General features: G+C 70.4%; 97 protein-coding genes. 56 read left to right on the forward strand and 41 right to left on the reverse strand.

Annotation, left to right across the window (positions count from 1 at the left end; all coding sequences use genetic code 11):
* Window positions 1–400: 400 nt before the first annotated feature.
* Window positions 401–1,300: an RNA polymerase sigma factor SigJ gene (sigJ, locus tag CU044_RS08085; RefSeq protein WP_129767786.1), complete on the reverse strand. Its 900-nt coding sequence runs from the start codon at window positions 1,298–1,300 to the stop codon at window positions 401–403.
* A gap of 101 nt (window positions 1,301–1,401) precedes the next feature.
* On the opposite strand from sigJ, the gene CU044_RS08090 reads away from it, so the two are divergent.
* Complete coding sequence (locus CU044_RS08090) at window positions 1,402–1,764, forward strand: hypothetical protein (RefSeq protein ID WP_129767787.1); 363 nt, start codon at window positions 1,402–1,404, stop codon at window positions 1,762–1,764.
* A 705-nt stretch (window positions 1,765–2,469) separates the two neighbouring features.
* On the forward strand, window positions 2,470–3,429 hold the full coding sequence (locus CU044_RS08095) for a hypothetical protein (RefSeq protein ID WP_129767788.1): 960 nt from the start codon (window positions 2,470–2,472) through the stop codon (window positions 3,427–3,429).
* A gap of 150 nt (window positions 3,430–3,579) precedes the next feature.
* Here the strand turns inward: CU044_RS08095 and CU044_RS08100 are convergent, their stop codons facing one another.
* On the reverse strand, window positions 3,580–5,286 hold the full coding sequence (locus CU044_RS08100; protein WP_129767789.1) for an AMP-binding protein: 1,707 nt from the start codon (window positions 5,284–5,286) through the stop codon (window positions 3,580–3,582).
* A gap of 248 nt (window positions 5,287–5,534) precedes the next feature.
* Between CU044_RS08100 and CU044_RS08105 the strand changes: the two genes are divergently transcribed.
* From CU044_RS08105 to CU044_RS08135, 7 genes are all read left to right on the forward strand, one after another.
* On the forward strand, window positions 5,535–7,004 hold the full coding sequence (locus CU044_RS08105; RefSeq protein WP_129767790.1) for an aldehyde dehydrogenase family protein: 1,470 nt from the start codon (window positions 5,535–5,537) through the stop codon (window positions 7,002–7,004).
* A 100-nt stretch (window positions 7,005–7,104) separates the two neighbouring features.
* A complete protein-coding gene (locus CU044_RS08110; protein ID WP_129767791.1) occupies window positions 7,105–7,872 on the forward strand; it encodes a TetR/AcrR family transcriptional regulator in 768 nt (255 codons plus the stop codon).
* Between the two features lie 185 nt (window positions 7,873–8,057).
* A complete protein-coding gene (locus tag CU044_RS08115; protein WP_129767792.1) occupies window positions 8,058–8,813 on the forward strand; it encodes a maleate cis-trans isomerase in 756 nt (251 codons plus the stop codon).
* A 63-nt stretch (window positions 8,814–8,876) separates the two neighbouring features.
* On the forward strand, window positions 8,877–9,533 hold the full coding sequence (locus CU044_RS08120; protein WP_129767793.1) for a VOC family protein: 657 nt from the start codon (window positions 8,877–8,879) through the stop codon (window positions 9,531–9,533).
* On the forward strand, window positions 9,530–9,775 hold the full coding sequence (locus tag CU044_RS08125) for a hypothetical protein (protein WP_129767794.1): 246 nt from the start codon (window positions 9,530–9,532) through the stop codon (window positions 9,773–9,775). Before CU044_RS08120 ends, CU044_RS08125 begins: the two co-directional genes overlap by 4 nt.
* Entirely contained in the window at window positions 9,772–11,013 is a 1,242-nt protein-coding gene (locus CU044_RS08130) for an alpha/beta hydrolase (RefSeq protein ID WP_129767795.1), read from the forward strand. Before CU044_RS08125 ends, CU044_RS08130 begins: the two co-directional genes overlap by 4 nt.
* Window positions 11,014–11,132: 119 nt before the next feature.
* Entirely contained in the window at window positions 11,133–11,846 is a 714-nt protein-coding gene (locus tag CU044_RS08135) for a TetR/AcrR family transcriptional regulator (RefSeq protein ID WP_165371815.1), read from the forward strand.
* A 94-nt stretch (window positions 11,847–11,940) separates the two neighbouring features.
* On the opposite strand, the gene CU044_RS08140 is transcribed toward CU044_RS08135, so the two are convergent.
* The 3 genes from CU044_RS08140 to CU044_RS08150 form a co-directional block, all read right to left on the reverse strand.
* Window positions 11,941–12,744: an SDR family oxidoreductase gene (locus CU044_RS08140; protein ID WP_129767797.1), complete on the reverse strand. Its 804-nt coding sequence runs from the start codon at window positions 12,742–12,744 to the stop codon at window positions 11,941–11,943.
* Window positions 12,745–12,930: 186 nt separating this feature from the next.
* On the reverse strand, window positions 12,931–13,935 hold the full coding sequence (locus tag CU044_RS08145; protein ID WP_240045430.1) for a LacI family DNA-binding transcriptional regulator: 1,005 nt from the start codon (window positions 13,933–13,935) through the stop codon (window positions 12,931–12,933).
* A gap of 167 nt (window positions 13,936–14,102) precedes the next feature.
* Complete coding sequence (locus CU044_RS08150) at window positions 14,103–14,903, reverse strand: TIM barrel protein (RefSeq protein WP_165371816.1); 801 nt, start codon at window positions 14,901–14,903, stop codon at window positions 14,103–14,105.
* A gap of 285 nt (window positions 14,904–15,188) precedes the next feature.
* Here CU044_RS08150 and CU044_RS08155 point away from each other — a divergent pair, with 285 nt between their 5' ends.
* The 8 genes from CU044_RS08155 (at window position 15,189) to CU044_RS08190 (ending at window position 23,754) form a co-directional block, all read left to right on the forward strand.
* Window positions 15,189–16,634, forward strand: coding sequence for an extracellular solute-binding protein (locus tag CU044_RS08155; RefSeq protein WP_129767799.1), 1,446 nt, complete (start codon window positions 15,189–15,191; stop codon window positions 16,632–16,634).
* Window positions 16,635–16,850: 216 nt separating this feature from the next.
* Complete coding sequence (locus tag CU044_RS08160) at window positions 16,851–17,717, forward strand: sugar ABC transporter permease (RefSeq protein ID WP_165371817.1); 867 nt, start codon at window positions 16,851–16,853, stop codon at window positions 17,715–17,717.
* On the forward strand, window positions 17,717–18,571 hold the full coding sequence (locus CU044_RS08165) for a carbohydrate ABC transporter permease (protein WP_129767801.1): 855 nt from the start codon (window positions 17,717–17,719) through the stop codon (window positions 18,569–18,571). The genes CU044_RS08160 and CU044_RS08165 overlap by 1 nt, the downstream gene beginning before the upstream one ends.
* 5 nt (window positions 18,572–18,576) lie before the next feature.
* A complete protein-coding gene (locus tag CU044_RS08170; RefSeq protein ID WP_205124058.1) occupies window positions 18,577–19,776 on the forward strand; it encodes a hypothetical protein in 1,200 nt (399 codons plus the stop codon).
* Window positions 19,773–20,762 (forward strand): hydroxyacid dehydrogenase, encoded by a 990-nt coding sequence (locus CU044_RS08175; RefSeq protein WP_129767802.1) that lies wholly within the window; start codon window positions 19,773–19,775, stop codon window positions 20,760–20,762. Before CU044_RS08170 ends, CU044_RS08175 begins: the two co-directional genes overlap by 4 nt.
* On the forward strand, window positions 20,759–21,736 hold the full coding sequence (locus CU044_RS08180; RefSeq protein ID WP_129767803.1) for a D-2-hydroxyacid dehydrogenase: 978 nt from the start codon (window positions 20,759–20,761) through the stop codon (window positions 21,734–21,736). Before CU044_RS08175 ends, CU044_RS08180 begins: the two co-directional genes overlap by 4 nt.
* A 13-nt stretch (window positions 21,737–21,749) precedes the next feature.
* Window positions 21,750–22,898 (forward strand): enolase C-terminal domain-like protein, encoded by a 1,149-nt coding sequence (locus CU044_RS08185; protein ID WP_129767804.1) that lies wholly within the window; start codon window positions 21,750–21,752, stop codon window positions 22,896–22,898.
* A gap of 31 nt (window positions 22,899–22,929) precedes the next feature.
* Window positions 22,930–23,754: a polysaccharide lyase family 7 protein gene (locus CU044_RS08190; RefSeq protein ID WP_129767805.1), complete on the forward strand. Its 825-nt coding sequence runs from the start codon at window positions 22,930–22,932 to the stop codon at window positions 23,752–23,754.
* Between the two features lie 105 nt (window positions 23,755–23,859).
* On the opposite strand, the gene CU044_RS08195 is transcribed toward CU044_RS08190, so the two are convergent.
* The 3 genes from CU044_RS08195 to CU044_RS08205 all read right to left on the reverse strand — a co-directional run bounded on the left by CU044_RS08195 (window position 23,860) and on the right by CU044_RS08205 (window position 28,458).
* The gene (locus CU044_RS08195; RefSeq protein WP_129767806.1) at window positions 23,860–26,265 is read right to left on the reverse strand and encodes an excinuclease ABC subunit UvrA; all 2,406 of its coding nucleotides are present in this window, start codon (window positions 26,263–26,265) and stop codon (window positions 23,860–23,862) included.
* 337 nt (window positions 26,266–26,602) lie between these two features.
* Entirely contained in the window at window positions 26,603–27,046 is a 444-nt protein-coding gene (locus tag CU044_RS08200) for a helix-turn-helix transcriptional regulator (RefSeq protein ID WP_129767807.1), read from the reverse strand.
* A 116-nt stretch (window positions 27,047–27,162) separates the two neighbouring features.
* Entirely contained in the window at window positions 27,163–28,458 is a 1,296-nt protein-coding gene (locus CU044_RS08205) for an alginate lyase family protein (RefSeq protein ID WP_129767808.1), read from the reverse strand.
* Between the two features lie 240 nt (window positions 28,459–28,698).
* Here CU044_RS08205 and CU044_RS08210 point away from each other — a divergent pair, with 240 nt between their 5' ends.
* From CU044_RS08210 to CU044_RS08225, 4 genes are all read left to right on the forward strand, one after another.
* A complete protein-coding gene (locus CU044_RS08210) occupies window positions 28,699–29,736 on the forward strand; it encodes a LacI family DNA-binding transcriptional regulator (protein ID WP_275670181.1) in 1,038 nt (345 codons plus the stop codon).
* A 599-nt stretch (window positions 29,737–30,335) separates the two neighbouring features.
* Window positions 30,336–36,455: a DNRLRE domain-containing protein gene (locus CU044_RS08215; protein WP_240045432.1), complete on the forward strand. Its 6,120-nt coding sequence runs from the start codon at window positions 30,336–30,338 to the stop codon at window positions 36,453–36,455.
* 9 nt (window positions 36,456–36,464) lie between these two features.
* A complete protein-coding gene (locus CU044_RS08220; RefSeq protein WP_129767810.1) occupies window positions 36,465–36,818 on the forward strand; it encodes a hypothetical protein in 354 nt (117 codons plus the stop codon).
* Between the two features lie 120 nt (window positions 36,819–36,938).
* Window positions 36,939–37,436, forward strand: coding sequence for a DUF1990 domain-containing protein (locus CU044_RS08225; RefSeq protein WP_129767811.1), 498 nt, complete (start codon window positions 36,939–36,941; stop codon window positions 37,434–37,436).
* A gap of 70 nt (window positions 37,437–37,506) precedes the next feature.
* Here CU044_RS08225 and CU044_RS08230 read toward each other — a convergent pair whose 3' ends face one another.
* Window positions 37,507–39,153 (reverse strand): SpoIIE family protein phosphatase, encoded by a 1,647-nt coding sequence (locus CU044_RS08230; RefSeq protein WP_165371818.1) that lies wholly within the window; start codon window positions 39,151–39,153, stop codon window positions 37,507–37,509.
* A 225-nt stretch (window positions 39,154–39,378) separates the two neighbouring features.
* On the opposite strand from CU044_RS08230, the gene CU044_RS08235 reads away from it, so the two are divergent.
* From CU044_RS08235 to CU044_RS08245, 3 genes are all read left to right on the forward strand, one after another.
* Window positions 39,379–40,080: a response regulator transcription factor gene (locus CU044_RS08235; RefSeq protein ID WP_240045433.1), complete on the forward strand. Its 702-nt coding sequence runs from the start codon at window positions 39,379–39,381 to the stop codon at window positions 40,078–40,080.
* Window positions 40,077–41,153 carry a sensor histidine kinase gene (locus CU044_RS08240; protein WP_129767813.1) on the forward strand — a complete coding sequence of 359 codons (1,077 nt, stop codon included), beginning with the start codon at window positions 40,077–40,079 and terminating at the stop codon, window positions 41,151–41,153. Before CU044_RS08235 ends, CU044_RS08240 begins: the two co-directional genes overlap by 4 nt.
* Window positions 41,154–41,310: 157 nt before the next feature.
* Window positions 41,311–41,649 (forward strand): antibiotic biosynthesis monooxygenase, encoded by a 339-nt coding sequence (locus CU044_RS08245; protein WP_129767814.1) that lies wholly within the window; start codon window positions 41,311–41,313, stop codon window positions 41,647–41,649.
* Window positions 41,650–41,666: 17 nt separating this feature from the next.
* Here the strand turns inward: CU044_RS08245 and CU044_RS08250 are convergent, their stop codons facing one another.
* The 4 genes from CU044_RS08250 to CU044_RS08265 all read right to left on the reverse strand — a co-directional run bounded on the left by CU044_RS08250 (window position 41,667) and on the right by CU044_RS08265 (window position 45,825).
* Window positions 41,667–42,521, reverse strand: a complete 855-nt coding sequence (locus CU044_RS08250) for a hypothetical protein (protein WP_129767815.1) — start codon at window positions 42,519–42,521, stop codon at window positions 41,667–41,669.
* On the reverse strand, window positions 42,518–44,386 hold the full coding sequence (locus tag CU044_RS08255; protein WP_129767816.1) for a GMC family oxidoreductase: 1,869 nt from the start codon (window positions 44,384–44,386) through the stop codon (window positions 42,518–42,520). The genes CU044_RS08250 and CU044_RS08255 overlap by 4 nt, the downstream gene beginning before the upstream one ends.
* Entirely contained in the window at window positions 44,383–44,826 is a 444-nt protein-coding gene (locus CU044_RS08260) for a hypothetical protein (protein WP_129767817.1), read from the reverse strand. The genes CU044_RS08255 and CU044_RS08260 overlap by 4 nt, the downstream gene beginning before the upstream one ends.
* A 180-nt stretch (window positions 44,827–45,006) precedes the next feature.
* Window positions 45,007–45,825 (reverse strand): LysR family substrate-binding domain-containing protein, encoded by an 819-nt coding sequence (locus tag CU044_RS08265; RefSeq protein ID WP_129767818.1) that lies wholly within the window; start codon window positions 45,823–45,825, stop codon window positions 45,007–45,009.
* 58 nt (window positions 45,826–45,883) lie between these two features.
* On the opposite strand from CU044_RS08265, the gene CU044_RS08270 reads away from it, so the two are divergent.
* Complete coding sequence (locus CU044_RS08270; RefSeq protein ID WP_129767819.1) at window positions 45,884–46,288, forward strand: DUF5997 family protein; 405 nt, start codon at window positions 45,884–45,886, stop codon at window positions 46,286–46,288.
* Here CU044_RS08270 and CU044_RS08275 read toward each other — a convergent pair.
* From CU044_RS08275 to CU044_RS08315, 9 genes are all read right to left on the reverse strand, one after another.
* A complete protein-coding gene (locus tag CU044_RS08275; protein ID WP_129767820.1) occupies window positions 46,236–47,582 on the reverse strand; it encodes a Gfo/Idh/MocA family oxidoreductase in 1,347 nt (448 codons plus the stop codon). The two genes, CU044_RS08270 and CU044_RS08275, sit on opposite strands and share 53 nt — an antisense overlap.
* Window positions 47,570–48,442 (reverse strand): class II fructose-bisphosphate aldolase, encoded by an 873-nt coding sequence (locus tag CU044_RS08280; protein WP_129767821.1) that lies wholly within the window; start codon window positions 48,440–48,442, stop codon window positions 47,570–47,572. The genes CU044_RS08275 and CU044_RS08280 overlap by 13 nt, the downstream gene beginning before the upstream one ends.
* 99 nt (window positions 48,443–48,541) lie before the next feature.
* Window positions 48,542–49,435, reverse strand: coding sequence for an SIS domain-containing protein (locus CU044_RS08285; protein WP_129767822.1), 894 nt, complete (start codon window positions 49,433–49,435; stop codon window positions 48,542–48,544).
* A 67-nt stretch (window positions 49,436–49,502) separates the two neighbouring features.
* Window positions 49,503–50,831 carry an alpha-glucosidase/alpha-galactosidase gene (locus CU044_RS08290; RefSeq protein ID WP_129767823.1) on the reverse strand — a complete coding sequence of 443 codons (1,329 nt, stop codon included), beginning with the start codon at window positions 50,829–50,831 and terminating at the stop codon, window positions 49,503–49,505.
* A complete protein-coding gene (locus CU044_RS08295) occupies window positions 50,831–51,835 on the reverse strand; it encodes a carbohydrate kinase family protein (protein WP_129767824.1) in 1,005 nt (334 codons plus the stop codon). The genes CU044_RS08290 and CU044_RS08295 overlap by 1 nt, the downstream gene beginning before the upstream one ends.
* A 107-nt stretch (window positions 51,836–51,942) precedes the next feature.
* The gene (locus CU044_RS08300) at window positions 51,943–52,869 is read right to left on the reverse strand and encodes a carbohydrate ABC transporter permease (RefSeq protein WP_129767825.1); all 927 of its coding nucleotides are present in this window, start codon (window positions 52,867–52,869) and stop codon (window positions 51,943–51,945) included.
* On the reverse strand, window positions 52,866–53,924 hold the full coding sequence (locus CU044_RS08305; RefSeq protein ID WP_129767826.1) for a sugar ABC transporter permease: 1,059 nt from the start codon (window positions 53,922–53,924) through the stop codon (window positions 52,866–52,868). The genes CU044_RS08300 and CU044_RS08305 overlap by 4 nt, the downstream gene beginning before the upstream one ends.
* 10 nt (window positions 53,925–53,934) lie before the next feature.
* A complete protein-coding gene (locus CU044_RS08310; RefSeq protein WP_129767827.1) occupies window positions 53,935–55,275 on the reverse strand; it encodes an ABC transporter substrate-binding protein in 1,341 nt (446 codons plus the stop codon).
* Between the two features lie 230 nt (window positions 55,276–55,505).
* Entirely contained in the window at window positions 55,506–56,324 is an 819-nt protein-coding gene (locus tag CU044_RS08315) for an endo alpha-1,4 polygalactosaminidase (protein ID WP_129767828.1), read from the reverse strand.
* A 289-nt stretch (window positions 56,325–56,613) separates the two neighbouring features.
* Between CU044_RS08315 and CU044_RS08320 the strand changes: the two genes are divergently transcribed.
* Both CU044_RS08320 and CU044_RS08325 read left to right on the forward strand, forming a co-directional pair.
* On the forward strand, window positions 56,614–57,372 hold the full coding sequence (locus CU044_RS08320; RefSeq protein WP_129767829.1) for a DeoR/GlpR family DNA-binding transcription regulator: 759 nt from the start codon (window positions 56,614–56,616) through the stop codon (window positions 57,370–57,372).
* A gap of 225 nt (window positions 57,373–57,597) precedes the next feature.
* A complete protein-coding gene (locus CU044_RS08325; protein WP_129767830.1) occupies window positions 57,598–60,072 on the forward strand; it encodes a SpoIIE family protein phosphatase in 2,475 nt (824 codons plus the stop codon).
* Between the two features lie 23 nt (window positions 60,073–60,095).
* Here the strand turns inward: CU044_RS08325 and CU044_RS08330 are convergent, their stop codons facing one another.
* The 7 genes from CU044_RS08330 to dnaK form a co-directional block, all read right to left on the reverse strand.
* Window positions 60,096–60,341 carry a hypothetical protein gene (locus tag CU044_RS08330; protein WP_129767831.1) on the reverse strand — a complete coding sequence of 82 codons (246 nt, stop codon included), beginning with the start codon at window positions 60,339–60,341 and terminating at the stop codon, window positions 60,096–60,098.
* A gap of 103 nt (window positions 60,342–60,444) precedes the next feature.
* Window positions 60,445–60,708, reverse strand: coding sequence for a UBP-type zinc finger domain-containing protein (locus CU044_RS08335; RefSeq protein ID WP_129767832.1), 264 nt, complete (start codon window positions 60,706–60,708; stop codon window positions 60,445–60,447).
* A gap of 89 nt (window positions 60,709–60,797) precedes the next feature.
* Window positions 60,798–63,428, reverse strand: a complete 2,631-nt coding sequence (clpB, locus tag CU044_RS08340) for an ATP-dependent chaperone ClpB (protein ID WP_129767833.1) — start codon at window positions 63,426–63,428, stop codon at window positions 60,798–60,800.
* Window positions 63,419–63,799, reverse strand: a complete 381-nt coding sequence (locus CU044_RS08345; RefSeq protein ID WP_129767834.1) for a chaperone modulator CbpM — start codon at window positions 63,797–63,799, stop codon at window positions 63,419–63,421. The genes clpB and CU044_RS08345 overlap by 10 nt, the downstream gene beginning before the upstream one ends.
* Entirely contained in the window at window positions 63,796–64,737 is a 942-nt protein-coding gene (locus tag CU044_RS08350; RefSeq protein WP_129767835.1) for a J domain-containing protein, read from the reverse strand. The genes CU044_RS08345 and CU044_RS08350 overlap by 4 nt, the downstream gene beginning before the upstream one ends.
* 6 nt (window positions 64,738–64,743) lie before the next feature.
* Window positions 64,744–65,313, reverse strand: a complete 570-nt coding sequence (locus CU044_RS08355; RefSeq protein ID WP_129767836.1) for a nucleotide exchange factor GrpE — start codon at window positions 65,311–65,313, stop codon at window positions 64,744–64,746.
* Window positions 65,314–65,322: 9 nt separating this feature from the next.
* On the reverse strand, window positions 65,323–67,218 hold the full coding sequence (dnaK, locus tag CU044_RS08360; protein WP_129767837.1) for a molecular chaperone DnaK: 1,896 nt from the start codon (window positions 67,216–67,218) through the stop codon (window positions 65,323–65,325).
* Window positions 67,219–67,453: 235 nt separating this feature from the next.
* Here dnaK and CU044_RS08365 point away from each other — a divergent pair, with 235 nt between their 5' ends.
* From CU044_RS08365 to CU044_RS08385, 5 genes are all read left to right on the forward strand, one after another.
* The gene (locus CU044_RS08365; RefSeq protein ID WP_129767838.1) at window positions 67,454–69,250 is read left to right on the forward strand and encodes a helix-turn-helix domain-containing protein; all 1,797 of its coding nucleotides are present in this window, start codon (window positions 67,454–67,456) and stop codon (window positions 69,248–69,250) included.
* Window positions 69,251–69,709: 459 nt separating this feature from the next.
* Entirely contained in the window at window positions 69,710–70,111 is a 402-nt protein-coding gene (locus tag CU044_RS08370; protein WP_129767839.1) for a DUF6221 family protein, read from the forward strand.
* Between the two features lie 76 nt (window positions 70,112–70,187).
* Complete coding sequence (gene lpdA, locus CU044_RS08375) at window positions 70,188–71,594, forward strand: dihydrolipoyl dehydrogenase (RefSeq protein ID WP_129767840.1); 1,407 nt, start codon at window positions 70,188–70,190, stop codon at window positions 71,592–71,594.
* 219 nt (window positions 71,595–71,813) lie between these two features.
* Window positions 71,814–72,416: a hypothetical protein gene (locus tag CU044_RS08380; RefSeq protein WP_129767841.1), complete on the forward strand. Its 603-nt coding sequence runs from the start codon at window positions 71,814–71,816 to the stop codon at window positions 72,414–72,416.
* Between the two features lie 11 nt (window positions 72,417–72,427).
* On the forward strand, window positions 72,428–73,234 hold the full coding sequence (locus CU044_RS08385; protein ID WP_240045434.1) for a fibronectin type III domain-containing protein: 807 nt from the start codon (window positions 72,428–72,430) through the stop codon (window positions 73,232–73,234).
* Window positions 73,235–73,244: 10 nt separating this feature from the next.
* On the opposite strand, the gene CU044_RS08390 is transcribed toward CU044_RS08385, so the two are convergent.
* From CU044_RS08390 to CU044_RS08405, 4 genes are all read right to left on the reverse strand, one after another.
* Complete coding sequence (locus tag CU044_RS08390) at window positions 73,245–74,297, reverse strand: LacI family DNA-binding transcriptional regulator (protein WP_129767842.1); 1,053 nt, start codon at window positions 74,295–74,297, stop codon at window positions 73,245–73,247.
* Between the two features lie 79 nt (window positions 74,298–74,376).
* Entirely contained in the window at window positions 74,377–74,973 is a 597-nt protein-coding gene (locus CU044_RS08395) for a DUF305 domain-containing protein (RefSeq protein WP_129767843.1), read from the reverse strand.
* Between the two features lie 83 nt (window positions 74,974–75,056).
* A complete protein-coding gene (locus CU044_RS08400; RefSeq protein WP_129767844.1) occupies window positions 75,057–76,010 on the reverse strand; it encodes a DUF1996 domain-containing protein in 954 nt (317 codons plus the stop codon).
* A 124-nt stretch (window positions 76,011–76,134) separates the two neighbouring features.
* Window positions 76,135–78,003: a discoidin domain-containing protein gene (locus tag CU044_RS08405; RefSeq protein WP_129767845.1), complete on the reverse strand. Its 1,869-nt coding sequence runs from the start codon at window positions 78,001–78,003 to the stop codon at window positions 76,135–76,137.
* 370 nt (window positions 78,004–78,373) lie between these two features.
* Between CU044_RS08405 and CU044_RS08410 the strand changes: the two genes are divergently transcribed.
* From CU044_RS08410 to CU044_RS08425, 4 genes are all read left to right on the forward strand, one after another.
* Window positions 78,374–80,146 (forward strand): coagulation factor 5/8 type domain-containing protein, encoded by a 1,773-nt coding sequence (locus CU044_RS08410; RefSeq protein WP_129767846.1) that lies wholly within the window; start codon window positions 78,374–78,376, stop codon window positions 80,144–80,146.
* Between the two features lie 218 nt (window positions 80,147–80,364).
* On the forward strand, window positions 80,365–81,045 hold the full coding sequence (locus CU044_RS08415; RefSeq protein WP_129767847.1) for an ABC transporter permease: 681 nt from the start codon (window positions 80,365–80,367) through the stop codon (window positions 81,043–81,045).
* On the forward strand, window positions 81,042–81,713 hold the full coding sequence (locus tag CU044_RS08420) for an ABC transporter permease (protein ID WP_129767848.1): 672 nt from the start codon (window positions 81,042–81,044) through the stop codon (window positions 81,711–81,713). Before CU044_RS08415 ends, CU044_RS08420 begins: the two co-directional genes overlap by 4 nt.
* Window positions 81,710–82,666: an ABC transporter substrate-binding protein gene (locus tag CU044_RS08425; protein ID WP_129767849.1), complete on the forward strand. Its 957-nt coding sequence runs from the start codon at window positions 81,710–81,712 to the stop codon at window positions 82,664–82,666. The genes CU044_RS08420 and CU044_RS08425 overlap by 4 nt, the downstream gene beginning before the upstream one ends.
* A gap of 1 nt (window position 82,667) precedes the next feature.
* Here the strand turns inward: CU044_RS08425 and CU044_RS08430 are convergent, their stop codons facing one another.
* The 5 genes from CU044_RS08430 to CU044_RS08450 form a co-directional block, all read right to left on the reverse strand.
* The gene (locus CU044_RS08430; RefSeq protein ID WP_129767850.1) at window positions 82,668–83,300 is read right to left on the reverse strand and encodes a hypothetical protein; all 633 of its coding nucleotides are present in this window, start codon (window positions 83,298–83,300) and stop codon (window positions 82,668–82,670) included.
* Between the two features lie 5 nt (window positions 83,301–83,305).
* Window positions 83,306–84,184 (reverse strand): carbohydrate ABC transporter permease, encoded by an 879-nt coding sequence (locus CU044_RS08435; RefSeq protein WP_129767851.1) that lies wholly within the window; start codon window positions 84,182–84,184, stop codon window positions 83,306–83,308.
* A complete protein-coding gene (locus tag CU044_RS08440) occupies window positions 84,184–85,161 on the reverse strand; it encodes a sugar ABC transporter permease (RefSeq protein ID WP_129767852.1) in 978 nt (325 codons plus the stop codon). The genes CU044_RS08435 and CU044_RS08440 overlap by 1 nt, the downstream gene beginning before the upstream one ends.
* Window positions 85,158–86,471 (reverse strand): extracellular solute-binding protein, encoded by a 1,314-nt coding sequence (locus CU044_RS08445; protein ID WP_129767853.1) that lies wholly within the window; start codon window positions 86,469–86,471, stop codon window positions 85,158–85,160. Before CU044_RS08445 ends, CU044_RS08440 begins: the two co-directional genes overlap by 4 nt.
* A 159-nt stretch (window positions 86,472–86,630) precedes the next feature.
* Complete coding sequence (locus CU044_RS08450; protein WP_129767854.1) at window positions 86,631–87,596, reverse strand: acetylxylan esterase; 966 nt, start codon at window positions 87,594–87,596, stop codon at window positions 86,631–86,633.
* A 221-nt stretch (window positions 87,597–87,817) separates the two neighbouring features.
* On the opposite strand from CU044_RS08450, the gene CU044_RS08455 reads away from it, so the two are divergent.
* From CU044_RS08455 to CU044_RS08480, 6 genes are all read left to right on the forward strand, one after another.
* The gene (locus CU044_RS08455; RefSeq protein WP_129767855.1) at window positions 87,818–88,921 is read left to right on the forward strand and encodes a LacI family DNA-binding transcriptional regulator; all 1,104 of its coding nucleotides are present in this window, start codon (window positions 87,818–87,820) and stop codon (window positions 88,919–88,921) included.
* A 92-nt stretch (window positions 88,922–89,013) separates the two neighbouring features.
* A complete protein-coding gene (locus CU044_RS08460; RefSeq protein ID WP_129767856.1) occupies window positions 89,014–90,627 on the forward strand; it encodes an FAD-dependent oxidoreductase in 1,614 nt (537 codons plus the stop codon).
* 154 nt (window positions 90,628–90,781) lie between these two features.
* A complete protein-coding gene (locus tag CU044_RS08465) occupies window positions 90,782–92,911 on the forward strand; it encodes a hydantoinase/oxoprolinase family protein (RefSeq protein WP_129767857.1) in 2,130 nt (709 codons plus the stop codon).
* Entirely contained in the window at window positions 92,908–93,525 is a 618-nt protein-coding gene (locus CU044_RS08470) for a hypothetical protein (protein WP_129767858.1), read from the forward strand. Before CU044_RS08465 ends, CU044_RS08470 begins: the two co-directional genes overlap by 4 nt.
* Window positions 93,526–93,529: 4 nt before the next feature.
* Window positions 93,530–94,810, forward strand: coding sequence for a TRAP transporter large permease subunit (locus CU044_RS08475; protein WP_129767859.1), 1,281 nt, complete (start codon window positions 93,530–93,532; stop codon window positions 94,808–94,810).
* A 61-nt stretch (window positions 94,811–94,871) separates the two neighbouring features.
* Complete coding sequence (locus tag CU044_RS08480) at window positions 94,872–95,873, forward strand: hypothetical protein (RefSeq protein ID WP_129767860.1); 1,002 nt, start codon at window positions 94,872–94,874, stop codon at window positions 95,871–95,873.
* Between the two features lie 57 nt (window positions 95,874–95,930).
* Here the strand turns inward: CU044_RS08480 and CU044_RS08485 are convergent, their stop codons facing one another.
* A complete protein-coding gene (locus CU044_RS08485) occupies window positions 95,931–97,094 on the reverse strand; it encodes a betaine/proline/choline family ABC transporter ATP-binding protein (RefSeq protein WP_129767861.1) in 1,164 nt (387 codons plus the stop codon).
* Window positions 97,095–97,425: 331 nt separating this feature from the next.
* On the opposite strand from CU044_RS08485, the gene CU044_RS08490 reads away from it, so the two are divergent.
* From CU044_RS08490 to CU044_RS08550, 13 genes are all read left to right on the forward strand, one after another.
* Complete coding sequence (locus CU044_RS08490; protein ID WP_129767862.1) at window positions 97,426–98,724, forward strand: alpha/beta fold hydrolase; 1,299 nt, start codon at window positions 97,426–97,428, stop codon at window positions 98,722–98,724.
* Window positions 98,725–98,917: 193 nt separating this feature from the next.
* Window positions 98,918–99,175, forward strand: a complete 258-nt coding sequence (locus CU044_RS08495; protein WP_129767863.1) for a DUF5133 domain-containing protein — start codon at window positions 98,918–98,920, stop codon at window positions 99,173–99,175.
* A gap of 124 nt (window positions 99,176–99,299) precedes the next feature.
* Window positions 99,300–99,890: an XRE family transcriptional regulator gene (locus tag CU044_RS08500; protein ID WP_129767864.1), complete on the forward strand. Its 591-nt coding sequence runs from the start codon at window positions 99,300–99,302 to the stop codon at window positions 99,888–99,890.
* A gap of 143 nt (window positions 99,891–100,033) precedes the next feature.
* Window positions 100,034–100,999, forward strand: a complete 966-nt coding sequence (locus CU044_RS08505; RefSeq protein ID WP_129767865.1) for an NADPH:quinone oxidoreductase family protein — start codon at window positions 100,034–100,036, stop codon at window positions 100,997–100,999.
* Entirely contained in the window at window positions 100,996–102,189 is a 1,194-nt protein-coding gene (locus tag CU044_RS08510; RefSeq protein ID WP_129767866.1) for an acyl-CoA dehydrogenase family protein, read from the forward strand. The genes CU044_RS08505 and CU044_RS08510 overlap by 4 nt, the downstream gene beginning before the upstream one ends.
* On the forward strand, window positions 102,186–103,292 hold the full coding sequence (locus CU044_RS08515; protein WP_129767867.1) for an acyl-CoA dehydrogenase family protein: 1,107 nt from the start codon (window positions 102,186–102,188) through the stop codon (window positions 103,290–103,292). Before CU044_RS08510 ends, CU044_RS08515 begins: the two co-directional genes overlap by 4 nt.
* Window positions 103,293–103,377: 85 nt before the next feature.
* Complete coding sequence (locus CU044_RS08520; RefSeq protein WP_129767868.1) at window positions 103,378–104,973, forward strand: ABC transporter substrate-binding protein; 1,596 nt, start codon at window positions 103,378–103,380, stop codon at window positions 104,971–104,973.
* Window positions 104,970–105,962 carry an ABC transporter permease gene (locus CU044_RS08525; protein WP_129767869.1) on the forward strand — a complete coding sequence of 331 codons (993 nt, stop codon included), beginning with the start codon at window positions 104,970–104,972 and terminating at the stop codon, window positions 105,960–105,962. The genes CU044_RS08520 and CU044_RS08525 overlap by 4 nt, the downstream gene beginning before the upstream one ends.
* Window positions 105,955–106,893 carry an ABC transporter permease gene (locus tag CU044_RS08530; protein ID WP_129767870.1) on the forward strand — a complete coding sequence of 313 codons (939 nt, stop codon included), beginning with the start codon at window positions 105,955–105,957 and terminating at the stop codon, window positions 106,891–106,893. The genes CU044_RS08525 and CU044_RS08530 overlap by 8 nt, the downstream gene beginning before the upstream one ends.
* Before the next feature lie 152 nt (window positions 106,894–107,045).
* Window positions 107,046–108,029, forward strand: coding sequence for an ABC transporter ATP-binding protein (locus tag CU044_RS08535; protein WP_129767903.1), 984 nt, complete (start codon window positions 107,046–107,048; stop codon window positions 108,027–108,029).
* Window positions 108,022–108,684, forward strand: a complete 663-nt coding sequence (locus CU044_RS08540; protein WP_129767871.1) for an ATP-binding cassette domain-containing protein — start codon at window positions 108,022–108,024, stop codon at window positions 108,682–108,684. The genes CU044_RS08535 and CU044_RS08540 overlap by 8 nt, the downstream gene beginning before the upstream one ends.
* A gap of 169 nt (window positions 108,685–108,853) precedes the next feature.
* A complete protein-coding gene (locus CU044_RS08545) occupies window positions 108,854–109,723 on the forward strand; it encodes a phosphatidylinositol-specific phospholipase C/glycerophosphodiester phosphodiesterase family protein (RefSeq protein WP_129767872.1) in 870 nt (289 codons plus the stop codon).
* A 125-nt stretch (window positions 109,724–109,848) separates the two neighbouring features.
* Window positions 109,849–110,043: a hypothetical protein gene (locus tag CU044_RS08550; protein ID WP_129767873.1), complete on the forward strand. Its 195-nt coding sequence runs from the start codon at window positions 109,849–109,851 to the stop codon at window positions 110,041–110,043.
* 24 nt (window positions 110,044–110,067) lie between these two features.
* Here the strand turns inward: CU044_RS08550 and CU044_RS08555 are convergent, their stop codons facing one another.
* Window positions 110,068–110,463, reverse strand: coding sequence for a DUF779 domain-containing protein (locus CU044_RS08555; RefSeq protein ID WP_240045442.1), 396 nt, complete (start codon window positions 110,461–110,463; stop codon window positions 110,068–110,070).
* Between the two features lie 473 nt (window positions 110,464–110,936).
* Here CU044_RS08555 and CU044_RS08560 point away from each other — a divergent pair, with 473 nt between their 5' ends.
* Window positions 110,937–113,837, forward strand: coding sequence for a WD40 repeat domain-containing protein (locus CU044_RS08560; protein ID WP_240045435.1), 2,901 nt, complete (start codon window positions 110,937–110,939; stop codon window positions 113,835–113,837).
* A 61-nt stretch (window positions 113,838–113,898) separates the two neighbouring features.
* On the opposite strand, the gene CU044_RS08565 is transcribed toward CU044_RS08560, so the two are convergent.
* A complete protein-coding gene (locus CU044_RS08565; protein ID WP_129767876.1) occupies window positions 113,899–115,074 on the reverse strand; it encodes a macrolide family glycosyltransferase in 1,176 nt (391 codons plus the stop codon).
* Window positions 115,075–115,343 lie beyond the last annotated feature (269 nt).

Consider the following 115,343-nt stretch of genomic DNA (forward strand, 5'->3'; position numbering starts at 1 on the left):
GACCGCCGCCCATCTCTTCCTGACCGAGCAGCGGTCCTGCCCAAAAGTCCCTGCCAGGGCCTGACTCTCCACCAGGCCCTGGCACTCCTCCAACACCTGTTAGCCACCTGGACCGGCACCTGCCCCACCTGTCGGCAACCCACCCCATGGCAGCCCTACGACACCACCTAACAAAGCCCTACTAGGGTCTTTCGTTTGGATCAGGCCGGATCAGGGAGCGGGGTCTGGTGGAGGGGGTCCCTCCCGTGCCGTTCAGGCTACGGGGGAGGATCGCGAGGCGGAGGAGGGAGCCATGGCGGAGCCCTGGTGACCGGCGACAACGCGGCGAGGCGCGGCCCGCCGCGGCAGCGGCTGATGTCACCGCGGGCACGCGAGCCCGGCATGATCCAAACGAGAGGCCCTAGGCGTCCCGCACCCACGGCCCCAGCTTCTCCGGGTTGCGGACCGCCCAGATCCGGGTGACGCGGCCGTCGGCGACATCGAACGCGGCCACGGTCATGACGGCGCCGGCACGCTCGGCCACCAGGCCCGGCACACCGTTGACCGAACGCTCCAGGAGTTCGAGCCCCGGAGCCTTGTCGGCGATGGCGACCATGTACTGGGCGATGCGCGTACCGCCCTCGATCGGGTGCAGGACGGTACCGACCAGGCCGCCGCCGTCGGCGGTCATCACGGCGGCAGGGTCGAGAAGCTCGACGAGGGCCGCGATGTCCCTGGTCTCCCACGCCTCTTTGACCTGTCGCACCACGTCGGCCTGCCCGGTCGCTGTCACCGGAGCCCGCTCGACGCGCACCCGCCGCCGGGCGGAGGCCGCGAGCTGCTTGCAGGCCGCGGGGGTCCGGCCGAGGACGCCGGCGATCTCGGCGAAGGGGTACCGGAACACGTCGTGCAGGACGAACGCCACCCGCTCGGCGGGTGTCATCGACTCCAGGACGACGAGGAAGGCCATGGTCACCGATTCGTCCAGGATCAGCTGGTCGGCGGGGTCGGTGCCAGGTCCGTGGTGCCACTCGGTGTGGTCGGGCAGCGGATCGGGCAACCACGCGCCGACATAGCGTTCACGCCGGGCCCGCGCCGAGCCGAGCACGTCCAGGCAGACGCGGCCGGTCACCGTCGTCAGCCAGGCGCCGGGGGACACGATCTCGTCCCGCCGGCTTCGTGGCAGCGCGTACCAGCGCGCGTAGGCCTCCTGTACGGCGTCCTCCGACTCGGCCAGTGAACCGAGCAACCGGTAGGCGACATTGATCAGTTGGCGCCGCTCGCCGGCCAGCGCGTCGGTGCTCGTCCCAGCCGTCCCCATGCTCCCGACCGCCTCCTCGCCTTACCTTTCGCGGGCCCGCGTCGTCGGGCTGTTGAAACCCTACCGATCTACTGCCCCCGGGCGGAAAAGGGGACCGTGGCATGGCAACTCAGGCGACGGCACAGCGCCGCTTGTCGTTTCTGCAGATCGCGATCACCCTGCAGACCTTGACCATCTTCCTTCAGGCGGTCTCCGCCGGACTGCTGCTGACCTCGTCCTACGGAGAGACGCTGCACAGTGTCGGAGCCCGTGTGATGTACGGGGCGTCGATGCTGTACGTGCTCGCGGCGGTGCTGGCGTGGAAGCCGGGCGGCGGCTCGCCCCGGCCCGTCTGGCACGCGTCCGGCTTCCTTGTCCTCGCCTCGGTCCAGGTCGTGCTCGGCATCGCGGACGTACCGTCGGTTCATCTCCCCCTGGGCGTCCTGATGTTCGGACTGAGCGTGCTGGCGCTGGCGCGGCGCTGAAGTCCTTTGCGGCCCGACGACAACGCCGCGGAAGTAGCGAGTTGTGACCACGGAATAGCCTTTTGGCCATGCCTTGCCGGATGGCGCAAAAAGAAATCGGGAATGTTCGGCCACCGCTGATCAGTTTGCCCCGGGTCCGGCCAGGTCGGCCGGGGCCGGGGCGTACCCGCACGTCGTGGCCGCCACGAGTCCGGGCCTCGGCGTCCGCGATCGAGGCCAAACGCCCAGATCCCTTGAGCAGTTGCGGGGAAACCTCCAGGGCGTTCCCCCACCGGCGACATCGAGGCGCGGTGTCGATTCCCTGGGGGCTGCCCGCGCGAGTGAGGCGGGCCGTGGGCCTGCCCACGGCCCGGATCGTTCTGTGAGGGCGGCGCTTTCACTTCTGGTCACTCCACTTGGACAAACGGGCCAGTGCATGGTTTCCGGCTGTTGACGTGACCTCACAGGGATGGTTTTACTCCCTGGCACGCCGTCAAGGACGGGGCGGCCCACGCGTCGCGGAGCTCCACGACGAGACGCAATAGTGTTCCTACTCGCATCGCCCGGGGCTTGCGCCCTGCCCTTTTCGCATCCTGACGGGGTGACCTGTTGCCCCACCAACATCCCGGTCGAACCACCGTCCCCTGGAACGCTCCCATGGAAAGGAGGGAACTTTCGGATCCGCCGGGGACACGCCTCATGAATTCCCTCTCGAAGGAGTTTCCGTTGAGACGCCTGTTTCGCTACGCGCTCGGCGCGGCCCCACTCGCACTGCTCATCCCTTTCGGCGCGACGGCCAGCCCGGTCAGCGCCGGCTCGCCGGTCACCCAGTCCACCTCGATCGTCTTCGACCCCGGCCCCAAGAACCGGTGTTTCGGTGTCGTGGAGGAATTTCCGGACCTGCCCGCCGGGCCGCAGAGCACGTACTACGACACCTCCGGCTGTCGCGCCGTGGACAATGAACTGCGTGCCGACGATTCCTGTTTCGGACGCTTTCCCTACACCGATTCGAACAACAGGAAAGCCTGTCCCGCGTGGGACTTCGTGACCGTGAACTGGAAGAGTGACCAGCGCACGAAGTACCCCGGCTACGACGGTCAGGTTTCGGGGAATTCCGGAACCCCGCTGAAGCTGGGGCTGGAGAACAACGCGCAGCAGGTGGGCGATTGCCTCCTCCGTGAGGTGGCGTTCTCCTACCACTATCCGTCGAGTTCGCTGCGCCGCCCGGCCCCGGGCCAGCACTACAACTTCGCGGACGGACGGCTCAAGGTCTCCTACGACGCCTACGCCAAGCAGAGCGGCACCTTCGCCTGCGGGGAGAAGCGCGCCATCCTCACGACGGATCTCATCTACACGGACGGCGACAGGAAGAATGTCATCTCCGTTGTCCACTTCAACCCCGGCAAATTCATGCAGCCGAACGCGGACGGCGTCTTCTGGAACAACGGCTGCCAGAACAACACATGCCGCGTCACGGTGCAAGGGCAGGAGATCGCGGCCGGAACCACCAGCCGGGTCTCGGTCGACTTCACCGCACTCGCCGAGAAGTACCGTGCGTACCTGGGCGGCTCCGCCGTTCCGGCGGAATCCAAGGTGATAGCTGTCCAGATGGTCAACAGCACCACGGGAGCCGACCTGCGGACCGAGGTGTCCAACGCTTCGGTCACACTCGAACCTCCTGCGTGACGATCCGGCGACGGATCCGACAGGTCCGCCGCAGCCAGGCCCCCACCCCGTCCCGACACGGGGTGGGGGACTCTGGAGATCTTGGAATGTCCCGTTCCGTCGTGACGACCTGCGTGTTCCCGCGCTGTCGCGTTGGGTTGGCCCGACCTTTCAGCCCGCGACGTTCTCCTGGGCAAGCTTGGTCTCGATGTCCTCCCGCAGGGACTTCTTCGAAACCTTGCCCACGTTGGACAGTGGCAGGCCGACCCTTACCTCGACACGTTCCGGCAGCTTGTACTTGGCCAGGCCCTGCGCCAACAGGAACTCGCCCAGCGACCCCACGGTCGGCGGCTCTCCGCCGGGGACGAGGACGAGGTAGGCGCATCCGCGCTCTCCCAGGACCGTGTCCGGCATGGCCACCAGGGCGGCCTGGGAAATGGCGGGGTGACGCATGATCAGTTCCTCGACCTCGTCGGCATGGATCTTCTCCACCCCGCGGTTGATCACGTCCTTGATGCGGCCGTCGATCGAGTAGCAGGTCAGGCCGTCGATGACGTGCCGCCTGGCGAGGTCGCCCGTGCGGTAGAAACCGTCCGCGGTGAACGCCTGGGCGTTGTGCCGTTCCGCGCGGTAGTAGCCGCGGATCGTGTAGGGGCCGCGGACGCACAGTTCGCCGATCTCGCCGGGTGGCACCTCCGTGTCCTGGCCGGGCCGCAGGATACGGATCTCGTCGTCGGGGGAGAGCGGCTCGCCCACCGTGTGGTGCCGCACTCGTTCACCGGCGTGCGCGGGCGTGACGAGGAACATCCCTTCGGCCATGCCGAACTTCTGCCGCACCGTGATGCCCAGCTCGTCCCGCAGGCGCTCGGCCACTTCCTCGGCCAGCTTCTGTCCGCCGACGATGAAGTCCTTGATGGAGGACAGGTCGGTCTTCCGTCCGCGTGGATCGTCGAGCAGCCGGATCGCCAGGGCGGGCGGCACCAGGGGGATCACGTCCGGGCGGGTTGCCTCGATCAGGTCGAGCAGCGCGCCCACGTCCGCCGAGGGGGCCAGGGCCAGCGTGGCGCCGCTGAGCAGCGCGGGCTGGAGGGCCAGGGCGACTCCCGCGTTGTGCATGATCGGGAGCGGATACAGAACCACGGTTCCCTCGCCCCAGCCCAGTGTCCGGGCCCAGACGCGGGCGTTGTAGGCGTATTCCTCGTGCAGCCGGGGCGCGATCTTGGGCAGGCCGGTGGTGCCTCCGGAGAGCTGGAAGACGGCGATCCGGCGAGGGTCGCAGCGGTGGTACGGCAGGGCCTCGAAGCCGGCAGTGGCCCCGGACGCGAGCAGTTCCTCGTACGCCACGAAGCCGGATGTCCGGCCGCGGGCCACGACGACGTCCTCGATGACGCCACTGGCGACGAGCGCACGCGCGTTCTCGGGCAGCTGCCCGCGCCCGAAGTCGGCCTGCAGAACGAGGCCACGGGCGCCGATGTGCCGGGCCAGCACACTGATCTCCCGGACGCCGTGCTGTGGCAGGGTGCACACCGGCCGCACCCCTGCCAGCAGGCAGCCCAGATAGGACACAACGGTCTCGGCGACGTTGCCCATCTGGAACATCACGGCGTCCCCGGGCCGCAGGCTCGTCGACTTCAGCAGCCCGGCGGCGAACCGCTGGGCTTCGTCGAAGAGTTCCTGGTAGCTCCGACTTCCCTCGGGAGTGATCAACGCCGTACGTCCGGCATGAGCGGACGCGGCGGACATCAGTTCCGCCGGCAGGGACCGGCCGGACCAGAGACCGGCCGCCCGGTAACGGGCCTCGACCTCTGCCGGGTACGGAACGAGTCCGGGCTCGTCGACTTCGCCGCCGGGGAACGTGCGCGCCGTTGTTTTCGCCATGCTTCGCAATCTAACGACACTTCCTCCGAAGTTCCACCCCGGGTGTCGAAGTTTTGACGGCGGCGTCACATGTGGACTGGTGCGCCTCCTTGGAAGGATGACGCGAGGCGACTCGACTTGGTCGTCGATATTTCGACATCGAGGTTGACCGAGGTTGTGTGCCGGGTTCATTGTGGGAGGCGAGTCGTCTCGGCGGGCATTGATGGGATGTCGTGCTCCCGAGGCGTATGACCAGCGAGGAGACGTTCATGTCCAGCACTCTCTTCGCGCCCTCCGGCGCGTGGAACGGCAAGATCTACAGCAATGGGTGGAAGGAGCCGGGGCTCGGGACCGAGCCGGTGACCGAGAAGGCCACGGGCGCAGTCCTGGGCCACACCGGGCTTGCCTCGGTGGACGATGTCGCGGCCGCCGCGGCCGCTGCCAGGGAGGCGCAGGCGGCCTGGGCCCAGGTGCCCGCCCCTGAGCGCGGAGACGTCCTGCGGAGGTTCTCGGAACTCCTCCTGGAGCACGCCGACGAGATCGCCGAGCAGCTTATGCGCGAGACCGGTGCCATCCGCCTCAAAGGGGAGTGGGAGGCGCGCATGACCGCCCGCGAGATCCTTGAGGCCGCCGCACTCGGCAGTCAGCCGCAGGGCATCCTGGCGGCCAGTGCGGAACCGGGACGCCGCAGTGTCGCCCGCCGGATTCCGATCGGTGTCGTCGGCGTCATCACGCCATGGAACTCGCCCCTTCTGCTGGCTGCCCGCGCCGTGGGCCCCGCGCTGGTGATGGGGAACGCCGTTCTTCTCAAGCCCGACGTCCAGTCGCCGGTGTCCGGTGGTGTCGTCTTCGCGCGGCTACTGGAGGAGGCGGGACTTCCCCCGGGGCTGCTGCATGTCCTGCCCGGCGCGATCGAGACCGGCCAGGCCCTGGTCAAGGACCCGGCGGTGGACATGGTGAGCTTCACGGGTTCGACCCGCGCGGGCCGGGAGATCGGCTCCGTGGCGGGCGGCCTGCTCAAGCGGGTGTCCCTGGAGCTCGGGGGCAACAATCCCTACGTCGTGCTGGATGACGCCGATGTCGAAGCGGCGGCCGGCGCCGGGGCCTGGGGCTCCTTCTTCCACCAGGGGCAGATCTGCCTCACCGCCGGACGTCACCTCGTGCATGAACGGGTCGCGGATGCCTACACCGAGGCGCTGGTCGGAAAGGCCAAGGCGTTGGTGGTCGGTGACCCGATGACCGAGGGTGTGACGGTGGGGCCGATCGTCAACGAGCGTCAGGCGGCGCGCGTCGAGCGGATTGTCGGCGACTCTCTTTCCCGGGGAGCGCGAGCTCTTGTGGGCGGCTCCCGTGACGGGCTCTTCTTCGAACCGACCGTACTGACCGATGTCGCACCGGGCATGCCGGCCTTCGACGAGGAGATCTTCGGCCCGGTCGCGGCCATCACCACGTTCAGCACCGACGCGGAGGCCGTCGCCCTGGCCAATCGGACAAGCTACGGACTGGTGGCGGCGGTCGTCTCGGCGGACCAGGCCCGTGCTCAGCGGATCGCGGACCAGCTGCGTTCCGGGGTCGTCCACATCAATGACCAGACCGTGCTTCACGAGGTGTACGGGCCGATCGGTGGCATCGGCGCGTCCGGCAACGGCTTCAACCACAGCACGCACACCAACGCCGACCAGTTCTCCGAATGGCAGTGGGTCACCAGCCGCGCCGAGATCCCCGCGTACCCGTTCTGAAAGCACCGCCCCGGGGCCTCGCGGCGGCGCCCGCCGTCCTGATTCGTCGCGAGCGTAAATTTATCGACATGTCAGCCTGGTTTCGACTAGGATCAGAGGCATGGCCGGTACATCACGGGAACGGGATACGGGCCCTGTCGCGGCGGCCGAGGAGCCGGCCGCGAAGGGTGCGGAAGCCTCGCGCCGCAGTACGGCCCGGCGGACGCTGGTCACCCGTGACCTGCTGGAGAAGGCGACGCTCCTCTTCGCGGAGAAGGGGTACGAGGCGACCACTCTCCAGGATGTCGCCGCCGCCGTCGGCGTCTCGCGTACCGCCCTTTATCACTACGTGACCAGCAAAGAAGATCTGCTCGCGATGCTGGTCGAGCAGATGAGCCTCGGGCTGGCCGAGGCTCTGGCGGTGCTGCGGGCTCGTACGGACCTGACCGCCGAGGGGAAGCTGCGTGAGCTGACCGACATGCTCGTGCGGCAGCGGGCGGAATCCCCGCACCAGTTCCGGGTCCACGACCAGACCGAGTCGGTGCTGCCGGATCCGCTGCGTTCTCGGCACCGCCAAGCGCGACGCGATGTGCTGGCCGCGCTCTCCGGTGTGATCGAAGAAGGCATCGAGGGAGGGGAGTTCAGGCCCCTCGATCCCAGGGTCGCGGCGTTCAGCGTCCTGGGGATGTGCAACTGGGTGGCCTGGTGGTACCACCCCGGCCCGGACTACGACATCGATTCCATGGCCCGTCAGATCAGTCAGTCCGCCGTCGACATGGTCGCCGACGTCGACGCGCCGCGAGGGCGGGCGGATTCCGCGCGCTCCGCCCTGGCCGCGGCGCGGTCGAGCCTCGACGCGCTGGAGCGCCTGCTTCCCTCGGAGAGCTGACCTCTCTTCCCGCCTCGACTCGGTCCCTCCGCCATGCCTCGTCTCTCGACGTGAGTGGGTGCCGTGCGGCGGCGCTCACCCCCGCATGCCCGTCCTGCCGGGCCGCCGGTGTGGGCGGTCGGCTCTTGACATGTTGACGTCGGCGTCGAAAAATAGTCATCAGAGTCAACTGGAGGGAATGTCCCATGCCTGCACCGATCCGGATCGGACTCGTCGTACCCAGCTCGAACGTGACGGTCGAGACCGAGATGCCGCGACTGCTCGGCCGGCACCCCGAGGCGAACTTCTCGTTCCATGCCAGCCGCATGCGCATGCACACGGTGTCGCCCGAGCAACTGCGGGCGATGAACGCTCAGCGCGAACGGTGCGTCCTGGAACTGGGCGACGCGGGGGTCGACGCCGTCCTCTACGCCTGTCTGGTGGCGCTGGCGGTCGGTGGACCGGGCGAGCACCTGCGCGTCGAGTCGGCGGTCAGCGAGCAACTCTCCACCGGCGGGGCGAACGCCGCGGTGCTGTCCAGCGCCGGCGCGCTGTCGGAAGGGCTGAGCGCCCTGAAAGCACGCAGGATCGCCCTGATCACCCCGTACACACTTCCGTTGGCGCGTCAGGTCGTCGCCTACGTGGAAGCGGAGGGGTTCGACGTCGCCGACTGGCGGGCCCTCGAAGTCGAGGACAACGAACAGGTCGGCCGCATCCCGGGTGAGCAGGTGATGAGTGCCGCACGGGACCTGGACCTGGACGGGGTCGACGCGCTGATCATCTCGGCCTGCGTGCAGATGCCCTCACTCGACCTCGTCCAGGCCGCGGAGGACGAGTTCGGCATTCCGGTCGTCTCGGCGGCGACGGCGGGCGCGTACACCCTGCTGCGAAAGCTCGGACTGACCGTCGACATCCCGGGTGCCGGGAGCCTGCTCCGGATGGATTCCCTCGTCGCCGGATGACCGGCTCCCACCCACCGATCCGCTGCGACAACGAGTTCGAGTTCGAGTACGAGGAGATCCGACATGAATCAGCCAGAACACCGGGTCAAGGGCGTCGACCACGCCGCCTTCCCCACGTTCGACCCCGTGGGCACCGTGCGCTTCTACCGTGATGTGCTGAAGTTCCCGGTCGTCCACTCGATCTGCGCCGCGGGCTGGGGTCCGGAGCGGCACCCGGACTTCATCCACTTCTTTTTCGACATCGGCAACGACGACCGCATCGCCTTCTTCTACTACTTCGGATTCGAGCCCCCCGCCGGAGCCGGTGACGCGGGCGATGTCTACGCGAAGTTCGCCGATGACGTGCCCCAGTTCTTCATCAACTCCCGCCATCTGGCCATCCATGTCGACAACGAGCGGGACCTGCTCGAATACCGCCGCCGTCTCGACGCGTCCCAGTGGCCGGTCGAGATGCAGGTCATGCACGAGACGATCGAGTCGATCTACACCCACGACCCGAATGGCTACATGGTCGAGATCACCCGCGCGCTGCGGCCGGTCACGCCACAGGAAGACCTCGACGCCGCCCTCACCGTCGACGCTCTGGTCGACGTGGCCTCGGGGCCGGAGCCCAGCATGGACAAGCTGCTCACCCGCAAGGCGGAGCTCATCGTCGAGCGGGCCGCGCAATGGGAGGAAGACCGTGTCGGCGGCCTCGCGGAGGAGCTGACCCGGGGATGAGCACCTTCTTCGTCCTGGACGTCCCGGAGAACACCACGATTCCCGAGGTCGCCGCGCAGGACCCCGCTGTGGAGGTGGACAGGATCGGACCGTACTTCCGGATCACCTCCCCCAGGACCATCGTCGTGGACCGCCGGGCCACCGGATGCCGGCACGCTGTCTGGTACAGCGCGGTGGCCGGGCTCGTGGCCTCCCGGATCACTCAGCAGGACAAGAACGCACTGCGCGTGGAGGCACGATGAGTTCCTCGGAGCGGCTGGGAGCCGGCCGGTACGTCACCGCCCGCGCGGTCCCCGGCACGACAGTCTCCTCGCTGCACGAACTGACCACCGCGGACGGTGCGACGGTGACGGGGGTGCTGCGCAGCACCCCCGGCGCCCGCACGGTCGTCTGTCTGATGCATCCCCGTCAGGACTTCACCCACCACGTCCTGGTGCCCGAACTGCTCGCCAGGGGAGCGGCGGTGTGGACGCAGGGAACGCGCTCGGTCAACAACGACCTCAACCTGCTTCACGAGCAGGCTGTACTGGACATGGCCGCGGGCCTGGCGTTCCTTCGGGGCGTCGGCTTCGATCACGTGGTCACGCTCGGACACTCGGGCGGCGGCACACTCGCCGCGCTCTACCACGCGCAGGCCGGACTGCCCCCCGAGCAGCGGATTTCCCGCACACCCGCCGGTCGCCCCGTCGATCTGGCCGGCGCCGATCTGCCGGTCGCGGACGCGGCCGTCTTCATGGCGCCCCATCCGGGACAGGGCGCGCTGTTGCAGCGCCTGATCGATCCCTCGGTCACGGATGAGACCGACCCCATGTCCGTCGACCCCGCTCTCGACCCGTACAGCGTGGCCAACGGCTTCGCCCCCGCACCTCAAAGCTCTGCCTACTCGCCCGAGTTCGTCGAGCGCTACCGGGCGGCCCAGCGAGCCCGTATCGGGCGCATCGACACCCGCGCCCGGGAGCTGGCCGACGAAGCGGCGGTCGCACGCAGGCGCTTCAAGCGGAGCGGTGACGCCGCCGACCGGCGACGGGCGCTGGCCCCGAGGATCATCACGGTCTACCGCACCGACGCCGATCTCCGTGGCGTCGACCAGTCACTGGACGCCAACGAACGCCCCTATGGGTCACTCTTCGGCAGCCGCCCCGACCTCATCAACTACGGACTCGTGGGATTCGGGCGACTGTCCACACCGGAAGCCTGGCTGTCCACCTGGTCCGCCGTGTCGACCAACGCGGACTTCCTCCGCTGCGCACCCGGCGTCACCGCGCCCACGCTGCTTGTCGAACTCACCGGGGACCAGGCGTCCTTCCCGCAGGACACCTCGGCCATGCTGAGCAGCCTCGGCTCGGCGGACGTGACGCACCGCAGCGTACGCGGACTGCACTTCGGCGGTCCCATCGCACCCGGCGAGCCGACCGGCAGCGGTCTCGCGGCCGAGGTGATCGGCGCGTGGCTGGCGGAGCGGTTTCCTCTCGCGGTCTGAACGAAGGTCCGCCCCGCGGAGAAGGTCCGCCCCGCGGACACAGGGACCGCCGTCGCGCACGTCATGGCCGGCGACGGTCCTGGACGCCTCGGATGACCTTCTCGCCTACGATCTCAGGCATGGCCAAAGCAAAGACCCCCGAAAGCGGGCGGCGGAGTACCGCGCGCCGCTCACTTGTCACGCGTGATGTCCTGGAGAAGGCAACCCAACTGTTCGCGGAACAGGGATACGAGTCGACCACCCTCCAGGACATCGCGGAGGCGGTGGGAGTCTCTCGGACCGCGCTCTACCACTACGTCTCCAGCAAGGAACAGTTGCTGGAGATGCTGGTGGAGCAGATCGGCTTCGCGCTCGCCGAAGCGGTTGTCGGCCTGCACGCCCGTACCGACCTCTCCCACGAGGGAAAGCTACGGGAGTTCACGGACCTGGTCGTACGTCAGCGGGCCGCCTCTCCCAGCCAGTTCCGGGTGCTCGACCAGTCCGAGTCGATGCTTCCGGAGCCCTGGCAGGTACGTCACCGCGAGGCGCGACGCCAAGTGCTGGCGGAGCTGTCCGGAATGATCGAAGACGGCATCGACGCGGGGGAGTTCAAACCGCTGGACCCCCGAGTGGCCGCCTTCAGTGTGCTGGGTATGTGCAACTGGGTGGCCTGGTGGTACCACCCCGGTCCCGACTATGACGTGGACGCGGTGGCCCGGCAGATCACCCAGTCCGCCATCGACATGCTTGTCGTCGAAGATGCCCGCGGGCCTGCCGACTCGGTCCGCTCGGCGCTCATGATGGCGCGATCGAGTCTCGACTCCCTTGAACGGCTGTTGCCCAGCGGGGCGTGACATCCGGGCCCGGCCTTCGTGAGGTCTTCGGCCGACGGCGCGTCCCGTCCCGCTGGAGGCGGCGCACCGCCGTCATCTCCTCGGCAGCATGTGGTCACCAGGTGGAATCGCCGCGCAGCACCACATCGGCGCCCCCGTCGAGGAAGATGGTCTGCCCCGTCATGTGGCCGTTCTTCTCACTCGTGAGCCAGGCCAGCAGTTCGGCAGCCGCCACGGGCTCGTAGGGGCCGCCCAGCGGCATCGGGCTGCCCGCCTCGATGCGCCGCTTGGTCTCCTGGTCCTCGAAGAGCCGCTTGAGGAGTTCGGTGCGGACCAGGCCGGGAGCGACCGCGTTGAGCGGAATGCCCGCGCCGGCCCATTCCGGGTGGACGGCGCGCCGGCGGATCCACCGCGACAGGGCCCGCTTGGTCGTCGCGTACACCTGACCCGCGACGGCGGCACGGGACAGCGCCTCCTCTTCCGTTCCGTCCAGCATGATGTCCAGGAGCCGCTGGTCGAACGGGTGGACCGAGGTGATCGAGGAGACGGCGACGACGCGTGGAGCGGGCGATGCGAGCAGGAGCGGACGCAGGCCCTCCATGGTCGCGATCGCACCGTAGTAGTTGATCGCGACGGTGGCCGGTCCCGCGATGTCGACGCCCGCCACGGCCAGAATCGCGTCGATCCCGCCGCCACTGAGCTCTGTCACCCGATCGACCAGGGCGGTACGGCCCTCGGGCGTCGAGAGGTCGGCGATCACATCGGCGTCGCGGAGATCGACCCCGATGACGCGGTGCCCCTGGGACTCCAGAAGCTGCTTGGTCGCCAGACCGATGCCGGAGGCGGAACCGGTGACGACATGGATCCGCGGCGCGTCCGAGGCGGCGCCGCTCGCGCTGAGAGCATCACTGTTCGTCATGAATGTAAAAGTATCGACGTGGGTGTCGACAGTCAAGCGGAAGGGGCGCGCACGCCGACCCGGGGCGAGCGCGACCCGGCCCGGTCTCACCACGCGTACGGGACCGGACGCGCACCGTTACGGCAATGAGCCGTCCGGCGCCGGGGAGCCGGTCTCGGCGCCGAGCCGCGCCCGCGGCCCGTCGCCCTACGGGGTGTGTGAGGGCCTCGTGGTCCCCGGAGGGACGCTGGTGTCCCTGATGACCAACTCCATCGGGATAAGGAGTGGTTCGCTGTCGGGTTCCGAGGTCATGAACAGCTCCAGGCGCTCGGCGGCCTGCCTGCCGAGCTGGTCCCGGGGGCCCGACACCGTGGTGAGGAGGCGGCCCGAGGACGGCATGCGGTCGAGCGACAGGTTGTCGCACCCGATGACGGACATGTCGTCGGGCACCCTGACGCCCCGTTCTTCGAATCCGGCCATGGCGCCGAGAGCCACGAGGTCGTTGTACGCGACGATCGCCGTGATGCCCGCGTCCGGCAGCGAGGCGATGGCCTCGTACCCATGGCGGGTGGTGGAGCCGCAGGGGACGACGGTGATGTCGAGGCCGAAGGCCGCTGCCGCGGCGAAGGCCCGTACGCGCTCCGCGTTGGCCCAGGAGGCTTCGGGGCCGCTGAGGTATGCCACCCGGCGGTGCCCGAGCTGGGCGAGGTGCCCGCAGACCAGTGTCATGCCGCCGTAGAAGTCGACCGAGACCGAGGGCGTGCTGAGGCCGGGAACCATCCGGTTGACCATGACCATCGGAGAGCCCTGGAGGGTCAGGTCCACCAGCGAGGCACGGTCCATCCGGGTCGAACACAGCAGCACCCCGTCGCAGCACCGCATCAGGTCCTGCGCGTACTCGTATTCGCTCGCCGCGTTCTCGTCGGACTCCATGATCATGACGCGGCGTCCGTGTGTACGGGCCACGCTGGAGACCGCCTTGAGGATGTCGGGGAAGTATGGGTTCGCCAGATCCGGGACCAGGACCCCGATCGCGCCCGCCTCGCCGCGGGCCAGTCCCTGGGCGGCCGCGTTGGGCCGGTAGCCGAGGTCCGCGACGGCGTCGTGCACCCTCTGAACCAGCGAAGGGTCCACCTTGGCAGTGCCGTTGAGCACCCGGGACACCGTGGAGGTCGAGACGCCGGCCGCCGCGCCCACTTCACGGATGGTCACCCGGGACCGCCCTGTCTCGCTGCCTGATCTGCCGATCCGCGACCTGCTCAACGAGCGCCTCCGAAAGTCCGGGAGAAAACAAGAACCTCAAGCGGAACACATCTGGGGTGAGCCCCCGGCCGGTTGCCGCGGAGGCCGTGGGCGTACCCCTGACAGGGTAAAACGATTCACTGCGCCTCGTTTTCCCTCCGCGCGTCCGCGACGAGGTCCCGCAGATGGTTCACGTCACGCTGAAGCACGCGCTCCAGCGATCCGAACGGGTAGTGGACGTGGAGAGAGAGCGGACCCCGGTAGCCGCGCCGGAGCAGTAGCGGGAGGATCTTCGGCCAGTTGACGACGCCACCGTCGGCGAGTGGCTGCCAGTCGCACTCCCAGCCCCGCGCGCCCCGCCGCCACACCGCGTTCTTGACGCCGACGCAGCCGATGCGTTCGATGCCCAGCATGTCGAGGCCGAGCCGCACGTCCTCGCTTCCCTCCTTGGCCTGGTTGCCGGGATCGGCGTAGACGAGGACATCGCCGTGTCCTTCGAGGAGCCGCAGAGCGTGTGCCGCTGAGATGTGCAGGGTGCCGTGGTGCAGTTGGAGCGCGGGCCGCACACCGTGAGCGGCGGCGAGGGCCACGAGGCCGGCCAGCCGCCGGCGGGCGTCGTCCAGGTATGTCGCGTAGTCCCCGTGCTCGGGGTAGCGGTAGAAACCGATACGCACCAGAGGGACCCCCGCTTCGGCGCAGCTCGCGATGATCCGCTCCGCCTCCGGCCCGGCGGCCGTGAGATCGGTGGTGACGATGTCGAGCCCGAGCCCCGCGCGCTCCAGGGTGCGTGCCGCGGCGACGATGTCCTCCGGGGTGCTGGGCGTCACCGCCTGCCCCGCGCGGACGAGAAGGTCGGTGCCGTCCACGCTCAGGGAGGCGAGCCGGTCGGCGACCCGGTCGACGCTGGTGGATCCGAACGGTTTTGTCAGGACGATCAAGCGCACAGCGGCGGCCCTCCGGTCTCGATCCTGGTGTGTGAAAGCGTTTCCTCAGAACCTATCAGTCATGTCCTTCGTGTACTCGATCTGGAACAAAGTGCAGCTCAGAGGTGATGCGGAGGAGCTTCCTCCAAGGTGGACAAAGTTGATCTTGTGAAAACGCTTGCTCGGATCTTCTGCCGCCCCTAGCCTCATCCGCACCTCGGGCCCTGGGTTTCAGCCGGGGCCGATCGGTCGGCAGAGGTCTGTGCGTGCCTTCGCCGCAACGCCAGCAGGAGGACTCCGATGCTCAAGAGACGACGTTCGCGGACAGCGGCCGCGCTGATGACGGTGATGGCGCTGGGCCTGTCCGGCTGCGGGACAAGCGGGGACGGCCCCGCGGGGGACACCCTCACCATCTGGGACTTCTCCGTGGAGCAGACCGGCTTCCATGACAAGGTCGTCGCCCAGTACGTCAAGGAGCACCCCGGAACCAAGGTCGAGTGGCGGTCGATCTCGCAGGACGAATACCAGCAGACCCTTCCTCTGGCCTTCCAGAGTCACCAAGGGCCGGACATCTTCTACTGGAGTTCCGGTGGCCCGTCGAACATGGCCCAGTTGCTCGACCAGAAATGGATCCGGCCGCTGACCTCGGACGGCAAGGTTTCCAAGGACTTCACCAGCCGCTGGCCGGAGGGCTCTTTCGTCGAGGGGATCAACACCTACCAGGGCAAGACCTATGGTTTCCCCTTCTCCGAGAACCTCTACTGGGGTCCCGGATACATGTTCCTGCACAAGAAGGTCTTCAAGGACGCCGGGCTCGACACGGCGAAGCCGCCGAAGACCTGGTCGGAACTGAAGGACGTCTGTGCCCGGATCGAGGACAAGACCGACGCCTACTGCATCGCGTCCCCCAGCAAGGAACAGGAGCTTCAGCGTGTGTGGTTCGCGCTCGCCTCGGGAGTGTCGACCGACCTGTTCTTCAATTTCCACGAGGGCAAGTTCTCGCTGGACGACCCGCAGGCCCTGAAGACTTTCTCGTACATCCAGGAGCTTCAGAAGGCCGGCTACCTGGCCCCCGGGCTGAACGACAAGAACTTCTCCCGGCAGCAGTTCGCCGTCGGGCAGGCCGGGATCTACCTGGACGGCACCTGGGTACCCAGTGTCTGGAACAGCCAGGGGTTCACGGGGGACAAGTACACCGTCGCGGCCCATCCCGTACCCGACGGCGGGGCGACCGGCGCCCTGGCCCGCCAGCACGACGGCAACAAGTACTGGGTGAGCTCGCAGACGAAGAAGGCGGAAGCCGCCTCGGAATTCCTGCAGTGGATGACCGAACCCGACGGTTACTTCGCGAAGGAGTACCTCAAGACCGGCTTCGGAACGCTCGCGTTCGCCGATTCGGCCAAGCAAGTCACCGACCCCGCCGTGAAGCAGATCATGAAGATCGCGGATCAGCCGGGCTACCGCGTGAACGTGCCCGTTCCTGTCCAGAAGTGCCCCGACCTCGTCAAGTCGACGGCCTATCTGGACGCCATCTCCAAGCGGCCCAACTGGGAGTACGAGGCGATGGTCGAGGCACTCACGAGCGGAAAGCCGCTGGCCCCGGAGGCGAAGAAACTGGTCGCGGAGCGTCAGAAGACCCTGGAGGACGGGCTCAAGAAGGAAGCGGCGTCGGGTCTGAAGGTTTCGATCGACTGCTACACCTTCCCCGACTGGAAGTACACCGAGGACTACGCGCCGAAGCAGTAGTGGCCGCGAGTTCAACCCGACCGGTCCACCCCGCACCGCCCGTACTTCCCCGCAAGACGAGGACCTTTCATGACAGCCGTTCAGATTCCCCCGCCGGCCGCACCCCCTTCAGCGGAGTCCGCTTCACGGAAGGACGCGTCGAGGGAACCGCCGCCCAGCCATGAGGCACCACGCGAGCGGGCCAAAGGATGGGACCGCCTGTGGGTGGCCCTCTTCATGGCGCCCTTTCTTCTCCTGTACATCGGGTTCACGATGTGGCCACTCGTCGCGACGGTCTACTACTCGTTCTTCGACTGGTCGGGCAGCGGGCCGATAGACAACTTCGTCGGCACCGGGAACTACGGATCCATCCTCGGCGACGGCCTCTTCTGGCTCGCCGTGGCCAACACCCTGATCTTCGCCGTCCTGACCACGGCGATCAAACTCCCGCTCTCTCTCGTCGTCGCCGTCCTCTTCACACGGAAATGGCTACGGGGCAAGAGGGTCTTCCGCACCGTGTTCTTCGCGCCGCTGATCATCCCCGTGGCCATGGCGGGTCTCGTCTTCACGTACCTGCTCAATCCGTCGAACGGCGCACTCAACGCGATTCTGCGTGATCTGGGAATCATCGACCAGTCGGTCGACTTCTTCGCCTCGCGGTGGAGTTCCCTGCTGGCTCTCGTGCTCATCTCGGTATGGCAGGTGTTCGGCCAGTACGTCATCTACTGGATGGCCGCCATCCAGAACGTCCCCGACGAGCTGTACGAGGCGGCCGAAATCGACGGCGCGAGTGAATGGAAGAAGCTCACCCGCATCACGCTGCCGATCATCAAGCCGGTGGCGGTCATCATCCTTCTGCTCGGTCTGGTCAACGCCATGCATGTGTTCGGGCTGGTCGTCACCCTCACCGGCGGCGGTCCCGGCACCAGCAGCTATGTCGTCTCGTACTTCATCTACGAAGAGGCGTTCGGAAGTCTTCCTTTCTCCTACGGATACGCTTCGGCCGCGGCGCTGCTCTTCTCGGTCATCGCCTTCATCATTGTCATGAGCCAGGGCTTTTTCGTGCGCCGGGCGCAGAAGCTCCGGAAGGAGTACGGCGTCTGATGAGCACAACGAGAGAGCGTTTCCGAATGCGCCGGGCGACCCGGGCCAATCTCATCACGCTGCCCCTGCTCGTGGTGGTCTCCCTCATCTGGATCTACCCCTTCCTCTGGACCGTCTCGGGGGCGTTCAAGACCCAGACAGGACTCTTCACCGGGGGCGCGGGGCTCATTCCCGACCAGTTGAACTTCGAAAACTTCCGACGCGCCTGGGTGAACGCCGGGTTCTCGCGATTCTTCTTCAACACCGTGCTGTACACGGTGATATCAACCGCCATCGAACTGGTGAAATCGGCGCTGTGCGGTTACATCCTCGCGCGCTACGATTTCCCCGGCCGTAAACTGCTCCACCGGACCATCGTCGCGACCCTGTTCATCCCGGTCGCCTCGATCATCATTCCCCAGTTCGTGCTGGTCGACCAACTGGGCCTGCTCAATACGCGGGCCGGTGTCATTCTCGCGATGTCGGGAGCGGCGGGCGCGCTGTACGTACTCCTCTTCATCGGGTTCTTCTCCAGTGTGCCTCCCGCCCTCTTCGACGCGGCCAAGCTCGACGGCGCGGGCTTCCTGCGCACCTTCCGCCTCGTCCTCCCGCTCGCGAAACCGGTGATAGCGGTGGTGGTCATCTTCCAGTTCGTCAGCAACTGGAACGAGTTCAACATCCCCCTGGTCTTCACCCTGGGCCAGCCGGAACTACAGAACCTCGCCGTCGGAATGCTCTCGTTCAAGGGCGAACACGCCGTGGACTGGACCGGGTTCGCCGCCGGGATGACGATCTCGTTCGTCCCCATGCTCCTCGTCTTCCTCTTCTTCCAGAGCTACTTCGTGCGTGGCCTGGCCGGCGCGACCAAGGAGTGACACGCGTGATTCGAGCGACTCTTCCCGCCGACCGGTCCACGGGTCCGGCCCGGGGCCGCGACGGGACGTTCGCCTACACCTGGGACATCGTCGGCGATCCGGCGGCGGCACACCGGATCGCCGACCTGGGGCTGGGCACGGTGACCCTCCAGGCCGGCTACCACGCGGTACGGGCGATATCCCCCCGGCACCCGCGCCACAGGATCGTGCACGCGGCGCACGCCGCCGCGTACTTCCCGCTCACCCCCGAGATCTGGAAGGGACAGACACTCACACCGCTGCCCCCCACCTGGGGAGTGGACGTGCCGGACCGTTTCGGAACCGCGGCGGCCGCCCTGAGCGCTGCCGGTCTCCGTGTCGAGGCCTGGCTGGTCCTCACCCACTCGTCGGTCCTCGGCGCCCGCGCCCCCCACCTCACGGTCCGCAACGCCTTCGGCGAGCACTACTCGTACGCTCTCTGTCCGGCCCACCCGGAAGTGCGCGCCTACGCCCTCAACCTCGTCCGGGAGGTCTGTGGCCGGTACGACGTGCCCAGCCTGATGCTGGAGGCCTGCGGCTGGCTCGGATTCGAGCACGGCAGCCATCACGAGAAGACCCACGGCGTGGACCTCTCGCCCGGCTGCCGCGATCTGCTCTCGGTCTGCCTGTGCACGGCCTGCGCCGCGGCGCTCGCCGGCGAAGGCGTGGACCCGGACGCCCTGGCGCACGACATCCGCACCGCCGTGGACGGCGAACTGGCGCACGGCCGCCCGGCCCCCGCCGCACTCACCGAGACCCTCGGGGAGGACCGCGCACAGGGGCTGTTCCGTCACAGACACGCGGTCATAGCCGAACTGACCAGCGCCGTCGCCTCCGTGGCACCGGACCGTGAACTGCTGCTGATGGCCGACGACGACCCTCAGGCGACCGGCCCCGACAGCGGACTGGACGTCACCGTGTTCGGTGGACCCGCCGATGCCTTCGTCCTGAAGTGCTGGGGCGACGAGGACAGCGCGGTCGCCAGAGTCGAACAGGCCGTACGGCGCACGGCCGTTCCGGTGATCGCCAACGTCTCCGTACTCGAAGACCCGCCGGACACGATCGCGCGGCGCGTCGCCCGGCTCGGCGCCGCGGGCGCCCAGCAGATCCGCTATTACCACGCGGGACTTGCCTCGGCCTCCCGGCTCGCCGCACTGCGCACCTCCGTACAAGGAGAACAGCGATGACACTCACCGGCATCTACGCCATGAACCCGGCCCTCTTCGAGGACGTCTACGGTCCCGGGGAACGCGCCGCCATCGAACAGCATGTCCATATCCGGCATCCGCTGTGCCCCGGCGACGCCCTCACCCCGGAGCACCTCGCCGAAGTGGACGTCCTGATCACCGGCTGGGGCGCCCCCCGGCTGAACGCCGCACTGCTCGCGGCCGCGCCCGGACTCGGCCTCGTGCTGTACGGCGCCGGTTCCACACGCGGCCTGGTCACCCCCGACTCCTGGGCCCATGGCGTCAGGGTCACCTCCGCGGGACCGGTCATCGCCGAGACCGTCGCCGAGTTCACGCTCGCGCAGATCCTGTACGCGCTCAAACACGGATGGCGCTACGCCCTCGGCTCCCTGCGCAACCGGGCACCGGTACCCAGGCAGCCCGAACTCGGCACCGGCGGCTCGACCGTGGGCCTGGTCTCGCTCGGCGCCGCGGGCCGCGCGACGGCGCGTCTGCTCTCCCGCCACGACGTACACGTCCAGGCGTACGACCCCTACGCGAGCCCGGACATGGCCGCTGAGCTCGGAGTCCGGCTGATCCCACTGGACGAACTCTTCGCCACCAGCGACGTGGTGAGCCTGCACACCCCCTTGCTTCCGGACACCGAGGGCATGGTCGGCGCCCGGTTCCTCGAATCCATGAAATCCGACGCCACTCTGATCAACACCGCCCGGGGCGGGCTGATCGACGAGCCCGCACTCATCGAGGTGGCCCGCCGGAGGCCGGACCTGTTCTTCGCACTCGACGTCACCGATCCGGAACCACCTCCGGCCGGTTCGCCCCTCTTCTCCTTGGACAACCTCGTGATCACACCCCATCTCGCCGGAAACCTCGGACCGGAGCGGCGCCGACTCGGTCGCGCCATGGCCGGTGAACTGGAGCGTTATGTGACCGGGCGCCCGCTTCGCCATGAAGTGACGGCCGACGGAACACGGTACGCGGCATGACCGGGGACCGTCACCTGCTGGTGATGCTGCCGCCCCACGACCAGCGCACGGCCCCATGGCCGGCCCGGCTGGAGAGCGCCGTACCCGCGATCAGGGTCGTACGGCCCGAGACACGAGAGGAGACGATCGAGGCGCTGGGCCGGGCCGACGCGGCGTACGGCGCGCTTCCGGCGGAACTCCTGCCGTACGCGGGCCGGCTGCGCTGGCTGCAGTCCCCCCAGGCCGGACCGCCGCCCGGCTTCTACTATCCGGAACTCGTCCGGCACCCCGTCCGCGTCACCAACATGCGTGACACCTATACCGACCATGTCGCGGCCCACACCATGGCGCTCGTCCTCGCCCTGGCCAGGGGCCTGCCGCGCTACACACGGGACCAACTCGCGCCGCTGTGGGCCCCCGACTGGTCGCCGGACGCGGTGATCCCTCTCCCTGAGGTCCGTGCCCTGATCGTCGGAACGGGAGCGGTGGGCGCCGAAGTCGGCCGGCTGCTCGCCGCGTTCGGTACCGAGGTCGAGGGTATCGACGCCCGGCAGACCGTGGCCCCGCCCGGGTTCACCCGCCTCCACCGTCCGGAGCGGCTGGAGGCCCGCCTCCCCGAAGCCGACCTCGTCATCGTCACCCTTCCGCACACACCGCACACGGAAGGGCTGATCAACGCCGAGCGGCTGGCGCTGATGAAGCCGACCGCCTGTCTGGTCAACGTCGGCCGCGGCCAGACGGTCCGGCTCGACGCACTGACCGAGGCACTCGACAAGGGGCGGCTCCGGGCCGCCGCCCTCGACGTCTTCGAAACCGAACCACTCCCGGCGCAGCATCCCCTCTGGCGCCGCCCCGATGTCCTGATCACCCCTCATGTCGCCGGTGCCGGCCCGCACGCCGACGAGCGCCGCCTCGCCGTCCTCCTCGACAACGCCAAGAGATTCACAGAGGGAAAACCGCTGATCAACGAGGTCGAGAAGGCCAATTGGTACTGAGGAGACCCGGACCATGACGCACCACACCTACGGATCGCCCACCATCGAACGCGTCGAGACCTTCACCGTCGCCCTGCCCACCCTGCGCGACTTCACCGTCGCCGGCGGTCCCGTCACCCGCGGCGGCCGGCCCGCCATCCGCGTCCTGGTCAAGGTCACGGCCTCGGACGGCAGTACGGGCTGGGGCGAGGCCACACCGATCCCCTCGTGGACGTACGAGACCACCGAGTCGATCGTCTCCACCATCGACCACTATCTGGCGCCCGCGGCGACCGGACGGGCGCTCTGGGATCTCGACGGACTCGTCAGGACCTTCGACCGGACCATCAGCCGGGGCTTCTCGATCGGGATGCCCCTGGCCCGTTCCGCCGTCGACGTCGCCTGCCACGACGCCCTCGCCCGGTCACGGGGCCTGTCCCTGGGCGAACTATGGGGCCGCCGCCGCAGCGACACCGTCGAACTCGCCTGGATAGTGACGGGCACCGACGCGGCGACGGCTCGGGACTCCGTCGCCGAAGGCCGGGCGAACGGCTACCGCCACTTCAAGGTCAAGACCGGTGTCGCCGCCGGGGCCGATGACCTCGCCGTCGTCACCGCCGTCCGCGAAGCCGCCCCGGACGGCATCCTCTGGGTGGACGCGAACCAGTCCTGCACCGCGGACTCCGCGCTGCGCATGGCACGGGCGCTGGAGCCCCTCGGCGTCACCGCGTTCGAACAGCCGCTCCCCGCCAACGACATCGACGGTCTGCGCAGACTGCGCGACCTGAGTCCGGTGCCGGTGGCGGTCGACGAAAGCCTGCGGCACCCCAGCGATCTCGCCACCTTCGTACGCCTCGGTGCCGTCGGAACCGCCGTCGCCAAGGTCCAGCGCTGCGGCGGCCTCACCCTGGCCCTGCGCCAGTGCCAGCTCGCGGAGGACTGCGGAGTGGAGATCATGGGATCGGGCCTGACCGAGTCCGACATCGGACTCGCGGCCTCACTCCACCTCTTCGCCGCGTTCGGCGTCACCACGCCCGTCGACCTCAACGGCCGCCAGTTCCTCACGAGCCCCTATGCCACCGACCCGGTCATCCGCGTCACCGCGGGAACCGCCGAGGTGCCCGCGGGACCGGGCCTCGGTATCGGCGTCAACGAGGAGGTGATACGCGAACTTTCCGCCTGAAACACAAAATCCCCAAAATCAGGAGCCGTTCATGTACCAGTTCACGTCCCCCACTCCGCGTCGCAAGCTGTACTGCGGCCTTGCCGCCCTCGCCACCTGCGCCACGCTGGTCGCCGGCAGCCCCGCGGCCTTCGGCCGGCCGGCCCAGTCGTCGACGGCGGGGGCGACCCCGGCCGCCTGCCCCTCGCCGTCCTCGGTGCTCGGGCTCACCAGCAACTGGAAGATCCAGCTGCCGGTGGACGACCCCAACGCCTCGGGTACCCAGCCCCTGGAGATCAAGCAGCCGACGCTCGCCTCGTACACCATCAACCCCTGGTTCACCCCGACCTCCGACTGCAAGGGCGTCACGTTCCGCGCCGCGGTCAACGGGGCGACCACGACCAACACCTCCTACCCCCGCTCGGAACTGCGGGAGATGACGAACAACGGTGCGTCGCTGGCCAGTTGGTCCTCGTCCTCCGGCACGCACACGCTCATCGTCGACCAGGCCATCAACCGTCTGCCCGCGACGAAGAGCCATGTCGTCGCGGGACAGATCCACGACGGCAACGACCGCTCGGTCTTCCGGCTGGAAGGCACCAGCCTGTACGTCACCAAGGACAACGACACCCACTACAAGCTGGTGACGAGCAACTACAAGCTCGGCACCCAGTTCGAGGCGAAGTTTGTCGTGAGCGGCGGCAAGATCAAGGCGTACTACAACGGGGTCCTCCAGACCACCATCACCTCGGCCTTCACCACCGGGTACTTCAAGGCAGGCGTCTACACCCAGGCCAACTGCGGCAACTCCTCGCCGTGCAGCACTGACAACTACGGCGAGACCACGATCTACAACGTCAGCGTCAAGCACAGCTAGGGCGTGCTGCTGACGTAGCGCGGTCCGCCCACAGGGCGGGGCCCGCGCCCGCGGTGGTGACACGCCGCCGCGGGCGCGGGCGTTCGCATGGAGCGAAGGCGCCGGTCAGGAGCCGACGTAGGCCGCGAGGTGCTCGCCGGTGAGGGTGGAGCGGGCGGCGACGAGGTCGGTGGGTGTGCCCTCGAAGACGATCCGGCCGCCGTTGTGCCCCGCACCGGGGCCGAGATCGACGATCCAGTCGGCGTGGGCCATGACCGCCTGGTGGTGTTCCACGACGATGACCGACTTGCCGGAGTCGACGAGCCGGTCGAGCAGACCGAGCAGCTGCTCGACGTCCGCGAGATGGAGGCCGGCGGTCGGCTCGTCGAGGACGTAGACGCCGCCCTTCTCGGCCATGTGGGTGGCCAGCTTGAGCCGCTGCCGCTCGCCGCCGGACAGTGTGGTGAGCGGCTGGCCGAGGCTGAGATAGCCGAGCCCGACGTCGGCGAGCCGGCCGAGTACGGCGTGCGCGGCCGGTGTACGCGCCTCGCCGGCGCCGAAGAACTCCTCGGCCTCGGACACCGACATCGCGAGCACCTCGCTGATGTCACGGCCGCCGAGGTGGTACTCCAGCACCGATGCCTGGAACCGCTTCCCCTCGCACTCCTCGCAGGTGGTGGCGACTCCGGCCATCATCGCCAGGTCGGTGTAGATGACACCCGCGCCGTTGCACTGGGGGCAGGCGCCCTCGGAGTTGGCGCTGAACAGCGCGGGCTTCACCCCGTTGGTCTTCGCGAACGCCTTACGGATCGGGTCGAGCAGTCCGGTGTACGTCGCCGGGTTGCTCCGCCGCGAGCCGCGGATCGCCCCCTGGCCGATCGACACCACTCCCGCGTCGGCCGCCCCCGACCGCTGCGGCAGCGATCCGTGCACGAGCGAACTCTTGCCGGAGCCGGCGACGCCGGTGACGACGACGAGCACCCCGAGCGGGATGTCGACATCGACGTCCCGCAGGTTGTGCGCCGTCGCGCCGCGGATCTCCAGCGTGCCGGTGGGCTTCCGCACCGACTCCTTGAGGGAGGCCCGGTCGTCGAAATGGCGGCCGGTGATGGTGCCGCCGGTCCGCAGCCCCTCGACGGTGCCCTCGAAGCAGACCGTGCCGCCCGCGGCGCCGGCGCCGGGGCCGAGGTCGATGACATGGTCGGCGATCGCGATCGTCTCCGGCTTGTGCTCCACCACGAGCACGGTGTTGCCCTTGTCCCGCAGCCGCAGCAGCAGGTCGTTCATCCGCTGGATGTCATGGGGGTGCAGGCCGGTGGTGGGCTCGTCGAAGACGTAGGTGGTGTCGGTGAGCGAGGAGCCGAGGTGGCGGATCATCTTGACGCGCTGCGCCTCGCCCCCCGACAGCGTGCCCGACGGACGGTCGAGCGACAGATAGCCGAGCCCGATCTCCACGAACGAGTCGAGGGTCTGCCGCAGCGTGCCGAGCAGCGGTGCCACCGACGGCTCGTCGAGGTCCCGCACCCATGCGGCCAGGTCGCTGATCTGCATCGCGCACGCGTCGGCGATGCTGATCCCGCCGATCCGCGACGACCGGGCCGCCTCGCTGAGCCGGGTGCCGTCGCACTCGGGGCAGGCGGTGAAGGTGACCGCGCGGTCCACGAACGCCCGTATGTGCGGCTGCAGCGCGTCCTTGTCCTTGGAGAGGAACGACTTCTGGATCTTGGGGATGAGCCCCTCGAAGGTGAGGTTCACCCCCTCGACCTTCACCTTGGTCGGCTCCCGGTAGAGGAAGTCCTGCATCTCCTTCTTCGTGAACTCGCGGATCGGCTTGTCCGGGTCGAGGAGGCCCGACTCGGCGTAGACCCGCACCGTGAAGAAGCTGTCGGACTTCCAGCCCGGGATGGTGAACGCGCCCTCGGCGAGCGACTTGGAGTCGTCGTAGAGCTGGGTGAGATCGATGTCGGAGACCGTGCCGCGGCCCTCGCAGCGCGTGCACATGCCGCCGGTACGGCTGAAGGTCTGTGTCACGGTCTTGCGGGCGCCGCGTTCGACCGTGATCGCACCGCTCGCCCGTACCGAGGCGACGTTGAAGGAGAACGCGTTGGGCGAGCCGATGTGCGGCTGCCCGAGTCGGCTGAAGAGGATGCGCAGCATCGCGTTCGCGTCGGTGGCGGTGCCGACCGTGGAGCGGGCGTCGGCGGCCATCCGCTGCTGGTCGACGATGATCGCGGTCGTCAGCCCGTCCAGGACGTCGACCTCGGGCCGCGCCAGCGTCGGCATGAAGCCCTGCACGAACGCGCTGTACGTCTCGTTGATCAGCCGCTGCGACTCCGCGGCGATCGTGCCGAACACCAGGGAGCTCTTGCCCGAGCCGGAGACGCCGGTGAGCACCGTCAGCCGGCGCTTCGGGATCTCGACGCTGACGTCCTTGAGGTTGTTCACGCGCGCGCCGTGCACGCGGATCACATCGTGGCTGTCGGCGACATGCGCCGCGGGCGACCCCGTGTCCGTCGTCGTGGGCATGCTCATCGTCTCTCCATCTGTCGGGCGGGGTCGCCTTCGCGGTCTCCGTCGGCGTCGCCGCCTCGGTCCCCGGCACAGCTCGGCCCCGGGCACGTGGGCGATACGGAACAGTGGTACGTGGCCGACGCGGCCGGGGCGATGCCGGTATGCGCGTCGAGCCGGTCACCCCGCTCCCGCGGCAGCGCGCCGATCTCGGGGACGTCGGCTTCGCCCGCGGTTCTCAGAAGCGCCTCGCCGTCCCGGTCGAGGGGTCACGGTACCAGGGGCGGCGCACCGTCCTCCGTGGCTCCGGCCACCCGGACGACCTGTCGTGCGCGGGCTCCTTGTGTCCATGACGGTCACACTATGTGTGGCCCGGTGCCGGTGCTTCTCGATTCCTGATCGGTCTGGTCACCTGCTTCGCCACGCAGGACGGCATCCCCGCCGTCGCGCTCGCCGCCCGGTGCCGGTAGACGCTGGGCGGCATGCCGACCAGTTCGGTGAAGCGTGTGCTGAAGGTGCCCAGCGACGCGCAGCCGACCGCGAAGCACACCTCGGTGACACTGAGGTCGCCACGACGCAGCAGTGCCATAGCCCGCTCGATACGACGTGTCATGAGGTAGCCGTACGGCGACTCGCCGTAGGCGGCCTTGAACTCGCGGCTGAGGTGCCCGGCCGACATGTGCTCGCCACGGGCGAGCGCCTCGACGTCCAGTGGCTGCGCGTACTCCCGGTCGATCCGGTCGCGGACGCGACGCAACCGCGCGAGGTCGCGCAGGCGCTGCGCCGGGGTGGGTCTGCTGGTCACATGCGCGATGGTACGTCGTACGTGTGACAGTCCCCCGAAGCGTTCCACCGGCGAACCGTTCCCACCGGCCCACCGGCCGGTGACCGTCGGTGGGCGCTCGATCGGCCGGCGGGTGTTCAGACCGCGTGCTGCGCGGCCGGCCTCAGTTCCCAGAGATCGCCGCCCGGCGGGGCCTGCAGCTTCGGCAGAGCCGCCTTCGCCGCCCGGTCACCCGCGTCAGCGGCCGCGTGGACCATGTCGCTCGCCGCGTAGCGGTAGAACTCGAGCTCCGGGTGCGGCCAGGTGGCCTCGCCGGTCGCGGTGGGCAGCAGATAGCCGATCGCGTCGGACAGGCTCTGGCCCTGTGGTCCTTGATGGGACCAGAGGTTCACGCCGACCTGCTTGCCGATGGCGGCGAGCCGGCAGAAGGCGGCCAGGTTGTAGTTCGAGTAGTGCCAGCTCCGAGTGCGTGCCAGTTCCCGGGGCTGGCCGCCGTCCGCGGTGATCTGGGAGTCGATCAGCCTGGCACCCTGGTCGCGGACCGTCTCGCGTGCGAGTTCCCTGTCCCCGGTGGCGACCGCGAGGCCGGCGATCTGCATGGCCGCGTACGTACCGTGGTTGTTCGTGGCGGCGGACTCCTTCTTGCCGAATTCGGAGTTCACCAGCCAGTCCAGATACTCCTCGTTCCAGACCCGCATGCCCGCGCGGTCACTCTTCGTCCAGCCGGGTGCTCCGATGTCGAGGATCGCCATGGCGTCGAGGTTGCCCGTGTAGTACTGCGCGAAATCGATGATGCCGATGGAACGGCCGTCGTTCTTGCACGGGATGCCCTGCGCGTAGTTCAGATGCGGGTTCATCCGGGTCGCGGGGTCGACGAACCAGGTGCGCAGAATCCTGGAGGCGTGCTCGGCGTACTCCCTCTTCCCCGTGTAGTACCAGGCCAGAGCAAGAAGGGGGACGGATTTCAGGACGTTTCCGGCGTCGACGCGGTCGGTACCGATCTCGGCCTCGGGATTTCGCTGCCCATCGCGTTCCTCGTAGGGGCAGCCCCTGGGGTTCTCCGGGGTCTTCGGTTGTGTCGCCCAGAAGTACGGGGCCTGACTGAGGTAGTCGTGTATGTCGCCGCTGGCCGCCGGGTCGGGCTTGTCGGTGACGGTCCACGGTCCCTTCCCCAGCCATGCGTCGGCCTGCGTGGTCAGTGACGTGACTTCGTCGCGGAGCGCCGGGTCGCCGAGCGCCAGGCGGGTGCGGGCCTGCAGGAGTCGCTTGCCGTCCATGACAGGGGTCTTGGGGACCGAGAAGAGCCCATGTGCGGAGTGAGGGTTTCCCCGGGGAGCCGAGGCAGAGGACGGCGCGGTCGGTACGAGTACGGCGGCAGCCGCGGCAACGGCGGCGATCAGGGCTCCCAGCCGCTGCCGGAGTCTTCTTCTCACGGAACGTCCTCCACTCGTATGTAAGCGATTTCATGGAGCCGACTGGAGATTAGGTGCAGCTAGTAGCGGAGTCAAGGAGTCGCGCGACGTGAAGGATGGCCATTCCTGTGCAAGCGCTTTAGTCATGAGCGTGCGGTCGAGAAGCGAGTACGGGGCGGCCGCGCGCTGATCATGACGCACCATGGTGTGCGACAGGGGGCGGCGGCCGGACGGCGGCCCACCCGCGCACGAGGAGGGGCATTGGGAGAGCGCGTCACGATTCAGGAGGTCGCGCAGCGTGCGCAGGTGTCGGCCGCGACTGTTTCCCGGGTGCTGTCAGGCAGTCATCCGACGTCCGCCGGCGCGCGTGCCCGCGTACTGAGGGCGGTCAAGGACCTCGACTATGTGGTCAACGCTCATGCGCGGGCCCTGGCCGGTACCGGGCGCAAGACCGTCGCCGTACTGACCCGTAATGTCACCAGCCCCTTCTTCTCGCAGGTGGCGCAGGGCGTGGAGTACGAGGCCACCGCCCGCGGCAGGTTGTGCATGGTCTGCACGACCGGCGGTGACAACGCACGCGAGCACGAGATGGTCCAGATGCTGCGCGAACAGGGGGCCGAGATGGTGGTCCTGGTCGGCGGCGCGGTGGAGAACGACGAGTACCGCGAGCGGATGGCCCGCTATGCCCAGGCTCTCGCGGCCGTCGGCTCCCGCCTGGTGCTCTGCGGGCGGCCGGCCCCTCCTCCCGGCGTACCCGCGCTGGTCGTCGAGTACGACAACGAGGCCGGCGCCTATGGCATCACCAGCCATCTCCTGACAGCGGGGCACCGGCGCATCGTCTTCCTCGGGCAGTTGCCGGGCAACTCCACATCGGAGGACCGGATCACCGGATACCGCCGAGCCCTCTTCGACTTCGGGCTGCCTCCCGAAGCCGGCCGCGTGGTCGGCACCGGCTTCAACAAGCGGCAGGGGTACGAGAGCATGAACACGCTCCTCGAATCGGGAGAGCTGGACTTCACGGCCGTGTTCGCGGGGGACGACGAGGTCGCCGCGGGAGCCATGAAGGCGCTGCGCAAGCATGGTCTGACGGTGCCCGACGACATCTCGCTGATCGGCTACAACGACGACCCGGTCGCCGACGATCTGACCCCCGGGCTGACCACGGTCCATATTCCCGCCGAGGAAATGGGACGCACGGCGGTACGGCTCGCCCTGCGCGACGATCCCGGATCCGAACAGGAGCGGCACCTGCTGGGGACCCACATCGTGGTCCGCGAGAGCGTCGGCCGTCCCGCCTGACGCCCCGAGAGCTGTCCGGTCGCCACCTGGACCCGAGGGGTGCCCCACCGCGGTTCCGGTGCCTCGCCGACTTCGTCGTTCGCCACGGAGGCGAACGGCCGGTCCTCGCCGCGCCGCTCGGAGGTCTTCCCGACGCCGGCCCCGTGGGTAATGGAGCGTCATGTGCGGGAAGACCGCACGGCCAGTCAACGGCCGCCGCCGCGTGGGGCGTTCACCAGCGGTGCCGAGTGTCTGGCACACGATTTGACATGGATGTTCCTCAACCCCCCTCCCCGCATTGCGCACGCTCCCGCATCGCACACGCTCCGCCCGGCTTCATGATCACGATCTCGCATCGCTTCGGGCCGGAGATCTCTTCGGTGACAGAACCGCATGTTCAATGCGCTTAACGTGCAGGATGTGATCATTCTGTGAATATCGAAAAGTGTGGAGCGACAGTGACGCGTGGATGGGGGAGGCGGAAGAGACCGCTCCTCTGGGGGGACCTTTCAGCACGGGGGAGGACCAGACGGATCGCCGTCGGTCTGGTAACCGTCCTGGCTGCCCAGACAGCTCTTGTGTCGCTCGGATCGGGTACGGCATTCGCCGCGGGTACCGCCGTGACGGCAGGTCGGCCCGTCGGTGCGACGGCGGCGCCGGCGAATACGACGAAGGCCTCGTCGGCCGACTCGGTCGCCGCGGCCCTGGTCATGGCCAGGCTGCAGAACCGCAGGATCGAGGTGATCCCGGAGCGGACGGAGACCACCACGACCTACGCCCTGCCCAGTGGCGAACTTGAGACGTCGCTGTACGCGGGTCCGGTCCGGGCGAAGGTGGAGGGCACGTGGCGCGACATCGACACCTCGCTCTCCGACGTCGGCCCCTCCCTGGAGCCGAAGGTCGCGGCCGCCGATGTGACGGTGTCGGACGGCGGCGACAAGGTGTTGGCGTCAGTGGCCCGCGGTGACCATTCCTTCAGCATGGGCTGGCAGGACACGCTTCCCGCCCCCGAGGTGAAGGGCGACACCGCGGCGTACGACGTGGGCGACGGCCAGACGCTCACCGTGACGGCCCTCTCGCAGGGTTTCTCGCAGAACGTGGTCCTGGACGAGGCCCCGTCCGGCCCTGTCGAGTACCGAATACCCGTCAAGCTGGGCGGACTGAGGCTCACCGAGACCGACTCCGGACGCCTGCTGCTCAAGGACACCGACGGCAAGCTGGTCGCCGAGGCTCCGGCGCCGATGATGTGGGACTCCTCCACGAACCCCGCCTCGGGCGAGTCGAGGCATCTGGCGCAGGTGGACACAGAGATCGAGACCGCCGCCGACGGCTCCCAGAGCCTCGTGCTGACCCCGGATGCCGACTACTTCGACCAGGACCTCAGCTACCCGGTCGTCGTGGACCCGACCTCGACTCTCGCGGCGAGCACGGACACCTGGGTGGCCACCAACTACCCCGACTCGCAGGTCTCGTCGACCGAGCTGAAGTCGGGCACCTACGACGCGGGCGCCACCAAGGCGCGTTCGTACGTGAAGTTCGATGTGACCGCGTTCAAGGGCAAGCACATCACCGACACCAACCTGGCGCTGTACTCGTATTACTCCTCGACCTGCGCAACCACCGGAGCGGGTACGCAGGTACGACGGGTGACCTCCACCTGGGCGTCCTCCGACCTCACCTGGGCCGTCCAGCCGGCCACCACGGCCGATGGCGCGGTCACCAGCAAGGCGGCGCTGGGCTACAACACCAACTGCCCGCCCGGCAACGTCAACTTCGACATTGACGCGATCGTGCAGGCATGGGCCGCCGGCTCTCCCAACCACGGTCTCCGAATCGCCGGAGCGGACGAGTCCGACTCGTATACGTGGCGGCGGTTCCGCTCGGCCAACTACGTCTCCGGTGACGGCTCCACCGAGCCGCACCTCACAGTGACGTACAACTCGTACCCGGCCGCCCCGACTGGTACGTCCGTCTCGCCGTCCGCGCTGAACAGCTACAACGGCAAGCGCTACGTCACGTCTCTCACCCCGGTCCTCGCCGCCGCCGTGACGGACCCGGACGGGTCGAAGACCAAGGCGCAGTTCGAGGTCACGCCGGACCCCGCCTACGCGGACACCACCTATACCCATACGGGCACGTCGCCCGAGGTGGCCTCCGGCTCGACGGCGAAGCTCACCATCCCGGCGACCGCACCCTTCCCGGTCGGTGCTCACCTGCGCTACCGGGCCCGCGCCCACGACGGTGTCGACTACGGTGCGTGGACCGGCTACAGCACCTTCGTCCTGAACACGGGCAAACCTGCCGCGCCGAACGTCTCCTGCGACACCTACGAGGAGAACGGCTGGACGGCCAAAGCCGATTCTGGCGTCAGCTGCACTCTGGACACCGACTCCACCGACGGCGCCGGTTACTGGTGGGGCTTGGACGACCCGGCCGTCCCGCACAAGCAGCTGGACACCACCGACGGCACCGGCGGCGACGCGGCCGACATCACCATCGACCCGGCAGACGGCTGGCACACGCTGTACTCCAGGACCGTCGACTCCGGAGGCAACCTCTCGACCGCGGTCACCGCGTACGCGTTCGGTGTGGGCGAGGACGGAGCGGCCGTCATCTCTCCCGCCGACGGGACGGAGACCGCACGCCGGGTCACTCTCGCAGCCAAGGGACTTTCCTCGTACACGGGCGTGACCTGGCAGTACCGTCGCGGCGAGGAGGACGTCTGGCACACCGTCCCGGCGGCCGACGTCACCGCCTCGGGGAGCGAGGTCACCGCCTGGCCGGTGAAGGTCACCGGCGGCAACGCCGCCGAACTGGTGTGGAACGTGGTGTCCACCCTCGCGGAGGACGGAGTCATCGAACTGCGGGCCGCCTTCACCAACGGCACCACCACCGGTCACTCGCAAACCACCGAGGTCACCCTCGACAGGGACGCGGGCACCGCACCGACGGGATCGGTCGGCATCGGTGAAGTCAACCTGCTCACCGGTGACTTCTCCCTGACGGAGCCGGACGCCTCGGCGTTCTCCGTCCAGGTGCAGCGCACTTTCTCCTCGCGGACCAACGGCACGGACACCGAGGGCCAGGCCGAGATCTTCGGCCCCGGCTGGGCCTCGTCCGTCAGCGGGGAGGAGAGCAGCGAGTTCACCCAGCTCCGCAGGACCTCGGACACCTCGGTGGAGATCCTGGACGCCGACGGTGCGGCCATCGCCTTCACCGCGGCCTCGAAGGGCGGCTGGGCTGCCCAGACCGGATATGAGTCGCTCACGCTCACGGGGTCGCTCACCGGCACGTCGTTCACGCTGAAGGACAGCCAGGCCAACGTCGCGGTCTTTACCAAGGCCGCAGGCACCACCACGTGGCCGCTGGCGTCCAGCGCGTCCGCAGTGGACGACACGCAACTCACGTTCGTCTCCGAGACGACCACGAGCGGCACTCAGAAGCTCGTCCGCCCGAAGTACGTGATCTCACCGACCGAGGGCGTCACTGCCGCGCAGTGCCAGGCCGATCCCGCGCAGCGGGGTTGCCGTGTCGTGGAGTTCGTCTACGCCACCACGACCACCGCCACCACCGGGGCACTGGGCGACCAGCAGAATCGGGTGCAGTCCGTCCGCCTGTGGGCCACCGAGCCCGGAGCGGACAAGGCCACGCCGGAGATCATCTCCCGCTACGCCTACGACAGCACCGGCCGGCTGCGCGAGGTGTGGGACCCGAGGATCGGCGCCGCGCTGAAGACCTCCTACACCTATGACGCCGACGGCAGGATCGCCACCCTCACCGAGGGCGGCGCATTGCCGTGGACCTTCACCTACGGCAAGGCCGGATCCGCTCTCACGGCGGGCACGGGCATGCTGCTCAAGGCGTCCCGCCCGGGTCTCGCCGAGGGAACAGCCACCACCAAGGCCGGCACGGCCGCGACCACGGTGGTCTACGACGTCCCGCTGTCCGGATCCAAGGCGCCCTACCAGATGAACAAGGCCACGGTCGCCACCTGGGCCCAGGACGAGGCGCCCACCGATGCCACCGCGGTCTTCCCGCCCGGCTCGGACCCGGCCTCCAGCACAGGCGTCGACCTGGGCGCGAGCGCCTACGGCACGGCCACCGTCACCTACATCAACGCCAACGGAGACGAGACCAATACCGCGGCGCCCGGCGGCTCGATCACCACGACCGAGTACGACGCCCACGGCAACACGGTCACCGAACTGACCGCGGGCAACCGCGCCGTCGCCCTCCGGGCCGACGACGCCAAGGCCACGTCACTCGGCCTGTCCGATCTGACCAGCGCCGAGCGGGCCGAACGGCTCTCCTCGACAACGGTGTACTCGGCCGACGGACAGCGGACGCTGGACGAATACGGTCCGCTCCATCTGGTCACCCTGGGCAGGGAACTGACCGGCGCGACATCCGACGCCACGATTCCGGCGGGCTCCGTCGTCCCGGCCCGGTCCCACAACAGCTACGTCTACGACGAGAACCGTCCCAGTGACGCCAAGGTGTCGGGCCAGGTGACCACCACCGCCTCCGGCGCCACCGTCGAGGGTTACCCGAAGGACGCGGACATCCAGACCGCCTCCGTCAGCTACGACTGGTCCACCGGACAAGTCCTGTCCGGCAAGGAGGGAGCAACCGGAACCAGCCCCACCGCGCCTGTCGCCCGTACGACGTACGACGCCAAGGGCCGGGTGGCGAGCACCCGGACGGCCAAGTCCAACGGCTCGGACGCGGGCACGCTGGTCTACACGTACTACACCGCGGGCGGCGCCGGCACCTGTGCCGGCCGCCCGGAGTGGGCGGGCATGCTCTGCCGCACCGCTCCCGCAGCCTCCGTCACCGGGGGCGGGAACAACCCGTCCGAGCTGATCACCACCGGCTTCACCTACGGTCGGGCCGGGCAGCTCGCGACCAGGACCGAGACGGCCAACGGCAGCACCCGTGTCACCACCGTCGTCACGGACGACGCGGGCCGCACCGTCAAGACCTCGGTCACGGGCGGCGCCGGCGAGGCAGTCGCGGACACCACGTACACCTACGACCCGGCCACCGGGCAGCCGGCCACCCGGTCCGCGGGCGGCCAGACCATCCGCTACGGATACGACGCCCTCGGACGTCCCGTCTCGTACGACGACGGGGCCGGCAACACGACGACCACCGCGTACGACGTCCTCGACCGGCCGGTACGGGTCACCGACTCCGCTCCGTCCGCCACCACCTATACCTATGACGGGGCCGGCCAGATCAAGACCGTCAACGACTCGGTCGCGGGCACCTTCGAGGCCGTCTACGACGCCGACGGCCGGATCGTCACCGAGACGCTGCCCGGCGGCTACACCCTCACGGTCACGACCGACACCGCCGGTATCCAGACCGGAAGGGAGTACACGGACGGTACGGGCAACACCGTCCTCTCGGACGTGGCGGGCACCACGGCCCTGGGCGAGCAGTTCCAGCACACCCAGACCGACGGCGCCACCACCGAGACCGCCTTCACCTATGACGTCACCGGGCGGCTGGCCACGGCGACCGATACCACGGCCGGCGGCTGCACCAGCCGCGCCTACGCCTTCGACGCGAACAGCAACCGCACCGGCCTGACGACGACGTCGGACGACTGCGACAGCACCACCGCCGACACCACCAGCACGACGGTCTCCTCCGGCTACGACAGCGGTGACCGGCTGATCGGCACGGGCATCGCATACGACGCCTTCGGGCGCACCACCACCCGCGGTGAAAGCACCCTGACGTACCACGTCAACGACCTCGTACGCAGCGAGACCGTCGGCTCGCAGCGCACCGTCTGGTCGCTGGACGCCGCAGGCCGGCTCGCCCGGTCGGCCGAGGAGACCAAGGACGGGAGCGGAACCTGGATCTCCTCCGGGAGCGTCGTCAGCCACTTCGGCGGCGAGGAGGACACCCCCTCCTGGACCAAGTCGTCCGGAGGCGGCATCACCCGGTCCGTCGCCGGTCCGGACGGCCAGCTGGCCGCCGCGACCTCGGGCACCGGTGACACCGTCCTGCAACTCACGAACCTGCACGGGGACATCTCGATCCAACTCCCGCTGAACCAGGCGGTTCCGCTCACCGTGCAGCGGTACGACGAATACGGCAAACCGCTCAACGGGACCTCCGCGACCACTTACGGATGGCTCGGCGCCTACCAGCGGGACAGTGGTACTCCGAGTGGCATCACCCTCATGGGGGTCCGCCTCTACGACCCGAGCGACGGGCGTTTCCTCTCCGTCGACCCGGTTCAGGGAGGCAACGACAACAGCTACGAGTACTGCCGTGGCAACCCCGTCTCCTGCCTGGACCTGAGCGGTGCGTACTCGTACGGGGCTTCGTACGGCCTCGGTCTCTTCGCCAGCTCCGCCAAGACGGTCTTCAAGTGGATCCGCACACACTTCTGGGTCTTCCCGTTGACCGGCTGCGGTGCCACGCTCAGTCTCGGCGAGCGCTGCAACTTGGCCTACGGCAAGGGGCCGGTCAAGGTTACCCACCTGGGCAAGACCTACTGGCAGTTCAAGTCGCTGAAGGGACACGTCGAAGGCAAGGACAAGAAGATCAAGTTCTGGCTCGGCAAGAAGTACGGTTTCCTCCAGCTCAACGTCAAGGCGTGGGGACCGAACAACACCTGGTGCAACAAGAAGAAGCCGTGTGCCAAGGCGAACAATGTCTTCGCCAAGCTGATGTGGGGCCTTTTCGCCTCCAACATCAGTTGGTACGCACCGCGTTGGTAAGGGGTTGACATGCAAGCGAATACAACAGGTCTGCTGGACCGCACCGCCGGTGCGGTGGCAGCGATCTGCCTGGCGTTCCTGCCGGGACTCCTCGCGGCGCTGCCGCTCGGGTTCAACGGTGCACAGCACACGCTGAGCGCCCTGGGCCGGGCCGAGATGCCCGAAGGCGCCACGGCGTCGCTCGGCTGGGGCCTCGCGATGCTGGGGGTGGCTGCGCTGCCCTTCGTCGCGGCGCCGGTGGTCCTGATGGTCGGGCGGGCCAAGCGCCTGCCCGGCCTCAGGACCGCAAGGATTTGTGCCGGGGTCGTGCTCGGCTGCGGTCTGTTCGCCTGCGCGATGGCGACGGTGTCCGCCGGCGTCTGATGTGCCGACTGGTTTGACCGCCGAGGGCCGGGGACTTCTTTCCCGGCCCTCGGTCGCATTGTGCGGCCGGCACGGGGCTATCAGGACACTCCCATGCGGCAGCGGGGCATGATGGGGTGCATGCGTGATCTGACCTATTCCGACGTGGGCATGACGGCGAAGAGCGGACCGACACCCCCGGGCTTCCACGTGCTGCGGCTCCGTACGTCACTGGGGCTCGGCACGTACGACCGTGCCGCCGAGGCGCTCTTCGGGTGGGGGATGCACCGGGCCACTCCCTTGATCCGTGTTTCGAACGACACCCCGCACGCCGCGCCCGGCGTACGGGTGCTGTTGCGGGCAGGACCGCTCAGGGCACCGTGCCAGGTCGTGTGGACCGTCGACGAGAAGCATCGGACCGGGTTCGCCTACGGGACGCTCGCCGGACACCCCGAGTGCGGTGAAGAAGCCTTCGTTCTGGAACGCCTGCCGGACAACTCCACCGACTTCGTCATCGTCGCCATCAGCCGACCCTCGGCCTGGTACACGAAGGCGCTGGGCCCCGGCGGACGCTTGCTTCAGCAGGCCGTGGCGCGCCGATACGCCCAAAGCCTGCGGCGGCTGGCCCGGACGACGTGAGACAGGCCCCAGGGCCCCAGGGCATCGGGTGCGCCGAGAGCCAGGGGCGTCGCGTCACCAGGCGTGGCCGTCATGCCGGGAGTGGCTGCTCGGTCCAGATGATCTTGCCGGATGCGGTGTAGCGCGTCCCCTGGTGCTGGGTGAGCCGGCTGACGATCGACAGTCCGCGGCCGCCCTCGTCGGTCGTTTTCGGCTGACGCCTGTGCGGGCCCGAGCCGCTGGTGTCGGAGACCTCGCAGATCAGTGTGCGGTCGTCCCGGATCAGGCGGAGTCCTATCGGGCCGTCGGAGTAGCGGATGGCGTTCGTGACGAGTTCGCTGATCACCAGGGTCGTGCTGTCCGTGAGGTCGTCGAGTGCCCAGGCCGCCAGCTGCCGGCCGGCCCAGTCGCGGGCGGTCGCGACGGCGGTGGGATCCGGTGGCAGGGTCCGGGTGGCGACATCCTTGGCCTCCAGCGCCCGTGTGCGGGTCAGCAGGAGGGTCGGTTCGCGGTCAGGTGGCAGATCACGCAGCATGTGGTCGCGGAGCCGTGAGACGTCGGGTCCGGACGAGGCCAGGGCCTCGTGGAACCGTTCCATGGTCGGGTCGGCAGTGGTGTGCGGTGTGGGGGAGCAGCCGCCGTTCAGGAGCAGGGTGCTTCCCGGGGGTGCCTCGAACTCGGTGTTCTCGAAGGGCTGGTCGCCGACGCCCAAGGGCGAATGGGGGGCGAGGCGGGGAGCGCTGACGTCGCCGTTCGGGTGGGCGATCATCAGCGTCGGGCCGCCCGCACGGGCCGAGACACAGCGTTCCGTGGCGGGGTCGTAGATCACGTAGAGGCAACTGGTGCCGGTCTGTTCCGCCTCGCGGGGCCCCCGGCACGGAGCCGGGCGCTGACGTTCCAGACGGATCACCGTGTCGTCCAGACGCGTGAGCAGTTCGTCGGGCCGCAGGTCGAGCGCCGAGAGCGTGGTGATCACCGCCCGCAGCCGGGTCATGCCGATCGCGGCATCAACCCCCTTCCCCTCCGCGGCCCCCACCACCAGGGCCACCCGCGCGCTCGACAGCGGGAGGACGTCGAACCACTGCCCGGTGGCGGCCTCCGCCGGGACATGGCCGTGCGCCGCTTCGAGCGCGCTGAGGGGCGGCAGCCGCTCGGGCAGCTGCGAACGCCGCAGAAGCCGTGCGAGAGCCTCCTCCTCGATCTGGCGGCGGACAGTGTTCAGGCACCGGGCCGCGCGGTCCGCGAGCGCGGCGGCTTCCCTGAAGTCGTTCTCGTCGAACGGGCTCGATTCGTCGCGCCGGTACAGAACGAACAGACCGAGGACCACGTCCCGGATGGTCAGCGGCAGCACGATGAGGGAGTGTGCCCGCGCCTCACGGAGGACACGGGCGCGCCGGGGGTCGCGGACGAGCCACCGGCTGTCGTGGTTCAGATGGCGGATCAGGCGGGGGCGCAGATCGGAAAGGCTCTGTCCGTACGGCGTCGCGGGCCTGACCAGGCTCACTTCACCGACCTCGTACGCACCGCGGGCCGCTTCTCCCCGCGTGCTCACGAAAGCCGCACGTCGCAGCCTCTTGCTTCCGTCCACCGGTCCGGGTGGTGGCACGTCGCCGCGCAGCAGGACTTCGAGGACGTCGACGGAGGAGGCGTCGGCCAGCTCCGGAACCGCGGCGCCGGCGAGTTCCCCGGCGACCTGGAAGAGCCTCCGGCTGTGGAGTGGGTCGGTGTGAGACGTCATGGTGTTCATCCTGTGAGGGAGACGCTGGTCTGCTCTCCTTCCGAGCCTGCTGCCCGGGGGCCTCCGCGGCGTCGGCACTGATCCGCAGGCGGCCCTTCGCGTTACACACCGCCGGATGCGGGCTGTCCCGCCCGGCCCGCGGGATCACCGCGACACTGTTGCGGGTTCCCCGCCGCCCTGGCCGTCGCGCTCTCGCGGACGAGGTTCGAGACTTACGGTGGTGCTATGAGTGCTATGGACGGTAGTGCCATGGAGGCCAACCGCCTCATCGGCGGGGAACCGGCGTCACACCTGACCGTGGTGCTCGCCGACGACCATCTGGTCGTACGCGCGGGCATGCGGCTGCTGCTGTCCCAGGACCCGGCGTTCGACATCGTCGCGGAGAGTTCCACTCTTCCCGACACCTTTCTGGCCGTGGAGCGCCACCACCCGTCGGTGCTGGTCCTGGATCTGACGCTGGCGGGACAATCGAGCCTGCGCTCGATCCCGGAGCTGCTGGCGGCGTCGCCCCGTACCCGGATCCTCGTCCTCACCATGCAGGAAGATCCCGCGTTCGCCCGCGAGGCGTTGCGGATCGGTGCGGTCGGCTACCTGCTGAAGGAGGCGGCAGCGGAGGAGCTCCTGGGGGCCGCTCGCCAGGTCGCCGCGGGGGCCACCTACGTTCAGCCCTCGCTGGGCGCCCGCCTTGCCGTCACCGCCCCCGGCACGACGGGGCCGGGGGCGGGGGCGGACGACTCTCTGACGGCGCGCGAGGTGGAGGTGCTGTCCCTGCTCGCCCGGGGCCACACCAATCAGGAGATCGCGGAACAGACGCATGTATCCGTTCGGACGGTGGAAACGCACCGGGCCAGGATCCGGGAGAAGCTCGGGGCCGGGACCAAGGCGGACCTGGTCACGGCGGCACGAGAGCGCGGGCTGCTGGCATGACCCACCTGTCGCGAGCACGTGCCGGCGCCGTCGTGGAGACGGTGGGCACGCTCCTGCTCGTGGCCACACTGGCTCTGGAGATCGTGCACCACTCCCTGCACGCCGAAGCCGTGCTCTGCTTCGCCGCCGGAGCCCTCTTCCTGGCGGCCGCCGCGCTGAGTCCCGAAGCCCGGCGGTCGTGGCTGGCGATCATCAGCGGGATCTCGCTCGTGATCGCCGTGGCGCTGCTCGTCCGTATCGTCGAGGCGCCGCTGCTCAACGGTCTGCACCTCGTGCCCCTCACGCTGATCGCCTGTGCCGTCGCGATCGGACATCGTTCCGCTCTGCGCAGCGGCACCCTCCAACGGGAGTGGACCCGGGCCCGTCGTGACGGCGAGGAACGAGAGCGACGGCACTGGGCCCGCGAGCTGCACGACGACACGCTCCAGGAACTGGGCGCCGTCCAGATCGTGCTGGCCGGGGCGACCGCCAGCAGCCGCCCGGACGTCATGAAGGACGCCATCGATCAGGCGCGGCGTCTGATCGGCAACCAGATCACCTCGCTCCGGCGTCTGATCGCGGAGCTGCGCCCGGCGGCGCTCGATCAGCTCGGACTGCGCCCGGCCCTGGAGGCCCTGTGCCGGAGCACCTCGGAGAACTTCGGTATCGACGCCGAACTGCGCGTGGGCGCGGACTGGGACCGGTTCGGCGCGGAGCTGCCTCCCGAGGCACAGGTCCATGTCTACCGGATCGTGCAACAGGCGGTGAACAACGCGGTGAAGCACGCCCGGCCGACACGGATCCTCGTCGAACTCGACAGCGACGACCACGGCCTCTTCACGAAGGTCACGGACGACGGCCGCGGGATGACGCCCGAGCCCGCCCCGTCGGCCATGCGCACTCCGCCTCGCGCGACCGCTTCGGGAGGCATGGGCATCGCCGCCATGCGGGAGCGCGCTCACTTGCTCGACGCGCACCTCACGGTGGACTCGGCGCCCCGGGAAGGCACGCGCGTCACCCTGCGGATGCCGCGCCGTGTCAGGGGCGGCAGAGGGCACCGTCCGTTCAGGGACGGCAGACGGCACCGTCCGTAGACGACGGTCGTGGACGACGCGGCCCCGGGCAGCGCGTCGGGCAGCGCGTCGGGCGTGCTCCCGGCGAACCGGAAGCGCTGGGCCGCCCCGGAGGCCCGCGACCGGTCCGGCGCACCGCGCCCGACGGGCGGGCACCGCGCTGAGGCAAGATGGGGCCATGAGCATCGTCAAGATCAATGTCCTGCAGGTTCCGGCGGAACAGCGTGAGGTGCTGGAGAAGCGCTTCGCGTCCCGCGCGGGGTCGGTGGAGAACTCCGACGGATTCGAGTGGTTCGAGCTGCTGCGCCCGGTCGAGGGCACCGACCAGTACCTCGTCTACACCCGCTGGCGCAGCGAGGCCGACTTCCAGGCATGGATGGAAGGCCCGATGAAGGCGGCCCACCAGCGTGGCGGCGCGGACGGCGCCCCTCAGCAGAAGCCGGCCGCTTCCGGCTCCACCCTGTGGTCCTTCGAGGTGGTCCAGCAAGCCGCCCCCAAGGCGGCTGACGGTCAGTGACCCGCCCGCGTCACACGTCAGCCGGCGCGTGGGACGTAATAGGGCCGGTTGTGCGCCGCGACCGGGGGTGACTGGTAGGTCCACGCCCCGGCGGCCGGGGCGTCCCCGATGAGCGTGGCCAGGTCGGCGCCGACGGGTGAGGACGCGTCATGGACGGTGAGCCTCACCCGGTCGGCCTCGCCGGTCAACCCCCGGTATTCGTAGGGCTGGTAGACGTTCAAGGGGCCGGCGAGCGGCCGGCCGTCCGGGTCGGTGCCGTAGCCGGTGATCGGGGTGTTGTTGACGGGGATACGCGGGAGCCCGGTCAGGTCGGCCGAGAAGGAGAACAGGGTCGGCTCCAGGCGGTCGATGTCCGTGCCGGAGGGCGCGTGCGCCGCCTGCTTGCACGCAACGGTCCAGGTGTCGCCCGCGGGGCCGTTCAGGGAGGGCATGGTCGCCTCGAACCACGCCGGATACTTCGGTTCCCCGAAGAGCCTCGTTCCGGCTTCGATGGCCAGCGGGTTGTCGCACAGCACATGCAGCCGGGCGATACCGAGCAGCTTGGTCTGGTCGAAGCCGTGCGCGAACTGCTCGTACGACAGCCGGGCCAGGCGCCCGGCGCTCGCGGTGGGGTGGGCGATGACGCTGTACTCGATCTCCTGGATGATGGCTCCGCCGTTCGGGTACTGGGCGAAGTACAGCTGGTAGTTGAGCGTCACACAGGCCCGGCCGTCGAACTCGGCGGCGCTCAGATCGGGATGGTGCTCGGCCAGCGCCTTGCGCACCGGCGCGGGATCGACCAGGTAGTCGAGGCCGACGTTGTGCAGGGCTCCGTAATGGAACGGCAGTTGGTACGGGGCGGCGACGGGCGGCAGGGTGAGGTCGTCGGTCACGGGGCGTGGGTCTCCTCGGGGGTGGCCGGGCCCGGGACGTGTCCGGGGGCCGGCGGGCGGATCGTGACGCGCTGTTCCGACAGGTCGCGGTCGATCTGTTCGGCGCTGCGCAGAGTGATCGCGGCCATGGTGAGCGTCGGGTTGGAGGTGCCGAGGGAGGGCATCGAGCCGCAGCCCACCGCGTACAGGTTGGGGTGGTCCCAGCAGCGCTGCCACGAGTCGACGACGGAGTCGGCGGGGTGGTCACCCATGATGTGCGTGCCCGCGCCGTGGCCCGCGCCGCGGTAGGCGTAGGGCCGGCCGCCGTACTCGAACCATCCGGGCTGGGACGGCCCCGGCTCGTACCGGCTGTGGTCCCGCGCCCCCAGCAGCGCGAAGATCTGCTCGGACACGGACTTGGCCGCGACGATGCCCTGCTTCACATGGTCGGACAGGTCATAGGTCAGGACCGGGCGCGGGTTGCCCAGCAGGTCGCGATGGACGGCATCGAGCGAGACGCGGTTGGCGGGATCGGCGCTCTGCTCCATCTCGAACTGCAGGACGAACTGCCGCCCGATCCGGTCCCCGGCCGCCTGCCGCAGCGCCGGGCCGAACAGCGCCCCGCCCCCGCCGGGCTCCTTCTGGTCCGTGGGGCGCAGCAGGGCGGCGACCTCATGGCCGGGCGGGCCGACCGCCCAGTTCCAGCCCCAGTTGCCGATCTCGATACGGAAAGGGGCGCGCGCCGCGCGCGCCGGGCCGAAGCGGAATCCCTCCAGTCCGGAGGTCGAGCCGGGTCCCCGGTAGGGGCCGATCGGCTGGGGCATGAGGCCCCAGGTGAGCAGGACGGGGTGGTCCATCAGATTCCGGCCCACCTGGTCACTGGAGTTGGCCAGGCCGGAGGCGAGCAGGAGCCGGGCGTTCTCGATCGCGTGGGCGGCCAGGACGACCGTGTGCGCGTGGACCGTCCGCCGGCTGACGGAAGCGGGGCGGGCGGGGTCGTCGTAGCGCTGGTACTCGACGCCCGTGATCCGGCCCGAGGCGTCGGCCAGGAGCCGTCCTACGACCGCGCGGGTGCGCAGGGTGACGCTCGGGCCCCAGCGTTCCTGGGTGCGTCGCGGGGTGTATTTCGCCCCGGTGGGGCAGATGGGGATGCAACTGGCGCTGCCCTCGCACACGGGACCGTGCTCCTCGGTGGCCGCGCTGTTGCGCGCCTGGGGCGTCCCGACGACCCGCAGTGCGGTGGGACGCGGATGCGAGGGTTCCACGATCTCGTGCCCGTCGAGCCTTTCGGCCAGCAGCCGGTCCAGATAGCTCGCGGGGAGCGGCCGGTGCGGGAAGGCGTAGCCGTCCGCGAGCGGCAGACCGACGTGGTCCCGCTGCTCCGCCGGATCGGCGGCGACCCCCAGCTCGCGTTCCGCGGCGCGGTAGTACGGCTCCAACTCCGCGTACCCGATCGGCCAGTTACGGCCGTATCCGAAGTCGGCGGTACGGAAGTCCTCGGGATGCATGCGCGGGGCCAGACCCGTCCAGGCCGTGCCCGTACCGCCGTTGACCCGCAGATAGCCGCTCGCGTACGGCAACGGGCCGTTCTGGACGAGGTATCCGCCGGCCCGGTAGCCACCGCCGGGGCGGCCCGCGAGGTCCAGCATGTCGGGTGACGGCACCAAGGCGTTGTCCGCGATCGCCGCGCTGGGCACCTTCACCGGCGCGGCCCGGAACCGTTCCACATCCGCCGCCCGTCCGCCCTCGGGTCCGGAGTCACCATCGCCCACACCCGATTCCAGGACCAGGACACGCCGGCCGCGGTCCCCCAGCCGCCGCGCCACCAGCGACCCCGCGATACCGGCTCCGACCACGATCACATCGAAACGCTCCCCGGCGGTCAACGCTCCCCGCCTCCCGTCACACCGGCGGGACGCTCGGCCCAGGTGCCGTAGCCCGGTCGCCAGGTGCCGGGGGCGTGGCCACCGAAGCTGCTCCACACCAGCCCGCGGGCATAGGCGTGCGCCGGGAGCGGGGAGGGTGCGGTCCGGCCGTCGTCCTCCCACTCTCCCGGCCACGTCCCCAGATACCAGAGGTGGCACAGGGCTCGGGCCAGCTCGCCCAGTTCCTCGTCTTTGTCCGCCACCGTCCGCGGGTCCGTCACGGCTCGCGTGCCGGCCTCCGTGTCGACCAGCGCGTCCACCAGCCGTGCGTAGAGCGCCGGTTCGGCCCGCCGGGCCACGAACGTCCGGTAGATCTCGGTCATTCCGGTCGCCGTCAGCTCGGCGGCGTCGAACCCCGTCAGCACGGCCGAGAGCGTGACGAACCGCTCGGTCTGCGTCATGGACAAAAGTCCCCCTCGTCGAGCCACTCACCGGAGACCGGACACATCAGCCGGGATCCCTACCTCGATGGGAACCCGTTCATGCCTCGAAAACTCGCCGAGTGTGAGCACGGTCGAACGTAAAGTGACCGAAAGGGAGTGTGTGGCGCCAGGGAGTAACGGATAGGTGACGCCGGGGAGTTACGACCGACGGCCGGGTTTGCCGCGCCGGCCGCCCTTGGAGCCGCCCTGGGCACCGCCCTTGGAGCCGCCGGAACCGCTCCGCGGGCTCTTGCCGGCCGACTTCCGAGTGGAGTTACCGGCCGACTTGCCGGTCGGCTGACCGGCCGCCTGCTTCCGCCGCGCGCCCCCCGTGTCGGGGCGTTCGCGCTTCGGCTGCGGCGGGGTCGGGCGGCCCCGTGAGCTGTTGACGGTCCGCCCGCGGACGATACCGATGAAGTCCTCCACCAGATCGGTGGTTTCGTCCTCCGGCCAGGACAGAGCGACACGCGACTCGGGGGCGTCCAGGACCGGCCGGTACGTGAGGTCCCTGCGGTGATGCAGCCGGGCGAGCGACTGCGGGACGACGAGCAGTCCGATCCCTGCCGCCACCAGTTCGACGGCGTCCGCCGTCGTGTCGGGGCGCGCGTTCGCGGGCCGTCCCGGCCGGGTCTCCCAGTCGAGGGTGTCGTCAAGCGGATGCAGCACGATCTCGTCGGCCAGATCCTCGGCGGACACCTCGTCGACCGCCGCCACCAGGTGGTCCTTCGGGACCACGACCACCGTCGTCTCGGTATAGAGGGGAATCGCGCTGAGATCCGTCCGGTCGATCGGCAGCCGTACGAAACCGGCGTCGGCCCCGCCGTCCCGCAGGAGACCGGGCGCCTCGGCGGCGGACACCGCGACGAGGGCCAGCGGGATGCCGGGCAGCCGCTCGTTCCAGATCCGCACCCACTTGGTGGGCGTCACGCCCGGGACGTACGCGAGCCGGAACGAAGGGGGTACTTCCGAGCCTGTCACGCCACCAGGCTACCGGCCGTGGTCGGAGGGATCGCACACGCTCGCTACTCTTGACACCATGACGTCGCACCAGACCACCCAGACAATGAAGCCCGCGACCGCGGCGAAGAAGCTGGGTGTGTACCTCGAAGCCACCCCCGCCGAGTTCCAGGAGGGTGTCGTCTCGCGCACCGAGCTGAACGCGCTGCAGGCCGACCCGCCCGAGTGGCTGCTGGAGCTGCGACGCAACGGTCCGCACCCTCGTCCGGTGGTGGCGGCGAAGCTGGGCGTCTCCATCTCGGGTCTCGCGCGCGGCGGAGTCACGGAAGCCCTCACCACGGAACAGATCGAGGCGTTGAAGGGCGACAGCCCGGAGTGGCTGCGCCAGGAGCGCGCCACCCAGGCCGAGGTGCGGAAGGAAGCCGTACGCATCAAGGAGAAGAACGCGGAGCGACGCGAGCAGCCCCGCCCTCCCCGTTCCTGACCCTCGCCGTCGTCGGGACGTCGTCGCGGTCGTCGAGTTCGACCACCGTGCCGGTCACCCGGGCCTGTTCCGCAGCCCACACCACGCGGTGGGTGGCGAGGCTCTCGGCGGCGTCGGAGAGCAGCAGGGACGCGTCGCCGGCGGCGACGGCGGTGAGGAACGCGTCGGTCAGCGCCTCGTCCCCGCCACCGTGGCCGTCCTCCGGTGAAGGCCCCGGGCTCCCCGCCGTCGCACGCGTGGATGTGTCGATCGTCTCCTCGGAGCCGTCACGGAAATCGACCAGCCGCAGTGTGTTCCCGTCGCCGTCGATGAAGCCGTGGGTGCCCAGCAGCCGGGTGCGGCGCTGTTCCATGGGGGTGAAGGCACTCATGGTGAACGAACAGGTGGCGCCGGAGTCGAACTCCATACCGACCACCTGGTGGTCGACCACGTCGTTGTCGCACGCGTACACACAGCGGCCGTACGGCCCGGTGCGCAGCGCGTCCAGTACGCCCGTCTCGGTGTGGTCGTCGGTCACCGCCGACAGCGGCCAGAATTCCTGGTCCGGATCGCCCAGACAGCCCAGGTAGAGCCGCTTGGCCGAGTACGGGCAGTCCTTCTCCAGCGGGCAGTCCAGGCAGCGGCCGGCCGCGCCGGCCGGGGCGCCCTCGGGCCGGAAGTGCGTCAGGCCGCCGAAGGAGCTGACCCTCCGGGGCGTACGTCCGAAGAGGTGGACCAGCCAGTCGATGTCGTGGCAGGACTTGGTGAGCAGCATGGGGGCGGAGGTGTCCTGGCGGCGCCAGTTGCCCCGTACGAACGAATGGGCGTGGTGCCACCAGCCGACGGGCTCCAGGTGCTGGACGCTGACCAGGCCGCCGATGCGGCCACTGTCCAGCAGTCGCTTGAGGAGCCGGGTGTACGGCGTGTAGCGCAGCACATGGCAGACGGCCAGCAGGATGTCGTTGCGCCGTGCCGCGTCCGCGATCGCCGCGGCCTCGTCCTCACTGGTCGCCATCGGCTTCTCCAGGAGAATGTGGTAACCGAGATCGGCCAGGGCCACCGCCGGTTCGGTGTGCAGCCGGTCCTGGGTCGCGATGACACAGGCGTCGGCGAGCTTGCCCGCCGCCGCGACATCGCTCCAGTCCGCGTACACCCGCTCCGGAGGCACCCCGAACTCCTCCGCCGCACGCGCACGGCGCCGCGGGTCCGGCTCGGCCACCGCGACCACCCGTCCCGCTCCCGTGGCCAGGGCGCGCCGGGCGTATGTCATGCCGCGGAGTCCTGCTCCGACGAGGACCATCGTCACCTGGGACATGAAGCCTCCTTCCTGGAATCGCCGAGTCCGTCCCGCTCCTGTCCGACCAGCCGCAGCAGGCGGGCGACCTCGTCCGCCACAGCCTCCCGCGCGGGACGCAGATAGGCACGGGGATCGACGGTCGCCGGCCGCGCGGACAGCCGGTCGCGCACCGACGCGGTGAAGAGGGTGTTGAGATGCGTGGCGATATTGATCTTGCGCATGCCCGCCCGTACCGCGGCGGCGAGGTGGCTGTCGTCCACCCCCGACGAACCGTGCAGCACCAGCGGGACGGGCACCGCCGTGCGCAGGTCGCGGATGAGATCCAGATCGAGCCGCGCGGTACGCCGGGTCATCTGGTGGGACGACCCGACCGCGACGGCGAGCGCGTCGACACCGGTGTCGAGGACGAACCGGGCCGCCTCACCGGGGTCGGTGCGTACCCCGGGGGTGTGGGCACCGTCCTTGCCCCCGATCGCGCCGAGTTCCGCCTCGACCCACACCCCGTACGTGTGGCACCAGTCGCTCATCTCGCGGGTGCGGGCGACGTTCTCCGCCCAGGGCAGATGGGCGCCGTCGTACATCACGGAGGTGAAGCCGCGCCGTACCGCCTCCTCGATCAGCTCGGGCCGGGTGGCGTGGTCCAGGTGCAGCGCGACGGGTACGGATACGGCGGCGATGGCCTCGTGCGCGGCGGCGGTGAGCGGCCCGAGGGCGCCCCGGTACGCGACGGCGTTCTCGCTGATCTGGACGATGACGGCCTCGTTCGCCTGCTCGGCGCCCGCGAGGACGGCCTCGAGCTGTTCGAGGAGGACGACATTGAACGCGCCGACGCCGTGGGTCGCTGCGCCGAGGATGTCGCCGGTGGGGACGAGTGGCATGTTCCGCTTCCTGTGATGGACAGGTGGGTGAGGGGCAGGTGGGGGCATGGCGGAGGGGGGGCGGACGGCGGACGGGAGTGCCCGCCCGCCTCGCCGGTGTCAGCCGGTCGGCTCCAGGACGACCGAGCGCGTCAGATGAGCCGGCTGGTCGGGGTCACGGCCGGCCGCCGTGGCCAGCTCGACCGCCAGACGCTGTACGACGACGAGTTCGGCCAGCGGGTCGAGCCGGGGGTGACGCAGATGGGCGCCCGTGGCACTGATCTGCTCGGCGAGCGGCCCGGGGAGTGACGAGAGTCCCCACACCGCGCGGCCCGGCGCGGCCACGGCGATGGGGCCGTGCCGGTACTCCATGACGGAGTACGACTCGGTCCACCAGGCCGCCGCTTCGCGCACCTTGAGCGCCGCCTCCGCGGCGATACCGACGCTCCAGCCCGCGCCGAGGAAGGAGATCTGCCCGGCCCCGAGCAGTTCGGGCTCGATCTCGGTGGTGAGGGCCGTTTCGGCATCGGCGAGCGCCCGGACGGTGCTGTGGCCCACGTGGGCACGGAGCAGCATGAGTTGTGTGGTGGGAAAGCGGGTCTGGACGACGGACCGCTCGTCCGCGTAGTCGAGGCAGATCACGTGATGGGCGGCGGCCGCCGCGGGGGAGTCGCCGACGGCGGTGACGACGGTGGTGCGCACGCTGGGCGCGAACCGGTCGAGCGCGGCGAGGACTTCGGTGGTCGTACCGGAACGGGTCAGGGCCAGCACCCGGTCGTAGGCGCGGTGCGGCCTCACCTCCGAGGCGGGGTACGCGTCCGTGAGCCCGAGCCCGGCCTCCTCCCGGAGATGCGCGTACGCCTGCGCCATGAACAGCGAGGTTCCGCAGCCGATGACCGCCACGCGCTCGCCCGGTGCGGGCAGGGCCGCGGCGTGGTCGGGAAGTTCCTTGAGGACGCGCTCCCAGCAGGCCGGCTGGGAAGCGATCTCTTGGCTGGTGTGGTGCTGGGACATGGTTCTCCGACGAGGTGTGAGAGTGCGGTGCGCGGGTGGGCGCCGGGGGAGGGGGAGCGAGGTGTGTTCAGTGGCCGAGCGTTGTGCGCAGCGACGGCTGGAGCAGATCCGCGTGCGCGCGCACCATGTCGTCGCACAGGTCCCAGATGCGTTCGACGGGCAGGGCGGCCGCGGTGGCCGGGTCGGCCATGGCCGCCTGCCGGATGGAGCGGGGGTCGTCCTCCAGAGCGGCCCGGACGACCAGTTCGTTCATGCTCAGATAGCCCCGGTTGAGCGCGGCGCACTGGGCGGGCAGCGAGCCGATACGGGTGGGCTGCACGCCCAGGGCGTCCACCAGGCAGGGGACTTCGACGGTACCGGTCGACGGAAGATTGTCGATCAGCCCATGGTTGGGGACATTGCCGTAGACCGTGCGGGGCGTGCCGGTGGTGATGCTGTGGATGATCTGCGGGGCGTACTCCATGGTGCCCTCGACGGTCAGCGGGGCCCCACTGGCCAGCGCGTCACGGGTCCGCTCGTACTCGGCGATGTTCTCGTCGACGATGCCGAGGTAGGCGCCGACGGGCAGGCGCAGCCGCTCGATCTCGCTGTCGTGGTGCAGATACCAGGGGACGTATTCGGAGGAGTGCTCGCTGGTCTCGGTGGGGTAGTAGCCGAGGCGCCGGTACATGTCGACGCGTACCCGGCGCCGTAGCTCGGGGTTCTCCGCGACGAGGGCGTCGAGCCGCGGGTAGAGGTCGTTCCCCTGGTGTTCGAGACGCAGCACCCATGCCTGGTGGTTGACTCCGGCGGCCCGGTAGGTGACCTCCTCGTGCGGGACGCCCAGGAGGTCCGAGAGGTCGCGGATGGTCCAGTACACCGAGTGGCACAGACCGACGACGCGGGTCAGCCCGGTGGCGCGGGTGAGGTACTGGACGTTCATCGCCATGGGGTTGGTGTAGTTGAGCAGCCAGGCGTCGGGGCAGACCTCGGCGATGTCCTCGCCGAGCGACTTGAGCAGCGGGAAGGTGCGCAGCGCGCGGAAGATCCCGCCCACGCCGAGGGTGTCCGCGATGGTCTGGCGCACCCCGTACGCGGCGGGAATCCCGAAGTCGGTACGGGTCGACTCGCGCATACCGACCTGGACGATGTTGATGACGAAGTCGGCGCCTTCCAGGGCCGCGCGCCGCTCGGCGTGGGCGGTGATCCGTGGCGTGGTGCCGCTCGGCTCCGTCAGCCGGTCCGCGATGTGGCGGGCGGCTCCGTGGGCCGTGGCGAGCCGTTCGGCGTCGATGTCGTGCAGGGCGATATGGGCGCCCTTGAGCTCGGGGAACGCGAAGAGGTCCGCCAGGAGGCCCTGGGTGAACACGACGCTTCCCGCGCCGATGAATGCGATCTTCGGGGTGGTGAGGGTCATCAGAGGTTCTTTCCGTTGCGGGCGAGGGCCGTTCCGGCCTCGTCCCAGGTGGGCTGGGCGGCGGTGCCGCCGTGTGCCCGGGTGGACAGAGCGCCGCAGGCGGCGGCGAACGCGAGTGCCTCGGCGGTGGGCAGGCCGCGCAGGAACGCGGCGATGAAGCCGGCGTCGAAACTGTCCCCCGCGCCCACGGTGTCCAGCGGGCGGGCGGGGATTCCGGAGGTGCGCAGCAGGGTGCGGCCGTCGTGTACGAGGGCGCCGTCGGCCCCGTTCTTGAGCACCACCCGCGGCCCGCGCGCCGCGAGTGCGCCGGCCGCCGCCTCCGGGGAGCCGGTGGCGGCGGGCGAGCCGGTCGCGTCCGGGGCGGCGGCCGCGTCCGGAGCGGTGGCCGCCGCGAGAGCCAGCGCCTCCTGCGCGTTGGGCAGCAGGAAGTCGGTGACCGCGAGTGTCGCGTCGATACGGCCGGGGGCCCATGTGCCGGAGGGGTCGTCATTGGTGTCGAGCGACGTGGTGACACCGTGCGCCCGTGCCGTGGCCAGCAGTTCGGGCAGCGCTTCGGCGAGTTTCGGCAGCAGGAAGTAGGAGGCGGCGTGCACATGCCGGCTGCTGGTGAGCAGCGCCTCGGGGATGTCGTCGGGACCGGTGGCGGAGAGGGTGCCGGGAGAGGTGAGGATCGTACGGTCGCCGTCCCCGCGTGTCACGACCACGGTGAGCGGCGTCGGCAGGACGGGATCGACGCGCAGCGCGTCGGTGTTCACGCCCCGGGCGTCCAGCGCCGTACGGATGAAACGCCCCGCCTCGTCGTTTCCGACGCGCCCGGCGAAGGCGACCTTCAGCCCGAGCCGGGCGGCTCCGCACGCCATGATCGCGGCGGAGCCGCCGAGCGTGAGCAGGCCGGTGTCGACGAGTTGTTCGCGCTGTCCGAAGGCGAGCGGCGCGTCGAGCGGTCCCAGAACGATGTCGGGGTTGGCGTCCCCGATGACCAGCAGGTCGAAGGTGTGCGGCATGCGGCTTCCCGTGTTCGCGGTCCTGGCTGCCCAGGTGTGGTGTGGGTGGTGGTGTGGTGGTCTGTGGTGTGTGGTGTGTGGTGTGTGGTGTGTTCGTGGGGCGGGACTCAGCCCTTGAGACCGCTGGACGTGATGGACTGGATGAAGGATCTCTGCGCGAAGAGGAAGGCGAGCAGCACCGGGAGCACGGTGATCACATTGCCCGCCATGACCGCGGACCACTGGGTGTGATGCTGCCCCTGGAAGGTCGTCAAGCCGAGCTGGAGCGTGTACTGGGTGTCGTGGTTGATGGCGATCAACGGCCAGGTCAGGTCGTTCCAGGTGGTCAGGAAGGTCAGGACCGCCACGGTGCTCAGGGCCGGTCGTGACAGCGGCAGCACGATACGGAACAGCACCCGTAGCCGTGAACAGCCGTCGATCCAGGCCGCCTCCTCCAGTTCCCTGGGCAGGGAGAGGAAGAACTGGCGCAGGAGGAACACGGCGAACGGTGTGACCAGCGACGGGACGATCAACGCGCCCAGGGTGTCGATGAGTCCGAGACGCTTCATGACCAGGAACGTGGGGATCATCGTCAGCTGGAACGGGATCGCCATCGTGGCCAGCATCAGGCCCAGCAGGACACGGGAGCCGGCGAACCGCATCCGGGCGAACGCGTAGCCGCCGAGGGATCCGAGCAGCAGGTTGGACGCCACCGCGACCACCGACACGATCAGTGAGTTGGCGAACCAGCGCGGGAACATCGCGTTGCCGAGCACATACCGGTAGCCGCCCAGGTCGATCCCCGCCGGCCACAGGGCCGGCGGGAAACGATTGATCTCCGCGTTGCTCATCACGGAGCTGAGCAGCAGCCAGATCAACGGAATCGCGAAGATCAGGGTGAGAGGAGCGAGCAGCAGATGCCAGGGGCTGAACGGCAGCCACCGACGGCCTCGCGGAGGTCCGGCGGCCGGCCGGCCGGAAACGGGAGACGAGGCGGAAACGGAGCGAGAGGGGGCGGAGGGGGAGGCGGAAGCGGAAGCGGATGTGGCCGTCATCGTGCGGCTCCTTCGAGGCGGTGGTTCTCGCGTCGGCTCCGTACGGCCCGGGTCACCCGAGGGACAGCGGCGATCAGGAGCAGCGCGAGCGCCAGCGCGTAGGCGGCCGCCGCGCCGTAACCGGCGGTGAAGTTCTTGAACGCCTGCTCCCAGATGAAGTAGACGATCACGGTGGTGGAGCCGAGCGGTCCGCCCTTCGTCGTCACGTACACCAGGTCGAAGACCTGAAGCGCGTTGATGGTCTGCCACAGCAGGAGGAACACGATGACCGGTGTGAGCGCGGGAAGGATGACATGCCGCAGCAGGTGCCATCGTCCGGCGCCGTCCAGCCGCGCCGCCTCGATGAGGGACGGCGACACGTCCTGCAGCGCGGCGAGAGTGACCACCACGCAGAAGCCGGTGCCGCTCCACAGCGAGATCGCCACCAGAATGAACAGGGACTGTCCGGGATCGGAGAGGAAGCCCTGGGAGGAGATGCCGAGCTTGTGCAGCACGGAGTTGGCCGCGCCGAACTCCGGATCGAGGATGAAGGAGAACAACACCCCCTGCGCCGTCGCCGAGATGACGAACGGCACGAACATCAGTGTGCGGTACACGCCCACCAGCCGGATCCGCTGATTCAGTACGAGGGCGAGCAGCAGCCCCAGACCGATGCTCAGCGGCACGTACAGCGTCGTGTACAGCAGTGTGTTGCGCACCGCCTGGCTGAAGTGCGGGTCCTGCACCAGCGCGTGGTAGTTGCCGAGGCCGACCCAGCGGCTGGGGGTGACCAGGTCGTCGGCCTGGAAGGACAGCAGCAGCGACCAGGCCACGGGGATGACGCTCAGACCGAGGATGATCAGGACCGAGGGAGAGACGAACGCCCAGGCGGTCGCGGTCTCACCGCGCAGCCACCGGCGTAGGGCGCCCGGTCGTGGTCGCTGTCCAGTGGCGCCCGACGCCGCGTCGCGGACGCCGTTGTCGCGGGTCGTGTGGTCGCTGGTCGTGTTGTCGTTGTGTTCGTTGTGCTCGTGGCCGTGGTCCGGAAGCGTGAGCGGAGTGGGCAGGCGCGGCATCGTATTCCTCTCAACGCGGGATGAGCAGAGCGGCGTTGGCCTCGTCCGCGCACGCGCGCAGGGCCTTGACGGGGGTACTCCTGCCGAGGAGTACGGCGGCGATGGCCTGTCCGAGCGCCTGTGAGATCTGCGGATAGGCCGGGTGCACGGGACGTACGCGCGCCGTATCCAGCGCGCGGGTGAACACCGGCAGCCCGTCGGTCCTGGCCTCTTGCGCCTGCCAGGCGGGCAGGGCCTCGGTACGCCGGCTCAGCGGCAGGCTGCCGGCCATGACGTCCCAGCGCACATCCTGCGCGGGCTGCGCCAGCCAGGTGACGAAGGTACGTGCCGCCCGTACGCGCGCCGGACCGTTGTCGAACACGGTCCAGGTGTCGGGGCCCGATATGGTCATCGGCTTGCCGCTGTAGCTGGGCAGTGGCACCACGTGATAGTCGATCTTCGCCTGTTCGATGTCGGGCAGCTGCCACGGTCCGGTGACGGCCATGCCCATCCGGCCGGAGAGAAAGACCTGGTACATCTGCTCGCTGCCCGGCTTGGGGTCGACGTAGACGCTCTTGTCCTTCGCGAGCGCCGCCACCGTCTCCAGGGCCTGTACGCCGACGTCCGCGAACCCGATCCGCTGCCCGTCCTCGCTGACGACCTCGCCTCCCAGGTCCCACACCATCGGCCACAGCCGCCAGACCGTGTCCTCGTCGCCCACGCCGGGCCAGCCGGTGCCGAACGTGCCACGCCCCGCGTCGGTCAGCTTCTTTGCCGTCGCCACGAACTCCGCCCAGGTCCAGCCCGGTTCGGGAAGGGGCAGGCCGGCGTCGCCGAAGAGCTTCTTGTTGCAGACCACGGCGAGTGAGTCGATCAGCGCGGGGGCCGCCCGTACCCGTCCGTTGAGGGTGACGGCCTCGCGGGCGGGGGCCCAGAAGTCCTTCCAGGGGAGCGGGCCGGAACGGACCGTGTCGGTCAGATCCACCACGGACGGGCTGCGCGCGACACTGGCCAGGTCGGAGCCGAAGACATAGGCGACGTCGGGGAAGGAGCCCGACGCGAGCGCCGCGGTGATCTTCTGCAGCATCGCGTCGGCCAGCACGCCCCCACCGGAATCGACCCGGATGCCGGGGTGGGTGCGGTTGAATTCCGCGACCAGTTTCTCGATCGCCTGGCGGCCGGTGTCCGTCTGGCCGTGCCACAGTTCGACCGTGACCCGTCCGTCGGCTCCCACGCCGTCGCTCGTGTCCGTACCGCATCCGGGCAGGGCCGCGGTGGCGGCGGCACCGAGCGCCAGACCGGTGCCCCGCCGCAGGACCGTGCGGCGCGAGAGCCCGGCGGGAGCGCCGGGAAGGCGGTGTGCTGCGGCCATGCGAGCCCCCAGGGGAACGCGGCACGGGACGTCACGCGGAAGCGTCCCGGCACGGTGGGTGGTGTGCTGTGAAGTGGTGTGCAGTGAGGTGGTGCGGTGAGTGGTGAGGGTGGTGCGAACAGTGTGCGCCGCGTGGGGGGGCGGGGAGCGGCGGCTTGGTGCACCCCACCTGAGACCGGGACGCACCAAGCCGTTCAGGACCGCTCGGCGGGCTGATCGGAGGGGCGGGTTCAGCAGGTCTTTCGGACGTACGCGCTGTCGCCGGGGGCGGTGACGTCGACGTCGCGCAGAACGACGCTCAGCCGGTCACCGAAGCCCGCGCAGGTTTCCTTGAAGTATTTCTCCTTGTACTCGATCACGATGACGTTGTCGCCGAATCCCTCGGTGTAGTCACCGCACTCGTCCCACTCACCGCACTCCTCCGCGATGGCGAAGTCAAGACCCGTCTCCGCGTGAGCGGTGGAGAAGTTCGCGGTGTTCTTCTGGGCGATGGCCAGGCCCTTGTCGTGCGCGTGCTGGGAGAGCAGCTTGATGAACGCCTTGGCGTTGGCCTCGCTGATCAGATCGAACCGGTCGAAGGTGTCGAGGTTGTCGGGTTCGACGGCGTTGAAGCCCTTGCTCGCGCAGGTGTCGATCCAGGAGTTCACCTTCGCGGCGATCCGCTGGCGCTTCGCGTCGGTACGGATATCCAGAACGGCCTCACCCCAGCCGTCGTCGTACACGATGTCGCCGTTCGCGTCCCGCAGCAGCAGGTCGCCCCACTCGCTCTCGGCTCCCGGCTGGGCCTGGAAGGCGTTGACGTAGCAGATGTTGTACAGGCCCGCCGCCGGTGCGGCGGTGTAGTCACGGCTGACGACCTTCACACCGGCCGGTGGTGTGTAGGACCGGCCGATCTGGTAGTCGAAGTCGGCGTGTACCGGAGGGAGGGTCACGGCCCGGGGCGCCGCGCTCGCGGTGGAGGAGGCGAGCAGCGGGGTGATCACCGCCGTCGCCACGGCCGCCGCGGCGACGGCGCGACGACACGACCGGACACGGTTGCTCAACAGCATCTTGAGCTCCAGAAGATGGGGGGTACGTCCCCGCCTCGGACTCCGCGATCTCCGCGGGTGTCCTGGCGACTCAGTCCGGGCTGGCGGTGCGTGGACCGCGTTACCGGCTGGGCGTACCTCTGGCGCCGGGTGCTCAACTCTGGCGTTGCATGGAGTAAAGCGAGCAACTTTCGGCATGTCAACAGATCGAAGCTGCGCACTTTGCGCACATGGGCAGTGGGTTCGACAGCAGCCGAGCCCCGGCTCATCCTCCGAGCTGGGCATTCCCGTGCGGGGCTATGCTCACCTCATGCTGAAAGCTGAGCGTCATGCGCGGATACTTGAGCATGTCTCCGCGCGAGGCGGCTCCGATGTCCATGAGCTCTCCCGTCTGCTGAACGTGTCGGCAGCCACGGTCCGGCGCGATCTCCAGCATCTGAGCCGGCTCAATCTGCTGCGCCGTACGCACGGCGGAGCGGTGGTCGGCGGCGTCGCGGCCGAGCTTCCGGTCCAGCACCGCACGGAGCGCCGCCGGGCCGAGAAGCAGGCCATCGCGCGGGCCGCGGCCGAGCTGGTGCCGGCGGGAGCGGTCGTCGGTCTGACCGGTGGGACGACCGTCATCGAGATCGCGCGGGTGCTCGCCGCGCGCGGACCCGTCACCATCGTGACCAACGCGGTCAACATCGCCGCGGAACTGGTCCCGCACAGGGACGTCACACTGGTCGTCGTCGGCGGTTACGCCCGTACCGCGAGCTATGAACTCGTCGGCCCCATCGCCGAGAAGACACTGGCCGACCATCACACCGACATGACGTTCCTGGGGGTGGACGGGATCAGCGCGGACCACGGCTGTACGACCCACGACCAGCTCGAAGCGGCGACGGACCGCGCCTTCGCCGACAACAGCGGCAGGACCGTCGTCGTGGCGGACCATTCGAAGATCGGGAAGGTCACCTTCGCGAAGATCTGCCCCCTGACGGACATCGACCACCTCGTCACCGACAAGGCGGCTCCGGCCGACCCCCTCGCACGCATCGCCGACGCGGGCGTCGCGGTGACGGCGGTCTGACCTCCGACTCCGCCACCCGGCCTCACCGGCACCGGCACCCCGGTGTTCCGTGCGACACGGCGACACGGTGAGGCCGGTGACACGGTGAGGCCGGAGCGATACCCGGCGTGTGCGCGGCTCGGTGTGCCCGCGGCCCGCCGATTCCGCCCATATCCGAAGATCGCGCGTCCCTGCGCATTGCGTGACGCGGTGCGATTATGGGGTGCGTAGGGGATGGTGAGGTGGATGTCATCGGCGCGCAGGCAGTCGAGCCCGAGGCCCGGCGCTCCCCCGCCCGCGCGTTCGGAGGTTCCTTTGGACGCATCCAATGACGCGACCGCGGTGGTGGACGCGGCGGGCAACGTCGTGGCCTGGACCAGGGGGGCGGAGGAGATCCTCGGCTACCCGTCGGCAGAGGTGGTGGGCCGGACCGCCGCCCTGCTGCTGACCGATCCGGGCGATCGCGTACGTGCGGTGGCGGTCGCCGAACACTGCCGCGCGGGGGCCGGGTGGAGCGGCGTCGTTCCGGTGCGGCACCGCGACGGCCGGCGCGTCGAACTGAACCTGCGTGTCTCCACCTCGTTCCGGATCGGTGGCGATGAGTGCTTTCTGCTCTCGGCATGGGAGCAGAGGACCCAATGGGCGATGGGCCAGTCCGTGCTGGACGGGTTCCTGACCCGGTCACCCGTCGGCATGGCCGTCATGGACATGGACCTGCGCTACAGCTGGATCAACGACACCCTGGAACGTTTCGGCGGTGTGCCACGTGAGCAGCGCCTGGGCCGCCGGCTGAGCGAGCTGCTCCCCGGCCTCCAGGCCGACATCCTCGAAGACCTGATGCGCAAGGTGCTGCAGACCGGCGTGCCGGTCACCGACTACGAGTACCTGGGCTGGAGCTGGGCGGATCCGCACCGGCAGCACGCCTACTCGACCTCGTTCTTTCCCCTGGTCGACGTCGACGGAGGCGTCACCGGCGTCTGCTACATCGTTCTCGATGTGACCGACCGGTGGAACGCCCGCGAACTGCTGGCCATGGTCAATGACGCCGGAGCCGTGGTCGGCAGCACCCTGGACGTGACACGGACGGCGCAGGAGCTGGCCGATTTCGCCGTACCCCGCTTCGCCGACTTCGTCACCGTCGACCTGCTGGAACCGATTCTCAGCGAGGAGGGACACGGGACCTGGCTGACCGACGCGGGACCGGCGGTCACGCGGGTGACGATGCGCAGGGCGGGCCTGAGCTCCGTACGGGAAGGATGCCCGGAGGCCGTCGCCCGGATCGGTGACCGGGTGGACTCCCTCCCCCCACCGCACGGCCCCGACCTCCTGGTCAACGGCGAGCCTGTCCTCATTCAGGTCCTCGACGCCAGCACTCCCCAGTGGGTGACACGGCAGCCCGCCAGGGCCGCGAGCATCCGCGAGTACGGGATGCACTCGCTCATCTCCGTGCCGATGCGGGCGCGGGACACCGTGCTGGGCGTCACCACGTTCTTCCGCTCGCTGAACCCGGTGTCCTTCAAGGCGGACGATGTCCTGCTGGCCCGGGAAGTCGTCGCCCGCGCGGCGGTGTGTGTGGACAACGCGCGCCGCTACACCCGCGAACACAACGCGACCGTGACACTCCAGCGCAGTCTGCTGCCGCACACACTGGCCGGCGGAGCCGCCGTGGACGTGGCCTCCGTCTATCTGCCGGCCGGCGCGGGGGACGGTGTGGGCGGGGACTGGTTCGATGTGATTCCGCTGTCCGGCGCCCGTGTGGGCCTGGTCGTCGGCGATGTGGTAGGGCACGGCATCAGCGCCGCCGCCACCATGGGACGCCTGCGCACCGCGGTGCAGACACTCGCCGACATGGATGTGCCCCCGGACGAGCTGCTGGCCCATCTCGACGATCTGGTGCTGCGCCTCAGCGACGAGGAGCCGCTCAACGACTCGCCGGACCCGTTCCGTACGACCGTGGTCGGCGCCACCTGTCTCTACGCCGTCTACGACCCGGTCACCCGGCGTTGCACACTGGCGAGGGCCGGCCATCCGCCGCCCGTCGTCGTCTCTCCGGAAGGCCATGTCAGATTCCTGGAGCTGCCGGCCGGACCGCCGCTGGGGCTGGGCGGACTGCCCTTCGAGTCCACCGAGATCGAGCTCGCCGAGGGCAGTCTGCTCGGTCTCTACACCGACGGTCTCATCGAGGCCGCCGACCAGGACATCGACCTCGGCATGTCCCGCCTCGCACACGCCCTGGCGCAGCCCGGTCTCTCCCTCACGGCGCTGTGCACCGCCGCGGTGGAGCGGCTGACCGCCGCGGCGCAGCCCGACGACGTGGCGCTGCTGCTGGCGCGTACCCGTGCCATGAGCGCCGACCATGTCGTCTCCTGGAACGTGGCGTCCGACCCCGCCGCCGTCGCCGGCATCCGCAATCTGGCAACCCGCCAGCTGGAGGAATGGGGCCTGGACGAGCTGGTCATGACGACCGAACTCATCGTCAGCGAGCTGGTCACCAACGCGGTCCGGTACGGCACAGGACCGATCCGGCTCCGGCTGATGCGCCAGTCCCGTCTGATCGTCGAGGTCGCCGACGCCAACAGCACCTCCCCCCGGCTGCGGCACGCCCGCACCACCGACGAGGGCGGTCGCGGGCTCTTCCTCGTCGCGCAGCTCGCCCACCGCTGGGGCACCCGGCACACACCGGAAGGCAAGATCATCTGGGCGGAACAAGAACTGATGTGACTCCGCCGGGGCGGCGGCGCGTCTCACTTCCAGTGCCGGACGCTCCAGGTGTACTGGTCGCCGCCCACCCACCGGACCACCTCGGGGTCGTCCAGATCGGAGCCCTTCAGGCCCAGCGCGAAGGCGTACTCGAAGACATCCTCGATCGAGAACGCCTTGCCGGCCAGCTCGCCGTGAATCTCCACCAGCCGGAAGGGCGGATCCCCTTCATGGACCGGCAGGACCACGACCGGAGCGTACTGGAACCGCGGGCTTTCACTTTCCGTCATGAAATCGACCCCTGCCTCGAAGATGCGCGCCGTGCCCGCTCTGACAGGCTCCGGTCCCCGGGCGCGCACGGCAACCCGGGGGAGCGGTCCCGGCGCGCGGGTGTCAGACGAACGATTCGTGCATGTAGCACCAGCGCCAGTCCTCCCCGGGCTCCAGGGACGCCACGAGCGGGTGGCCGAGGGAGGCGGCGTGGGCGCGGGCGTGCCGGAGCGGAGAGGAGTCGCAGCACCCGACATGGCCGCAGGTCAGGCAGAGCCTGAGGTGCTCCCAGGGCGCGCCGAGGCGCAGGCACTCCTCGCAGCCGTCAGGGGTACGGGGGGTGACCGGGCGCGCCATGGACAGGTGCCAGTCGGCGTCCGTGGTCACGGCCCTCGCCTCCCCCGTCACGGCCCTGGCCTCCCCGGTCACCGGCCCCACGTTCCCCCGCACGGCCCTCGTCCTCCCGGCCATGGCCCTCAGCCTCCCGGCGCGGACTCGGGCGGGTCCTGGTACGTCACGACCAGCTCGCCGTTCTGGGCGTCCACCTTGATGTGCGACCCGTCCTCCGCCTCACCGCGCAGCAGCGCGCGTCCGACCAGCGTCTCGACCTCGTGCGAGATATAGCGGCGCAGCGGACGGGCCCCGTACACCGGATCGAAGCCCTGGTGGGCGATGAGTTCGCGGGCGGGCTCGGTGAGTTCCACCGTGATCCTGCGCTCCGCGAGACGCCGGCGCAGTTCGTCGAACTGGAGGTCGACGATCCGCTCGATCTGGGTCAGGCCGAGCGGCTTGAAGAGCACGATGTCGTCCACGCGGTTGAGGAACTCCGGCCGGAAATGCGCGCGGAGTTCGGACATCACCTGCGCGCGGGCGTCGGGCTTGATCTCGCCGTCCGCGCTCGCGTCCAGCAGGTAGGGGGAGCCGATGTTGGAGGTCATGATGACGACGGTGTTGCGGAAGTCGACGGTCCGCCCCTGGGCATCGGTGATCCGGCCGTCGTCCAGCACCTGGAGCAGGGTGTTGAAGACATCGGCGTGGGCCTTCTCGATCTCGTCGAACAGGACCACCGAGTACGGCTTGCGGCGGACGGCCTCGGTGAGCTGGCCGCCCTCCTCGTACCCCACGTATCCGGGCGGGGCGCCGACGAGCCGGCTCACGGTGTGCCGCTCCTGGTACTCGCTCATGTCGAGGCGGACCATGCTCTCCTCGGAGTCGAAGAGCGCGGCCGCGAGGGTCTTCGCCAGCTCGGTCTTGCCCACGCCGGTCGGGCCGAGGAAGATGAACGACCCGATCGGGCGGCGCGGGTCACGGATGCCGGACCGGGCCCGGATGATCGCGTCGGCCACCAGCTGTACGGCCTCGTCCTGCCCGATCACCCGCTCCTGGAGGATCTCGTCCAGCCGCAGCAGCTTCTCGCGCTCGGCCTCCTGGAGCCGGCTCACCGGAACGCCGGTCCACGCGGCGACGATCTCGGCGATCTCGTCCTCGGTGACCACTTCGCGCAGCAGCCGGGTCTCGCCCTGTTTGGCGCGCAGTTGCTCCTCCTCCGCGGCGAGCCGGCGCTCCAGCTCGGTGAGCCTTCCGTAGCGCAGCTCGGCGGCGCGGTTGAGGTCATAGGCCCGTTCGGCCTCGTCGGCCTCCTGCCGGACCCGTTCCAGCTCCTGCCGCAGCTCCTGGACCTTGCGGATGGCCTGGCGCTCGGACTCCCACTGGGCGCGGCGGGCGTCGGCGTCGGCCCGCAGATCGGTGAGCTCCCTGCGCAGCTCCGCCAGTCTGGTGACGCTGGCCGGGTCGGTCTCCTTGGAGAGGGCCGCCTCCTCGATCTCCAGCCGGGTCACCCGCCGCGTCAGTTCGTCCAGTTCGGCGGGCATCGAGTCGATCTCGGTACGCATCCGCGCGCAGGCCTCGTCCACCAGGTCGATGGCCTTGTCGGGCAGGAACCGGTCCGAGATGTAGCGGTGGCTGAGTGTCGCCGCGGCGACCAGCGCCGTGTCCTGGATCCGTACACCGTGGAAGACCTCCAGCCGCTCGCGCAGTCCGCGCAGGATGGAGACGGTGTCCTCCACGCTCGGCTCGTCCACCAGCACCTGCTGGAAGCGGCGCTCCAGCGCGGCGTCGGACTCGATGTGCTTGCGGTACTCGTCCAGGGTGGTGGCGCCGATCATGTGCAGCTCACCGCGGGCGAGCATCGGCTTCAGCATGTTCCCGGCGTCCACCGCCCCTTCGGCGCCGCCCGCGCCGACCACGGTGTGGAGTTCGTCGAGGAAGAGCAGGATCCGTCCGCCGGCCGCCTTGACCTCGCCGAGCACCGCCTTGAGGCGTTCCTCGAACTCACCGCGGTACTTGGCACCGGCCACCAGCGCGGCCATGTCGAGCGCGAAGACGGTACGGTCCCGCAGTCCCTCGGGCACATCGCCGCGGACGATCCGCTGGGCGAGGCCCTCCACGATCGCGGTCTTCCCGACCCCCGGGTCGCCGATCAGCACCGGGTTGTTCTTGGTCTTGCGGCTGAGGATCTGGGTCACCCGCCGTATCTCGGCGTCCCGGCCGATCACCGGGTCCAGACTGCCGCCACGGGCCTCGGCGACCAGGTCGCGGCCGTACTTCTCCAGGGCCTCGTACGCGGCCTCCGGGGTCGCGGAGGTGACCCGCTGGTTGCCGCGGACCCGCGTGAGCGCGGACAGGAACGCCTCCTTGGTGAGCCCGTGGTCCTTCAGCAGGCGCCCCGCGGCGGTGGCGGAGCCCTCGTCGGCCAGCGCCATCATCAGATGCTCGACGGAGACGTACTCGTCCTTGAGCCGTACGGCCTCCTGCTCGGCGGTGTCCAGCAGCCGTGACAGCCGCTGGGTGACGAACACCTGGCCCGGCGCGGCTCCGGGGCCGGTCGACCCGGGCCTGCGCGACAGCTCGCTCTCGACGGCGGCGCGCAGCGCGGGCGGATCGACGCCCGCCTGGTCGAGCAGCCGCGGGACGAGCCCGTCCCGCTGGTCGAGCAGCGCGAGCAGCAGGTGTTCCCCGTCGACCTCGGTCTGCCCGAGGCGTACGGCCGCGCTCTGGGCCTCTTGCAGGGCTTCCTGGGACTTCTGGGTGAGGCGGTTCATGTCCATGGCACGTCGTCACTCCTCGCGCCGGTACGGCGCAGCGCGGCCTCCAACTGGCCGATCCGGTCCAGCAGGTCCAGTACCAGTCCGATGGAGGCGTAGTTGAGGGGGAGTCCGGCCCGCAGCCGCTGGATACGGGCCAGCGTGCGCGGGGCGGACCGGTCGAACCTGAGCCGGCCGGCGGGGTCACGGGTGGCGTCCACCAGCCCCAGCGTCACCAGGCGCCGGACCATCTCCGGGTGCATTCCCGAGCCGCGGGCCACGCTCTCCAGGCTGAGCCCGCGGACGGGCACCAGCTCGTAGACCCGGACGGCCGTCGCGTCCGGCCGTCGCCCGTTCGTCGTGTCCGGCCGTCGCCGCCGTTGCTCGGGCGTCATCCCTTGCTCCTCGGGTCGAAGTCGGACGCGGCCGCCAGTTCCCCGAACAGCTCGCGTTCACGGTCGGTGGGGTGCGGCGGGACCATCACCCGGACCTCGGCGTAGAGGTCGCCGTCGGTGCCGCGCGGGTGGGGCATTCCCTCGCCGCGCAGCCGCAGCCGGCGCCCGCTGGAGGAGCCGGGCGGGACAGTGACCTTGGCGGTGCCGCCGGGGGTGGCCAGGGGCACGGTCGCGCCGAGAGCCGCCTCCCAGGGCGTCACGGGCAGCCGGACATGGATGTCGCGGCCGTCCAGCCGGTACCGCTCGTGGGGTGTGATGTGTACCCGCAGATAGAGGTCACCGGCGGGCGCGTCACGGCTGCCCCGGCCGCCCTCGCCGGCCAGCCGGATCCGCTGCCCGTCCCGCACCCCCCGGGGAATGGTGACCTGGTAGTCGCGCCGGCCGTCAGGACCGGCGAGGCCGACCGCGCGCCGCCCGCCCCGGTACGCCTCCTCCACGGACAGCTCCACCTCGGCCTCCTGGTCGGCGCCGGGGACGGTACGGCGCGGTCCGCCGCGTCCGCCCGCCCCGAACAGGCCGCCGAAGAGATCCTCGAAGTCCACGTCCTGGAAGGAGCCGCCCGGCCCCTGGGCGAAGCGCACCCCGCCACCGGCGGAGGCCCGGCCCGCGCCGCCGTAGCCCGCCCCCGCGGCCGCCCGCTCGTCGTAGTCCTCGGGGATCTGCCGGAAGTCCGGGCCGAAGCGGTCGTACCGCGCCCGGGTGTCCGGGTCGGCCAGAACGCTGTACGCCTCGTTGACGTCCTTGAAGCGCTCCTCCGCCTCCGGGTCCTTGTTGACGTCCGGATGGTGGCGACGGGCCAGCTTCCGGTAGGCCTGCTGGATGTCCTCCTGACTCGCCGTGCGGGGGACGCCGAGCACCTCGTAGTAGTCCTGTGCCATGCGCCGTCACTCCCGCCGCCGGCTGACCGCGACGGCCATCGGGCGCAACTGGCGGCCGTCATGTCCGTATCCGGGACGCAGGACCTCCACGACGGTGCCGGGCTCGGTGTCCGGGTCGTCGACGACCCGGACCACCTCGTGCCGGTTCGGGTCGAACGGCACACCGCTCTCCTCCTGGCGCGGATAGCCGAGCCGCGCCAGGACGCCCACGGCCTGGTCCCGTACGGCCTCGACGCCCTTCAGTACCGAGGAGGGATCGGCGCGGGCATGCGCGAGGGCCAGTTCGAGATGGTCGAGTACGGGAAGCCATTCGGCGGCGGTACGGGCGCGTTCGGTCTCCCGGACCTCCTCCAGCTCCCTGGCATGGCGCTTGCGCAGATTGTCGAGGTCGGCGAGCGCGCGCCGCCAGGCGTCCTGCGCCTCGGCCAGGTCCTTCCGCACGTCGTCGTCTCTCCGTACGCCGTCCCTCTGCGCGTCGTCCTGTACGTCGTCCGGTCGCCCGTCCGTCCGGTCCTCCGGCGGAGGCGCGGCGTCCGCTTCGTCCGGCGGTAGTGCCGGTTCCGGTTCGGTGGCCATGGCGTGACCTCAGCTCTTGTCGAAGTCGGCGTCCACGACGTCGTCGTCGCCTCCGGTGCCGCTCGCCGGGGGCGGGCCACCGGGGCCGGACCCGGACGAGCCGGCGGGACCGGCCGGCCGGGCGGACAGCGCCTGGTGGACCTGCTGGAGCTCGGAGGTCAGCGACCTGACCCGGTCCAGCGTTTCCTCGCCCTTCACCGCCTGGCGGGCGTCGGAGACCAGCAGCTGGGCCCGCGCCCGCTCGTGCTCGGGCGCGCTCTCGCCCAGCTCGCCCAGCCTGCGTTCCACCTGGTAGGCGATGGCGTCCAGCTCGTTGCGGGCGTCCACGGCCTGCCGCAGCGCCTGATCCTCGCCGCGGTTGCGCTCCGCCTCGGAGATCATGCGCTCCACCTCGGACCGTTCGAGGTTGGAGCCCTCGCTGAGCGTGATGCCCTGTTCCTTGCCGGTGTCCTTGTCGCGCGCGGTGACATGGAGGATGCCGTTGGCGTCGATGTCGAAGGTGACCTCGACCTGCGGTTCCCCGCGTGGCGCCGGGCGGATGTCGGTGAGCTGGAAACGGCCCAGGACCCGGTTGTCTGCCGCGCGCTCGCGCTCGCCCTGGAGGACGACGACATCGACGGCGGGCTGGCTGTCCTCGGCCGTGGAGAAGGTCTCCGTACGGCGGACCGGGATCGTGGTGTTCCGCTCGATGATCTTCGTCATCACCCCGCCGCGTGTCTCCACACCGAGCGAGAGCGGGGTGACGTCCAGCAGCAGGACGTCCTTGACCTCGCCCTTGAGCACCCCGGCCTGGACGGCGGCGCCCAGCGCCACCACCTCGTCCGGGTTGACGCTCATATTCGGGTCCTTGCCACCCGTCAGCCGCCGGACCAGCGCCTGCACGGCGGGGATCCGGGTCGAGCCGCCGACCAGGATGACCTCGTCGATATCACTGTCGGTCACCTTCGCGTCGGACAGCGCCTGCTGCACGGGGCCCAGGCAGCGGTCCACCAGGTCGGCGGTGATCTGCTCGAAGGTGGAGCGCATGACGGATTCCGTCAGATGCTTGGGGCCGGTGGCGTCGGCCGTGATGAACGGCAGGCTGACCTGGGTCTGGGTCACCGAGCTCAGCTCGGTCTTGGCCTTCTCCGCCGCCTCGAACAGCCGTTGCAGCGCCTGGGTGTCCTCGCGCAGATCGATCCCGTTCTCGCGCTGGAACGTGTCCGCGAGATGGTCCACCAGCCGGCGGTCGAAGTCGTCGCCGCCGAGGTGCGTGTCTCCCGCGGTGGAACGTACCTCCACCACACCGTCCCCGACGTCCAGGATGGACACGTCGAAGGTGCCGCCGCCGAGATCGAAGACGAGCACCGTCTCGTGCTCCTTCTTGTCCATGCCGTAGGCCAGGGCCGCCGCGGTCGGCTCGTTGATGATGCGCAGCACTTCGAGGCCCGCGATCCGCCCCGCGTCCTTGGTCGCGGTGCGCTGGGCGTCGTTGAAGTACGCCGGAACGGTGATGACGGCCTCCGTCACCCGCTCTCCCAGCGACTTCGAGGCGTCCTCGGCGAGCTTGCGCAGCACCAGCGCGCTGATCTCCTCCGGCGCGTACTGCTTGCCGCGGATGTCGAACCGCGCGACGCCGCCCTCGCCCGCCACGACGTCGTACGTCACCGCTTTGACCTCGTCCGAGACCTCGTCGAAGTGCCGGCCGATGAACCGCTTGGCGGAGTAGATGGTGCCCTTGGGGTTGAGGATCGCCTGCCGGCGGGCCAGCTGGCCCACGAGCCGTTCGCCGGAGTCGGTGAAGGCGACGACGGAGGGGGTGGTGCGGGAGCCCTCGGCGTTCGGGAGGACCGTCGCCTCACCTCCCTCCCACGCGGCGATCACCGAGTTGGTGGTGCCCAGGTCGATACCGACTGCCTTGGCCATGAGGTGCTCCCTTGCGTCCGCTGCCTTCGCCGACTGCCCTCGGGGCAGGGTCCCGTCCCCTCCAGCGTGACGACGGTGCCGCGCCGATTCCTGCTCCTGGGAGGTCGAAATCCGGGCGGTGACTGGACCTGCCGGTACAGGGCCGGCCCACCGGGCGGACCGGATGCGCGGCCCCGGTCGCTCGGTAAAGTTGTGGTGGGGGCGACTCTCTTCGGGAAGGTGTCGGGCCAGGGAGATGAGCACGGCCGCCGGAAGAACCGGAGCACCGGACCCCCCGGGCAGCCGGTCCTCCCGCCTCCACCGTCTGATGGCGCTGTCGGGCGCCCTGTCCGACGGGCGGGACGAGCACGAGGTGCTGCGGCTGGCGGGTTCCTTCGTCGCGCGGCTCGGTCCGTGGCGTACCGAGGCCGGATATCTGCCCGCCGACGGGCGGCTGGTCCGCTGCCCCCCGGACACCGTTCTCGCCGCAGACCCGTGCCCTCCGCCGGGCTCCTCGGGCCCCTTCCTTCCGCCGGGCGCCTCCGCCACCGGCCGGGCGCTGGACAGTCAGGTCAACCGACTCGACGGCCTGGACGGCGCCGTCCGGCTCCCCGGCCGGGAGTGGTCATGGGCGTTCGCCCTCCGGGGGCCCGCGGGCCCCCGGAGGGCGAACGCGGGCCGGGCCGGCAGCCCCCCGGCCGGATATCTGGTCGTGAGCGCCCGGAGGCCGCCCGGCGACGACGAGATCGCGCTGCTCGGGCTGCTCGCGCGGCAGACAGGCGCGGCCCTGGCGGGCGCCGCTGCCCACCGCCGGGAGCGGGAGTACGCCGCCGAGCTGAGCCGGGCCCGGCGGGACGGGAACGCCGCACGTGAGCGGCTCGCCGACGTGGAGTCCGAGCTGACGTACCGGCGCTCGGTGCACGACGCGCTGAGCGGTGCCACGGCCACCGGCGACACCGAGGCGGGGATCGCGTGGACGGTCCACCGGCTGACCGGCTTCTCCGCCGTGGTGGAGGACCAGTTCGGCAATCTACGGGCCTGGGCGGGCCCCGGCTGCCCCGATCCGTACCCGAAGCCCGACCCGGGGCGTCAGGAACAGCTGATCCTCGACGCGATCCGGGACGCGCGCCCGGTGTACGTCGGGCACCGGCTCACCGCCGTCGCCCGCCATCGCGGAGAGATCCTCGGCACCGTCTCCCTGGTCGACCCCCACGGGGCCGCGGGGGAGCGGGAGGAGTTCGCGCTCGGTCACGCCTGCGACGCGCTGGCCCTGGAGATGGCGCATCTGCGCAGCCTGGCCGAGATGGAGCTACGGCTGCGCCGCGAGCTGGTCGACGATCTGATCACCGGTACGGACGACGAGAGCGCCTTCGCGCGCGCCGCGGCCGTCGGCCACGATCTGCACGGCGCGCAGCATCTGGTGGCGGTGGGGTGGACGGGGCTGACCGCCGACGACGCGTTCGTCCAGGCGGTGGCCGGCGCGGCGGCCGGTCTGGGGCTCCGGGCGCTGGTGGCCAGGCGCTCGGGCCGGGCGGTCCTGGTCGTCCAGGGACGGCCGAAGGGGGAGGAGCTGTATCTGGCGGTCTCCCAGGAACTGGGCTCGCGCGCGGGAGCGATCGGCCTCGGCAGCCGCTGCGACTCCCCGGCCGAGATCCCGCGTTCCTACCAGGAGGCGCTGCGCGCGCTCGAGGTACGGCAGCGCTCGCGCGTACCCCACGGCGCGACCTCGTTCGACGATCTCGGGCTGTACCGGATCATCGGTACGGGTGACGACTACCGGGAGATCGAGGGGTACGTCCGCGAGTGGCTCGGCCCGCTCCTCGACTACGACGCGGCCCACCGGGGCGATCTGGTCCGTACCCTCTCGCAGTACTTCGAGGCGGGCGGGAACTACGACGGCGCGGCCTCCGCCCTCGGCATCCACCGCAGCACGCTGCGCTACCGGCTCCAGCGCATGCGCGAGATCGGGGGGCACGACCTGAGCGACGTCGAGACCCGCCTCAATCTGCATGTGGCGACCCGGGTCTGGAAGGTCCTGGGCGGCGAGGCCTGACCCCGCCGGCGAGATGACCGGCCGCGCGGGGCCGGGTGCAGTGGCCCCCGGGGTCCGTGTACGGCGGCGTGCCGTCGCACGCGCGGGGGCCACTGGAGGTAGTCCGTACGGAGGAGTCTTCCCGTCAGGACTGGGGGCGTCGGCCGTGGTTGGCCCCGTTCTTACGACGTGCCTTCTTCTTGCGGCGCCGCTTCGATGACATGACGTCTCCTCTCGTGAGAGCTGATCCTTGCCGGACAGGGACCGTTACCGGATATGCGCAGACACCGGATATGCACAGACACCGGATACGCACTGTTCTACCGCGTTTTCATCCGGTGGCCAGGGAGCGCTTACCCGACGTGCGCGATCCTCATGCGCCATGCCGTTTGTACGGCATCCTCTGCTGGACGGTAGAACGTGCCCGGGGACGGAGGCCTTCCTCTCCCCGTGCCCGTGACGGTAAAGGACCGAGAGCTGATGAGTGACGACAATGCGGACCTGCTGGCGTTCGTGCGGGCGCGCCTCGACGAGGAGGCGCGGCACGCGCAGGAGGCCGGCGGGGAGCGCTGGCGGTGTCCGCCCGAGATGCCGGGCGAGATCCACGACCGTACCGGCGGGATCGCGTTCACGGTGCGGACGCGCGGCTACGACGAGCACATCGCCCACCAGAACCCGGAGTACACCCTGCGGCGCATCGAGACGAGCAGGGTCCTCCTCGACGAGTACGCGGAGGTGTCCCACCTGGACACCGACCGTCCCGCGGACGACTTCCCGTCGGGCCGCGCCGTCGGGCTGGGCTTCGTCGTCCGGCAGATGGCGGCGGAGCACGCGGGACACCCCGGATACCGGGCGAAGTGGCTGCCCCGGTTCGTCCGTTAGGGCCTGTCGTGTGAGGGGCAGCACGCTTGCCCCGACATGTGCTCGCGCGGCGTCCCGGGTGCCTATGGTGTGGATCATGAGCACACACTTTGATGTCGTGGTCCTCGGAGCGGGACCGGGTGGATACACCGCGGCGGTCCGCGCGACGCAACTCGGGCTGCGGACGGCAGTCGTGGAGGCGAAGTACTGGGGCGGTGTCTGTCTGAACGTGGGGTGCATCCCCTCGAAGGCGCTGTTGCGCAACGCCGAACTGGCGCACATCTTCACGCAGGAGGCGAAGACCTTCGGAATCCGGGTGGAGGGCCGGGTCAGCTTCGACTACACGGAGGCGTTCAAGCGCAGCCGCAAGGTCGCCGACGGCCGGGTGGCCGGCGTGCACTATCTGATGAAGAAGAACGACATCGCCGAGTACGACGGCCGTGGCACGTTCGTCGACGACCGCACCCTCCGGGTGGCGCTGTCGGACGGCGGTACCGAGACCCTCACGTTCGACCACTGCGTCGTCGCGACGGGGACCACGACCCGGCTGCTGCCGGGGACCTCCCTGAGCGAGCGGGTCGTCACCTACGAGGAGCAGATCCTCTCCGACACGCTGCCGGAGAGCATCGTCATCGCCGGTGCGGGCGCCATCGGCGTCGAGTTCGCGTACGTGCTGCACAACTACGGGGTGAAGGTCACGATCGTCGAATTCCTCGACCGGCTGGTTCCGTTGGAGGACGCCGAGATCTCCAAGGAACTCGCCAAGCGCTACCGGCGGCTGGGCATCGAGGTGCTGACCTCCACCCGGGTCGAGGAGATCGACGACAGCGATCCGTCGGCGAAGGTGCGCGTCACCGTCTCGCGCGACGGGCAGCGGCAGGTGCTGGAGACCGACAAGGTCCTCCAGGCGATCGGCTTCGCGCCGCGCATCGCCGGCTACGGCCTGGAGAACACCGGCGTCCGGCTGACCGAGCGCGGGGCGATCGACGTGGACGGACGCGGTCGTACCAGCGTGCCGCACATCTTCGCGATCGGGGATGTCACGGCAAGGCTCATGCTGGCCCATGCCGCGGAGTCGATGGGCGTGATCGCGGCCGAGACGATCGCCGGCGCGGAGACCATGGAGCTGGACTTCGTGATGATCCCGCGCGCCACCTACTGCCAGCCGCAGATCGCCAGCTTCGGCTGGACCGAGGAGCAGGCGCGCGAGCGGGGCCATGACGTCAAGGTGGTGAAATTCCCCTTCACCGCGAACGGCAAGGCCCATGGTCTGGGCGATCCGGCCGGTTTCGTGAAGCTGATCAGCGACGGCCGGTACGGCGAACTGCTGGGCGCGCATCTGATCGGCCCCGAGGTCACCGAACTGCTGCCGGAGCTGACGCTGGCCCAGCAGTGGGACCTGACGGTCCATGAGGTGGCACGCAATGTGCACGCCCACCCGACGCTGGGCGAGGCGGTCAAGGAGGCTGTCCACGGCCTGGCCGGTCACATGATCAATTTCTGAGGCCCGCCGGCGGGGGCCGGGGATCGGTGGCGGGGATCGACGGCGGCGATGCGGCGGGGACGTTCCGCATCGCCAACAGTTCGCTCTCGAAGGACTCTTGACGGGTGGTTGGTCCAGTCCTATCTTCCCACTCAACCATTCAAAATCAGAGTCGGCGTTCATGTATGTGGAATGCGGACTCTGATTGCGTCCTCCCCCCCCCAGAGAGGGAAGTGAGACATGTTCACACGCCTTCGGACGTTCACGGTTCTCGCCGCGGTGGGTGCTTCCTCGTTCCTCGCGGCCCCGCACGCCTCCGCCGAGGTCGAACCAGGCGGCTGGACCTCGGTCTCGCCCACCTTCACGGTCCAGGAGCGGGGGTGCGGTCAGGTCGACGGCCTGACGTTCACGCTCACCTGCTCCACCGCGAGCGGTGACCAGCGCGCCGAACGCCGGTACGCCACCTACACCGGGGGCACCCGGCAGTTCGAGGGCTACTTCCGCATCAGCAGCCTGAGCGGTACGCGCATCAGCCTCAAGCAGACGTTCAACGAGTCCGCGTCGGGTCCCTACTTCATGCTGGCCGCCGAACGCGGCGGGCGGCTGTACGCGGTCCACGGCGGCACCACGCTGTCGAACGCCGGCACCGTGGGCGCGACGGTCCGCGTCAACACCGTTCACCAGGTCGGCACCTCGCACCGCACCTACATCAACGGGTCGCTCAAGCACACCTACGACAGTCCGGGCGGCAGCTTCTACGACAAGTTCGGCGCCTACCGCACCGACAGCGGCAACGGACCGGCCACGGTGGTCTGGAGCGACGTCCGCTTCTGGCGCAAGTAGCGGACCCGTCCGTGCGCCCAGCGATCCGCGCCGCCGTGCCGGCCGTCGCGCTCGTGCTGGCGGTGGCGGCGTGCTCCGCGCAGCCGCCGGCCGAGCGCCCCGCCCGGGGATCCACCGCCTCCCCGGGCGGTGCCGCCGCCACCCCGGGAACGCCCGGGACCGGCGACGGAGCGGCCGCCACACTCCGCGCGGTCCTCACCACACCCACCGACATCGATCTCAGCTGGCGGGGCGGTGCGTCCGGTGCCTCCGGCCATGTCCTCGAGTTCGCGACGGAGGAGGCGGGGCCGTACACCGTCCTCCAGTACCTGCCGCCCGACGTGACGACCTACCGGCACCCCGATCTGATGCCTCGTACGACCTTCTTCTACCGCCTCCGGACCTTCGACGGCCCGGCGTCGGCGCCGGTCGACGTCTCCCTGCCGCCGGGCGAACTGACTACGGAGGACCAGGAGTCCGGCCACGACTGGCTGCCTCCGCGCGGGGATCCCGGCCGGTCCGCGACCGGTCGTACCGTCCGGAGCGGGGGAGCGGCGGCGCCCAGCGGGCTCAAGGCCGTGGTCAAGCATGCGAACGGCATTCACTTCAGCTGGACCGATCACGCGTCGGACGAGGAGGGGTTCCTGCTGGAGTCGCGCCCCCGGGGCGGTTCCGCTTACGCGCCGGTCGCCGTCCTCGACCCCGACATCAACTCCTGCGGGCTGATCACGCTCCCCACCGAGAAACGGGCCTCCTACCGGGTCCGCGCCTTCACCTACGGCGCGCGGTCGAACGTCCCCCGGCTGACGACCGGGGAGCCGGCGGCGGATCAGCGTTAGGTCCGTGCTCTCAGGCGGACTGCCGGACCACGAGCACGGGGGCGAACAGCTCCGACCGTACGGCCTGGCCCGGCCGGGCGATCCGGCGCAGCAGGAGCTGGGCCGTCGCGGAGGCCATCTCCTCGACCGGCTGCCGTACGGTGGTCAGCGGCGGGTCGCAGGACTGGGCGGCATGGCTGTCGTCGAAGCCCACCACCGCCACGTCCCGCGGCACCTCTCTGCCCGTGCGCTGGAGGACCGGCAGCGCGCCGAGGGCCATGAGGTCGGAGGCCACGAACAGTCCGTCCAGATCCGGCCGCCGCGCGAACAGCTCCCGTACGGCCGACGCGCCTCCCGTGTGGGTGAAGTCGCCCTCCGTCCAGGGGACATCGTGGATGCCGTGCTCCGCCAGGGCCGCGCGGAAACCCTCCAGGCGCTCCCGCGCCGCGGGCATGTCCTGCGGCCCGGCCACCGAGCCGATCCGGGTCCGGCCCAGGGCCACCAGATGCCCGGCGGCCAGCCGGGCTCCCTCCCGCTGGTCGGCCTCCACGAACGCGAGCGAGGAGTCGCGCCGCGGACGCCCCGACAGGACCGCGGGCAGCCGGGTGTCGGCGAGCAGCCGCGGCAGCGGGTCGTCCACATGCGACGAGATCAGCACCACGCCGTCCACATGTCCCTGGCGCAGATACGAGAGGGTCTGGAGGCGGGACGCCTCGTCGTCCACCAGCATCAGAACGAGATGAACGCCCGCGGGCCGCAGCACATCGACCAGCCCGCTGACCACCCGCCCGAAGTGCGGGTCCGTGAACACCCGGCCCAGGAAGGGGGCGGCGGCGTGGCGCTTCTCCTGCTCGGAGACCACGAGCGCCACCGAACCCGTCCGCCGGGTCACGAGTGAGCGGGCCGCGCGGTTGGGGACGTACCCCGTGGCGGCCACGGCGTTCTCCACGGCGTGCCGGAGCGCCAGATCCACCGTGGGTGTCTCGTTGATGACCCGGGACACCGTGGCCCGGGACACACCGGCGACGCGGGCCACGTCCTCCAGGGTCACCGGGCGGGACGGGGGTGAGGAGTCGGCATCCATGAGGTCTTTTATATCCACGCCCTCCCTGTCGGCACACCGGCGGCCTCGCCGTACGGCGCTCCCTCGCCGTACCGCACGGTCACCGGTCCAGCGAGGACAGCGTCCTCAGCTGCTCGGCGCGCGAGTCGGCGATACGCGCGGCGAGCCGCTTCGCCTCCTGGCTGCCGCCCGCCCGGGACTCGGAGCGGGAGACGCGCTGCGACTGTTCGAGGTGCGCGCGGATCTCCTGGCGTACGAAGCCGTCGAATCGCGCGCCCGTGAGCCCGCGGGCGCGGTCGAGATCCGCTTCCGTGACCATGCCCGGCATGTCATGGCCCTCGTGCACATTGGTGTCGGGCAGGCCCATGCGGCCGAGCAACTGCCTGAGCTGGGCCACCTCCGTACGGTGTTCCTTCGCGAGGGCGGCGGCCCACGAGGCCAGCGGCGGCGCGGAGTCGTGGGCGGAGGCCATCGCGAGAAGCTGCCCGGCCTGCTCGCTCATCGGCGTCATCAGCTGGATCCAGCCGGAGTCGGTGGCGGTGAACGGCACGCCGGACGAGGGGGCGGGAGCGGTGGACCTGCCGGGGGTCGCCGGCCGGTCGGCCGACGCCGAGCAGCTGCCCAGGAACAGGAGCGGCACCAGAAGAAGGGGGAGCACGAGCAGGGCCGGCAGGGGCGTGACGAGGCGTCGGTTCATGGTGGGGTTTCCCGTGAAGGGCCCGCCCGGGAGACCCGGGCGGGCGTGTGGGGGTGAGGTGACGGTCGATCAGGGACGATCAGTCAGGGACGGCCGTCCGCACCGCACTTGATGATGGGGTTGATGCAGTCGCGGACACGGCGCTCCATCTCGCCGGCGGGCCAGACGTTGAAGAAGTCGCCGTGCATGGTGTACCCGGGCCCCGACGCCAGCCGGAATCGCGCGGGATCGCCGTTGACGGGATACCGGAGCACCTGCCGGAGCTTGGGCACGGGGACCGGATGCGTGGAGGGGCAGGCGCCCGCCACCGGATAGGACATATGGCTCTTGTGGTCCGCGGAGTCGAGGTCCTTGCCGTTCCAGCACTGCGGGAAGTCGAGATAGGACTCCAGCATCGAACCGGCCGGGCAGTTCACGAAGTTGGGGGAGGACCCGACCTCGCCGTGGTGCAGACACGACCAGCGGGAGATGGTGTTGTCATCGGGGCCGGTGGCCTTGGCGTTGCCGGCCACGATGCGCAGGCCCCGGGGCATCGGCTGGATCTTCGCGATGATGTCGTCGCGTACGCCTTCACCGAGGTAGTAGAAGGTCGTTCCGGTCGGCTCCACCGCGGTGTCGCCGTTGTACAGGGTCGGCACCCAGTAGGACGACAGGTCGGTGGAGGGACTGCAGTTGCTGCCCGCGCGCTCCAGACTGGTCAGGTCCGAGTGGGCGTTCGTGGAGGTGTTCCCGAAGAAGCTGTGCATGTGGGACGCGCCGGGAAGGCCCGGGAACACGATGGGGTCGTCGGTGGCCCGGTGGCTGTAGGGGCACTCCGCGAGGAACTCGGCGACGCGCACCACCTCTTCGGCCTGGGCGGGCGCGGCCTGGGCCTGCGTCGCCTGGGTCTGCGCGGCCTGTGCGCGCTCTCCCGGGTAGCTGAAGCCGGCGATGAGCAGAGCCGCCACGGACGCCGCGGCGAGTCCTAACAGCCGGCGCCAACGGGGCGGGGAGGGCGCGGTGGGGGGAGCGAGGATCTTTCTCACGAGGGGTCCAATCCTTTGGTTGGGGTGATGTGTTGGGCGGGACGGATACGACGTGCTGACGCGCGGGTGGGGAATGGGGGGACGGAAGGACGCCAGGACGGGGAACGCGGGGGACGGACGGCCGTCGCCGTTCGTATCAGCCCTTCTGCTCGACCCTCACCCAGTCGACCTCGGTCTGGATGCCGCCCTGGGCGATGCGGTCGACGCTGGACTGCGGCAGACCCCAGTAGGGCGTGGTGACCTTGTTCCAGCCGGCCGGATAGGCGCCGCCGAGAGCGAAGTTGAGGATCACGTACTGGTTGTGGTCGAAGACCCACTTGCCGCGCGTGGACTCCAGCTTGGTGCGGGATGTCTCCTGGACGATCCGGTCGTCCACGAAGAACCGCATGGCGGTGGGCGTCCACTCGACCGCGTACGTGTGCCACTGGTCCGCGCTTCCCCCGCCGGGGTAGTACTGCTGCGCGCCGATGTTGCCGTCGGCGGAGTACCCCGGCCCGTGCAGGGCGCTGCTGGTCCAGTTGCCGTAGCCGATGTTCTCCATGATGTCCGTCTCGCCCGAGGCGGGCCAGGACACGGCCGGGTTGTCGACATCGCTGCCGAGCAGCCAGAACGCGGGCCAGTAGCCGTCGCCCACCGGAAGCTTCAGCCGGGCGCTGACCTTGCCGTAGGTGAAGTCGAACTTGGTGTTCGTGTCGATACGCCCCGAGGTGAAGTCGTACGTACCGCCGCCCGCCTGGGTGCACCCCTTGCAGTACTTCGGGGCCAGGATCAGACTGCCGTTCGCGGTACGGATGGTGTCGGTGGAGTCCACATACGCCTGGGCCTCGCCGTTGACCGGCCCCATCTCCTGGCCCGTTCTCACGACCCGCCACTTGGAGCGGTCGAGCGAGGCTCCCGTGAAGTCGTCGAAGAACGTCGTACGGTACGCGCCGCCCTGCTCGCCGGGGAGCGCGGGATAGGCGGCAGCCGCGTTGCCGCCGGTGCCCCACACCTGGAACTCGTAGAGCGAGTAACCGAACTGGGCCGTGGCGGGCGCAGGGTTGTAGAACGAGCGCCGCTCCTTGCCGAGCATGCGTACATAGCGGCCGGTGGCGGGCGCGGAGAGCGTGATGGTGTCATGCCGCCCGGCCGCCTCGGCCGGGGACTTGATGTCGGCGCGGCGCGCGGCGACCTCGGCGGCGGACGGGCGGTGGACGGTGCGCCAGGTCCTGTTGTCGTCGGAGACCTGGATCTCGTAGTCGACGGCGTACGCGGCTTCCCAGTACAGGTCCACACTGTTGATGGTGGAGGTGGCGCCGAGATCGACGGAGACCCAGCGGTCGGCGTTCCAGTCGCTCGCCCACCGGGTCTGGTCGCCCTTGAGGGCGGCGGGCCAGCCGCCGTCGGTGATGAACGCCGGCGAGTTCCCCGCGTGCTGGTAGAGGTTGCTGTAGGCGGGGTGGTGGAGCGCGAGATTGGCGCGGGTGGTGGAGGCCGGGGCCGGGGTGCCGCCGTAGATCTTGAAGGAGTACAGCGAGTAGCCGTAGGGTGTGCCCCGTTCGATGCCGCGCAGGCGTACGTACCGGCCCCTGACCTCCTGCGGGTAGGTGTGCGCGGTGACGGTCCCGCCGGTACCCGCGTCCTCGGTGTAGAAGGGCCGCCAACTGGTGCCGTCGCCCGACACCTCCAGCACGTACTTCTTGCCGTAGGCGGCCTCCCAGTCGAGGGTGACCCGGTCGATACGGAGGGTCTGGCCCAGATCGACCCGGATCCAGGCGTCGTCGGCGACGTTGCTCGACCAGCGGGTCGCGCCGTTGCCGTCGAAGGCGGCGCCGGGTCCCAGCTCCGGGCTCTGGCTGCCGGACGCGGTGGCGGCGGCCGGGTTCGTGCTCAGGGCCGCGGCCGCGAGGTCACTGTCCCAGGCCGCGGCCGCGGCCCGGGGGGCACCGGTCGCGCTCGGAGCCGTCGCCGCCGTCAACGCGGCGACGACAGCGGCGGCGGAGGCGAAAAGCAGACGTGGGCGCATGGCTCTCCTTCGAGAGGGGTGGGGGAGCTCGGACACAGCCCGGATGGAAGGGCGGGCTGAGGAGACCACAGCGAGAGAGCGCTCTCGTGGAACGTAGAAGCAGCCCCAGAAGGTGTCAAGACACCTGCGGCACACAGATCGCTGTTCGGTCTGATCGACACTTCGTGAATACAACCCCGCACGCCGGGAAGCGCGTTCGATCAACCTGGATAGCTCTTCATATCCCTTTATTGCAGGGTCAGTTGAGCCTCGGTGCATTGCGGAACCGGTCATCTCCCTTGACGGGCTGTTCACATGCCGTGAACATGCCTGAGTGAGAGAGCGCTCCCTGTAATCCCCACCGTTCACATTCTGAACAAGGAGAGTCGCCATGCCTACTCCCCCCACGCGCCGTACCGTTCTCGGCGCCATGGCAGCCGCCGCGTCGGCTCCGAGCATGCTCGCACTGTCCTCGCCCGCGTCGGCGTCGACGTCCGCGCGTACCGGCGCCGCGGCCCTGCCCGGCGGTGGTGATCTGGGGCCGAACGTGGTGGTCTTCGATCCGTCGACGCCCAATATCCAGGGCAGGCTGGACGAGATCTTCCGCCGGCAGGAATCGGCGCAGTTCGGCTCGGGCCGCTACCAGCTGCTGTTCAAGCCCGGCACGTACAACAACATCAACGCCCAGCTCGGCTTCTACACCTCGATCTCCGGCCTCGGGCTCTCGCCCGACGACACCACCTTCAACGGTGATGTGACCGTGGACGCCGGCTGGTTCAACGGCAACGCCACCCAGAACTTCTGGCGCTCCGCCGAGAACCTCGCCCTCAACCCCGTCAACGGCACCAACCGCTGGGCCGTCTCGCAGGCCGCGCCCTTCCGCCGTATGCACGTCAGGGGTGGCCTCAACCTCGCCCCCGACGGCTACGGCTGGGCCAGCGGCGGCTACATCGCCGACAGCCGCGTCGACGGCACCGTCGGCCCCTACTCCCAGCAGCAGTGGTACACCCGCGACAGCTCCGTCGGCGGCTGGACCAACGCGGTCTGGAACATGACCTTCTCCGGTGTCGAAGGCGCGCCCGGCCAGGGCTTCCCCAACCCGCCCTACACCACGCTCAACAACACCCCCGTCTCCCGCGAGAAGCCCTTCCTCTACCTCGACGGCGCCGATTACCGGGTCTTCCTGCCGGAGCTGCGCACCAACGCGCGCGGCACCACGTGGGGCAACGGCACACCCAGGGGTACGTCCCAGCCGCTCACCCAGTTCTACGTCGCCAAGCCCGGCGTCTCCGCGGCCACCCTCAACGAGGCGCTCACGCAGGGACTCAACCTGCTGTTCACGCCCGGCATCTACCACCTCGACCAGACCGTACGCGTCGAGCGCGCGAACGCGGTGGTCCTCGGCCTCGGCTACGCCACGCTCATACCCGACAACGGCGTGACGGCGATGAGGGTCGCCGACGTCGACGGGGTACGGCTCGCGGGCTTCCTGATCGACGCGGGTCCGGTCAACTCTCCGACGCTTCTGGAGGTCGGCCCGCAGGGCGCCTCCGCGAACCACTCCGCCAATCCCATCACCGTGCAGGACGTCTTCATCAGGATCGGCGGCGCCGGCCCCGGCAAGGCCACCACCAGCATGGTCGTGAACAGCCGGCACACGATCATCGACCACACCTGGGTCTGGCGCGCCGACCACGGCGACGGTGTGGGCTGGGAGACCAACCGGGCCGACTACGGCGTGATCGTCAACGGTGACGACGTGCTGGCGACCGGGCTGTTCGTCGAGCACTTCAACAAGTACGACGTCCAGTGGAACGGCGAGCGGGGCCGCACCATCTTCTTCCAGAACGAGAAGGCGTACGACGCCCCCAACCAGGCCGCCATCCAGAACGGATCCATCAAGGGCTACGCGGCCTACAAGGTCGCCGACAACGTCACCACGCACGAGGGCTGGGGCCTGGGCAGCTACTGCTACTACAACGTCGACCCGTCCATCCGCCAGGCCCACGGCTTCGCCGCGCCCGCGGTCCCGGGCGTGAGGTTCCACGGCCTGCTCGTCGTCTCGCTCAGCGGCAACGGACAGTACGACCACGTCATCAACGCCATCGGCGCCGCCACCTCGGGCACGACGACGGTGCCCTCGACGGTGGTCTCCTTCCCCTGACGGTGATCGGCGCGCACCGCGAGCGGTGCGGTCCGCACCCCGTGCGGACCGCACGCGGCGCGCGCTGTCATGGCGGACCCGCACGACCCCGGGCGGGAGCCGGGCGCGGGGATTCCCCCCGGCCCCGGCCCTGCCCGGCGGCCGGGGCCGGGCGGGTCCGCCATCCGTACGGTCCATCACCGCGCGCGGACGGACGGGCACGGGCGTCCAATGGACGGGTGACCGCGCCTCCGGACGACTGCCTCGCGCGCAACGAGTGGATCTGCGGCGACTACCTCTCCAGCCGCCGCACCATCCTGTGGGACGCGGTGCTCCAGCATCTCCACCTGACCTTCCTCGCCATCCTGCTCGCACTGGTCATCGCCGTCCCCCTGGCCCTCGCGGCCCGCCGCTGGAACTGGGCGGTCGGGCCCGTGCTCGGGATCACCACGATCCTCTACACCATCCCCTCGCTCGCGATGTTCTCCCTGCTGCTGCCCGTGTACGGACTGGCGGCCTCGCTCGTCGTCGCCGGGCTGGTCCTCTACTCGCTGACCCTGCTCGTACGGAACATCCTGGCAGGACTGCGCGCCGTACCCGAGGAGACCCGGCAGGCCGCCCGTGGCATGGGGTACGGACCGGTCCGGCTGCTGCTCACCGTCGAACTGCCGCTCGCCCTCCCCGCCGCCATGGCCGGGCTGCGGATCGCGACCGTCTCCGCCGTCTCCCTCGTCACCATCGGCGCGATCGTCGGCTACGGAGGTCTCGGCAATCTCATCTACGCCGGGATGAACACCTTCTTCAAGGCGCAGGTGCTCACCGCCTCCGTCCTCTGCGTGGTCATCGCCGTCGCCGCCGACCTCCTGCTGCTCGGACTCCAGCGGCTGCTCACCCCCTGGGCGCGGGAGCGCCGCGCGTGAACACCCTCGCGGCGGCCTGGTCCTGGCTCACCAGTGCCTCGAACTGGTCAGGGTCCGGCGGGGTCTGGAACCGGCTCGGCGAGCACCTCTTCCTCACCGTCGTCTGTCTGGTCATCAGCTGTGCGATCGCGCTGCCCGTCGCGCTCGTCCTGGGCCATCTGGGGAGGGGAGGCGCGCTGGCCGTCAACATCTCCAACGTCGGCCGGGCCGTCCCGACCTTCGCCGTTCTCGTCCTGCTGCTGCTCACCCCGATCGGCACGCACGGCCAGTGGCCGACGATCATCGCGCTGGTGCTGTTCGCGATCCCACCGCTGCTCACCAACGCCTATGTGGGGATGCGCGGGGTGGACCGCGATGTCGTCGAGGCCGCCCGCGGCATGGGGATGACGGGCAGTCAGCTGCTGTGGCGGGCCGAGGTGCCGCTCGCCCTGCCGCTGATCCTCACCGGTGTACGGATCGCCGCCGTCCAGCTGGTGGCGACCGCGACCATCGCCGCCCTGGTCGGCGGCGGTGGTCTCGGCCGGATCATCACCGCGGGCTTCAATCTCGCCGACACACCCCAGGTGGTCGCGGGCGCGGTCCTCGTCGCCGTGTTCGCACTGCTGGTGGAGGGGGTGTTCGAGCTGGTGCGACGGCTGGGGCCGCGCTGGGTGAGGGGCGGGGGATGAGAGCGGCGCGTACCGCCGTGGCCCTGGTCACCTCGTTCCTCCTGGCCGCCGCCTGTGCCACCGGACCGTCCCTGGAGAACCGCGGCGATGTCACCGCACCGCCCGGCGACAGCAAGCATCTGACCATCGGCTCGGCCGGCTTCACCGAGAGCGATCTGCTCGCCCAGATGTACGCGCTCCTGCTGAACCGCGCGGGGTACCACACCCGGATCCTCTCCGTCACCAACCGGGAGATCTACGAACCGGCCCTGGAGAGCGGCCAGATCGATGTCGTACCGGAGTACGCGGCGACCTTCGCCGACTGGCTGAACGCCAAGGCCCACGGCCCCGACGCGCAACCCGTCGGCTCACCCGACCTGGGCGCGACGATGAGGGCACTGCGCTCCCTCGCCGCGCCGCGCGGACTGACCGTCCTCGATCCCGGCCGCGCCGTCGACCAGAACGCCTTCGCCGTCACCGCCGCCTACGCCCGGAAACACCGGCTCAGAACACTGAGCGACCTGGGACGATCCCGGCTGCCCGTCAGGCTCGCCGCGGGCGACGAGTGCGTACGGCGCCCGTACTGCGAACCCGGGCTGAAGAAGACGTACGGCATCGACATCACCGGCATCGACCCCAAAGGCGTGGGGACGACACCGGCGAAGCGGGCCGTGCAGAACGGTCAGGACCAGATGGTCCTGACCACGACCACCGACGCCACACTCGGACAGTTCGGACTGGTGCTCCTCGCCGACGACCGGCATCTCCAGAACGCCGACTACATCGTGCCCGTCGTCAATCGCGCACGGGCCGGGAGCAAGGGCGTCACCACGGCGCTGGACAAGCTGAACACCGTGCTCACCACCAAGGATCTGGCCTCGATGAACCAGCAGGTGGACAGCTGGCGCCGGCTCCCCGAGGACGTCGCCCGCACCTATCTGGAATCGAAGAGGCTGATTCCGGCGTCGCACTGAATCACCGGCGCGGGGACCGGCCCCGACCGGACCCGCGCAGCTCGACCGAGACGGCGGCCAGCGCCGGCGGCCCGGCCACGAGAAGGACGAGCGGCGGCAGCGCCCACACCATCGCGGCGCAGAGCGCCAGAGCCACCGCGATCAGTACGGACCCGGCCGGATCGGCGGCCGAGCGGCGGGCGGCGCCCCGTACGGCGGCGGGCCAGCTGCGCCGCGCCACCGGGTGCGCGGCGGCCCGTACCGCCACGACCAGCGCCCCCGCTCCGACGACCGCCAGCGCGAACGAGACGGCGGCGGCCCCCGGCAGTCCGGCCCCGGCCAGCGCCAGATCCAGCAGGAACAGCGCGCCGAGCGCGAGCGGGACCGCGCCGGCGGCCAGGGTACGGGCGATGCCGTGCGCCCGGAGCGCGTCCCGGTACCGGCCGGCGGTCGCCGTCCGTTCCGTACGGGCGGAGTCCCGCAGTACGGAACAGCCGGCGGCCAGCGCGGCCGGGGCGGTGAGGAGCGGCAGACTCGCCACCGTCGTGAACAGACCGACGGCGAGCATGTCGGCGAAGAGCGCGAAGCGCGGGCCGAACAGCTCCCCGGGCTCGCGGCGGTCGTACGGCGAGGACGCGGCCGGCCGGGTACCCATGGCGCTCACCCCTTCAGTCCCGAGGTCGCCATGCCCTGCACCAGATAGCGCTGGAACGCGGCGAAGAAGAGCACGATCGGCAGCAGCGAGATCACCGACATCGCGAACATCGGGCCGAACGCCGACTGGCTCGACTGGTCCACGAAGTTCCGCAGGGCCAGGGTGATGGTGAACTTCTCCGGGTCGAAGAGATAGATCAGCTGGGTGAAGAAGTCGTTCCAGCTCCAGATGAAGGTGAAGATCGCCGTGGTGATCAGCGCCGGACGGGTCAGCGGCAGCACCACGGACCGGAAGGAGCGGAACGGCCCGCAGCCGTCGATCTTGGCCGCCTCCTCCAGCTCGCGGGGCAGCCCCCGCATGAACTGCACGATGAGGAAGACGAAGAACGCCTCCGTGGCCAGGAACTTCGGCAGTACCAGCGGCCAGTAGGTGTCCACCATGCCGAGCTGGTTGAAGATGATGTACTGCGGGATCAGCACCGCGTGGTGCGGCAGCATCATCGTGGCGACCATGAAGCCGAACATGACGCCCCGCATCCGGAACCGCAGCCGCGCGAAGGCATACGCGGCCAGCGAGCAGGAGAGGACGTTGCCGAGCACCGAACCCGCCGAGATCAGCAGCGAGTTGGTGAGCAGCGTGGAGACCTTCACCCCGCTCACCCCGTCCAGGGCGGTGCTGTAGTTGCTCCACTCCAGCCGGCTCGGCAGCAGTCTCAGACTGGTCAGGACCTCGTCGGCCGGTTTGAGCGAGGTGGCGAGCAGCCACACCAGCGGATAGAGCAGGACCAGCAGGATCAGCCCTGCGGCCAGATGCAGGGCGATACGGCGGCCTCGGTTGCCGGTACCGGTACGGGCGTTCCGCTTGCCGATGGCGGCAGTGGACATCAGGCCCCCTCGTTGGCGTAGAAGACCCAGGAACGTGACGTCCTGAAGAGCACGATCGTCACCGCCCCGATCCCGAGCAGCAGTGCCCACGCCATGGCCGAGGCATAGCCCATGTGCGAGGCGGAGAAGCCGCGTTCGTACAGATAGAGCGTGTAGAACATGGTCGAGTCGGCGGGGCCGCCCTTGCCCCCGCTGATCGCGAAGGCGGGGGTGAACACCTGGAACGACTGGATGGTCTCCAGCACCAGATTGAAGAAGAGGACCGGGGAGAGCATGGGCAGGGTGACGGAGACGAACTGCCGCCACCGCCCGGCTCCGTCGAGCGCCGCCGCCTCGTAGAGATCGCCGGGTATCTGCTGGAGACCGGCCAGGAAGATCACCATGGGCGCGCCGAACTGCCAGACGGCCAGCAGGGCGACCACGAGGACCGACAGATCGGGATCGGCGACCCAGCCTCCGGTGCGGACGCCGATCCGGCCGAGCAGGTCGTCGACCGTACCGCCGTCGTTGTACAGCGCCCGCCACACCAGCGCGATCGACATACTGGCCCCGAGCAGGGACGGAGCGTAGAAGGCGGAGCGGTAGAAGCCCCGGCCGGAGCGCATGTTCTTCAGGAGCAGCGCGACGCCGAGGGCGAGGGCCAGTTTCAGCGGGACCGCCACCACCACGAAGATCAGTGTGGTGCCGACCGAACGCCAGTAACGGGGATCCTCGAAGAGCATGTCCGTGTAGTTGCGCAGCCCGACCCAGGTGGGGGCGTCGAAGAGGTTGTAGTCGGTGAAGGAGAGATAGAGCGAGACGGCCATCGGCGCGAGCGTCAGCAGCACGACGCCGAGGATCCAGGGGGAGAGGAAGACATAGGCGGGGCCCTGGCGTTCACGGCGCGGCGCGCGCCGGGACTCGCGCCCGGCGGCCGGGGGCGCGGGGGAGGGCGGAGGCGGGGATACGGTCCGACGCGGATCTCCGGTGAGGTTCATCGCAGCTCCCTCTCCGCCTCGGCGACGAATTCCCCGGCCGCCTCGGCGGGACTCGTCATGCCGTGGATCACCCGCTGGTAGATACGGGTGAAGGAGACCTGGAGCACCACATCGCCCCGGGGCGGTGCCGTCGGCGGCGGATCGACACCGTACGCGGCGATCTTCCTCCCGTACTCGAAGACCTCCTTCTCGGGTCCGCGCAGGTCCTTGCCGATCGACCGCGCGATGTCGCGGTTGGGCGGGGTGGAGCGGGTGACCCCGAGGATCTTCCCGGCCTCGGGGTCATTGAGCAGGAAGTCCGTCAGCGCTGCCGCCTCCTTGGGGTGTTCGGTGCCGGCGCCCGCCCCGATCAGGACGCTGGGCTTGAAGTACTGTCCCGCCGTGCCGTTCACGGTGGGGACGGGAGCGAGATGCACCGTGTCGCCCATCAGTGGCGCGTAGCCGAGGAACGGCCCGTCCCAGTTGAAGTCGGTGGCGGCCAGACCGCGCCCCATCGGTCCGTCCTCGATCGCGCCGCCGATCTGCGAGGTGTCCTTGGCGTGCGAGGCCGTGCCCTCCTCGCGCAGGCCGTTGGTGAACGTCCAGAACGCGGCGAGGTCCGCGGTGGTGAAGCCCAGCCGGTGCTGGGAGGCGTAGAGCTTCTTGCCGTGGCCGCGCAGCCAGTTCTCGAAGGCGTCCTCGTTCACGCCGATGTCGGTGAGGCCGGTGTACGGACGGCCGTCCGGGCCCTTCAGCCCGAGCGCGCTGATCGCGCGGCCCGCGTCGGCCCACTCCTCCCAGGTCCAGCCGGGCTCCGGTGTCTTGAGCCCGGCCTTCGCGAACACCGTCGCGTCATAGGCGAATCCGGTGGAGCCCTGCCCCATCGGCAGCGCGTACTGGCCGGGTCCGTAGCGGCCGGTGGCGACCAGCCCCGGGTCCATCGCGCCGGTACGTAGCGTGCCGTCCTCGATGTACGGGGTGAGGTCGAGCAGGGTGCCGCTCCCCGCGTACTGGGATATCTGGCGGTAGTCGAGCTGGGCGACATCGGGCAGATCGCCGCCCGCGGCCTGGGTGGCGAGCTTCTGGACGTACGCCTCGTAGCCGGCGAAGGACGTCCGTACCGTCACTCCCGGATGTCTTTTCTCGAAGAGGCGTACGGCCTCGTTGGTGCGCTCGGCGCGGTTCTCATTGCCCCACCAGCTGAAGGTGAGGGTGATTCCGCCGCCGCCGGCCGACCCGCCGCCGGAGCAGCCGGTCAGCAGCAGGACGAGCGCGGTGAACGCGGAGAGTGCCGCCAGAGCGGCGGTGCGGGGCGGGGCGGGCAGTCTCATGACCGTGCCTCCTGGTGAACCGATTTCTGACATCGTTGTCGGAAAGCGCTTTCTCCGGGAAACCTAGGGTTAACCCCAGGTGCCGGTCAAGAGGTGTTCCCTTTCGGCTCGTTGCCGGACGGCGCCGGGAGGCCGGGTGGGCGGCGCCCGGTCAGGGCGTCACAACCGGTCCGCCAGCCAGGCCAGTTGGACGGCCTCCTGGTACGGGCCGCCGCCCTCGTGGTCGTTGAAGTCGTACACCTCGATCGATTTGTCCTCGTGCGCATAGGCGTTGAAGGCCCCGAAGACCGTGGACGGCGGGCAGGTCTCGTCCTCCAGGGCCACCGAGAACAGCGCCGGAGCCCGTCCGCGCGCCGCGAAGTGCACCCCGTCGAAGTAGCTGAGCGTCCGCCAGGCGTCCGCCGTCCTGCCCCGGTAGGTCTTCAGGTAATTGCCCACCTCGCGGTACGGATTGCGGTCGGTGATCGTCGTCGCGCGCGGGAAGTCGCAGAGGAACGGCACATCGGGCGCGATCGCCGCGAGACCCGGCACCAGCCCGCCCACCGCGAGCGTGATCCCGCCGCCCTGGCTCGTGCCCAGGGCCACCGTGCGCGAGGCGTCGGCGAGGGGGTGGGAGCGTGCGGCCTCCACGGCGCGTACCGCGTCGGCGAAGAGCCGCCGGTAGTAGAACGCGTACGGGTCCTCGATGCCCCGGGTCAGAAAGCCGGGGTACGAGGAGGCGCTGCCCACCGGGTCGGGGGTGTCGCCACCGTTCCAGGCGCCGCCCTGTCCCCGCGTGTCCATCACGAAGTGTGCGAAGCCGGCCGAGCCCCAGAGCAGATGGGTGTGCGGCAGGCCGCGCCCGCCGCCGTAACCGAGGTACTGCACCACCACGGGCAGGGGTTCGGACGTCCCCGCGGGCAGGACGAACCAGCCCTTGACCGGATGGCCGCCGAACCCGGCGAAGGTCACATCGAACACATCCAGCGTGGCGAGTCCCGTCGGGACGGGAACGAAGCGGGCGTCGAGCGCGTGGTCGCGCGTCTCGGCGAGGGTGGCGGCCCAGAAGCGGTCGAAGTCCTCCGGCTCCGCGGACCGGCTCCGGTAGCCGCGGAGTTCGTCGAGGGGCAGGTCGAACAGGGGCATGGAGGGCCACCTTCGCTGAGGAGAGAGGGTCACAGGAGACGGAAGATCACACCGTACGACCGCGGGCCCCTGGGCAGAAGTCCCGGGCGGAAGTCCGCGAAGGAGTCCGGAAAGAAGTCCGGTCCGCCCTCTTGACCCCGATCGCCCGGAGGTCCACAGTGCTCGTTAATGCGCATTACTAATGCGCATTAACGATTCCAGAGGAGCATGAGGAGCAACCGGTGGACGAACCAAGGAAGCGTTCCCGGCCAGGCCGGGCCCCCGCACCGGCCGGGCGCACCGCGCGGCCGCGTCAGTCGGAGGTCGCCCGGCTGGCCGGGGTCTCGCAGGCCACGGTCTCGCTGGTGCTCGCGGGAAAGAAGCAGGGCGCCACGATCTCGGAGGAGACGCGGCGCAAGGTGCTGGACGCGGCCCGCAGCCTCGGTTACGTACCCGATCCGGCGGCCCGCAGGCTCGCGGCGGCGCGCAACGACCTGCTCGGTGTCTTCAGCTTCACCGCCACCTTCCCGACGGATGTGCAGCACTCGTACTACCCGTTCCTGGTCGGTGTCGAGCAGGAGGCCGCCGCGCGCGGCTACGACCTGGTGCTCTTCACCGGTTCGAGCACCGGCGGCGCGGGGGCCGCCGGGCCCGACGCCCTCAGCAGGGTGCGGCTGGCCGACGGCTGTCTCTTCCTCGGCCGCCATGTACCGGCCGGGGAGCTGCGGCGGCTGGTCGCCGACGGCTTCCCCGTCGTCCATATCGGCCGCAGGGACGAACTGGAGGGCCTGGCCTGGGTCGGCGCCGACTATGTCAGCGCGAGCCGTGAGGTGGTCGGCCGGCTCGCCGCGCTCGGCCACCGCGGGATCGTGCTCATCCGCGAGGACGACGACGCGCCCGCCTCCACCGACCGTGAACACGGCTTCCTCAAGGGGCTGGAGGCGGCCGGTCTGCCCGGCGGCCCCGCCGCCGTCTTCCGCTCGGCCGCCCCGGAGCGCGAACTGACCGCGGAGCGGCTGCGCGGATGGCTCGACGACGGTGTGACCGCCTTCGTCGCCGAGGAGACCGACACGGGCGGCGCCTGGCGCGCGCTGCGTACGGCCGTCCGTGACGCGGGGATCGACTGCCCGCGCGAGGTCTCGCTCGCACTGCTCGGCTCGCCGCCCCCGGACCTGGCGGACGGTCCGCGGCCCACCGGATTCGACATCCCCAGAACCCGGCTGGGCGCTGCGGCGGTACGTCTGCTCGCCGCGCTGGTGGCGGGGGAGGAGGCCACGGAACCGCTGGTGTCCTGCGTCTTCAGGGCCGGTGCCACCGCCGGTCCGCCTCCGCCGCCCGCCCCGTAGCGGGCCCGGCACCCCTCCTCGTCTCACCCCGTCCCCATGGCACAACGCACAACACGCACCACACGGCACAACACAGCATCACAAGGAGATCCGTGATACCCGAACCGGACATTCTCATCGTCGGCGGCGGACTCGGCGGCGTGGCCGCGGCACTCGCCGCCTGCCGGGCCGGGCGCAGTGTCGTCCTCACCGAGGAGACCGACTGGATCGGCGGCCAGCTCACCTCACAGGCCGTCCCGCCGGACGAGCACCCCTGGGTCGAGCAGTTCGGCACCACCGCCTCGTACCGTCACCTACGCGAATCCATCCGGGACTTCTACCGCCAGTGGTACCCGATGCGGTCCGAGGCCCTCGCCCTCACCTCGCTCAACCCCGGCGCCGGGCGCGTCAGCAAGCTCTGTCACGAGCCACGTGTCGCCCTCACCGTCATGGAATCCATGCTCGCCCCCCACCGGGCCGCCGGGCGGCTCACCCTCCTCACCGAGCACCGGCCGGTCGCCGCCGAGGCGGCCGGGGACGACACCGTACGGAGCGTCACCGTCGAGAGCCTGCGCGACGGCGGCCGGCGCACGATCGCCGCGCGCTATGTCATCGACGCCACCGAGACGGGCGAACTGCTCGAACTCGCGGGCGTGGAGCACGTGGTGGGCGCCGAGGCCCGCGCCGAGTTCGACGAGCCGCACGCGCCCGAGACGGCGCAGCCGCTCAACCAGCAGGGCATCACGGTCTGTTTCGCGCTCTCGCACCACGAGGGCGAGGACCACACGATCGAGAAGCCCGCCGACTACGACTTCTGGCGCTCCTACCGCCCCGATTTCTGGCCGGGGCCGCTGCTCGGCTTCCTCGCCCCCGACCCCCGCACCCTGGAGGCCGTGCCGCGTACCTTCGTACCCAACCCCGCTCTCGACCCGCTCGATGTCACCGCCGACCAGAGCGCCGACGCGGGGGACAAGGAACTCTGGGGCTTCCGCCGGATCCTCGCCCGCAAGCTGCACAGGGACGGTGCCTTCGACTCCGACATCACCCTGGTCAACTGGCCGCTCAACGACTACTGGCTGAAGCCGCTGATCGGCGATGGCGCCGAAACCGCCGCCCAAGCGGTCGCCGGGGCACGGCAGTTGTCGCTCTCCGTTCTGTACTGGCTCCAGACAGAGGCGCCGCGCGCCGACGGCGGCACCGGCTTTCCCGGGCTGCGTCCGCGCCCCGATGTCACCGGCACCCCCGACGGCCTCGCCAAGGCGCCGTACGTACGCGAATCGCGCCGGATCAAGGCCGTCACCACCATCACCGAGCACGATGTCGCGATCGATCTGGTCGGTCCGTACGGCGGCACCCGCTACCGGGACTCGGTCGGCGTCGGCAACTACCGCATCGATCTGCACCCCTCCACCGGCGGCGACAGCTACGTCGACATCGGGTCCGTGCCCTTCGAGATCCCGCTCGGCGCGCTCGTACCACGCCGTGTCCGCAATCTGCTGCCCGCCGGAAAGAACATCGGCACCACCCACATCACCAACGGCTGCTACCGGCTCCACCCGGTGGAGTGGAACATCGGCGAGGTCGCCGGTGCCCTGGCCGCCCACTGTCTCGCCGAAGGCGTGGAACCGCACCAGGTCCAGTCCGAGGACAAGCGGTTCGACGCGTTCGCCGGAGTGCTCGACCGCGCCGGAGTCCAGCGCAACTGGCCCGACGTGCGCGGCTACTGACGCGCCTCGTCGCCCATCCCGGCGGACGGGGACGGCCGGACGGAAGCAGCTCCACCTGTCTCCGCCCGGCCCACCGCCCGCGTACCGGTCCTGACCGGCCGACCACATCGGCCGGTCAGGACCTGCCCACCGTGCACAAGGAGGTGCCCATACCATGACCACCCACCGCATCCGCGTCGGCATCGACGTGGGCGGAACCTTCACCGACGCCGTGGCGGTCGACGCCACGACCCTCGAACTGCTGGGGCAGGTGAAGGTTCCCACCAGCCACCACCACGAGGACGGCGTCGCCCACGGCATCGTGGAAGCGCTCGGCCGACTGCTGGACCGTACCGGCCACGCCCCTGAGGACGTCGCCTTCCTGGCCCACGGCACGACCCAGGCTACCAACGCCCTGCTGGAGGGCGACGTGGCCACCGTCGGACTGATCGGCATCGGCTCCGGTCCCGGCGCCGCGCTCACCCGCAGGCTCGCCGCCCTCGGCAAGCTCGAACTCACCCCCGGCAAGCGGCTCCCGCTCCACTACGCGCATGTGCCCGACCCCGAGGACACCGCCGCCGTACGGAGCGCGGTCGACGACGTCGTACGGGAAGGAGCCGAAGTCCTGGTCGCCACGCAGCCGTTCAGCGTGGACCGGCCGGAGGGCGAGGACGCCGTGCTCGACGCGGCCCGCGGCCGGGACCTGCCGCTGACCGCCGCGCACGAGATCACCTCGCTCTACGGGCTCCACAAGCGGACCCGTACCGCCGTGGTCAACGCGGCGATCCTGCCCCGGATGCTCGCCACGGCCGATCTGGTCGACGCCTCCATCACCAAGGCGGGGGTCAGCGCACCGCTGATGGTGATGCGCTGCGACGGCGGTGTGATGTCCCTGGACGAGATGCGCCGCAGACCGCTGCTGACCGTGCTGTCGGGACCCGCGGCGGGGGTGGCGGGCGCCCTGATGCGGGAGCGGATCAGCGAGGGCCTGTTCCTGGAGACCGGCGGCACCTCCACCGACATCAGTGTCGTACGGCGCGGCAAGGTCGCCGTACGGCACGCCACCATCCTCGGCAAGACGTCCTATCTGTCCGCGCTGGACGTCAGGACGGTGGGGGTCGGCGGCGGCTCGATGGTGCGGATCGGCGGCGGGAAGGTCACCACGGTGGGTCCGCGCAGCGCGCATATCGCCGGGCTGCCGTACGCCTGCTTCGCCACCCTCGACGAGCTGCGCGACGCGACCCTCGCCACCGTCAGCCCGATGGACGACGATCCGGCCGACTACGCGGTGCTCGACGCGGCGGGCGGCCGGTTCGCACTGACCATGACCTGCGCCGCGAACGCCCTGGGACGCGTCCCGGAAGGGGACTTCGCCCGCTGCGACCAGGAGGTGGCGCGGGCGGCGCTCGCCCCGCTCGCGGCGGCGCTGGGCACCGATGTGGCGACAGCCGCCGCGCGCGTCCTGGACGCGGGCACCGGCCAGGTGAAGTCCGTGGTGGACGCGATGATCCGCGACTACCGGCTCGACAAGGACACCGCCGTCCTGGTCGGCGGGGGCGGCGGCGCCGCGTCCGTCACCCCGCATCTGGCCGCGGTCTCCGGCCAGGAGGGCAGGATCGCCCGGCACAGTGAGGTGATCAGCCCCATCGGGGTCGCCCTCGCCCTGGTCCGCGAACAGATCGAACGGATCATCCCGGGCGCGGGCCAGGAACAGATCCTCGCCGTACGCGCCGAGGCCGAGCGCGCCGTCATCGCCCAGGGCGCGGCGGCCGACGGCGTCGAGGTCGAGGTCACCGTCGATCCGCAGACCCACACCGTCCGCGCGGTCGCCACCGGCGCCACCGAACTGCGCACCCAGGACCGCGCCCACCGCGCCGACGCCGACGAACGGCTGCGTGCCGCCGCCGCGAGCCTCAGGACCGGTCCCGCGGAGGTACGGATCCTGGCGGACACCCCGTCCCACACCGTCTACGGCACCGAAGTGCGCCGCCGGTTCCGCGCCACCCGCCATCCGGTGCGGGTCGTCGACGCCGACGGCGTCGTACGGCTCCACGCGCCGGACGCCCGCGTCGAGACCACCACCGCCGGCCGCGCCCCCGAGGTACTGGCCGGGCTGGTGGGCGAGGCCACCTCGTACGGCGACGGCGGCGTCCGGGCCCCCGCGCTGCGCCTCCTCATCGGTGCCAGGATCGCCGACCTCTCGGGAGTCCTGGACCCGCAGCCGCTGCTGGCCCTCGCCCGGGGCGAACTCCGGGCCCGCGCCGCCGACGAACCGGTCATCGCCGTGCTGGAGGTCCGGACATGACCCGTACGGTCACCACCGAGCGGGCCGTCCGCGAACTGGCGGAACTCGACGACATCGAGTTCGCCGTGCGCCTCCTCGCCGCCACCCCCACCCAAGAGGGCCGCGATCCTGGACTGCTGCGCCAATGGGCGTACGCCGCCGAGGAGTTCGGCGCGGGGCTCGACCCCGCGCGGTGCACGGCCCGGATCGTCGAGCGCGACGGCGGTCTGGAACGGGGGCTCATCGCGCGCTACACCTCCCGGCCCCCGGCCGTCGAGCTGTACACCGATACCCTCGCCGCCGCCGAGGAACTGGTCGACCGGCTCGGCTGGCGCGACTGGTACCCCGTCGGATCCGTACGCGCCGCCGCCCTCGCCCATGAGGCCGTCCACCAGCGGCTGCACCGCGGACCGGCCAAGGCCGCTCTGCGCCGCTCCCTCGGCCATGTCGTGCTGCGCCTCGGCCGCCGCACGGTGTACGGCCATGTCGCGGGCGCCGACGAGATCGCCGCCCATGCCCACGCCCGCGCGGTCTGCGGTCTGGGCCGCAGCCCGCTGCTGCTGACCGCCGCGCTCGCCGCCACGGCCTCCCCGCACGGAGCCGCCGCGGCCCACCCGCACGGAAGAGAGAAGTAACGCCATGGGCGTCGTCATTCTGCTGATCATGGCGGCCGGGGTGGCCGCGATGCTGACCCGCAAACTCCCCACGGCCTTCGCGCTCGTCCTGCTGGCCGTCGCCATCGCGCTGGTCGCCGGCGCCCCGGCGACCGGCGAGAACAGTGTGCTGGACACGGTGCTCCAGGAGGGCGCCCCCACGCTCGCCGCCACCATGATCGCCATCCTGCTGGGCTCCTGGCTCGGCAGACTGCTCGACGAGACCGGGATCGCGGGCACGCTCGTCCGTAAGATCGTCGAATTCGGCGGCGACCGGCCCGTGGTGGTCGCCCTCGGCGTACTGGCCGTCTCCACCCTGGTCGGTACCGTCACGGGCTCGGCGCCGGCCGCGATGCTCGCCGGGATCATCGGCATCCCCGCGATGATCGCCGTCGGCATCCCGAAGGTCACCGCCGCGGGCACGATTCTGATGGGCATCGCCGCCGGTATGCCCTTCGAACTGCCCGTCTGGCAGTTCTTCTCCAGCGCGCTGGAACTGCCCGTCCCGACCGTGCGCGGCTTCATGATCAAACTGTTTCCGTTCGCACTGGCCGCGGCGGTCCTGTTCGTCCTCATCGAGACCCGCCGCAAGGGCGTCGAGCACGCCTGGTCCCTCAAGTCCGTCCCGGAGAAGCCGCTCTCACGCCGTCAGCGGCTCGGTGACGCGCCCTGGTACGCGCTGCTCACCCCGGCCGTGCCCCTGATCCTCGCGCTCGGCCTCGACGTGGCCATCGTGCCCTCGCTGCTGGCGGGCGTGATGTACGCACTGGTCACCACGACCCGGCCGGGGGAGATGAACAAGCGGCTGCTGCGCACGCTCTACAGCGGTTTCGAGATCGCCGCCGCGCCGATCGCGCTGTTCATCGCCATCGGGATCCTGCTGGCCGCGGTGAAGCTGCCGGGCGCGGTGGAGGCACTGGAACCGCTGGTGAAGGCGGTCAGCCCGCAGAACCCCGTGCTGTTCGTCCTCGTCTTCACCCTGCTGGTACCGCTCTGTCTCTACCGGGGCCCGCTCAATGTGTTCGGCCTCGGCGCGGGCATCGCCGGGGTGCTCATCGCCACCGGGATCTACCCGGCCGTGGCGGTGCTCGGCCTGGCCACCTCGTACAACCAGGTCTTCGGTGTGGCCGACCCGACCAGCACCCAGACGGTGTGGAGCGCGCAGTACGCGGGCGTCACCCCGCAGCAGGTGATGGCGCGCACGCTGCCGTATGTCTGGCTCGTCGCGCTCGGCGGATTCATCGTCACCGCCGCGACGTACCTCTGACGACCCCCATGTACCTCTGACGACCCCCATGCTCCTGACACTCACTGGGACGGAGAACCTCATGACCGAGCCGCAGAATCCGAGCCGCCGTATCTTCCTGCGCGGCGCCGTCGCCACCTCGGCCGTACTGGCGGCGGGCGTCGGGACCGCGCCGGGCGCCGCCGCGGCCCCCGGCGGTTTCCCCGACTACCGTTATGTCAAAACCCTGCTGACGCCCTCTCAGCTGAAGTACAACCCCACCGGCGAGATCATCTTCCCGTGCATCCGGGGGACCGCGGGCCGGATCGCGGGCGCGCTGGGCCGCTACTACCTCTACTACGCGCCGCACGACGCGCCCGGCGGTATCTGCCTGGCGTACGGCGACTCCCTGGAAGGCCCGTTCACGGAGTACCCGGCCAATCCGCTGGTCTCCCGCACCTGGCAGCCCCACTACTCCGTCAGCCATGTCTCGTCCCCGCACGTCCTGTGGAACGAGGACGCCAAGGAGATGTGGCTCTACTTCCACGGCGAGAACACCACCACGAGGCTCGCCCGCTCCAAGGACGGCATCACCTTCACCTACGACAAGGTCGTCCTGTCGACCTCGATGCTGCCCGCCGGGTCCACGGAGGCCTCGTACGCACGGGTCTTCGCCCATGACCTGCCGTCGAGGAACGCCCGCTACGTCATGCTCTTCATGCTCAACAACACCACCAACCACCGTGATATCGCCTGGGGCTGGTCACCGGACGGCCGGAACTGGACCTTCGACCAGACACCGCTCGTACGCCACTCGGACGTCGGCGCGGTCAATGTCGGCGGCCCGCATCTGCTGACCCGGAACGGCAGCACGTATGTCGTCTACAACAAGGACAAGGAGAGCGGCGGCGACCTCATGATCACGGAGGTCGGCAACGACTTCACGCGCCGACAGCACCTCGGCGTCTTCTACAACTCCGCCGCCGGCGCCCCGGACAACGGCCGCAGCGCCGCTCCGAGCTTCGGTACGCAGGGCGGAGTGCCGTACATGGTCTACGAGGCGGGGGAGCGGCTCGCCGGATCGATCGCCGTCGCCCGCGGATAGCGCGCGCCGGTACGGGACCCGGCCACCGAGCCGGGTCCCGTACCGGCGGCCGCCCGCTCACGCGTCCGACACCGAGTCGAAGTCGACCTCGTCGCGCCCGATGCCCTGGGCGTCCGCGTCCACCGAGCGGCGCAGCGCCTCGTGCAGCTTCGCCGGGGTCAGCACCCCGGCGAAGCGTGCCCCTTCCAGCACCGCCACCCACCCCGCGTCATGCTGGAGCATCTCGCTGAACGCCTGCTTCAGCGGGGACCCGAGCGGTACCCACGCCTCCATCCGGCGGGCCAGATCACCGACCGAGCCCCGCTCCCGGGCCTGCGCCAGCGCGTCGGCGGAGACCCAGCCGTGCAGTTCGCCGTCCCCGTTCAGCACCACCGCCCAGCGGGCCCGCTGGGCGCGCATCCGCGCCGCCGCGTCCCGGGCGGGCTCATCGGTCCTCGCGACCGGCGGCTGCTCCAGATCGGCCGGCTCGACGGCGGTCACCGAGAGCCGTTTCAACCCCCGGTCCGCGCCGACGAACCGGGCCACATAGGGCGTGGCGGGGGTGCCGAGAACCGCCCCCGGCCTGTCGTACTGCTCGATACGGCCCTCCCCGTACACCGCGATACGGTCCCCCATCCGCACCGCCTCCTCGATGTCGTGCGTCACCAGCAGCACCGTCTTGCGCACCGTCGCCTGGAGCTTCAGGAACTCGTTCTGAAGCCGTTCGCGCACCACCGGGTCCACCGCGCCGAACGGCTCGTCCATCAGCAGCACCGGGGGATCGGCGGCCAGAGCGCGCGCCACGCCCACCCGCTGGCGCTGCCCGCCCGACAGCTGCGCCGGGTAGCGCGGACCGTACGTCGCCGGGTCGAGCCCCACCAGTTCGAGCAGTTCCGCCGCCCGTTCGCGCGCCTTGGCCTTCTTCCAGCCGATCAGGGCGGGCACGGTCGCGGTGTTGTCGAGGACCGTCCGGTGCGGGAAGAGCCCCACCTGCTGGATGACATAACCGATCCGGCGGCGCAACTGGACCGGGTCGACCCCCGAGATGTCCCGGCCCTCCACGAAGATACGGCCCGAGGTGGGCTCGATCAGCCGGTTAACCATCATCATGGTGGTCGTCTTGCCGCAGCCGGAAGGGCCCACCAGCGTCACCAGTTCGCCCTCGTCGACGTCGAAGGAGAGCTCGTCAACGGCGGCCGTTCCGTCCGGGTAGACCTTGCTGACCTGCTCGAACCGGATCATGACCTCACGCTAGGAGCGGGCGGGCCGCCGCGCGCGCGGACCGGGACTGTCCGGGGACGCGGACCGGGACCGTCCGGGGACGCGGACCGGGACCGTCCGGGGACGCGGGCCGGGACCGTCCGGGGAACCGCGTACCCGCCGCACCGCGCTGAACGGAGACGCTCCCGTGGCCGTACAGGTCGTCACACGCCATCACGGGCCGGGGCGAGCCCGAACGGGACGGTCCGAGCGGGACGGTCCTGAGCGGGGCGGTCTCCGCCCGGCCGTGGCCCGTGTGCTGAACTGTCCGGCGTGACTGCCCCGGAAGGGGCGAGCGAGAACAGGAGCACCCTTGACCAGCTACCGTCAGCCCGGCGTTGTCCTCACCGACCACCGCTTCACGGTCCCGCTGGACCACGGCGATCCGTCGGGGGAGCGGATCGAGCTGTTCGCCCGCGAAGTCGTCGCGAGCGCACGGACGGAGGCCGATCTGCCCTGGCTGGTGTACCTGGAGGGCGGTCCCGGTTTCGGCGCGCGCCGGTTCATCGGCCGGCAGGCGTGGCTCGGCCGCGCCCTGAAGGAGTTCCGGGTACTGCTCCTCGACCAGCGCGGCACCGGCCTCTCCACCCCCGTCAACCGGCAGACCCTGCCCCTGCACGGTGACCCGCGGGGGCAGGCGGACTATCTCGCGCACTTCCGCGCCGACTCGATCGTGCGGGACTGCGAGACGATACGTCCGCTGCTGACCGGCGGTGCCCCGTGGACCGTGCTCGGCCAGAGCTTCGGCGGTTTCTGCGCCACCCACTACCTCTCCACCGCCCCCGAGGGCCTGGAGACCGTGCTGATCACCGGTGGACTGCCCTCGCTGGACGCCACGGCCGACGAGGTCTACCGCGCCGCGTACCCGCGGATCGCGCGCAAGGTGGAGGCGTTCTACGCCCGCTATCCGCAGGACATCGGCGCGGCCCGCCGGATCGCGAAGTATCTGGCCGAGCACCGGCCCGTACTTCCCACCGGCTACGTCCTCACGCCCGAGGCGTTCCAGTCCCTGGGGATCATGCTCGGCGGCGGGGACGGCGGCCATCAGCTGCACTATCTGCTGGAGAACGCCTTCGTCCGCACGCCGAAGGGCCCGGTGCTCTCCGACGCGTTCCAGGAGAGCGTGGCCACCGCACTCTCGTTCGCCGGGCATCCGCTGTACGCCGTGCTCCACGAGGCGATCTACGGCCAGGACGGCCGGCCGACCCAGTGGGCCGCCGAGCGGGTGCGCGGTGAGTTCGCGCGGTTCGACGCGGCCAAGACCCTCGCCGGGGAAGGGCCGTTGTACTTCACGGGAGAGACCATCCACCCCTGGCACTTCGACTCCGACCCCGCACTCCGCCCGCTGCGCGAGGTCGCCGAGCTGATCGCGGCCCGTACCGACTGGGTCCCGCTCTACGACCCGGCCCGGCTGGCCGCCAACGAGGTGCCGGTCGCCGCGGCCGTCTACCACGACGACATGTACGTCGACACGGAACACTCCCTGCGCACCGCGCGCGCGATCCGGGGGCTGCGGACGTGGGTGACGGACGAGTACGAGCACGACGGAGTGCGGGCGGGCGGTCCGCATGTCCTGGACCGGCTGCTCGCGCTCGTGCGGGACGAGGGCTAGGCGACTGAATTGGACGACTGAATCCGAGGTGGGGACTGCCTCCGCGCCCGTCGTACCAGGTCAGGGCCCGGCCCGCCGGACTCACCGAGCGGATGCCGGGCGCCGGGTGGACAATGACCCGCAGGGGACCGGCGCCCTGCCGCGTGCGAAGCCGGAGGGAGCGGGTGGATCCCGAACGCGGGAGGTGGTTGGCATGTTGCTGCCGGACAGACATCTGGTGGCCGATCTGCTGGCCCGGTACCGGGCCTGGGAACGGCTGGTGCTCGCCGATCCGCTCGACGAGGAGACACGCGGACGGTTCGAGGACGTGGCGTACACCCTCTGTGTGCTGATGGGACAGCGCACCGCACGTGAGGCGATCTGGCAGGCGGAGGCGTATCTGCGCAGGATCAGGCCCGTTCCGCTGTTCCCGGACGGAACGCCGTCCGTCGCGCCGGGAGTCAAGCCGTAGAAGCCGCGAAAGCGGCAGAGGCTGCGAAAGCGGCAGAAGCCGTAGGGTCCGATCATCCGGGTCGCCACCGTGGCGGCCCGGCAAGTCCTGTTGCCGATCCGGCAATCGATGATGCAATGGGGCCATGAATGACGACGACGCCCGGCTCGAAGAAGTACTGAACGAAGTGGGACCCCGGCTGCGCAAGATCCGGCAGGAGCGCGGCGCCACACTGAGCGCGCTCTCCGAGGCCACGGGCATCTCCGTGAGCACCCTGTCGCGGCTGGAGGCGGGCCGTCGGCGCCCCAGCCTCGAACTGCTGCTGCCCATCGCCCGTGCCCATCAGGTCCCGCTCGACGAACTGGTCGGCGCGCCGCATGTCGGCGATCCCCGGGTGCGCGCCAAGCCGATCGTGTACGGCAACCGTACGATGCTGCCGCTCACCCGCCAGCCGGGCGGGCTCCAGGCGTACAAGGTCATCATCCAGCCCTCGCCGGACGACGACCGCGAACAGCGGACGCATGAGGGGTACGAGTGGCTCTATGTACTGGCGGGCCGGCTGCGGCTGCGGCTCGGTGAGCACGATGTGGTGCTCGGCGCGGGCGAGGCGGCCGAGTTCGACACGCACGTACCGCACTGGTTCGGGCCGGCCGTGGACGCGCCGGTCGAGTTCCTGAGCCTGTTCGGTCCGCAGGGCGAGCGGATGCACGTCAGGGCGCGGCCGAAGACGTCCTGAGGGGCGGATTCCAGCCGGATTCCAGCCGGATTCCAGGCGGGTTCCGAGAGGATCGCTCCCGGGCGGGATGTTCCCAGCGAGGCAAGCGACTGCTTAGTATGCGCACGAGTGAGGTACTGCCCATCGTGTGTGGAGGCCCCGAAATGCAGGCATGGCGAGTGCACCGGAACGGCGAGCCCGGCGAGGTGATGCGGCTCGAAGAGGTGGAGCGTCCCGTGCCCGGCGAGGGACAGGTCCCGCTGCTGGTCCGGGCGGCCAACATCAACTTCCCGGACGCCCTGCTATGCCGGGGGCAGTACCAGGTCACGCCGCCGCTGCCCTTCACCCCGGGCGTGGAGATCTGCGGCGAGACGGAGGACGGACGCCGGGTCATCGCCACGCCGGCGCTGCCGCACGGCGGACTGGCGGAGTACGTGGTCGCCGACGCCGCCGCGCTGCTGCCCGCGCCCGAGGCGCTGGACGACGCCGAGGTGGCGGCCCTGCACGTCGGCTATCAGACGGGCTGGTTCGGACTGCACCGGCGGGCGCGGCTCCAGCCGGGGGAGACCCTCCTCGTGCACGCGGCGGCCGGTGGCGTCGGCAGCGCGGCCGTACAGCTCGGGAAGGCGGCCGGGGCCACCGTCATCGGTGTCGTCGGAGGCCAGGACAAGGCCCGGGTGGCCCGGGAGCTGGGCTGCGACCTGGTGATCGACCGCCGTACGGACGACCTCGTCGGCGCGGTCAAGGAGGCCACCGGCGGCAGGGGCGCGGATGTCGTCTACGACCCGGTGGGCGGCGATGCCTTCGCCAAGTCCACCAAGTGCGTGGCCTTCGAGGGCCGCATCGTGATCGTGGGCTTCGCGAGCGGCGCGATCTCCACCGCCGCCCTCAATCACGCGCTGGTGAAGAACTACTCGATCCTGGGCCTGCACTGGGGCCTCTACAACACCAAGGACCCGGCGGCGGTGGCCGGTTGCCACCAGGAGCTGACCGCGCTCGCCGCCCGGGGCGCGATCAAGCCGCTCATCAGCGAGCGGGTCCCCATGAAGGACGCGGCCGACGCGGTCCAGCGGGTCGCCGACGGGATCACCACCGGACGCGTGGTCGTCCTCCCGGAGGGCGCCCGATGACGGACGCCGCCGAACTGCGCTCCCTCACCAGGGAGTTGCTGGCCCGCCGGCCACCGGCCACCACCGACCGCACCGACTTCCTCACGGCGCGCTTCGACGCGGGACTCGCCTGGGTGCACTACCCGGCCGGGCTCGGCGGGATCGGCGCGCCGCGCTCCCTCCAGGCCGTCGTGGACGCGGAGCTGGCCGCGGCGGGCGCCCCGGACAACGACCCGCGCCGGATCGGCATCGGTCTCGGCATGGCCGCGCCGACCATCCTCCGCTACGGCACCCAGGAGCAGAAGGAACGCTTCCTGCGGCCCCTGTGGGTCGGCGAGGAGGTGTGGTGCCAGCTGTTCAGCGAGCCGGGCGCCGGCTCCGACCTGGCCGCGCTCGGGACCCGCGCGGTGCGCGACGGCGACTCCGTCTCCGGCGACTGGATCGTCAACGGGCAGAAGGTGTGGACCTCCAGCGCCCATGTCGCCCGCTGGGCCATTCTCATCGCCCGTACCGATCCTGACCTGCCCAAGCACCAGGGCATCAGCTACTTCCTCTGCGATATGACCGATCCCGGTGTCGAGGTACGGCCGCTGCGCCAGATCACCGGCGAGGCCGAGTTCAACGAGGTCTTCCTGACCGACGTACGCATCCCCGACGCGCACCGTCTCGGCGGGATCGGCGAGGGCTGGAAAGTCGCCCAGACCACCCTGATGAACGAGCGCGTCTCCATCGGCGGCGCCCGCCTGCCCCGCGAGGGCGGCATGATCGGCACGGTCGCCCGCACCTGGCGCGAGCGGCCCGAGCTGCGCACCCATGAACTGCGTCAGCGGCTGCTCACCCTCTGGGTGGAGGCGGAGGTCGCGCGGCTGACCGCGGAGCGGCTGCGTCAGCAGCTCGTCGCCGGGCAACCGGGCCCCGAGGGAAGCGGGATGAAGCTCGCCTTCGCCCGGCTCAACCAGGAGATCAGCGGTCTGGAGGTCGAACTCCTCGGGGAGGAGGGCCTGTTGTACTCCGACTGGACCATGCGCAGGCCGGAGCTGGTCGACTTCACCGGACGGGACGCCGGTTACCGCTATCTGCGATCGAAGGGCAACTCCATCGAAGGCGGGACCAGCGAGGTGCTGCTGAACATCGTCGCGGAGCGCGTGCTCGGCCTGCCCTCGGAGCCGCGCAACGACAAGGACGTCGCCTGGAAGGACCTGGCCCGATGACCGACGCTTCCCCCGATCTGCTCTACTCGGACACCGAGGACGATCTGCGCGCGGCCGTACGGTCGTTGCTCACCGACCGCGCCGATGTACCGGGGGCGCTCATCCGCGCCGAAGCGGGCGATCCGTACGATGCCGAGCTGTGGACCTCGCTCTCCGCCGGGATCGGCGCGTCGGGGCTCCTCGTCCCGGAGAAGCTCGGCGGTCAGGGCGCGAGCCATCGCGAGGCCGCGGTCGTGCTGGAAGAGCTGGGCCGCGCCGTCACGGCCGCCCCGTATCTCACCAGCTCCGTGGTGGCGACCGAGACGCTGCTCGCCTGCGACGGGGAGAGCACCGAGAACACGGACGTCGCGGGCCTGCTCACCGCGCTCGCCCACGGCCACCGGGTCGCGGTGCTCGCGGTGCCGCTGTCCACCGCCCCGGACGGACCGCTCCCCGCCGGCGCGGGAACGGTGAGCGGGGTCGCCGACGCCGTACGCGCCGATGTCCTGCTCGTGGTGCGTCACGACGGGCTGTACGCGGTCGAGACGGCCTCGCCCGGGGTGACCGTCGAACCGCTCACCCCGCTCGATCTGACCCGGCCGCTCGCCGCGGTCACCGTCGACCCCGCCGCCGGGATCCGGATCGCCGGGGCGCCCGCGGCGCAGGCCGCCGTACGGCGCGGACTGCTGGCCGGGGCGGGGCTGCTCGCCTCCGAGCAGCTCGGCATCGCCGAGTGGTGTCTGGAGGAGACCGTCCGGCACACCCGCGAGCGCACGCAGTTCAACCGGCCGATCGGGTCCTTCCAGGCGCTCAAGCACCGGATGGCGCAGCTGTGGCTGGAGGTCGTCTCGGCCCGCGCGGCGGCCCGCAACGCCGCCGACGCGCTGGCCACCGGCAGCCCGGATGCCCCGCTCGCCGTGGCTCTCGCGCAGGCGTACTGCGGGCGGGTCGCGGTGCACGCGGCCGAGGAGTGCGTCCAGCTGCACGGCGGGATCGGGATGACCTGGGAGCACCCCGCGCATCTGTACCTCAAGCGCGCCAAGTCCGACGAGATCGCCTTCGGTTCGCGGGGTCCGCACCTGGAGACGCTGGCCGCGCTCGTCGATCTGCCCGGACCCCGGTAGCCCGCGTCTGGACAAGCACCCCTTTACGTGCTGTTTAATTGCGACTCGATCGCAATAACAGATGATCTTCAATAGGGGTGGACGCATGACGGCCCGATCGATACGCGGCACGGCCGCCGCGGTGCTGGCCGGAGCACTGGCCCTCACCGCGGCGGCCTGCTCGAACCCGGGCGGCTCGGGCACGGGTGGCGGGGCGAAGGACTCGGTGGTCGTCGGCATCGCCTACGAACCCGACAGCCTGAGCCCGCTCCTCGGCTACGGCAAGGACGGCAACTCCAAGATCTTCGACGGGCTGCTCGCCTACGACGGCGAGATGCGGCTCAGGCCCGCGCTCGCCACCGCCCTGCCGACGGTGAGCGACGACGGTCTGACCTACACCTACCAGCTCCGCGAGGGCGTGCAGTTCAGCGACGGCAAGCCCTTCGGCGCCAAGGACGTCGTCTTCACCTACCGCACCATCCTGGACGAGAAGACCAACAACGCGTCGAGGACCGAGCTGGACGCCGTCAAGGACATCACCGCCCGGGGCGAGCACACCGTTGTCTTCACCCTGAAGTACCCCTACGCGCCGTTCGACCGGCGGACCGTCCTGCCCATCGTGCCCGCGCACATCGCGGGCGAACAGGACGTCAACACCGGCCCGTTCACCATGAAGCCCGTCGGCACCGGCCCCTATCTCCTCACCGGCTGGTCCAAGGGCGAGAAGATCAGCTTCAAGGCCAACCCGGACTACTGGGGCGGCGCGCCCGAGGTGAAGCGGTTCACCATGGCGATCATCAAGGACGACGACGTCCGCGCCACCCGGCTGCGGGCCGGCGAACTCGACGGCGCGATCCTGCCGCCCAACCTCGCCAAGGGGTTCGCCGAGGACAGCGGCCGCAAGACCTACGACGCCACGACCTACGACTACCGCACCGTCACCCTGCCGACCCACCACAAGGTCACCGGCGACACCGCGGTCCGCAGGGCCCTCGACATCGCCGTCGACCGCGAGACCATGGTCGACCGGATCCTCGAAGGCGCGGGCAAGCCGGCCTACGGCCCGGTCCCCACCGGCAGCGAATGGTTCGCCCGGGGCACCGAACGCCGCTACGACCTCGAAGGGGCCCGGCGCATCCTGGACGAGGCGGGCTGGAAGCCGGGCAAGGACGGCGTCCGCGTCAAGGACGGGGTGCGCGCGGCCTTCCCGCTCTGGTACCTCACCGGCGACAAGCTCCGCCAGGAACACGCCCTCGCCTACGCCTCCGACGCCAAGAAGGCGGGCATCGACATCACGACCCAGGCGGGCACCTGGGAGGTCATCGAACCGCGGATGAGGCAGGACGCGGTCCTGGCCGGCGGCGGCTCGCCCGGCGACCCGGACTTCGACCAGTACACCCTGCTCAAGTCCTCCCTCGCGGGCGACGGCTTCAACAACATGGCGTGGTACGACAACCCGGCCGTCGACCGGGCCCTCGACGCGGGCCGCGAGAGCGGTGAACCGGCCGCGCGCAAGACCGCGTACGACACCGTCCAGCGCGAGCTGGTGAAGAACCCCGGGTACACCTTCCTCACCCATATCGACCACCTCTATGTGGTGAACGACCGCTGGGACGGGCTCTCCACGCAGACCGAGCCGCACGACCACGGTCTCGCGTCCGGCCCCTGGTGGAACATCGAGGACTGGACGCCGAAGAAATGAGCCGCCGCCTCCCCTGGGGGGCGATGGGGCGGATGGCGGGGCGGCGGCTGCTGTTCGCCGCCCCGGTCCTCCTCGTGGTGACCTTCGGCGTGTTCGCCGTCGCCGCGGCCTCGCCCTTCGACCCCGTGAAGGCCTACGCGGGCGCCGCGGGCCTCACCGCCTCGCAGGAGAACCTCGACCAGCTCCGGATCAACCTCGGAGTGGGTCAGCCACTCGTCCACCGCTGGTGGAACTGGCTGACCCACGCGCTCACCGGCGACCTCGGGGACTCCTCCGTACTGCGCGCGCCCGTCTCCGCCGTGATCGGCGAGCGGATCGGCTGGTCCACGCTGCTCGCCGTCACCGCCTTCGCCGTCGCCGTCCTGCTCGGCACCTCCCTCGGCGTGCTCGCCGCGCGCAGGCCCGGCGGCCCGCTCGACCGCTGCGCCGGCTCGGCCGCGTACATCCTGGAGGCCGCGCCCGCCTTCTGGCTCGGGCTTCTCGCCATCTGGTTCTTCGCGGTCACGCTCGGCGTGCTCCCGGCGGGCGGGCTCACCGACGCGGCCAGCGACACCGTCACCTTCGGGCAGGTCGCGTCGCATCTGGTGCTGCCCGCGGCCGTGCTGGGCATCTCCCAACTGCCCTGGTTCTTCCTCTACGTACGCCAGGGGGTCATGGACGCGCTCGCCGAGGACCCCGTACGCGGCGCCCGCGCCCGCGGGCTGAGCGAACGCACCGTCCTGCTCGGCCACGCCCTGCGCTCCGGCATGCTGCCGATGCTCACCCTCATCGGGTCCCGGGTGCCCGAACTCATCACCGGCGCGCTGCTCGTCGAGACGGTCTTCAGCTGGCCCGGAATCGCCGCCGCCACCGTGCAGGCGGCCACCTCCGTGGACTTCGCGCTGCTCGCCGCGCTCACGGTGCTCGCCACCGCCGCCGTGCTGATCGGGAACCTGCTCTCCGATCTGCTCTACGGACTCGCCGACCCGAGAGTGGGCTTCGATGGCTGACACCAGCACCGTCCCGGACACCACCGGCCCCGACACCACCGCCCCGGACACCACTGCCCCGGACACGGGCACGCCGGTCTGGCGCTCGCACGGGCGTACCCGCCGCTCGACCCGCACGGTCCGCGTCCGCGTCTCCGCCGGCATCGTGGCGGCCGTGGCGCTCGCCGTACTCGTCGTCCCGCTGCTCGTCCCCCTCGACCAGCAGGCCGTCGATCTGGCCAGAAAGCTCCAGGCGCCGTCCTTGGCGCACCCGTTCGGCACGGACGACGTCGGCCGCGATCTGCTGCTGCGCTGCGTCTACGGACTGCGCGTCTCGCTGCTCGTCGGACTCGTCGCGGCGCTCGTCGCCACCGTGATCGGTACGGCGGTCGGCGCGGCGGCGGCGGCCTTCGGCGGCTGGACGGACCGGATCGTCATGCGGCTCGTGGACACCTTCTCGTCCGTGCCGCATCTGCTGCTCGGCATCTTCATCGTCGCCATGTTCCGGCCCGGCGTCTGGCCGGTGATCGTGTCCGTGGCACTCACCCACTGGCTCTCCACCGCCCGTATCGTCCGCTCGGAAGTGCTCTCGCTGCGCGCGCGTCCGTATATCGACGCGGCCATCTCGGGCGGCGCGTCACGGCGGCGCGTCATCGGCCGCCATCTCCTGCCCGGCGTCATGCCGCAGGCCGGACTCGCCGCCGTGCTGATGGTGCCGCACGCGATGTGGCACGAATCCGCGCTCTCGTTCCTCGGGCTCGGGCTGCCCAGCCATCAGGCGAGCCTCGGCAATCTGGTGCAGACCGCACGCGGTTCGCTGCTGGCGGGCGACTGGTGGCCGACGCTCTTCCCCGGGCTGTTCCTGATCGTCCCCACCCTCGCCCTCGCGGGTCTCGCGGGCGCCTGGCGGGAACGGATCAATCCGCGCCGCCGATCGGAGCTGATGCTGTGAACACGCCGTCCCCGGCGGTCCCGCCGACCGTTCCCGTCAAGGCTGTTGAGCCCATTGAGCCCGTGGGGTCCGTCGGGTCGGCCGCTCCCGCGGGGCCCGATGAGCCGACTGCGCCCGTGCTCTCCGTACGCGGGCTCGGCGTCCGCTTCCGGATGCGCGGAGGCCGGCACATCGCCGCCGTCACCGACGCCGGCTTCGATCTCGCGGCGGGGGAGTGTCTCGCCCTCGTCGGTGAGAGCGGCTGCGGGAAGTCCGTCCTCGCCTCCGCCCTGCTCGGACTCCTGCCCGGCAACGCGCAGACCACCGGCTCCGCCGTCCTCGATGGCATCGACCTGCTCGCCGCCGACGAGCGCACGCTCGCACGGACGGTACGGGGACGGCGTGTCGGCCTCGTACCGCAGAGCCCGGCGGCGCATCTCACGCCCGTGCGCACGGTACGGGCCCAACTGGAGGAGACCGTCAGGGAGCTGACCGGCACGCGCGGGCGGGAACTCCACCGGGCCGCCGAGGCCGCCGCCGACCGCGCGGCCTTCCCCGCCGGCCACCTCGACCGCTATCCGCACGAACTCTCCGGCGGCCTCGCCCAGCGCGCCGCGACCGCGCTCGCCCTGATCGGTGACGCCCCGCTGCTGCTGGCCGACGAGCCGACCACCGGACTCGACCGGGATCTCGTGGACCGCACGGCCGACGAACTGCGGCGGCACGCCGACGAGGGCCGCGCCCTGCTGATGATCACCCATGATCTGGCCGCGGCCGAGCGGATCGCCGACCGCGTCGCCGTGATGTACGCCGGACGGATCGTCGAACTCGCCGACGCGCGACGGTTCTTCGGGGAGCCGGGACCGCGTCACCCCTATGCGCGCGGACTGCTGAACGCCCTGCCGGAGCGCGCGTTCGTCCCCATCCCCGGGCTGCCCCCTGAGCTGGGCGAACTGCCCGCGGGCTGCGCCTTCGCGCCCCGCTGTGAGCGCGCCACCGATCTCTGCGCCACACCACCCCACTTCACGGACGGACTCGCCTGCCACCACGCCGGGGCGAGCGCCGACGCGCGGCCTGAGGCCAGACCTGACGGCAGACCTGACGAGAGACCTCGCGAGAGACCCGACGAGAGCGCCGAGGAGACCGTCCGTGCTTGAACTCCGCTCCATCACCGCCGGATACGAGCGGCGCGCCCCCGTCGTCCGGAACGCCTCACTCACCCTCGCGCCCGGTGCGTCGCTCGGACTGCTCGGCCCCAGCGGCTGCGGCAAGTCCACCCTCGCCAGGGTCGCGGCGCTGCTGCACCGGCCCGACGCGGGCACGGTCACGGTCGACGGCCAACGTGTGGCCGGCTGGCGCCACCGGGCACCGCGGGCGCAGCGGACCGCGATCGGCGTGGTCTTCCAGCAGCCACGGCTCTCGGCGGATCCCCGGCTGCGGCTCAGCGAATTGATCGCCGAGCCGTTGCGCGCCACCGGCCGCCGGGCGGATCTCGCCGCGCGCGTCGGCGGGTTGGCCCGCACGGTCGGACTCACCGCTGAACTGCTGGGCCGCCGCCCGCACGAGGTCAGCGACGGCCAGCTGCAACGCGCCTGTCTGGCCCGTGCGTTGGTGCTGCGCCCGCGCTGGCTGGTCTGCGACGAGATGACCGCGATGCTCGATGCCTCCACCACGGCCGCGCTGGTCGCCGTCGTCGAGGAGTACCGGCGCGAGCACGGCGCCGGCCTGCTCGCCGTCGGCCACGACCGCGTGCTGCTGGAGCACTGGTGCGACCGTACGGTCCGCTGGACGGAGATCACCGGTACCGGCTGAAGCGCGGATGGCGGGTCGGCGAACTCTGCGTAGGACGATATCGGCCGGGCCATGACAGGGCGGATACTCGCCAGGACCGATCCCGCAGCCGAGCCGACACCCGAGCCCGACCGAGCGCCCTCGCGCCCCACCGCGCCCTCGCGCCCCAACGCGTCCCCCCGGAGGCATCATGGCCCTCACCACCCGCCGCAGAGCTGTCAGTACGCTCGCCGCCGCGCTCGCGGGAGCCGTCGCGGCACCCGCGTACGCACAGGCGGCCTCGCGGACCGAGCGCGGCGACGACGGCCCCCGGCCGCTGCGCCAGGCTCACGCCCACAACGACTATCTGCACCCCCGCCCGCTGCTCGACGCCCTGTCGCACGGCTTCACCAGCGTGGAAGCCGATGTCTTCCTGGTCGACGGCGAGTTGCTGGTCGCCCACGAGGCCACCGAACTCGACCCGGCGCGCACCCTCCGCGGGCTCTACCTCGATCCCCTCCTGGCACGGGTGCGGGCCAACCACGGCTCGGTCCACCAGGGTTACCACCGGCCGGTGCAGCTGCTCATCGACATCAAGGCGGACGGCGTCGCCGCCTACGCGGAGCTGCACCGCCAACTGACCCGCTACCGCTCGATGCTGAGCCGCTACGCCAACGGGTCGGTGCGCGCGGGTGCGGTCACCCCCGTCATCTCCGGCGACCGCGCGGCCCGTGCCCCGATGGAGGCGCAGCGCGTACGGTACGCCTTCTACGACGGGCGGCTCGAAGACCTCGGGACGGCGGCGCCGGCCTCGTTCGTCCCGCTCATCAGCGGGAATTGGACCCAGAGCTTCAGCTGGCAGGGCGTGGGCGCGTTCCCCGCCGCCGAGCGCGCGGAGCTGCGACGCGTCGTCGACGCCGCGCACGCGCACGGCCAGCGGGTGCGTTTCTGGAGCACGCCCGATCTGCCGGGGCCCGCGCGGGACGCCGTCTGGACCGAGTTGCTGGCAGCCGGGGTCGACCACCTCAATTCGGATGACCTTGCGGGCCTCGAACGCTTCCTGCGTCGGCACCGCTCGTAGGTCACCGCGGGTGCCCCCGAGGGCAACCACCCGTACGGCGGACACGCCAGTCGGCCTACCCAGCCTCCTCCTCCGCCACACTGGCGGCCGAAAGCCGCGATCCGGTGCGGCGGAGGAGGTTCTCGATGGCTATTTCGATCTCAGTGATTCTGCTTCTGGTGATCCTCGCGGTGGTCTTCCTGCGCAATGGAGGACTGAAGTTCTCACACGCGACGGTCTGCGTCCTGCTCGGGTTCTTCCTCGCGGGCACGAGCATGGCGCCGACCATCGCGAACGGGATTTCCACCACGGCAGGCGTGGTCAGCGGCCTCCGCCCCTGACCGGCCCGCCCGCGTTTCCCGGGCCTATGTCCCCACCAGCCGCGACCTGATGAGGAAGCGCACCCCCTCGGGCGCCTCCAGGGAGAAGCCGCTGCCGCGTCCCTTCACCACGTCGACGATGAGCCGGGTGTGCCGCCACACCTCGTACTGGCTCACCGACATCCAGAAGGGCACCGGCTCGGCGACCCCCTCGATCTCCAGGGACTGGAGCAGGACGTCGGAGTTCCCGGTACGGAACTCACCGTCCGGATAGCACATCGGCGCGCTGCCGTCGCAGCAGCCGCCCGACTGGTGGAACATCAACGGCCCGTGGTCCGCCCGCAGCCGCCGGATCAGTTCGGCGGCCGCGGGGGTCACCTCGACGCGCGGCTCCGGCGGCTCGGGAGGTTTCGGAGATGTGGGGGACTCCCGTGGTTCCACGGGCTTCCCCGGTTCCCGGGGGGAAGTCTGCTCGTCCATCGTCTCTCCGCCGCCCTCGGTCGTCGGTGTCGTCGGTCCGCACTTCCGGGGACTCAGTCAACTCCCCGCGACGTTGCGAGACGGTTGCACCCCGTCGGAGGCGGATCCTCCCCCCACAGCGACGCGGTGAGATGCTCGGTCGACACGAGCTGGTTCGAACGGAGCAGCAAGGTGGCGAACACCGCCCGCTGCTTGGGACCGCCCAGTCTGATCCTGGAGCCGTCCCGCCACGCCTCGATCGGGCCCAAGACACGGAAATCCATACGCGCACCCCCAGCGCTGTCGGAACGTCGAGTCGGAATCACGAGTCGGTGGAGGCGTGGAGCCCGCCTCGCCGAGCAGGTGTAACAGCCGGAAGCTTGTTCGGTTTCAGCGATCTGGTGGTGAACAAACGGATACTGAACAATCGTGGTGATCGACAGGGGGGTGGGCACGTGCCACGGGGAGAGACGCCGCTCGCGGCGGGGGACGGGCCACTTCTGCGGTTCGCGGCGGACCTCCGCCGGCTGCGCGACGAGGCCGGGAAGCCGGCCTACCGGATTCTGTCGACCCGCGCGCACTACTCCATCGCCACGCTCTCCGGGGCCGCGGCGGGCCGGCGGCTGCCGACTCTCGCGGTGACCCTGGCCTACGTCCGCGCCTGCGGTGGGGACGAGACGCGCTGGGCGCGGCGTTGGCACGACGTCGCCGCCGAACTCGCCGCGGAGAGCGCCGCGGACGAGGACGAAGCCGCGGCCGCGGAGCGCGCGGAAGCGCCCTACGTGGGCCTGGCGGCCTTCCGGCCCGACGACTCCAAGTGGTTCTTCGGCCGCGAGGCCCTGGTCGGCGAGGTGATGACGCGACTGGCCACCCAGCGGTTCCTGGCGGTCTTCGGCGCCTCGGGGTCGGGCAAGTCCTCCCTGCTGGGCGCGGGCCTGCTGGCACGGTTACGCGCCGGGAACGACCGCTGCCAGGTGATCACGCTCACTCCGGGACCGCACCCCCTGGAGGAGACCGCCATCCAGCTCGGCTATCCCGCGCGATCCACCGCCGCCCGGCTCTACACAGAATTCACCGCGGACCCGGGCAATCTGCACCGGACGGTACGTCAGATCGCCCTCCAGCGCGGGGACGACGGTGAAGTCGTGCTGGTGGTGGACCAGTTCGAAGAGGTCTTCACCGTCTGCCGCGGCCAGGAGGAGCGGAGCGGGTTCATCACGGCGCTCATCGCCGCGGCACGGGCGCCCAGCAGCCGCTGCCGGGTGGTGATCGCGGTACGCACCGACTTCTATCCGCACTGCGCGGAGCACGCGGAACTGGCGGCGGCGCTGCGCGACGCGCAGATCACCGTGGGCCCCATGAGCGCCGACGAGTTGCACCGCGCCATCGTGCGCCCCGCCGGCCAGGCGGGATGCCGGGTGGAGGGTCCGCTGCTCACCGCCCTGACGGCGCAGGCCCAGGGGGAGGTGGCGGTCCTGCCCCTGCTGTCGCACGCCCTGCTGGAGACCTGGCGCCGCCGGCGGGGCAATGTACTGACACTGACCGGGTTCCAGGCGGCCGGCGGCATCGAAGGCTCGCTCGCACAGACGGCGGAGGCGTTCTACGCCGCACTCGACCCCGGACGGCAGGCGGTCGCCCGTCACCTCTTCCTGCGCCTGACCGCCCTCGGCGAAGGCACGGAAGACACCAAGCGCCGCATCACGCGCGGGGAACTGGACCCTGACGAGGACACCGCGGCGGTACTGGACCGGGCCGTGGCCGTACGTCTGATCACCCTCGACAGCGGGCGTCTGGAAGTCACGCACGAGGCGCTGATCCGCGGCTGGCCCCGGCTGCGCCGCTGGCTGACCCAGGACCGGGAACGCCTGCGCGCCCACCGGCAGCTCACCGAGGCCGCCGGGACGTGGGAGTCCCTCCACCGCGATCCCGGCGCGCTCTACCGAGGCACGCGTCTCGCCATGGCGGGGAAACTGGCCCGCGACGGCGACAGCGGGCTCACCGTAAGGGAGCGCGCGTTCCTGGACGCCAGCCTGGCCGCGGAGGCCGCCGAGACCACCACCGCCCTGCGCCGGGCCCGGCGGCTGCGGCTCCTGGTCACCCTGCTCGCCGTACTGCTGACCCTGACGACGGCCACCTCCGTCTACGCCGTCCGCGCCAACGAGGAGGTCACCCGGCAGCGCAACAGCGCGATCGCCGCGAACGCGGCGGAGGGAGCCACCGAACTCCTGCACGGGAATCCCGCCCTGGCCGTGCAGATCGCCCTGGCCGCGCACCGGCTGGCCCCCACAAGACACACGCGCGACAGCCTGGTCAGCACACTCATGCCGTCCTGGGTGGGCCACTCCGGCGAGCTGGTCTCGCTGGCGATCGGCCCGGACGGGAGGTTCCTGGCCACGGCCGGGGGCGACCGTACCGTACGGCTCTGGGACATCGGCGATCCCCGGAGACCTGTCCAACTGGCCACCCTCGGCGACGGCGGGACCCTCGTCCGCTCCGTCGCGATGCGGCGGGACGGGAAGGTCCTGGCGACCGCCGGGGACGACCGGAAAGTCCGGCTGTGGGACGTGTCCGCCCGGAGGCGGCCGGTGCCGCTGGCCACGCTCGACGGACACACCGGCGCGGTACGCTCCCTGGCCTTCAGCCCAGACGGCCGTACCCTCGCCAGCTCCGGCGGTGACCGGACGGTGCGCCTCTGGGACACCGGCGACCCGGAACACCCCACGAGCCGGGCCACGCTGGGCGGGCACCTGGACACGATCCGCTCCGTGGCCTTCAGTCCCGACGGGCGCACGCTGGCCACGGCCGACGACGACGAGACCGTGCAGCTGTGGGACACGGGCGGTCCGGGACGGCCCACGCCACTGTCGCGATGGCGCGCGCACCGCATCACCGCCCTGTCGGTGGCCTTCAGCCCGCGCGGCGATGTCCTGGCCACCGCCGGGGGCGGGGACTCCGCGGTCCGGCTGTGGGACATCGCGGACCGCGGACATCCCCGGGAACTGTCCGCGCTCACCGGCCACAGCGATGTCGTGGGCGAGGTCGCGTTCAGTCCTGACGGCCGCGCCCTCGCCACCGGGAGCGATGACCGGACCCTCCGGCTGTGGGACGTCACCGATCCACGGCGGCCCGCCGCCCGCGCCACCCTCACGGGCTACACCACGGCCCTCGGCGCGCTGCGCTTCGATCCGTACGGCCGGGCCGTGGTGTCCGGAGCGTACGACGGTGTGATCCGCGTTCTGCCGGTCGACTTCCGTCCTCTCCTCGCACGCGCCTGCGCCGCCGCTCACCCCACGATCACCCGGGCGGTCTGGGACCGTTACCTGCCGGGCGTCCCCTACCGGCCGCCCTGTACATGAGGCCGCCGGGCGGTCGCCGGGAACCGTGGGCCCGCGCGACGGGGCGTGAACCGGACGCGGATCAGCCCAGCGCCTCCTCGATGAGGTCGGCGGCCCGTGAGGTGCCGCCCTCGGCCCGCGCTTCGGCACGGAGCAGCGCCGAACGGTGGCCGACCTCCGGGTCGGCGACGAGTTCGCGCAGAGCGGCCAGCAGGGTCTCGGCCGTGGCGTCCGCGGTGTCGACGCGGCGGGCCACGCCCAGTTCGACGAGCCGGTCGGCGTTGGCGAACTGCTCGGCGCCCTGGGGCACGGCGATCATCGGAACGCCGGTGAGCAGCCCCTCCCCGCTGCCGCCCATCCCCGCGTGGGTGACGAACGCGTCTGCCTGTTCCAGGATCGCCAATTGAGGTACCCAGGAGTGCACTTCGACGTTGGGCGGGATGTCGCCGAGGTCTCGCGGATCGGTGTACTTCCCGATCTGGAGGACGACATGCCAGCCGGGCAGGTCGCCGTAGGCCGCCAGGCACTGGCGGTAGAACTCCGGCCGGCGGGTGTACGCCGAGCCCAGCGAGATCAGCAGCACGTTCTCCGCGTCCGCCGGACGCGTCCAGCCGCCGTCGTCCGCCCGCGCGCCGTGACAGGGACCGACGAACGTCACCGTGTCCGTGTCGACCTGGTCCGCGTGCGGTTGCATCGCCCGGGGGATCAGAGCCAGGGTCCGCGCGGGACGGCCGGAGAAGACGTCCATGTCGGTGGTGGACGCCCCGCACCCGTCGAGCCACCGCGCGAACCTCGCCCGGTACGCGTCGGCGCCCGGCAGCCGCCACAGGTGCGCCGCGACCTCCTGGTCGTAGCCCTGCCACGCCACGAAGGCCGGCGACAGCTGCATGAGGGGCCGGTTCCGCGCCTCGGCGAGGGCGCGCGCGGCGTAGGCGCCGATGTCGTACAGGTAGAGGTCCGCGGGGTCGTGGCCGTAGGCGGCGCGCAGCCGCGGCAGCGCCTGAACCGCGTCATCGAGGAACAGACTCATCGCGGCGATGGGGTCGTCGGGCCAGTTGTTGTCGGCCACCGGCAGTACGGAGCCGCAGGGGACGAACTCGGCGCCGGTGGCCGCGATCAGGCCGGCCACCGCGGGGTCGTTGGCGTACGTCACCCGATGGCCGCGGGCCACCAGCTCGCGGATGATCTCCAGGCTCGGCAGCACATGACTGACGACGGGGATGCCGATCATCGCGAAATGGGCACGGCGACGGGACATGGACGATCACTCTCACCTTCAGGTCTACGGCGGAAGGACACGGCGAACCGGTGCGCCACGCTCCCCGCACGAAGGCGGTTGTGGTGGCACACACAGGTATGCGCGACGGGAGCGGGGGCTCAGCCCCGCCCGGTGTCAGCCGTAGATCTGATGGAAGTACATGCCGGGAACCCTAACCCGCCCTCGGATGCACGGCCATGGGATTTTCGACCCCGGATCCCGTACCCAGGACCGGCAGGACACCGTCCGTACCGATTCCCCGTCGGTGA

Origin of the sequence: Streptomyces sp. L-9-10, from assembly GCF_004151105.1 — a bacterium.
GTDB lineage: Bacteria > Actinomycetota > Actinomycetes > Streptomycetales > Streptomycetaceae > Streptomyces.

Bases quoted from the DNA above. Each gene is read 5' to 3' on its own strand.
- sigJ (WP_129767786.1), bottom strand. From the start codon at position 1,300: ATGGGGACGGCTGGGACGAGCACCGACGCGCTGGCCGGCGAGCGGCGC.
- CU044_RS08090 (WP_129767787.1), top strand. From the start codon at position 1,402: ATGGCAACTCAGGCGACGGCACAGCGCCGCTTGTCGTTTCTGCAGATC.
- CU044_RS08100 (WP_129767789.1), bottom strand. From the start codon at position 5,286: ATGGCGAAAACAACGGCGCGCACGTTCCCCGGCGGCGAAGTCGACGAG.
- CU044_RS08105 (WP_129767790.1), top strand. From the start codon at position 5,535: ATGTCCAGCACTCTCTTCGCGCCCTCCGGCGCGTGGAACGGCAAGATC.
- CU044_RS08110 (WP_129767791.1), top strand. From the start codon at position 7,105: ATGGCCGGTACATCACGGGAACGGGATACGGGCCCTGTCGCGGCGGCC.
- CU044_RS08115 (WP_129767792.1), top strand. From the start codon at position 8,058: ATGCCTGCACCGATCCGGATCGGACTCGTCGTACCCAGCTCGAACGTG.
- CU044_RS08120 (WP_129767793.1), top strand. From the start codon at position 8,877: ATGAATCAGCCAGAACACCGGGTCAAGGGCGTCGACCACGCCGCCTTC.
- CU044_RS08125 (WP_129767794.1), top strand. From the start codon at position 9,530: ATGAGCACCTTCTTCGTCCTGGACGTCCCGGAGAACACCACGATTCCC.
- CU044_RS08130 (WP_129767795.1), top strand. From the start codon at position 9,772: ATGAGTTCCTCGGAGCGGCTGGGAGCCGGCCGGTACGTCACCGCCCGC.
- CU044_RS08135 (WP_165371815.1), top strand. From the start codon at position 11,133: ATGGCCAAAGCAAAGACCCCCGAAAGCGGGCGGCGGAGTACCGCGCGC.
- CU044_RS08140 (WP_129767797.1), bottom strand. From the start codon at position 12,744: ATGACGAACAGTGATGCTCTCAGCGCGAGCGGCGCCGCCTCGGACGCG.
- CU044_RS08155 (WP_129767799.1), top strand. From the start codon at position 15,189: ATGCTCAAGAGACGACGTTCGCGGACAGCGGCCGCGCTGATGACGGTG.
- CU044_RS08160 (WP_165371817.1), top strand. From the start codon at position 16,851: ATGGCGCCCTTTCTTCTCCTGTACATCGGGTTCACGATGTGGCCACTC.
- CU044_RS08165 (WP_129767801.1), top strand. From the start codon at position 17,717: ATGAGCACAACGAGAGAGCGTTTCCGAATGCGCCGGGCGACCCGGGCC.
- CU044_RS08175 (WP_129767802.1), top strand. From the start codon at position 19,773: ATGACACTCACCGGCATCTACGCCATGAACCCGGCCCTCTTCGAGGAC.
- CU044_RS08180 (WP_129767803.1), top strand. From the start codon at position 20,759: ATGACCGGGGACCGTCACCTGCTGGTGATGCTGCCGCCCCACGACCAG.
- CU044_RS08185 (WP_129767804.1), top strand. From the start codon at position 21,750: ATGACGCACCACACCTACGGATCGCCCACCATCGAACGCGTCGAGACC.
- CU044_RS08190 (WP_129767805.1), top strand. From the start codon at position 22,930: ATGTACCAGTTCACGTCCCCCACTCCGCGTCGCAAGCTGTACTGCGGC.
- CU044_RS08195 (WP_129767806.1), bottom strand. From the start codon at position 26,265: ATGAGCATGCCCACGACGACGGACACGGGGTCGCCCGCGGCGCATGTC.
- CU044_RS08220 (WP_129767810.1), top strand. From the start codon at position 36,465: ATGCAAGCGAATACAACAGGTCTGCTGGACCGCACCGCCGGTGCGGTG.
- CU044_RS08225 (WP_129767811.1), top strand. From the start codon at position 36,939: ATGCGTGATCTGACCTATTCCGACGTGGGCATGACGGCGAAGAGCGGA.
- CU044_RS08230 (WP_165371818.1), bottom strand. From the start codon at position 39,153: ATGACGTCTCACACCGACCCACTCCACAGCCGGAGGCTCTTCCAGGTC.
- CU044_RS08235 (WP_240045433.1), top strand. From the start codon at position 39,379: ATGAGTGCTATGGACGGTAGTGCCATGGAGGCCAACCGCCTCATCGGC.
- CU044_RS08240 (WP_129767813.1), top strand. From the start codon at position 40,077: ATGACCCACCTGTCGCGAGCACGTGCCGGCGCCGTCGTGGAGACGGTG.
- CU044_RS08245 (WP_129767814.1), top strand. From the start codon at position 41,311: ATGAGCATCGTCAAGATCAATGTCCTGCAGGTTCCGGCGGAACAGCGT.
- CU044_RS08260 (WP_129767817.1), bottom strand. From the start codon at position 44,826: ATGACGCAGACCGAGCGGTTCGTCACGCTCTCGGCCGTGCTGACGGGG.
- CU044_RS08270 (WP_129767819.1), top strand. From the start codon at position 45,884: ATGACGTCGCACCAGACCACCCAGACAATGAAGCCCGCGACCGCGGCG.
- CU044_RS08275 (WP_129767820.1), bottom strand. From the start codon at position 47,582: ATGTCCCAGGTGACGATGGTCCTCGTCGGAGCAGGACTCCGCGGCATG.
- CU044_RS08280 (WP_129767821.1), bottom strand. From the start codon at position 48,442: ATGCCACTCGTCCCCACCGGCGACATCCTCGGCGCAGCGACCCACGGC.
- CU044_RS08285 (WP_129767822.1), bottom strand. From the start codon at position 49,435: ATGTCCCAGCACCACACCAGCCAAGAGATCGCTTCCCAGCCGGCCTGC.
- CU044_RS08290 (WP_129767823.1), bottom strand. From the start codon at position 50,831: ATGACCCTCACCACCCCGAAGATCGCATTCATCGGCGCGGGAAGCGTC.
- CU044_RS08295 (WP_129767824.1), bottom strand. From the start codon at position 51,835: ATGCCGCACACCTTCGACCTGCTGGTCATCGGGGACGCCAACCCCGAC.
- CU044_RS08300 (WP_129767825.1), bottom strand. From the start codon at position 52,869: ATGACGGCCACATCCGCTTCCGCTTCCGCCTCCCCCTCCGCCCCCTCT.
- CU044_RS08305 (WP_129767826.1), bottom strand. From the start codon at position 53,924: ATGCCGCGCCTGCCCACTCCGCTCACGCTTCCGGACCACGGCCACGAG.
- CU044_RS08310 (WP_129767827.1), bottom strand. From the start codon at position 55,275: ATGGCCGCAGCACACCGCCTTCCCGGCGCTCCCGCCGGGCTCTCGCGC.
- CU044_RS08315 (WP_129767828.1), bottom strand. From the start codon at position 56,324: ATGCTGTTGAGCAACCGTGTCCGGTCGTGTCGTCGCGCCGTCGCCGCG.
- CU044_RS08320 (WP_129767829.1), top strand. From the start codon at position 56,614: ATGCTGAAAGCTGAGCGTCATGCGCGGATACTTGAGCATGTCTCCGCG.
- CU044_RS08325 (WP_129767830.1), top strand. From the start codon at position 57,598: ATGTCATCGGCGCGCAGGCAGTCGAGCCCGAGGCCCGGCGCTCCCCCG.
- CU044_RS08330 (WP_129767831.1), bottom strand. From the start codon at position 60,341: ATGACGGAAAGTGAAAGCCCGCGGTTCCAGTACGCTCCGGTCGTGGTC.
- clpB (WP_129767833.1), bottom strand. From the start codon at position 63,428: ATGGACATGAACCGCCTCACCCAGAAGTCCCAGGAAGCCCTGCAAGAG.
- CU044_RS08345 (WP_129767834.1), bottom strand. From the start codon at position 63,799: ATGACGCCCGAGCAACGGCGGCGACGGCCGGACACGACGAACGGGCGA.
- CU044_RS08350 (WP_129767835.1), bottom strand. From the start codon at position 64,737: ATGGCACAGGACTACTACGAGGTGCTCGGCGTCCCCCGCACGGCGAGT.
- CU044_RS08355 (WP_129767836.1), bottom strand. From the start codon at position 65,313: ATGGCCACCGAACCGGAACCGGCACTACCGCCGGACGAAGCGGACGCC.
- dnaK (WP_129767837.1), bottom strand. From the start codon at position 67,218: ATGGCCAAGGCAGTCGGTATCGACCTGGGCACCACCAACTCGGTGATC.
- CU044_RS08365 (WP_129767838.1), top strand. From the start codon at position 67,454: ATGAGCACGGCCGCCGGAAGAACCGGAGCACCGGACCCCCCGGGCAGC.
- CU044_RS08370 (WP_129767839.1), top strand. From the start codon at position 69,710: ATGAGTGACGACAATGCGGACCTGCTGGCGTTCGTGCGGGCGCGCCTC.
- lpdA (WP_129767840.1), top strand. From the start codon at position 70,188: ATGAGCACACACTTTGATGTCGTGGTCCTCGGAGCGGGACCGGGTGGA.
- CU044_RS08380 (WP_129767841.1), top strand. From the start codon at position 71,814: ATGTTCACACGCCTTCGGACGTTCACGGTTCTCGCCGCGGTGGGTGCT.
- CU044_RS08390 (WP_129767842.1), bottom strand. From the start codon at position 74,297: ATGGATGCCGACTCCTCACCCCCGTCCCGCCCGGTGACCCTGGAGGAC.
- CU044_RS08395 (WP_129767843.1), bottom strand. From the start codon at position 74,973: ATGAACCGACGCCTCGTCACGCCCCTGCCGGCCCTGCTCGTGCTCCCC.
- CU044_RS08405 (WP_129767845.1), bottom strand. From the start codon at position 78,003: ATGCGCCCACGTCTGCTTTTCGCCTCCGCCGCCGCTGTCGTCGCCGCG.
- CU044_RS08410 (WP_129767846.1), top strand. From the start codon at position 78,374: ATGCCTACTCCCCCCACGCGCCGTACCGTTCTCGGCGCCATGGCAGCC.
- CU044_RS08425 (WP_129767849.1), top strand. From the start codon at position 81,710: ATGAGAGCGGCGCGTACCGCCGTGGCCCTGGTCACCTCGTTCCTCCTG.
- CU044_RS08430 (WP_129767850.1), bottom strand. From the start codon at position 83,300: ATGGGTACCCGGCCGGCCGCGTCCTCGCCGTACGACCGCCGCGAGCCC.
- CU044_RS08435 (WP_129767851.1), bottom strand. From the start codon at position 84,184: ATGTCCACTGCCGCCATCGGCAAGCGGAACGCCCGTACCGGTACCGGC.
- CU044_RS08440 (WP_129767852.1), bottom strand. From the start codon at position 85,161: ATGAACCTCACCGGAGATCCGCGTCGGACCGTATCCCCGCCTCCGCCC.
- CU044_RS08445 (WP_129767853.1), bottom strand. From the start codon at position 86,471: ATGAGACTGCCCGCCCCGCCCCGCACCGCCGCTCTGGCGGCACTCTCC.
- CU044_RS08450 (WP_129767854.1), bottom strand. From the start codon at position 87,596: ATGCCCCTGTTCGACCTGCCCCTCGACGAACTCCGCGGCTACCGGAGC.
- CU044_RS08465 (WP_129767857.1), top strand. From the start codon at position 90,782: ATGACCACCCACCGCATCCGCGTCGGCATCGACGTGGGCGGAACCTTC.
- CU044_RS08470 (WP_129767858.1), top strand. From the start codon at position 92,908: ATGACCCGTACGGTCACCACCGAGCGGGCCGTCCGCGAACTGGCGGAA.
- CU044_RS08475 (WP_129767859.1), top strand. From the start codon at position 93,530: ATGGGCGTCGTCATTCTGCTGATCATGGCGGCCGGGGTGGCCGCGATG.
- CU044_RS08480 (WP_129767860.1), top strand. From the start codon at position 94,872: ATGACCGAGCCGCAGAATCCGAGCCGCCGTATCTTCCTGCGCGGCGCC.
- CU044_RS08485 (WP_129767861.1), bottom strand. From the start codon at position 97,094: ATGATCCGGTTCGAGCAGGTCAGCAAGGTCTACCCGGACGGAACGGCC.
- CU044_RS08495 (WP_129767863.1), top strand. From the start codon at position 98,918: ATGTTGCTGCCGGACAGACATCTGGTGGCCGATCTGCTGGCCCGGTAC.
- CU044_RS08500 (WP_129767864.1), top strand. From the start codon at position 99,300: ATGAATGACGACGACGCCCGGCTCGAAGAAGTACTGAACGAAGTGGGA.
- CU044_RS08505 (WP_129767865.1), top strand. From the start codon at position 100,034: ATGCAGGCATGGCGAGTGCACCGGAACGGCGAGCCCGGCGAGGTGATG.
- CU044_RS08510 (WP_129767866.1), top strand. From the start codon at position 100,996: ATGACGGACGCCGCCGAACTGCGCTCCCTCACCAGGGAGTTGCTGGCC.
- CU044_RS08515 (WP_129767867.1), top strand. From the start codon at position 102,186: ATGACCGACGCTTCCCCCGATCTGCTCTACTCGGACACCGAGGACGAT.
- CU044_RS08520 (WP_129767868.1), top strand. From the start codon at position 103,378: ATGACGGCCCGATCGATACGCGGCACGGCCGCCGCGGTGCTGGCCGGA.
- CU044_RS08525 (WP_129767869.1), top strand. From the start codon at position 104,970: ATGAGCCGCCGCCTCCCCTGGGGGGCGATGGGGCGGATGGCGGGGCGG.
- CU044_RS08530 (WP_129767870.1), top strand. From the start codon at position 105,955: ATGGCTGACACCAGCACCGTCCCGGACACCACCGGCCCCGACACCACC.
- CU044_RS08535 (WP_129767903.1), top strand. From the start codon at position 107,046: ATGCGCGGAGGCCGGCACATCGCCGCCGTCACCGACGCCGGCTTCGAT.
- CU044_RS08545 (WP_129767872.1), top strand. From the start codon at position 108,854: ATGGCCCTCACCACCCGCCGCAGAGCTGTCAGTACGCTCGCCGCCGCG.
- CU044_RS08550 (WP_129767873.1), top strand. From the start codon at position 109,849: ATGGCTATTTCGATCTCAGTGATTCTGCTTCTGGTGATCCTCGCGGTG.
- CU044_RS08565 (WP_129767876.1), bottom strand. From the start codon at position 115,074: ATGTCCCGTCGCCGTGCCCATTTCGCGATGATCGGCATCCCCGTCGTC.